Annotated in this window: 105 protein-coding genes and 1 pseudogene (2 of these 106 cut by a window edge); 63 read left to right on the top strand and 43 right to left on the bottom strand. The window is 67.2% G+C overall.

From position 1 onward, the window contains the following. From OG716_RS22690 to clpX, 3 genes are all read left to right on the top strand, one after another. Positions 1–568, top strand: partial view of an ATP-dependent Clp protease proteolytic subunit gene (locus tag OG716_RS22690; protein ID WP_297617686.1) — the 3' portion only. It extends 17 nt beyond the left edge of the window; only the last 568 of its 585 coding nucleotides appear in the window; its start codon lies beyond the left edge, outside the window; the stop codon is at positions 566–568. A gap of 34 nt (positions 569–602) precedes the next feature. Continuing rightward, positions 603–1,274 carry an ATP-dependent Clp protease proteolytic subunit gene (locus tag OG716_RS22685; protein WP_327144449.1) on the top strand — a complete coding sequence of 224 codons (672 nt, stop codon included), beginning with the start codon at positions 603–605 and terminating at the stop codon, positions 1,272–1,274. Between the two features lie 276 nt (positions 1,275–1,550). Next, positions 1,551–2,831, top strand: coding sequence for an ATP-dependent Clp protease ATP-binding subunit ClpX (gene clpX, locus OG716_RS22680; protein WP_355123260.1), 1,281 nt, complete (start codon positions 1,551–1,553; stop codon positions 2,829–2,831). Positions 2,832–2,900: 69 nt separating this feature from the next. On the opposite strand, the gene OG716_RS22675 is transcribed toward clpX, so the two are convergent. From OG716_RS22675 to OG716_RS22640, 8 genes are all read right to left on the bottom strand, one after another. After that, a complete protein-coding gene (locus tag OG716_RS22675; RefSeq protein WP_405132786.1) occupies positions 2,901–3,473 on the bottom strand; it encodes a carboxymuconolactone decarboxylase family protein in 573 nt (190 codons plus the stop codon). 88 nt (positions 3,474–3,561) lie between these two features. Further along, entirely contained in the window at positions 3,562–4,176 is a 615-nt protein-coding gene (locus tag OG716_RS22670) for a dihydrofolate reductase family protein (protein WP_405132785.1), read from the bottom strand. A gap of 281 nt (positions 4,177–4,457) precedes the next feature. Then, positions 4,458–5,012 (bottom strand): hypothetical protein, encoded by a 555-nt coding sequence (locus OG716_RS22665; RefSeq protein ID WP_405132784.1) that lies wholly within the window; start codon positions 5,010–5,012, stop codon positions 4,458–4,460. A gap of 81 nt (positions 5,013–5,093) precedes the next feature. Then, positions 5,094–5,471 (bottom strand): nuclear transport factor 2 family protein, encoded by a 378-nt coding sequence (locus tag OG716_RS22660; RefSeq protein ID WP_355123267.1) that lies wholly within the window; start codon positions 5,469–5,471, stop codon positions 5,094–5,096. 97 nt (positions 5,472–5,568) lie between these two features. Further along, positions 5,569–5,745 carry a hypothetical protein gene (locus OG716_RS22655; protein ID WP_405139841.1) on the bottom strand — a complete coding sequence of 59 codons (177 nt, stop codon included), beginning with the start codon at positions 5,743–5,745 and terminating at the stop codon, positions 5,569–5,571. Positions 5,746–5,961: 216 nt separating this feature from the next. Beyond that, complete coding sequence (gene fdhD / locus OG716_RS22650; RefSeq protein ID WP_405132783.1) at positions 5,962–6,774, bottom strand: formate dehydrogenase accessory sulfurtransferase FdhD; 813 nt, start codon at positions 6,772–6,774, stop codon at positions 5,962–5,964. After that, positions 6,771–9,074, bottom strand: a complete 2,304-nt coding sequence (locus OG716_RS22645) for an FdhF/YdeP family oxidoreductase (RefSeq protein WP_405132782.1) — start codon at positions 9,072–9,074, stop codon at positions 6,771–6,773. The genes fdhD and OG716_RS22645 overlap by 4 nt, the downstream gene beginning before the upstream one ends. Before the next feature lie 141 nt (positions 9,075–9,215). Further along, positions 9,216–10,556, bottom strand: coding sequence for an FHA domain-containing protein (locus OG716_RS22640; RefSeq protein WP_405132781.1), 1,341 nt, complete (start codon positions 10,554–10,556; stop codon positions 9,216–9,218). A gap of 217 nt (positions 10,557–10,773) precedes the next feature. On the opposite strand from OG716_RS22640, the gene OG716_RS22635 reads away from it, so the two are divergent. Next, positions 10,774–11,196, top strand: a complete 423-nt coding sequence (locus OG716_RS22635; RefSeq protein WP_405132779.1) for a hypothetical protein — start codon at positions 10,774–10,776, stop codon at positions 11,194–11,196. Between the two features lie 196 nt (positions 11,197–11,392). Here the strand turns inward: OG716_RS22635 and OG716_RS22630 are convergent, their stop codons facing one another. Then, entirely contained in the window at positions 11,393–12,949 is a 1,557-nt protein-coding gene (locus tag OG716_RS22630; protein ID WP_405132778.1) for a glycerol-3-phosphate dehydrogenase/oxidase, read from the bottom strand. Further along, positions 12,946–13,557: a TetR/AcrR family transcriptional regulator gene (locus OG716_RS22625; RefSeq protein ID WP_405132777.1), complete on the bottom strand. Its 612-nt coding sequence runs from the start codon at positions 13,555–13,557 to the stop codon at positions 12,946–12,948. The genes OG716_RS22630 and OG716_RS22625 overlap by 4 nt, the downstream gene beginning before the upstream one ends. A 128-nt stretch (positions 13,558–13,685) precedes the next feature. On the opposite strand from OG716_RS22625, the gene OG716_RS22620 reads away from it, so the two are divergent. Together OG716_RS22620 and OG716_RS22615 are read left to right on the top strand one after the other, a co-directional pair. Next, a complete protein-coding gene (locus OG716_RS22620) occupies positions 13,686–15,263 on the top strand; it encodes an FAD-binding oxidoreductase (protein WP_405139839.1) in 1,578 nt (525 codons plus the stop codon). Further along, positions 15,260–16,186 carry a YegS/Rv2252/BmrU family lipid kinase gene (locus OG716_RS22615; protein ID WP_405132776.1) on the top strand — a complete coding sequence of 309 codons (927 nt, stop codon included), beginning with the start codon at positions 15,260–15,262 and terminating at the stop codon, positions 16,184–16,186. Before OG716_RS22620 ends, OG716_RS22615 begins: the two co-directional genes overlap by 4 nt. Before the next feature lie 364 nt (positions 16,187–16,550). Here the strand turns inward: OG716_RS22615 and OG716_RS22610 are convergent, their stop codons facing one another. Together OG716_RS22610 and OG716_RS22605 are read right to left on the bottom strand one after the other, a co-directional pair. Further along, a complete protein-coding gene (locus tag OG716_RS22610) occupies positions 16,551–17,840 on the bottom strand; it encodes a DegT/DnrJ/EryC1/StrS family aminotransferase (protein WP_405132775.1) in 1,290 nt (429 codons plus the stop codon). Between the two features lie 118 nt (positions 17,841–17,958). Continuing rightward, positions 17,959–19,119 (bottom strand): 2-deoxy-scyllo-inosose synthase, encoded by a 1,161-nt coding sequence (locus OG716_RS22605; protein ID WP_405132774.1) that lies wholly within the window; start codon positions 19,117–19,119, stop codon positions 17,959–17,961. 285 nt (positions 19,120–19,404) lie between these two features. On the opposite strand from OG716_RS22605, the gene OG716_RS22600 reads away from it, so the two are divergent. After that, positions 19,405–20,199 (top strand): helix-turn-helix domain-containing protein, encoded by a 795-nt coding sequence (locus OG716_RS22600; protein WP_405132773.1) that lies wholly within the window; start codon positions 19,405–19,407, stop codon positions 20,197–20,199. Here OG716_RS22600 and OG716_RS22595 read toward each other — a convergent pair whose 3' ends face one another. Next, positions 20,200–20,991 (bottom strand): alpha/beta fold hydrolase, encoded by a 792-nt coding sequence (locus OG716_RS22595; protein ID WP_405132772.1) that lies wholly within the window; start codon positions 20,989–20,991, stop codon positions 20,200–20,202. 369 nt (positions 20,992–21,360) lie between these two features. Between OG716_RS22595 and OG716_RS22590 the strand changes: the two genes are divergently transcribed. The 9 genes from OG716_RS22590 to proB all read left to right on the top strand — a co-directional run bounded on the left by OG716_RS22590 (position 21,361) and on the right by proB (position 34,102). Further along, positions 21,361–24,078, top strand: a complete 2,718-nt coding sequence (locus tag OG716_RS22590; protein WP_405132771.1) for a valine--tRNA ligase — start codon at positions 21,361–21,363, stop codon at positions 24,076–24,078. Then, positions 24,075–25,517 carry a bifunctional folylpolyglutamate synthase/dihydrofolate synthase gene (locus OG716_RS22585; protein ID WP_405132770.1) on the top strand — a complete coding sequence of 481 codons (1,443 nt, stop codon included), beginning with the start codon at positions 24,075–24,077 and terminating at the stop codon, positions 25,515–25,517. The genes OG716_RS22590 and OG716_RS22585 overlap by 4 nt, the downstream gene beginning before the upstream one ends. A gap of 69 nt (positions 25,518–25,586) precedes the next feature. Next, the gene (locus OG716_RS22580; protein ID WP_405132769.1) at positions 25,587–26,003 is read left to right on the top strand and encodes a DUF4233 domain-containing protein; all 417 of its coding nucleotides are present in this window, start codon (positions 25,587–25,589) and stop codon (positions 26,001–26,003) included. A gap of 162 nt (positions 26,004–26,165) precedes the next feature. Further along, positions 26,166–26,582 (top strand): nucleoside-diphosphate kinase, encoded by a 417-nt coding sequence (gene ndk / locus OG716_RS22575; RefSeq protein ID WP_405132768.1) that lies wholly within the window; start codon positions 26,166–26,168, stop codon positions 26,580–26,582. A gap of 465 nt (positions 26,583–27,047) precedes the next feature. Next, entirely contained in the window at positions 27,048–30,275 is a 3,228-nt protein-coding gene (locus OG716_RS22570) for a translation initiation factor IF-2 N-terminal domain-containing protein (RefSeq protein WP_405132767.1), read from the top strand. A 362-nt stretch (positions 30,276–30,637) separates the two neighbouring features. After that, positions 30,638–30,949: a 50S ribosomal protein L21 gene (gene rplU / locus OG716_RS22565; protein ID WP_067568881.1), complete on the top strand. Its 312-nt coding sequence runs from the start codon at positions 30,638–30,640 to the stop codon at positions 30,947–30,949. Positions 30,950–31,063: 114 nt separating this feature from the next. Next, positions 31,064–31,330: a 50S ribosomal protein L27 gene (rpmA, locus tag OG716_RS22560; RefSeq protein WP_364698107.1), complete on the top strand. Its 267-nt coding sequence runs from the start codon at positions 31,064–31,066 to the stop codon at positions 31,328–31,330. A gap of 162 nt (positions 31,331–31,492) precedes the next feature. Then, entirely contained in the window at positions 31,493–32,947 is a 1,455-nt protein-coding gene (gene obgE, locus OG716_RS22555) for a GTPase ObgE (protein ID WP_327144478.1), read from the top strand. 21 nt (positions 32,948–32,968) lie between these two features. Continuing rightward, positions 32,969–34,102, top strand: a complete 1,134-nt coding sequence (gene proB / locus OG716_RS22550; protein WP_405132765.1) for a glutamate 5-kinase — start codon at positions 32,969–32,971, stop codon at positions 34,100–34,102. On the opposite strand, the gene OG716_RS22545 is transcribed toward proB, so the two are convergent. Beyond that, positions 34,092–36,479 (bottom strand): DUF6585 family protein, encoded by a 2,388-nt coding sequence (locus OG716_RS22545; protein ID WP_405132764.1) that lies wholly within the window; start codon positions 36,477–36,479, stop codon positions 34,092–34,094. The two genes, proB and OG716_RS22545, sit on opposite strands and share 11 nt — an antisense overlap. 365 nt (positions 36,480–36,844) lie before the next feature. On the opposite strand from OG716_RS22545, the gene OG716_RS22540 reads away from it, so the two are divergent. Beyond that, positions 36,845–37,363 (top strand): DUF4254 domain-containing protein, encoded by a 519-nt coding sequence (locus OG716_RS22540; protein ID WP_405132762.1) that lies wholly within the window; start codon positions 36,845–36,847, stop codon positions 37,361–37,363. Between the two features lie 255 nt (positions 37,364–37,618). On the opposite strand, the gene OG716_RS22535 is transcribed toward OG716_RS22540, so the two are convergent. The 4 genes from OG716_RS22535 to OG716_RS22520 form a co-directional block, all read right to left on the bottom strand. Beyond that, positions 37,619–38,710 carry a methyltransferase gene (locus OG716_RS22535; protein WP_405132760.1) on the bottom strand — a complete coding sequence of 364 codons (1,092 nt, stop codon included), beginning with the start codon at positions 38,708–38,710 and terminating at the stop codon, positions 37,619–37,621. Positions 38,711–38,783: 73 nt separating this feature from the next. Beyond that, complete coding sequence (locus OG716_RS22530; RefSeq protein WP_405132759.1) at positions 38,784–39,017, bottom strand: hypothetical protein; 234 nt, start codon at positions 39,015–39,017, stop codon at positions 38,784–38,786. 294 nt (positions 39,018–39,311) lie between these two features. Beyond that, entirely contained in the window at positions 39,312–39,677 is a 366-nt protein-coding gene (locus tag OG716_RS22525) for a hypothetical protein (RefSeq protein ID WP_405132758.1), read from the bottom strand. Between the two features lie 288 nt (positions 39,678–39,965). Beyond that, entirely contained in the window at positions 39,966–42,086 is a 2,121-nt protein-coding gene (locus OG716_RS22520) for a RecQ family ATP-dependent DNA helicase (RefSeq protein ID WP_405132757.1), read from the bottom strand. Positions 42,087–42,155: 69 nt separating this feature from the next. Between OG716_RS22520 and OG716_RS22515 the strand changes: the two genes are divergently transcribed. The 5 genes from OG716_RS22515 (at position 42,156) to OG716_RS22495 (ending at position 44,543) form a co-directional block, all read left to right on the top strand. After that, positions 42,156–42,542, top strand: coding sequence for a hypothetical protein (locus OG716_RS22515; protein ID WP_405132755.1), 387 nt, complete (start codon positions 42,156–42,158; stop codon positions 42,540–42,542). Between the two features lie 138 nt (positions 42,543–42,680). Further along, a complete protein-coding gene (locus OG716_RS22510; RefSeq protein WP_355123325.1) occupies positions 42,681–43,163 on the top strand; it encodes a hypothetical protein in 483 nt (160 codons plus the stop codon). 145 nt (positions 43,164–43,308) lie between these two features. Continuing rightward, entirely contained in the window at positions 43,309–43,614 is a 306-nt protein-coding gene (locus tag OG716_RS22505) for a nuclear transport factor 2 family protein (RefSeq protein WP_405132754.1), read from the top strand. A 96-nt stretch (positions 43,615–43,710) separates the two neighbouring features. Continuing rightward, the gene (locus OG716_RS22500; protein WP_405139837.1) at positions 43,711–44,175 is read left to right on the top strand and encodes a MarR family winged helix-turn-helix transcriptional regulator; all 465 of its coding nucleotides are present in this window, start codon (positions 43,711–43,713) and stop codon (positions 44,173–44,175) included. Further along, positions 44,175–44,543: a DUF5313 family protein gene (locus OG716_RS22495; protein ID WP_355123333.1), complete on the top strand. Its 369-nt coding sequence runs from the start codon at positions 44,175–44,177 to the stop codon at positions 44,541–44,543. The genes OG716_RS22500 and OG716_RS22495 overlap by 1 nt, the downstream gene beginning before the upstream one ends. Positions 44,544–44,549: 6 nt before the next feature. Here OG716_RS22495 and OG716_RS22490 read toward each other — a convergent pair whose 3' ends face one another. The 4 genes from OG716_RS22490 to OG716_RS22475 form a co-directional block, all read right to left on the bottom strand. Next, entirely contained in the window at positions 44,550–44,966 is a 417-nt protein-coding gene (locus OG716_RS22490; protein ID WP_405132752.1) for a DUF4189 domain-containing protein, read from the bottom strand. Between the two features lie 92 nt (positions 44,967–45,058). After that, positions 45,059–46,012, bottom strand: coding sequence for an alpha/beta hydrolase (locus tag OG716_RS22485; RefSeq protein WP_405132751.1), 954 nt, complete (start codon positions 46,010–46,012; stop codon positions 45,059–45,061). Between the two features lie 116 nt (positions 46,013–46,128). Then, the gene (locus tag OG716_RS22480; RefSeq protein ID WP_405132749.1) at positions 46,129–46,881 is read right to left on the bottom strand and encodes a glucose 1-dehydrogenase; all 753 of its coding nucleotides are present in this window, start codon (positions 46,879–46,881) and stop codon (positions 46,129–46,131) included. Positions 46,882–46,921: 40 nt separating this feature from the next. Beyond that, positions 46,922–48,073 (bottom strand): LLM class flavin-dependent oxidoreductase, encoded by a 1,152-nt coding sequence (locus OG716_RS22475; protein ID WP_405132748.1) that lies wholly within the window; start codon positions 48,071–48,073, stop codon positions 46,922–46,924. 169 nt (positions 48,074–48,242) lie between these two features. Between OG716_RS22475 and OG716_RS22470 the strand changes: the two genes are divergently transcribed. From OG716_RS22470 to OG716_RS22455, 4 genes are read left to right on the top strand one after another with little or no spacing between them, the layout of a single operon-like run. Then, on the top strand, positions 48,243–48,998 hold the full coding sequence (locus OG716_RS22470; protein ID WP_405132746.1) for a glucose 1-dehydrogenase: 756 nt from the start codon (positions 48,243–48,245) through the stop codon (positions 48,996–48,998). 13 nt (positions 48,999–49,011) lie between these two features. Next, complete coding sequence (gene kstD, locus OG716_RS22465) at positions 49,012–50,760, top strand: 3-oxosteroid 1-dehydrogenase (RefSeq protein ID WP_405132744.1); 1,749 nt, start codon at positions 49,012–49,014, stop codon at positions 50,758–50,760. A 9-nt stretch (positions 50,761–50,769) separates the two neighbouring features. Further along, positions 50,770–51,501 (top strand): SDR family oxidoreductase, encoded by a 732-nt coding sequence (locus OG716_RS22460; protein WP_405132743.1) that lies wholly within the window; start codon positions 50,770–50,772, stop codon positions 51,499–51,501. A gap of 44 nt (positions 51,502–51,545) precedes the next feature. Beyond that, on the top strand, positions 51,546–52,361 hold the full coding sequence (locus tag OG716_RS22455; protein WP_405132742.1) for an SDR family NAD(P)-dependent oxidoreductase: 816 nt from the start codon (positions 51,546–51,548) through the stop codon (positions 52,359–52,361). A 68-nt stretch (positions 52,362–52,429) separates the two neighbouring features. On the opposite strand, the gene OG716_RS22450 is transcribed toward OG716_RS22455, so the two are convergent. The 3 genes from OG716_RS22450 to OG716_RS22440 all read right to left on the bottom strand — a co-directional run bounded on the left by OG716_RS22450 (position 52,430) and on the right by OG716_RS22440 (position 54,815). Continuing rightward, positions 52,430–52,867: a hypothetical protein gene (locus OG716_RS22450; protein ID WP_405132741.1), complete on the bottom strand. Its 438-nt coding sequence runs from the start codon at positions 52,865–52,867 to the stop codon at positions 52,430–52,432. Continuing rightward, a complete protein-coding gene (locus tag OG716_RS22445; protein WP_405132740.1) occupies positions 52,864–53,124 on the bottom strand; it encodes a hypothetical protein in 261 nt (86 codons plus the stop codon). Before OG716_RS22445 ends, OG716_RS22450 begins: the two co-directional genes overlap by 4 nt. Positions 53,125–53,198: 74 nt before the next feature. Next, a complete protein-coding gene (locus tag OG716_RS22440) occupies positions 53,199–54,815 on the bottom strand; it encodes a FadD3 family acyl-CoA ligase (protein WP_405132739.1) in 1,617 nt (538 codons plus the stop codon). A gap of 388 nt (positions 54,816–55,203) precedes the next feature. Here OG716_RS22440 and OG716_RS22435 point away from each other — a divergent pair, with 388 nt between their 5' ends. Continuing rightward, the gene (locus tag OG716_RS22435) at positions 55,204–57,366 is read left to right on the top strand and encodes a pyruvate, phosphate dikinase (protein WP_405132738.1); all 2,163 of its coding nucleotides are present in this window, start codon (positions 55,204–55,206) and stop codon (positions 57,364–57,366) included. Further along, on the top strand, positions 57,356–58,153 hold the full coding sequence (locus OG716_RS22430; protein WP_405132737.1) for a tyrosine-protein phosphatase: 798 nt from the start codon (positions 57,356–57,358) through the stop codon (positions 58,151–58,153). The genes OG716_RS22435 and OG716_RS22430 overlap by 11 nt, the downstream gene beginning before the upstream one ends. A 9-nt stretch (positions 58,154–58,162) precedes the next feature. Here OG716_RS22430 and trpS read toward each other — a convergent pair whose 3' ends face one another. Further along, positions 58,163–59,203, bottom strand: coding sequence for a tryptophan--tRNA ligase (trpS, locus tag OG716_RS22425; RefSeq protein WP_405132736.1), 1,041 nt, complete (start codon positions 59,201–59,203; stop codon positions 58,163–58,165). Positions 59,204–59,383: 180 nt separating this feature from the next. Next, a complete protein-coding gene (locus OG716_RS22420) occupies positions 59,384–60,475 on the bottom strand; it encodes a winged helix DNA-binding domain-containing protein (RefSeq protein WP_405132735.1) in 1,092 nt (363 codons plus the stop codon). 119 nt (positions 60,476–60,594) lie between these two features. Here OG716_RS22420 and OG716_RS22415 point away from each other — a divergent pair, with 119 nt between their 5' ends. The 4 genes from OG716_RS22415 to OG716_RS22400 all read left to right on the top strand — a co-directional run bounded on the left by OG716_RS22415 (position 60,595) and on the right by OG716_RS22400 (position 64,834). Beyond that, on the top strand, positions 60,595–61,437 hold the full coding sequence (locus tag OG716_RS22415) for a glycosyl hydrolase family 32 (RefSeq protein ID WP_405132734.1): 843 nt from the start codon (positions 60,595–60,597) through the stop codon (positions 61,435–61,437). 92 nt (positions 61,438–61,529) lie between these two features. Then, a complete protein-coding gene (locus OG716_RS22410; RefSeq protein ID WP_355123363.1) occupies positions 61,530–62,948 on the top strand; it encodes an L-fucose/L-arabinose isomerase family protein in 1,419 nt (472 codons plus the stop codon). A gap of 1 nt (position 62,949) precedes the next feature. Beyond that, positions 62,950–64,431 (top strand): FGGY-family carbohydrate kinase, encoded by a 1,482-nt coding sequence (locus OG716_RS22405; RefSeq protein WP_405132733.1) that lies wholly within the window; start codon positions 62,950–62,952, stop codon positions 64,429–64,431. A 232-nt stretch (positions 64,432–64,663) separates the two neighbouring features. Beyond that, positions 64,664–64,834, top strand: a complete 171-nt coding sequence (locus OG716_RS22400; RefSeq protein ID WP_327144512.1) for a hypothetical protein — start codon at positions 64,664–64,666, stop codon at positions 64,832–64,834. On the opposite strand, the gene xylB is transcribed toward OG716_RS22400, so the two are convergent. The 5 genes from xylB to OG716_RS22375 all read right to left on the bottom strand — a co-directional run bounded on the left by xylB (position 64,825) and on the right by OG716_RS22375 (position 72,049). Continuing rightward, on the bottom strand, positions 64,825–66,213 hold the full coding sequence (gene xylB / locus OG716_RS22395) for a xylulokinase (protein ID WP_405132731.1): 1,389 nt from the start codon (positions 66,211–66,213) through the stop codon (positions 64,825–64,827). The genes OG716_RS22400 and xylB overlap by 10 nt on opposite strands. A 14-nt stretch (positions 66,214–66,227) precedes the next feature. After that, complete coding sequence (locus OG716_RS22390) at positions 66,228–67,238, bottom strand: zinc-dependent alcohol dehydrogenase family protein (protein WP_405132730.1); 1,011 nt, start codon at positions 67,236–67,238, stop codon at positions 66,228–66,230. 94 nt (positions 67,239–67,332) lie between these two features. Then, positions 67,333–68,358, bottom strand: coding sequence for a glycoside hydrolase family 172 protein (locus OG716_RS22385; RefSeq protein ID WP_405132729.1), 1,026 nt, complete (start codon positions 68,356–68,358; stop codon positions 67,333–67,335). A gap of 156 nt (positions 68,359–68,514) precedes the next feature. After that, positions 68,515–69,465, bottom strand: a complete 951-nt coding sequence (locus OG716_RS22380) for a tyrosine-protein phosphatase (RefSeq protein ID WP_405132728.1) — start codon at positions 69,463–69,465, stop codon at positions 68,515–68,517. A 190-nt stretch (positions 69,466–69,655) separates the two neighbouring features. After that, positions 69,656–72,049, bottom strand: coding sequence for a PEP-utilizing enzyme (locus OG716_RS22375; protein WP_405132727.1), 2,394 nt, complete (start codon positions 72,047–72,049; stop codon positions 69,656–69,658). A 165-nt stretch (positions 72,050–72,214) separates the two neighbouring features. Between OG716_RS22375 and OG716_RS22370 the strand changes: the two genes are divergently transcribed. The 5 genes from OG716_RS22370 to OG716_RS22350 all read left to right on the top strand — a co-directional run bounded on the left by OG716_RS22370 (position 72,215) and on the right by OG716_RS22350 (position 78,690). Then, on the top strand, positions 72,215–73,723 hold the full coding sequence (locus OG716_RS22370; protein WP_405132726.1) for an FAD-dependent oxidoreductase: 1,509 nt from the start codon (positions 72,215–72,217) through the stop codon (positions 73,721–73,723). A gap of 351 nt (positions 73,724–74,074) precedes the next feature. Further along, positions 74,075–75,832, top strand: coding sequence for an alpha/beta hydrolase (locus OG716_RS22365; protein ID WP_405132725.1), 1,758 nt, complete (start codon positions 74,075–74,077; stop codon positions 75,830–75,832). Between the two features lie 206 nt (positions 75,833–76,038). After that, complete coding sequence (hsaA, locus tag OG716_RS22360; RefSeq protein ID WP_355123381.1) at positions 76,039–77,199, top strand: 3-hydroxy-9,10-secoandrosta-1,3,5(10)-triene-9,17-dione monooxygenase oxygenase subunit; 1,161 nt, start codon at positions 76,039–76,041, stop codon at positions 77,197–77,199. Then, positions 77,200–78,054 (top strand): alpha/beta fold hydrolase, encoded by an 855-nt coding sequence (locus OG716_RS22355; RefSeq protein WP_405132724.1) that lies wholly within the window; start codon positions 77,200–77,202, stop codon positions 78,052–78,054. Positions 78,055–78,165: 111 nt separating this feature from the next. After that, positions 78,166–78,690: a DinB family protein gene (locus OG716_RS22350; RefSeq protein WP_405132723.1), complete on the top strand. Its 525-nt coding sequence runs from the start codon at positions 78,166–78,168 to the stop codon at positions 78,688–78,690. Between the two features lie 54 nt (positions 78,691–78,744). Here the strand turns inward: OG716_RS22350 and OG716_RS22345 are convergent, their stop codons facing one another. Further along, positions 78,745–81,048 (bottom strand): ATP-binding protein, encoded by a 2,304-nt coding sequence (locus OG716_RS22345; RefSeq protein ID WP_405132722.1) that lies wholly within the window; start codon positions 81,046–81,048, stop codon positions 78,745–78,747. 257 nt (positions 81,049–81,305) lie between these two features. On the opposite strand from OG716_RS22345, the gene OG716_RS22340 reads away from it, so the two are divergent. Continuing rightward, positions 81,306–81,665, top strand: coding sequence for a hypothetical protein (locus OG716_RS22340; protein ID WP_405139835.1), 360 nt, complete (start codon positions 81,306–81,308; stop codon positions 81,663–81,665). 15 nt (positions 81,666–81,680) lie between these two features. On the opposite strand, the gene OG716_RS22335 is transcribed toward OG716_RS22340, so the two are convergent. From OG716_RS22335 to OG716_RS22310, 6 genes are all read right to left on the bottom strand, one after another. Further along, positions 81,681–82,649 (bottom strand): alpha/beta hydrolase fold domain-containing protein, encoded by a 969-nt coding sequence (locus OG716_RS22335; RefSeq protein ID WP_405132721.1) that lies wholly within the window; start codon positions 82,647–82,649, stop codon positions 81,681–81,683. A 31-nt stretch (positions 82,650–82,680) separates the two neighbouring features. After that, positions 82,681–83,409 (bottom strand): hypothetical protein, encoded by a 729-nt coding sequence (locus OG716_RS22330; RefSeq protein ID WP_405132720.1) that lies wholly within the window; start codon positions 83,407–83,409, stop codon positions 82,681–82,683. Between the two features lie 32 nt (positions 83,410–83,441). Next, on the bottom strand, positions 83,442–84,662 hold the full coding sequence (locus tag OG716_RS22325; protein ID WP_405132719.1) for a bifunctional 3,4-dihydroxy-2-butanone-4-phosphate synthase/GTP cyclohydrolase II: 1,221 nt from the start codon (positions 84,660–84,662) through the stop codon (positions 83,442–83,444). 142 nt (positions 84,663–84,804) lie between these two features. After that, complete coding sequence (locus OG716_RS22320) at positions 84,805–86,529, bottom strand: MFS transporter (RefSeq protein ID WP_405132718.1); 1,725 nt, start codon at positions 86,527–86,529, stop codon at positions 84,805–84,807. Between the two features lie 73 nt (positions 86,530–86,602). Continuing rightward, complete coding sequence (locus tag OG716_RS22315) at positions 86,603–87,259, bottom strand: PadR family transcriptional regulator (RefSeq protein ID WP_405132716.1); 657 nt, start codon at positions 87,257–87,259, stop codon at positions 86,603–86,605. Positions 87,260–87,317: 58 nt separating this feature from the next. Beyond that, positions 87,318–88,154 (bottom strand): IclR family transcriptional regulator, encoded by an 837-nt coding sequence (locus tag OG716_RS22310; RefSeq protein ID WP_355123403.1) that lies wholly within the window; start codon positions 88,152–88,154, stop codon positions 87,318–87,320. A 246-nt stretch (positions 88,155–88,400) separates the two neighbouring features. On the opposite strand from OG716_RS22310, the gene OG716_RS22305 reads away from it, so the two are divergent. From OG716_RS22305 to OG716_RS22265, 9 genes are all read left to right on the top strand, one after another. Next, on the top strand, positions 88,401–88,913 hold the full coding sequence (locus tag OG716_RS22305) for a flavin reductase family protein (RefSeq protein ID WP_405132715.1): 513 nt from the start codon (positions 88,401–88,403) through the stop codon (positions 88,911–88,913). A gap of 85 nt (positions 88,914–88,998) precedes the next feature. After that, positions 88,999–90,165: a Rieske 2Fe-2S domain-containing protein gene (locus OG716_RS22300; protein WP_405132714.1), complete on the top strand. Its 1,167-nt coding sequence runs from the start codon at positions 88,999–89,001 to the stop codon at positions 90,163–90,165. An 11-nt stretch (positions 90,166–90,176) separates the two neighbouring features. Beyond that, entirely contained in the window at positions 90,177–90,422 is a 246-nt protein-coding gene (locus tag OG716_RS22295; RefSeq protein ID WP_405132713.1) for a hypothetical protein, read from the top strand. 145 nt (positions 90,423–90,567) lie between these two features. After that, complete coding sequence (locus OG716_RS22290; RefSeq protein ID WP_405132712.1) at positions 90,568–91,752, top strand: 2Fe-2S iron-sulfur cluster-binding protein; 1,185 nt, start codon at positions 90,568–90,570, stop codon at positions 91,750–91,752. Between the two features lie 15 nt (positions 91,753–91,767). Next, positions 91,768–92,646, top strand: coding sequence for a VOC family protein (locus tag OG716_RS22285; protein ID WP_405132711.1), 879 nt, complete (start codon positions 91,768–91,770; stop codon positions 92,644–92,646). A gap of 122 nt (positions 92,647–92,768) precedes the next feature. Continuing rightward, a complete protein-coding gene (locus OG716_RS22280; RefSeq protein ID WP_405132710.1) occupies positions 92,769–93,983 on the top strand; it encodes an LLM class flavin-dependent oxidoreductase in 1,215 nt (404 codons plus the stop codon). Between the two features lies 1 nt (position 93,984). Next, entirely contained in the window at positions 93,985–95,016 is a 1,032-nt protein-coding gene (locus OG716_RS22275) for a zinc-binding dehydrogenase (RefSeq protein ID WP_405132709.1), read from the top strand. Between the two features lie 209 nt (positions 95,017–95,225). Further along, positions 95,226–95,474, top strand: a complete 249-nt coding sequence (locus tag OG716_RS22270; RefSeq protein ID WP_405132708.1) for a type II toxin-antitoxin system VapB family antitoxin — start codon at positions 95,226–95,228, stop codon at positions 95,472–95,474. Continuing rightward, positions 95,471–95,878: a PIN domain-containing protein gene (locus tag OG716_RS22265; RefSeq protein ID WP_405132707.1), complete on the top strand. Its 408-nt coding sequence runs from the start codon at positions 95,471–95,473 to the stop codon at positions 95,876–95,878. Before OG716_RS22270 ends, OG716_RS22265 begins: the two co-directional genes overlap by 4 nt. Before the next feature lie 64 nt (positions 95,879–95,942). Here the strand turns inward: OG716_RS22265 and OG716_RS22260 are convergent, their stop codons facing one another. Further along, positions 95,943–96,323, bottom strand: coding sequence for a nitroreductase family deazaflavin-dependent oxidoreductase (locus tag OG716_RS22260; RefSeq protein WP_355123835.1), 381 nt, complete (start codon positions 96,321–96,323; stop codon positions 95,943–95,945). Between the two features lie 351 nt (positions 96,324–96,674). After that, positions 96,675–97,643: pseudogene (locus OG716_RS22255) on the bottom strand (NADH:flavin oxidoreductase/NADH oxidase family protein); the annotation flags it as partial. Between the two features lie 119 nt (positions 97,644–97,762). Between OG716_RS22255 and OG716_RS22250 the strand changes: the two are divergent. After that, on the top strand, positions 97,763–98,335 hold the full coding sequence (locus OG716_RS22250; protein WP_355123420.1) for a TetR/AcrR family transcriptional regulator: 573 nt from the start codon (positions 97,763–97,765) through the stop codon (positions 98,333–98,335). Positions 98,336–98,353: 18 nt separating this feature from the next. On the opposite strand, the gene OG716_RS22245 is transcribed toward OG716_RS22250, so the two are convergent. Together OG716_RS22245 and OG716_RS22240 are read right to left on the bottom strand one after the other, a co-directional pair. Further along, positions 98,354–99,211 (bottom strand): ribokinase, encoded by an 858-nt coding sequence (locus OG716_RS22245; RefSeq protein ID WP_405132706.1) that lies wholly within the window; start codon positions 99,209–99,211, stop codon positions 98,354–98,356. A gap of 77 nt (positions 99,212–99,288) precedes the next feature. Next, a complete protein-coding gene (locus tag OG716_RS22240) occupies positions 99,289–100,824 on the bottom strand; it encodes an MFS transporter (protein ID WP_405132705.1) in 1,536 nt (511 codons plus the stop codon). A gap of 174 nt (positions 100,825–100,998) precedes the next feature. Between OG716_RS22240 and OG716_RS22235 the strand changes: the two genes are divergently transcribed. The 15 genes from OG716_RS22235 to holA form a co-directional block, all read left to right on the top strand. Next, positions 100,999–102,267: a glutamate-5-semialdehyde dehydrogenase gene (locus tag OG716_RS22235; RefSeq protein ID WP_405132704.1), complete on the top strand. Its 1,269-nt coding sequence runs from the start codon at positions 100,999–101,001 to the stop codon at positions 102,265–102,267. 25 nt (positions 102,268–102,292) lie between these two features. After that, positions 102,293–103,177, top strand: coding sequence for a MoxR family ATPase (locus OG716_RS22230; RefSeq protein ID WP_297627443.1), 885 nt, complete (start codon positions 102,293–102,295; stop codon positions 103,175–103,177). Positions 103,178–103,181: 4 nt separating this feature from the next. After that, on the top strand, positions 103,182–104,681 hold the full coding sequence (locus tag OG716_RS22225; protein WP_405132703.1) for a vWA domain-containing protein: 1,500 nt from the start codon (positions 103,182–103,184) through the stop codon (positions 104,679–104,681). Between the two features lie 10 nt (positions 104,682–104,691). After that, positions 104,692–105,045 carry an MmcQ/YjbR family DNA-binding protein gene (locus tag OG716_RS22220; RefSeq protein WP_405132702.1) on the top strand — a complete coding sequence of 118 codons (354 nt, stop codon included), beginning with the start codon at positions 104,692–104,694 and terminating at the stop codon, positions 105,043–105,045. A 106-nt stretch (positions 105,046–105,151) separates the two neighbouring features. Beyond that, positions 105,152–106,435 (top strand): amidase domain-containing protein, encoded by a 1,284-nt coding sequence (locus OG716_RS22215; protein ID WP_405132701.1) that lies wholly within the window; start codon positions 105,152–105,154, stop codon positions 106,433–106,435. Positions 106,436–106,805: 370 nt separating this feature from the next. Beyond that, positions 106,806–107,150, top strand: a complete 345-nt coding sequence (locus tag OG716_RS22210) for a type VII secretion target (RefSeq protein ID WP_405132700.1) — start codon at positions 106,806–106,808, stop codon at positions 107,148–107,150. Positions 107,151–107,324: 174 nt separating this feature from the next. Further along, positions 107,325–107,504, top strand: a complete 180-nt coding sequence (locus OG716_RS22205) for a hypothetical protein (protein WP_405132699.1) — start codon at positions 107,325–107,327, stop codon at positions 107,502–107,504. A gap of 33 nt (positions 107,505–107,537) precedes the next feature. Further along, a complete protein-coding gene (gene nadD / locus OG716_RS22200) occupies positions 107,538–108,179 on the top strand; it encodes a nicotinate-nucleotide adenylyltransferase (protein ID WP_355123434.1) in 642 nt (213 codons plus the stop codon). After that, entirely contained in the window at positions 108,176–108,610 is a 435-nt protein-coding gene (gene rsfS, locus OG716_RS22195) for a ribosome silencing factor (RefSeq protein WP_355123436.1), read from the top strand. The genes nadD and rsfS overlap by 4 nt, the downstream gene beginning before the upstream one ends. Further along, positions 108,610–109,269, top strand: a complete 660-nt coding sequence (locus OG716_RS22190) for a histidine phosphatase family protein (protein ID WP_405132698.1) — start codon at positions 108,610–108,612, stop codon at positions 109,267–109,269. The genes rsfS and OG716_RS22190 overlap by 1 nt, the downstream gene beginning before the upstream one ends. Continuing rightward, positions 109,259–110,131: a diglucosylglycerate octanoyltransferase gene (octT, locus tag OG716_RS22185; protein WP_405132697.1), complete on the top strand. Its 873-nt coding sequence runs from the start codon at positions 109,259–109,261 to the stop codon at positions 110,129–110,131. Before OG716_RS22190 ends, octT begins: the two co-directional genes overlap by 11 nt. Positions 110,132–110,162: 31 nt before the next feature. Next, positions 110,163–111,005, top strand: a complete 843-nt coding sequence (locus tag OG716_RS22180; protein WP_405132696.1) for a DegV family protein — start codon at positions 110,163–110,165, stop codon at positions 111,003–111,005. A 987-nt stretch (positions 111,006–111,992) separates the two neighbouring features. Beyond that, positions 111,993–112,451, top strand: a complete 459-nt coding sequence (locus OG716_RS22175; RefSeq protein ID WP_405132695.1) for a ComEA family DNA-binding protein — start codon at positions 111,993–111,995, stop codon at positions 112,449–112,451. Between the two features lie 565 nt (positions 112,452–113,016). Then, positions 113,017–114,405 carry a ComEC/Rec2 family competence protein gene (locus OG716_RS22170; protein WP_405132694.1) on the top strand — a complete coding sequence of 463 codons (1,389 nt, stop codon included), beginning with the start codon at positions 113,017–113,019 and terminating at the stop codon, positions 114,403–114,405. A gap of 583 nt (positions 114,406–114,988) precedes the next feature. Then, on the top strand, positions 114,989–115,343 hold the 5' portion of the coding sequence (gene holA / locus OG716_RS22165) for a DNA polymerase III subunit delta (protein WP_355123448.1). The gene runs 617 nt beyond the window's last position; only the first 355 of its 972 coding nucleotides appear in the window; the start codon lies at positions 114,989–114,991; its stop codon lies off the right edge, out of view.

Here is a 115,343-nt window from a genome sequence, read left to right as displayed (position 1 = left end):
TGGTCTGAACCTCAGTGATTCGGTCTACGAGCGCCTGCTGCGCGAGCGAATCATCTTCCTGGGCAGCCAGGTCGATGACGACATCGCCAACAAGTTGTGCGCGCAGATCCTGCTGCTGTCGGCCGAGGATCCGGAGCGGGATATTTCGCTCTACATCAACTCGCCCGGTGGTTCGGTCACCGCGGGTATGGCCATCTACGACACCATGCAGTTCGCCGAATGCGATATCCGCACCGTCGGTATGGGTTTGGCCGCGTCCATGGGTCAGTTCCTGCTCGCCGCGGGTGCGAAGGGCAAGCGTTTCGCGCTGCCGCATTCGCGCATCATGATGCATCAGCCGTCCGCCGGTATCGGTGGTTCGGCCTCCGATATCGCCATCCAGGCCGAGCAGTTCTCGTACACCAAGCGGGAGCTCAATCAGCTGCAGGCGCTGCACACCGGCAAGTCCGTGGAGCAGGTCACCGAGGACGCCGACCGCGACCGCTGGTTCACGCCGACGGAAGCCCTCGAATACGGCTTCATCGACCAGGTGGTCACGCACGCGCGCCAGGCCAACGGCGCCAGCTAGATCACCGCCCACCACACAGACTTTGGAGACGCATATGTCATTCGATCCGCGTGATGCGGGCATTACCTTCGCCGCTGCCGGTGCTCAGCTGCCGCAGTCGCGCTACATCCTGCCCCAGTTCACCGAGCAGACCACCTACGGCGTCAAGACGTCCGACCCGTACAACAAGCTGTTCGAGGAGCGCATCATCTTCCTCGGCGCCCAGGTCGACGACACCTCGGCGAACGACATCATGGCGCAGTTGCTGGTGCTGGAGTCGCAGGACCCCGACCGTGACATCACCATGTACATCAACTCGCCCGGTGGTTCGTTCACCGCGCTGATGGCCATCTACGACACCATGCAGTACGTCCGCGCCGACGTCGTCACGGTGTGCCTCGGCCAGGCCGCCTCCGCGGCCGCCGTGCTGCTCGCCGCCGGCGCCCCCGGTAAGCGCGCCGCACTGCCGAACGCCCGGATTCTGATCCACCAGCCGTCCACCTCGGGCGGTATCCAGGGTCAGGTGTCCGACCTGGAGATCCAGGCCGCGGAGATCGAGCGCATGCGCCGGCTCATGGAGGCCACGCTGGCGCTGCACACCGGCAAGGACGCGGAGACCATCCGCAAGGACACTGATCGCGACAAGATCCTCACCGCCGAGCAGGCCAAGGATTACGGCATCGTCGACACGGTCTTCGCGTACCGCAAGCTCAGCGCCCAGAAGTGACGCGCGGGGGTGGCGGGGGCGTGCGACCCCGCCACCCGGGCAAGGGTGAGTCCACGCACATGTCCGGTGAGAAACGTGCTCAAGTTGTCGACCTCGGTCGCGAGAAACAGGTACGGTCACTCTAGGGACCTTGGCTCGTGGTTGTCGGCCCGCTTTTGATTCAGCCGAAACGCCGTATCCCCTCATCTTGGGGAGACGGCTACGCTTTATAGGTGGCACTTCGCCGGCAGCCAGGACAGACGGTTGCACGCGGACAAGGAAGTAGGGACCCAGGAGATGGCGCGCATCGGTGATGGCGGCGATCTGCTCAAGTGCTCTTTCTGCGGGAAGAGTCAGAAGCAGGTCAAAAAGCTCATTGCGGGACCAGGGGTGTACATCTGCGACGAGTGCATCGATCTGTGCAACGAGATCATCGAGGAGGAGCTCGCCGAAAGCAGCGAGGTCAAACTCGACGAGCTGCCGAAGCCCGCGGAAATCCGCGACTTCCTCGAGCAGTACGTGATCGGGCAGGACGCTGCAAAGAGAACCCTGGCTGTCGCGGTGTACAACCACTACAAGCGAATTCAGGCCGGCGACAAGGGCCGCGACTCACGCGGCGAAGCCGTCGAGCTGATGAAGTCCAACATTCTCATGCTCGGCCCGACCGGCTGCGGTAAGACCTATCTGGCGCAGACACTCGCCAAGATGCTGAACGTGCCGTTCGCGATTGCCGACGCCACCGCGCTCACCGAAGCCGGATATGTCGGTGAGGATGTCGAGAACATCCTGCTGAAGCTGATCCAGGCCGCTGATTACGATGTGAAGCGCGCCGAGACCGGCATCATCTACATCGACGAGGTCGACAAGATCGCCCGCAAGTCGGAGAACCCGTCCATCACCCGTGACGTTTCCGGTGAGGGCGTGCAGCAGGCGCTGCTGAAGATTCTGGAAGGCACCCAGGCTTCGGTGCCGCCGCAGGGCGGTCGCAAGCACCCGCATCAGGAATTCATCCAGATCGACACCACCAACGTGCTGTTCATCGTTGCCGGTGCGTTCGCGGGCCTGGAGCGGATCGTCCAGGATCGAGTCGGCAAGCGCGGCATCGGTTTCGGCGCGGAGGTCCGGTCCAAGTCGGAGATCGACACCGCCGATCACTTCGTGGATGTCATGCCCGAGGATCTGATCAAGTTCGGTCTGATCCCCGAGTTCATCGGCCGCCTCCCGATCGTCGCGTCGGTTACCAACCTGGACAAGGAATCCCTCGTCCGCATTCTGGCCGAGCCGAAGAACGCACTGGTCAAGCAGTACGTGCGCCTGTTCGAAATGGACGGCGTGGACCTGGAATTCACCCAGGACGCGCTGGAAGCCATTGCGGACCAGGCGATTCTGCGTGGCACCGGCGCTCGTGGCCTGCGCGCCATCATGGAGGAGGTCCTCCTCCCCGTCATGTACGACATCCCCAGCCGCGACGATGTCGCCAAGGTTGTCGTCAACGAGGCCACCGTGAACGACAATGTGCTGCCGACCATCGTGCCGCGCAAGCGCCAGTCCCCGGAGCGCCGCGAAAAGTCGGCGTAGCGGTTTTCATCGGACCGGCCCCGCGAGAGTTTCTCTCGCGGGGCCGTTTTCGTTTGTCGCGGGGATTGTCTACTGTGCCCAGGGCACGCGGCACGAGTCCCTGCTGAAGCCCTGATCGGTGATGCCGAGGGCGTGGTATGCGCGGGCGCGGGAGTTCTCCAGGGCGATCTGGTAGGTCAGCTCCGTGACGCCTTTGACGCCGAAGCGCCGTTCGAGATCGGCGACCTGTTCGTCGGTGACGGTGAGGGGTGTGGCGGTCATGGCGTCGGCATAGGCGATGGCAGCGCGTTCATCGGCGCTGTAGGCGGGGTTGGACTCGTAGTCGTCGATATAGCGGAGCTTGTCGACATCCAGGTCGGACAATCGCATGAGCATGGTGCCGAAGTCCACGCACCAGGAACAGCCGACGGTTCGGGCAGTTCGGTAGACGGCGATCTCGCGGATATTCGCCGGCAGCACCGTGCACGCCTTCTCGGCGAGACCCTCGTGCACGGCCGAGGCCATGAAGACCCCCGGATGATTCGCGAGAACGGCGAAGGGCTCGGGGACTTCGCCGAGGCGGCGCTTCAGGTACCGGTAGATGACTCGGGTCAGCGGTCCGGCCTGCTGCGGGCTGACGACGGGGAGTCGGGTGGCGCCCATGGTGGTCTCCTTCGATCCGCGTGGGTGCTTGCACCCCTTGGACGAGATACCGCCACCCGACGTGACGCGCCGGCGGGTATGTCGTGTGTCACTCCGTGGTGAGGTCGCCGTATATCGGAGCGCCCGCCTTGCGGTAGGTGCTGATCACGACACCGGCAGGTGTGCTGCGGGTTTCGGTGAGAGTGAGACCGGCCGGCTGTGCGCCGTCGGCGAAGAAGCGCTTGCCGCTGCCGAGGATGACCGGGAAGGTCAGCACGTTCAAGGTGTCCACCAGGCCGAGGGCGAGCAGTGACTGCGCGAGATTGCCGCTGCCGTGCACCTGCAATTCCTGTCCGGGGCGTGCCTTGAGTTCGGCGACCTCTTTCGCGAGATCGCCCCGCAGCAGTTCGGTGCCCGACCAGCCGGCCTGGTCGAGGGTGCTGGTCGCCACGTACTTGGGCAGCGAATTGAGCTTGGACGCAAGGGGATCGGCCGGGTCGTCGTGCAGCGGCCAGTACGAGGCGAAGATGTCGTACGTGCGCCGGCCGAGCAGGAAGGCATCGACCCGATCGAAGACCGAGACCATGAATTCCCCGAAGGCCTCGTCGCCGTAGGGCGCCGACCAGCCGCCGTGGGTGAACCCGCCGCTGGGATCCTCCTGCGGCCCGCCCGGCGCCTGGTACACGCCGTCGAGGGTTACGAACTGGGTGACCGAGAGTTCCATAGTGATCTCCTGCGCTGTCGCCGGCCCGCCTGAGGCGAGCGCTTCACCTGTCCTGACGGAGCAGGCACCGCGAACTCATCGGTCGGGTGTGGACGATCAACCCATCGGTCTGCTGTCCGGTAGAGCTGTTCTCCTGTGTGGATCGGTGACAATCGATTTCTCGATCGCGCCCTGACCGGGAATCGCCATTGATCCCCCTGGTTCGCCGTTGAACCTTTATCCCTTTACTGGAAAATCGGTGCCCGCACTACACCTGTTACGACGGTGCGCGGCAGCGAAATTCATCGCGGCGGCCGCGTGCGGGAAGACCCGCCGCGACGTGGGAATCTCAGGGTGAACGGCGCCAACTCGGGCACGGGGCGGCGTTCACGCGGGGCGACCAGTATGCAGGCCAGGCCGAGCGCGGGCAGGGCGACGGCGGCGGCAATGCTGAGCCCGTAGCTCACTCCGCTCATGCCGTCGGGGTGGTGGAAGGTGTGATAGATCAGGTGCGGCACGCCGAAGACCAGCCAGCCCAGCCCGGCCACCCGGGCCAGCAGACTGTCCATGAAATACAGCGCGGCCGCGGTGAAGGCCCCGACCGCGAGGAAGAACGCACCCACGTCCGAGGCGAGATGATGGTTGTAGGGGCCGTCCATGCTGATCCACTGCATTCCGAAGCCCGGAAAGCTGGTGTACCAGGAGTGCGGTGCGCACACCGCCCAGGCGCCGACGATGAAGGCCTGTGCCGTCAGTATGCCCAGCATGATCTGCAGCGCCAGCCACCGTCGCCGGTTCACCTCCAGGCGCATGCGCACCCGGATGCCATCCCCCGTGCCGTGCAAAGAGATTCGCACCGGCCCTCCCGTCCCGCCGTCGAATCGTCAAGTGCTGTCACCGTAATTCGACGAACGGAACGGGGCAATAGGCGAAAAACGCTACTGCTGCTTGGTCAGTGCCATATCGTCCTGGCCCCAGTAGGCGCGCATGGAGACGATCTTGCCCTCGTCGTCGAATTCCATGATGTCGATCGGCGACAGCGTCATCTGCTGATCGCCGAACTTCGTCACGAGCGTGAACGATACGGCCGCATGCTTTCCGGCGACCTTCAGGGTGTGGATTTCGGTCTGCCGCTCCGACACATGCTCGAGCGCCGCGTACAGCTCCCGAATGGCCTCGTGCCCGCGCCGGGGCTCGCTGCCGATGGGATCCTCCACGACCGCATCCGCCGCATACAGCTTGACGATGTCGTCGGTGGGCCCGGTGGCCACCAACTTCACATACTGTTCGACCACATCACGGGGCTGCGCTGCCATGGAATCTCCCAAAAGAATTGACACGTGTTCTACCGCGCGAGCCTAACAGCAGCGGGCCCGGATCGGACCCGTCCGCTTCACTCTCCGGGACGGATTCTCAGGCGATCAAGGCCCTGTTCACCAGCACCGCCTGGGTGAACAGGGCCCAATCATTGATGATGTGCGCGCCCGAGGAGCCCCAGAGATTCTTGGTGCGGATATAGAGGGTGAGAACCAGCCGGGCGCCGCCGATGACAATGAACGCCTGCGCGAAATTCCAGTCGTAGGTGGGCAGATGGGCCGCGCCGAACCAGACGGCGCTGACGAGCCAGGCCAGGATATGGCGGTGCGGCGGGACAGCTTCACCCTGCCGAAGACGAAGGACGTGCCGGGAGCGCCCGGGTGTGGTGGGTGTTCATGGCGCTCCTACCGTTCGACCTGTACGAGGGTCATGGTCGCAGCCTCTTGTTACAGGCGGTCACAGGTGTGCGGTCGAACGGTTACGGCCAGGTCAGACCTGCAGCCGGTGGATGCCGGTGTAGGCGTTCATGGTTTCGCCGCGCAGGAAACCGACCAGGGTGAGATCGGCTTCGGCGGCCAGATCCACGGCCAGCGAACTGGGGGCGGAGACCGCGCCGAGGAACGGGATTCCGGCCATCACCGCCTTCTGGACGAGTTCGAAGGAGGCGCGGCTGCTGACCATCAGCAGCAGTTCGTGTGCGGGGAGCAGGTTTTCGCGCAGGGCCCAGCCGATGACCTTGTCCACGGCATTGTGGCGGCCCACGTCCTCGCGCACCACCAGGGCCTTACCGTCGAGGGTGAACAGGCCCGCACCGTGCAGGCCGCCGGTGGCGTCGAAAAGCGTTTGCCGGGAACGGAGTTCGCCGGGCAGACCGGCGAGGGTGTCGAGGGAGATCGAGATGCCGTGCGCGGGCAGCGGATAGCGGGTGCGCGTACGGATCTCGTCGAGCGCGGTTTTCCCGCAGAGGCCGCAGGAGCTGCTGGTGAGAAAGCTGCGCGGGGTGACCGGGACGGGGTGCCGCAATTGCACGTCGAGCACGTTGTAGGTGTTCTGGCCGTTCTCGTCGGTGCCGGCGCAGTAGCGGGCGGTGACGACGTCCTCGAGCTCACCGATAATGCCCTCGGCGAAGAGGAAACCGTGGATGAGGTCGATATCGGCGCCCGGTGTGCGCATGGTGACGGTGAGTGATGCACCGCCGGTGCGGATCTCCAGGGGCTCCTCCACCACCAGGGTGTCGGGCCGCTGGATATTTCCGGCAGGGGAGATGCGCAGGGTGGGGCGGCGGGCGGTGACTCGGCTCACGACGTCCTATGGGTGTGGCGTTCCAGGCGGATGGTGACCGCCTTGGAGACGGGCGTATTCGACCGCAGCGCAACATGATCCAGCGGGACGAGCGGATTGGTCTCCGGATAGTAGGCGGCGGCGTTACCGCGTGGCGTGGCGTAGCCGACCAGCCGGAAGCCTTCGACCCGGCGCTCGGTGCCGTCGGTCCACTCGGAGATCACGTCCACGAGTTCGTCCTCTGCGAAACCGAATTCGGCGATGTCCGCCGGATGCACCAGGACCACACGGCGGCCGTTGTGGATACCGCGGTAGCGGTCGTCCAAGCCGTAGATGGTGGTGTTGTACTGGTCGTGGCTGCGCAGCGTCTGCAGGATCAGGCGGCCCCGCGGGACCGGGAGCCAGCGCAGATCGTTGGTGGCGAAATTGGCCTTGCCGGTATCGGTCCGGAATTCGCGGGAGTCCCGCGGCGGATGTGGGAGCTGAAAACCGTTGCGGCCCCGCACCTTCGTGTTGTAGTCGGCGCAGCCCGGCACCACGGCGGCGATGGCATCGCGGATCTTGTCGTAGTCGCGCTGGAATTGCGCCCACGGCACCGAATGCGCCGGCCCGAACAGCGCCTGTGCCAGTTCGCACACAATGGCGACCTCGCTGCGCAGTTCGGTGCTGACCGGCTTCAGGCGACCGGTCGACAGATGCACCATGGACATCGAATCCTCGACCGAAACCTGCTGGCGCGCATCGCCCTGCATATCCTCATCGGTGCGGCCGAGGGTCGGCAGGATCAGTGCCGTCCGGCCGTGCACCACATGACTGCGATTGAGCTTCGTCGAAACCTGCACGGTGAGATCACAATTGCGCAGGGCGGCCTCGGTCACCTCGGTATCCGGGGTGGCGGAGACGAAATTGCCGCCCATGCCGAAGAACACCTTGCCGATGCCGTCTCGCATGGCGCGGATGGAATTGACTGTGTCCCAGCCGTGTTCACGCGGGCTGCTGATGCCGAACTGATCGTCCAGGGCGTCGAGGAAGGAGTCCGGCATCTTCTCCCAGATGCCCATGGTGCGATCGCCCTGCACATTCGAATGCCCGCGCACCGGGCAGACGCCCGCACCCGGCTTGCCGATCATGCCGCGCAGGAGCAGCAGATTGGTGGCCTCCTCGATGGTGGCCACACCGTGCAGTTGCTGCGTCAAACCCATTGCCCAGCAGATGATCACGGCCCCGGACTCGGCCAGCAGGGCGGCGGTGCGATCCAGGTCCGCGCGGGTCAGGCCGGTGGCCTCCTCGACCACGCCGAGATCGACCGCGCGCATCTGCTTCTCGTATTCGGCGAAACCGGCGGTGTGCGCATTCACGAAGTCGTGATCGACCACTGTTCCCGGCTTGCGGTCCTCGGCCTCGAACAGCAGTTTGCCCAGGCCCTGGAACAGCGCCATATCGCCGCCGAGCCGGATCTGCAGGAAGTCGTCGGCAATGCTGATGCCGCCGGTGAAGCCCTTGAGCGTCTGCGGATCCTTGAAGCCGATGAGCCCGGTCTCGGGCAGCGGGTTCACGGCGATCACCTTGGCGCCGTGCGCTTTCGCCTCACCCAGCGCCGACAGCATGCGCGGATGGTTGGTGCCCGGATTCTGCCCGGCCACGATAATGAGATCGGCCTTCTTGAAATCGTCGATCGTCACCGAACCCTTGCCGATGCCGATGGAGGCGGTCAGCGCGGTGCCCGAGGATTCGTGGCACATATTCGAGCAGTCCGGCAGATTGTTGGTGCCGAAGCTGCGCACCAGCAGCTGATAGAGGAACGCCGTCTCGTTGGCGGTGCGGCCGGAGGTGTAGAACACCGACTCGTCGGGGGAGGCCAGGGCGCGCAGGTTGTCGGCGATCAGACGGTAGGCGTCGTCCCAGGCAATGGGGGAGTAGTGGGTGTCGCCGGGGCGCAGCACCATCGGATGGGTGATGCGGCCCTGCTGCCCGAGCCAGTAGCCGGACTTGCCGTCCAGGTCCGCGATCGAATGCGCGGCGAAGAATTCCGGGGTGACGGTGCGCAGCGTCGCCTCCTCGGCCACCGCCTTCGCGCCGTTCTCGCAGAATTCCGCGGGTCGGCGGGCGCCGCTGGGTTCCGGCCAGGCACAGCCCGGGCAGTCGAAGCCGTGCCGCTGATTGACCCGGGTCAGGGTGCGGGCCGTGCGGACGACACCCATCTCCTCGACGGCGCGCTCCAGGGCCACGGTCACCGCTTTGACGCCCGCTGCCGCGGTTTTCGGCGCGGTCACGGTCAGCGCGGCCTCATCGATGTCTTTTTTCGGCGCGGCACGATGCATAGCGACCATCTTCCTCTGCGGCGGGCGGGGTGTCCCGGTAGGTCCTCCGCATCGTAGGCAGAGCGCGGCGACGCCCACGCACGCCCCGCGCTCTCCCACCGGCGGATGTCAGCAGCACTCACCGTGGATGGGGGGTGACCGTCAGCGGCGGCGGTCCTGGTGGTAGGTGAGAATGCGGTCGCCGACGCGGACGCTCCAGCCTGCTTTCAGTTCGGACGGGCGCTGGCCCACGCGTATCCAGTCCTGGCCCGGGGCGGCCACGAAGGTGCCGCCGGGAGTCGCGGCGTCACGCACGAGGACCACGCCGTTCTCGATGAAAACATAGGCGTGGATGCGGGATACGTGGCGGTCGCGCGGGATCACGATCGGGACGGCCGTGCCGCGGCGGACCGAATCGTCGATCATGGGATCGCGTCCGATCACGTAGCGCCTGTCCATCGGATAGATGGCGCCGTCCACGGTGATGAGCGCGCCGTGGGGCGGGCCGAGCTTGTCGGTCTCCGGTTCCGGTGTGGCCGCGAGCGGCATCACCCGTGGCGCGGCCGACTGCGCATCGGGCGAGGCAGGTCTCGGGTCCGCTGCGGTCGAGGCTGCGCTGGGTGACCCAGCCTTCTCGGTGGGTGGGTCGAGAGGGTCGACGGCCGCCGGTGTGCCGCCGGCTTCCGCTGTGGCCGCGGCTTTCGAGTTGAATGCTGCCGTCGGCGGCTGGTCTGCCGGGTCGGGTCGCGGTTCGGCGCCGGCGGACGCGTGCTCCGGCACGCTGTCACGCTGCGGCTTCTTGGTGAGATCGAGCGCGCCTGCCGGTTGCTTCTCCGGCGCAGCGGATTCGCGGCGGAGCGGTTCCGCGCTACCCGGGGTGGAGAACCGCGTATGTGATGGAGTGGGCACCGCAACACGCTTGGTCGCATCGCCGGGCGGCACCGCGGAGGTGGGCGTGGCCGGATGAGTCTCGGGTTGAACAGCTTTCGACGATCCCGTATTCGTGGTCCGCAGCGGCGGGGTGATGCCGGTGCGCGGTGCATGCAGCACGAACCCGCCCGCGGCAGCCACACCCGAGCGCAGATCGGTATGCGGAATCTCGGCGCCGGCCTCGGTCTCGCCGACCACGGTCACCCGCCGCACCGGATCCCGCAGAATCTCATCGACCCAGGTCATAGCGCGCACACCGGACAGCTGCCGGGTGCCTTCCGGGCCGTCGACCACCGCCCGTACCGCGCCGCGCAGCAGCACCAACATGCCGCCGGTCGTCGGCGCGACCACCCCGAACGCCGGTGGCTGCGCATTCCCGCTGCTGAACACCGCGGCAGCCAGCCGCTGCGCAATGGCCACGCCCGGATCGGCCGCGGTCGACGCCGTCTCGGCCGCCCCGAGAATTCTTTCCGTCGACGGACTTTCGGCGGCCAGGAAAATAAGCACACTTCCGAACCGCGCGACCAGCCCTGGCCCGCGTGTCAATCCGACAGTGGTCGGAATCCGCCCCATCCGCGCCTCCTACTCCGGCGCTCATTACATCGTTGCCAAGCATAGGACCGTTCACACGCGCGTGGGATCTGTCCGGAATCGGCGCATTGTGTGGAGCGGCCGGGTGCGGAACACGCCAGATTCCGGCAATAGTCCCCGAAGCGCCGGATCGCGAGCGAGGATCGAGGCAATGTGCCGGTGCATTCGGTTCCGGCAGTGCCGACGAGGACAGCACCCTATGGGCATCAGCAAGAGGAACAGGCGGGCAGCACCGGTTGCCGCCGCACTCGGCATGGCCGCAGCGCTCACCGTGCTGGCCGCACCCGCCGGGGCCACCGCCACCCGGGTGGGTGTCGAGCCCGCCCTCAGCTTCGGCTCGGCGACGAACTACGGCACCGGCTGCACCTACCCGGTCGACGCCTACGTAGACGACCCCTCCACCCCGGTCGGCTTCTACGACAACGGCATCCGCTTCGGCATAGCCACCCCGTCCGGCAGCCTCGCCATAGCGAACTGGACCCCCGCCACCCCCGGAGCCCATCGCCTCCAGATCATCCAGCAGACCCCGGCCCGCGGCGGCGACGTCGTCCCCTACATCGACCTCACCGTCGGCACCGGCTTCAGCACCGGCTCCGGCTGCAACGTCTTCGGCGGCGGGTAGCCCCGCCCCGCCACCGAGGCGCGGTGACCAGAGCGGTTTGGAAGCGGCCGCGCCACGTGTGGCCCTCCAGCATCGAGACGATGCGAGCGCGACCACTGGATCGGGGGCCGCCTCCGATCCGATCGCCGTTCCCGCGCACTGAATCATGTTGGGTTCGTTCGCGGGCTGTGTCATCGCGCGTGGGCGCGCGGCGACGCTACTCGGCTCGGGCGGGGCGGGTGAAGGCGGCTTCGGCGGCGGGGGTGGCGGCTTTGCGGTCGGTGTCGACGAGGCCGATGCGGGTGCGGCGGTCGAGGAGGTCGTCGGGGTCGAGGGCGCCCTCGTGGGTCGTGGCAAAGGCGAATTCTGCTGCTATGACATCGATTCCGGGGGCCACCGGTTCGGCCAGTTCCGGATGTTGCCGGGCGAGTTCGAGAATGGTGGCGGCTTCGCTGCCGTAGCGCTCGACCAGGCGGGTGGGGGCTTCGACGCGGTCGCGGGCCGCGCCGGACACCGCGCCGATCAGGGGGAGATCGCGGGTGTGGCAGGGGGCGGCGGTGAGGTGGGCGTGTGCGATGGCGGCATCCACGGTGTCCTCGGCCATTTTGCGGTAGGTGGTGAGTTTGCCGCCTACGACGGTGATGACGCCGGTGGGGGAGGTGAGGACGGCGTGCTCGCGGGAGATATCGGCGGTGCTGTTGTCACCGGTGCGCAGCAGTGGCCGCAGGCCCGCAAAGGTGCCGCGAATATCATTGCGGGTCAGCGGCTCTCGCAGCACCGTATTGACGGTGTCGAGCAGGAAGTCGATTTCCGATTCGGTGGCATGCGGCACATCCGGCACCGGGCCGGGCGCTTCCTCATCGGTGAGGCCCAGGTAGACGCGATTGTGCGCGGCGGGGAAGGCGAAGACGAATCGACTGGTGCTGCCCGGAATCGGCACCGTCAGCGAGGCGGTCAGCCCGCCGAAGGCCGCGGCATCGAATACCAGGTGGGCGCCGCGCGAGGGCCGCAGCTCGATGCTCGGATCCACCTGATCAGCCCACACCCCGGTCGCATTGATGACGGAACGAGCTGTGACGGACAGGGTTTCGCCGGTCAGCCGATCCAGCAGCGTCGCCGTGGTGCCGCTGACCTCGCTCGCCTCGACCCGGGTGAGGATCGACGCGCCGTGCAGCGCCGCCGTACGCGCGATCGCCACCACGAGCCGGGCATCGTCCACCAGCTGCCCGTCCCAGGCGAGCAGTCCGCCACGCAATCCGGCACGCCGCACCGTCGGCGCGAGCCGCAGCGCCTCCGCGGCCGCCACTCGCCGCGACCGCGGCAGCACCGACGCCGCCGTACCCGCGGTGCGCCGCAAGACGTCTCCGGCCAGGAATCCGGCGCGCACCAGCAGCTTCTGTGCCACACCGATATTCGGCAGCAGCGGCACCACCTGCGGCAGCGCGCGGGTCAGATGCGGTGCCGTCCGGGTCAGCAGAATATCGCGCTCGACCGCACTCTCGTGGGCGATGCCCACCCCGCCGCCGGCCAGATACCGCAGCCCGCCGTGCACCAGCTTGGAACTCCACCGGCTGGTCCCGAAGGCCAGATCATGCTTCTCCACCAGCACGGTGCGCAGTCCGCGCGAGGCGGCATCGAGCGCCACACCCACACCGGTGATCCCACCGCCGATCACCAGCACGTCGATGGTCCCGCCCGCGCCGAGCGCGAGCAGTTCCCGCTGCCGCCGACCGGCATTGAGCGCCGAGCTGGACTGAGCCGAAATGCCGCTCATGAGTAGACCTTTCGCTGAGATTCCGAGGGACCCGGCGCCAGGTATCCGTCGATGGCGCGGGTGAGTTCGATATCGAGATGATCGGAGTCGAGGAAGTCGACGACGGTGCCCGCCGACTGCACCGCCGATTGCGCCAGCAGCAGGAGCATGGCGGCCTGCCGTTCGGCATCGCCGTGCCGAATGGACCCGTCGCGGTGGCCCTCTCGAATGCCGTCGGCGAACATCCCGATGAGCGCCCGCTGATTGCGCCCGAGCCGCTCGAACACATAGGTGAGCATGACATCGGCATCGGTCCGGAAGATCTTGGCGAACAGCGGATTCCGCCGCATCATGGCCCCGCCGCCGACAATCGCGGCCACCAGCCGCGCCCGGGCATTGCCGCCCGCGGGCACGGCATCGGCAATGATCTCGTGCAATTCGCGCACCAGTAGATCCGCCACCAGCGACCCGGTATCGGCCCAGCGCCGGTACACGGTCGGGCGACTGACCCCGGCGCGGCGCGCGACCTCGGTGAGGGTGGTGCGCCGGACGCCGAATTCGGCCACGCAGGCGCGCGCCGCATCGAGAATCGCCCGGTCGACGGCGGAAGACGGTTCGGTCGAAGCCATGGATGCCACCATCGGTAGGGAGGGTTCGTTACTGCTTGACATTCTATGTCAGACTGTAACGCATGGTCGACACACGAGCAGCATCCGCTTCGCCGGGAAACCCGGGCGAGCCGCAGGCCCGCGCGAGTATGGTGTGGGACGCCTGGGGCGACCCGTCCGGACACAAACCGCTGCCCGAAACCATTCGGGGATTGCTCACGCAGGTATTCGGGGTGTCCGCGGACGCGGCGACCCGTCGCGATGAGGGCGACGTGCCGCTACGTGAATCCGCGCTCACCCCGGATCAACATGCCGGGCTAGTCGCGGTGGTCGGTTCCGAGAACGTATCGCTCGACCACCGCGATCGGCTGCGCCACGCAGGTGGCAAGAGCACCCCCGATCTGCTGCGCCGCCGCGCCACCGAGCCGCAGGACGCTCCGGACGCCGTGCTGTTCCCCGGTGATCACGACGAGGTCGCCGCGGTGCTCGAATACTGCAGTGCCGGAGCGATTGCCGTGGTCCCCTTCGGCGGCGGCACCAGCGTCGTCGGCGGACTCGACCCGGCCCGTGGCACTTTCGCCGCGGTCATCACCCTGGATCTGCGCCGCCTGGACACCCTCACCGAGGTCGACACGATCAGCGGCACCGCCACACTGGGCGCGGGCATCACCGGCCCGCGTGCCGAGGAACTGCTTGCCGAGCACGGACTTTCGCTCGGGCACTTCCCGCAGAGCTTCGAATTCGCGACCATCGGCGGTTTCGCCGCCACCCGCTCCTCGGGCCAGGCGTCGGCCGGTTACGGCCGCTTCGACGATATGATCCAGCGCCTCCGAATCGCCACGCCCAGCGGCACTCTCGATCTCGGCCGCGCCCCCGCCTCGGCCGCCGGACCCGATCTGCGCGAGCTGTTCTCCGGCTCGGAGGGCACTCTCGGCATCATTACCGGGGTCACCCTGCGCGTGCACCCGATCCCGGAGACCACCGCCTATCGCGCCTGGTCGTTCCCCGACTTCGCCACCGGCGCGAACGCGCTGCGCACCGTCATCCAGGCGGGCGCGAACCCCACCGTCATGCGACTGTCCGATGAGGCCGAGACCGGACTCAATCTGGCCCGCGCCGGCGATATCGGCGGCGGTACGGTCGGCGGCTGCCTGGCCATCACCACCTTCGAGGGCAGTGCGTCACATGTCGCGGCCCGCAGCACCGAAGCCTCCAACCTGCTCGCTGCCGCCGGTGGCACCGCACTCGGCGAAACCCCCGCCCGCGAATGGGAGCACGGCCGCTTCTCCGCCCCGTACCTGCGGGATGCGCTGCTGGACGCCGGAATTCTCTGCGAGACCCTCGAAACCGCCACCAGCTGGTCCAATCTCGACAATCTCAAGGCGAAAGTCACCGCCGCACTGACGGATTCACTCACCGCGCAGGGCACCCCCGCCCTGGTCATGTGCCATATCTCGCACACCTACCAGACCGGCGCCTCGCTCTACTTCACCATTGTCGCCAAGCAGGCCGACGACGCCATCGCCCAATGGGCGCAGGCGAAACGGGCCGTAGGCGATGCGATCGTCGCAGCCTCGGGAACCATCACCCACCACCACGCCGTCGGCGCGGACCACCGCCCGTGGATGACCGCCGAAATCGGCGACCTCGGCGTCGAGGTGCTGCGCGCGGTCAAACAGGCCGTAGACCCCGCCGGAATCCTGAACCCTGGGAAGCTGATTCCGTGAGAGAGATCCACTCGATAGCGCTCGTGACCAACCCGCTGTCCGGTCACGGCAAGGGCGTACAGGTCGGGATCGACGCGGCGGACCGGTTCGCGGCGCGCGGTGTCAATGTCACCGAGATCCGCGGCAGTTCGGCGGCCGATACCGAACGGCAGGTGCGGGACACCCTCGCCAATCCGGAGACCCGACCGGACGCGGTGGTCGCGGCGGGCGGCGACGGCCTGACCTGCGTGGTGCTGCAGGCACTGGTCGGTACCGGCGTACCGCTGGGACTGGTGCCCGGCGGCACCGGCAATGACCTCGCCCGCGAGGTCGCCATCCCCGACGACACCACCGCGGCCGTCGATGTAGTACTCGGCGGGCGGACCCGGACCATCGACCTCGGCACCGTGCAGGCCGAAGGCGCCACCGTGCCCATGTGGTTCGCCACGGTCACCGGCACCGGTTTCGATGCGCGAGTCACCCTGCGCGCCAATGAATTGCGCTGGCCGAAGGGCCCCATGCGCTACACCGTCGCCGCCCTGCTCGAACTGGTAGGCAAACTCGCCGTCCCGTACCGCGTAGAACTGCACGGCTCCCCGGACCACCCGGACGGCACGATCGTCGAACTTGACGCCATCATGGTCGCGGTCGGCAATACGCGCACCTACGGCGGCGGCATGCTCATCTGCCCCGACGCGGTCATCGACGACGGCCTCCTGGACCTGACAGTCGTCGGCGCCATGTCCCGCCTGGACCTGCTCCGCCTGCTCCCCGCCCTCTCCTCGGGCAAGCGCATCGACCACCCCGCCGCCACTCAGTACCGCGCCGCCAGCTTCACCCTGACCGCCCCGAACGCCCCCGCCACCGCGGACGGCGATCCGGCGGGCCTACTCCCCGCCACCTTCCACGCCCACCCCGGCGCACTCGAAATCCTGGTCCCCTGAAACCGCCCCGCCACCCGTCCCGCGTGCCTCCTGATCGACCCCACGCCGAACAGCGCGCTCCGGGATCGATCAGCATCTCCCCGTACAGGGCAGCCTTCATATGTGCTGCGCGCTCCTGACACGCTGTGCGAACCGAACAGCGTGCCTCCGGACCGCACAGCCTTCGTGCGTGCGGTGTGGTCCCGACATGTGCTGTGTGGTCGAGATCCTGTCCGGATCGAACGGCCCGTGCGGACCGTACAGTGCGTCTCTGTGCCGCACAGCATTCATGCATGCTGGGCGATCCTGATGCGTGCGGTGTCGTTCTGGCACGGGCAGTTTCGGTTGGGCGGACTGTTTGGTGTGGTCGGGCCGGCGTGGCCGACTATGTCGTGGGGATTGGGGTGCCGGCCACGGTGAGGGTGCTCGAGAGGGTGCGGACTTTGTCCAGGGCGGTGAGGATGTCGTGGATGTCGCGGGGGTCGCCGAGTAGGACGCTGTGGTGCATGAGGAGGGTGTGGCCGCAGTAGTGGTCTGCGCCGGGGAAGGGGCGGTCGGTGGCGCGGGCGGTGTTCCAGGTGGCGGCGAAGCGGGGTTTGGTGTGGGGGCGGAGGAGATTGCTGCGGGGCAGGGGGATTCGGGGTCGGTAGACCCTGGTGTGCAGTTCGGCGGTGAGGGCTGCGGCGACCTGTTCGATGGCGGCATTGCCGAAGGTGCCGGGTTCGAAGCGGAGGCCGTACTCGTAGACGGCGCGCCGATTCACCTGTGCCGGAACCGGAATCGGCGTCAGGCCAGGGATCGCGGAGAGTCCGGCCTCCAGCTGCCGTGTCCGGGATTCGCGGTGCGCGTGCTGGGCGTCCAGCCGTGGCAGCTGATCGAGCAGTACCCCGGCGGTCAGCTCCGACATGCAGTAATTGCCGCCCATGATCTCGCCGAGCTCGACCAGCTCGTATTCGCCGGGCAGCGGATCGTGCGCGCTGTATCCGCGCGAATCGGCGCGCAGCATGAGCATGCGCCGGTGCAGCTCCGGACTGTCGGTGATCGCCGCTCCGGCCTCACCTGCCGCGAGGGTTTTGGCCGCACCGAGGCTGAACACCCCGATAGCGCCGAAGGTGCCGACGGCCCGGCCCGCCCACTGCGCCCCGTGCGCCTGCGAGCAGTCCTCGACCAATGCCAGACCCATATCGCGGGCCAATTCGGCGAGCTCGTCGATCGGCGCCACGGTGCAGGCCAGATGCACCGCGATCACGGCCCTGGTGCGCCCGGAAACCGCCGCGTACACGTGATCGGCGGTGAGACAGCCGGTTTCGGGATCGACATCGACCAGCACCGGCAGCGCCCCGACCCGCAGCACCGCGGTGGCGGGCGCGACCCAGGTGACGGCGGGCACGATGACCTCATCCCCGGGGCCGATGCCCAGGGCCTCCAGTGCGATGACCAGCGCACTGGAACCGTGGTCGACACTGACCCCGAACGCCGCACCGTTGTACCGGGCGAACGCCTCCCCGAACAGCCGCTCCCGGGACTTCCCGCCCGCCGGGCTGTACCAGCTCACCGACCAGCGCGAAGAGCGCAGCGCGGCAAGCAGTTCCGCCTCGGTATCGGCGTCGTACTGTGGCCACTGCGGCCACGACACCCCGCCCCGCACCGGCGCCCCGCCATGAACCGCAAGCATGAAATCTCCTACCGAGCTGATCACTGTCGTACGCGCGGTCGTCGCGCAGAGAAGGTGTGCCGCGCAGCAGATTCCGCGCGCGAGATCGTCCGCCGCATCCATGTGGTGCGCGTGCGAATCAGTGGATGCCGACCGCGGGGGCGGCGGGGGAGGGCTGGGCGATGACCTCCAGCGCTTCGCGGATCTCCGGTACCGAAACCTGCACCAACGGCAGAGTTCCGGTCATGGCCGGCCGGCCCAGGCTGCGCAGCAGCACGAACGGCACCGAGCCCGGGCGCGCGTCGAGGTAACCCTTCTTGTTGTCCTGCTCAACCACCCCGAGTACATCGGCGACGCGCACCGTGGACGGCAGCCACGGTTCGACGCCCAGCCCCGCGACGATGTCGTAGTGCACGCTCACCTCGTCATCGGACAGCCACCCGCGCGCATGCGATATATGCGCTGCCACCAGCATTCCCACCGCAATCGCGCCGCCGTGCGTAATACCCGCCGCACCGCGCACCCGGTGATCGCAGATTTCGATGGCATGCCCGGCGGTGTGGCCGTATTCCAGGACCAATCCGGTGCCGCGCTCGAACGTATCATCCTGCGTCACCGAGGATTTGGCATCGATGCTCGCATCCAGCAGCCAGGTCAATGCCTTCGGCGTGGCCAAGGAGCCGGAGGCGATGATGGCGCGCAGTGGTGCCACTGCCGCCGGGCGAATGGCGAGGCAATTCTTCGCCATTTCGCAGAAACCCGAACGCAGTTCGGCCTCCGGCAGCGTCTCGAACAACCGCACATCGGCGTACACGGCCGTCGGCGCGTAATAGGTGCCGATGTGATTCTTGCCGACCGGGCTGTTGATCGCCTGCTTCAGCGACAGCACCGAATCCATGGCGGCGATCGTGGTCGTCGGTACATGCACCAGACGCACCCCGCGGAACAGCAGATTCGCCATGAGCCCGGCCAGATTTCCGGGTACGCCGCCGCCGAACGCCACCACCACCGAGCGCCGGGTCATACCCGACCGCAAAGCCTTCTCCATATGATCGGACAGGCATGCGAGCGTCTTCATGGATTCACCCGCACGATGGGTCAGCGTGAGGGACGGAGTATCACCGGCCAGCCGCTCGATGACCGTACGGTACAGGCTCAGCACCTGATCGTCGGTCACGAAAACCAGTTTGTCGGCGGCCATTCCGGCAATGCCCTCCGCAATTTCGGCGAGACAATCCTCGCCGAAGGAATACGGATAGGACTGCTCGCCGATCCGAATGGTGCGCGAAGTGATGGCCATTCCCTTGCTCCTGATTCTGCGGCGAACTCGCTCCGAACTTCACTGCCAGCGCCGGTGCTGCCTCGCTGTGCAAATATCGAATGGCATGTCTCCCTTTGGCAACCGGTGGGATACCCCAGTCATGGGCTGTGCCCCGGGCCGCAACCACTGGGCGGGGCAGCGCCGCGCGCCGGTGCCACTGTCAGGGGTACCGGCCCTGGTGAACTCGGGTGTGGCGGCGGGCCTTCGCCCGGTACTGTGCTACTCGAGCCGGGTGGCACGAACCGGCAGTCGATCGGAGAACCGTTGTCCGACAATGAAATCGGAGTACCGACCGCAGAACTGCTGCGCGCGCCGACGCTGGCCGAGTTCATTCGCGAGCGCCGCACCCGGGGCACCTCGCGCCATCCGGCCGGCCTGACCCGCAAGCAATTGGCCGAGGCCACCCACGCCAGCCTCGGTTATGTCGCCAAGATCGAACAGGGTGATGCCCTCAATCCCGGTCCGGCGATTCTGGATTCGCTCGCGACCGTGCTGTGCCTGGACTCCGCCGAGCGGGTGCACCTCTACCACCTCGCCCAGCAGCGCCCCATCCCGCCGACCCCGGAGCCGCTGCGCCGCGACAGCGCCGCGGCGGCCACCGTGCGGACCACCCTGGACGCGCTGCTGCCGCATCTGGCCGCCGCGCTCGACGACGGCTGGCATGTGGTCGACTGCAACAGCGCCTTCGACGAGGCGTTCCCGGGTCTGCGCCGCAGCGGGCACGTACTGCGCTGGATCTTCACCGATCCGCGCGCCCGCATGGTCATCGAGGACTGGGAGCGCGAGGCGCGGCTCATGGCCGGTCGCTTCCGCGCCTACGCCGCGCACGCCGCGGACCGCGAGGACATCGACCTGCTGCTGCGCGAACTCGGCGAATACGCCGACTTCCGCCGCCTGTGGGAGGACGCGCACGTATCGATCGGCCGCCCGGACTCCGCCTTCCAATTGCGAAATCCCAAGACGGCCAACGTATTCGACGTGGTGGTGCAGCGGTACCGCAGCACCACGCCCGAATCCGCCCATCAGCTGTTCATCGGATTGGTCGGTCGGGGTGTGTGATCAGTCGGGCAGGCCGTCCATGAATGTCCGAAAGAGCGCGTTGACCTCCTCCGGATGTGTCAGATTCGCGGCAATGGCGGCGCCGGGAATGGTGTGCGTCTCGGCCCTGCCGCCGAGTGCCTCGGCCAGTTCCCGCATGTCCTCCGGACTGGTGGCCTGATCTCCGACGCCGCGCAGAATCATTGCGGGACAGTCGATATCGCCGAGCAGCTCCAGCACCGAATCGCGGTTGATCACGCAGTCGGCCGCCTGCCGAATGCGCCCGCGATCCTCGGCCAGCCATTTCTCGCGCCACGGCCGCCGATGCTCCTCGGTCCCGCCGATGGTCAGCGCCGACACCATCTTCATGACCGGGGCGGGCAGCACGTACCCGGTCCAGAAGTCGAGAACCTCGCGATAACCCGCCCGGCGCTGCGGGGTCATGGCCGTGGCCGCCGAGCCGATCACGATCAACCCGCGCGTGCGCGGCCGGGCCAGCAGTGTCATCCGCAGCGCGGTGCACGCACCGTGCGCAACGCCGCCGGCCACCACCCGCTCGAGGCCGAGGTGATCGGCCACCGCCCAGGCGTCGCGCGCCAGGTCCCAATAACTGAAGGGCGTCCCATCGTCCTCGGTGCGGCCGTGCCCGCGCGAGTCGATGCAGACGAGGCGAATCCGCTCGCCCAATTCGGCCCGCTGCAGCTCGAACATCTCCTGGTCCATCAGCATGCTGTGGCCCAGCACAAGTGCCGGTCCTGTCCCTCCCGAGTCGGTGTAGTGGATCTTCGCTCCCCCACGAGCAACGAACGGCATTCTGGGACTTTACGACGTCATCCGGCGTCCGGGTATGTGAAATGCAATTCAGTCACACATGAAAAGCCCTGTATGCCAGCAGAATCCGGGGCTTGTATGGAAAGGCCCACCGCCTGCGCAGCTGAACTGCGGGTCGTGGAAGCAGTGCGGCCCACGCAACGTGAATGCAACGAAATGTGGCCTACCCTGGCCCATTTGGGCCAGAACCTGAGAATTGCTTATGGATCCGAGAGAGGCGCCGCAATCGGCGGTAGGCTTACCTTCGAAGGCGGGGCCTTCGGTGTCCCTCATCCGCCGAAAGCCCCGCCCTTCGGCTTTCTCCGGCACCACCGCGGTCGGCGCCGATTCCCGGCCATCTAGAATCTCACGGTGACCAGCACAGCCTCTGAGAACTCGCGTAATCGTGCCGATGCCCTCCCCAAGAACTGGAATCCCAGTGAGGTAGAGGGTGACATGTACGAGCGCTGGGTAGCCGCTGGTTACTTCCAGGCCGACGCCACCTCCGCCAAGCCCCCGTACTCGATTGTGCTGCCGCCGCCCAATGTGACCGGCAACCTGCACATGGGCCACGCTTTCGACCACACCCTCATGGACATCCTCACCCGCCGCAAGCGCATGCAGGGTTATGAGGTGCTGTGGCTGCCCGGCATGGATCACGCCGGCATCGCCACCCAGTCCGTGGTGGAGAAGCAGCTCGCCGTCGACGGCAAGACCAAGGAAGACTTCGGCCGCGAACTCTTCATCGACAAGGTCTGGGATTGGAAGCGCGAATCCGGCGGCGCCATCCAGGGCCAGATGCGCCGCCTCGGCGACGGCATCGACTGGAGCCGCGATCGCTTCACCATGGACGAGGGCCTGTCCCGCGCCGTGCAGACCATCTTCAAGAAGCTCTACGACGCCGGGCTCATCTACCGTGCCGAACGCCTGGTGAACTGGTCGCCGGTACTGCAGACCGGCATCTCCGACCTCGAGGTCACCTACAAGGACGTCGACGGCGAACTGGTGTCGCTGCGCTACGGCTCGCTCAACGACGATGAGCCGCATGTGATTGTCGCCACCACCCGGGTGGAGACCATGCTCGGCGATACCGCGGTCGCGGTGCACCCCGAGGACGAGCGCTACCGGCACCTGGTCGGCACCACGCTCTACCACCCGATCACCGGCCGCCAGATCCCGATCGTCGCCGACGACTACGTCGACCCCGAATTCGGTTCCGGCGCAGTGAAGATCACACCCGCGCACGACCCCAACGACTTCGAACTCGGCCTGCGGCACAACCTGCCGATGCCGACCATCATGGACAAGACCGGCAAGATCGCCGACACCGGAACCGAATTCGACGGCATGGACCGCTTCGAAGCCCGGGTGAAGGTGCGCGAACGCCTCGCCGAAGAGGGCCGCGTGGTCGCCGAGAAGCGGCCCTACAGCCACAGCGTCGGCCACTCCGAGCGCTCCGGCGAACCCATCGAACCGCGCCTGTCCATGCAGTGGTGGGTCAAGGTCGAGACCCTGGCCAAGGCCGCCGGTGACGCGGTTCGCAACGGCGAGGTCAAGATTCACCCCGCCAGCCAGGAACCGCGCTGGTTCGACTGGGTCGACAATATGCACGACTGGACCATTTCCCGGCAGCTGTGGTGGGGCCACCGCATCCCGATCTGGTACGGCCCCGAGGGCCAGGTCGCCTGTGTCGGCCCGGACGAGCAGGCCCCCGAGGGCTGGGTGCAGGACCCGGACGTCCTCGACACCTGGTTCTCCTCCGGCCTGTGGCCCTTCTCCACCATGGGCTGGCCGGACTCCACCGCCGAACTCGAAAAGTTCTATCCCACCAGCGTTCTCGTCACCGGCTACGACATCCTGTTCTTCTGGGTCGCCCGGATGATGATGTTCGGCATGTTCGTCTCCGACGACCCGGTGCTCGCTGAGGGCAAGGATCCGCAGCAGAAGCAGGTGCCGTTCCGGGATGTGTTCCTGCACGGCCTGATTCGCGATGAATTCGGCCGCAAGTACTCCAAGTCCAAGGGCATCGGCGTCGACCCGCTGGTGTGGATCGACGAATACGGCGCCGACGCAACACGATTCACGCTCGCCCGCGGTGCGCAGCCCGGCAGTGACCTGTCGGTGGGCACACCGCACGTGTCAGCCGCGCGCAACTTCGTCACCAAGCTGTTCAACGCGAGCAAATTCGCTCTGATGAACGGCGCCGAGCCGGGCACGCTGCCGGACCGCGCCGATCTCACCGACACCGACCGCTGGATCCTCGATCGGTTCGAAGAGGTTCGCGCCGAGGTGGATTCGAATATCGACCGGTACGAATTCGGCAAGGCGTTCGAGGCGCTCTACCACTTCACCTGGGACGAACTGTGCTCCTGGTACCTGGAGCTGGCCAAGGTGCAGTTCGCCCACTCCGAGGAGCGCGCCGCGAACACCCGCGTCGTGCTCGGCAATGTGCTCGACGCCGTCCTGCGACTGCTGCATCCGGCCATGCCGTTCGTCACCGAACAGCTGTGGCAGGCCCTCACCACCGACGCCGCCGGGGTGCGGACGGGCGTCGAATCCATCGTCATCGCGGAGTGGCCCACCAGTTCCGGCATCGCCACCGATGAGGTTGCGGCCCGCCGTATTTCGGACACCCAGCGCCTCATCACCGAGATCCGCCGGTTCCGCAGTGATCAGGGCCTGGCCGACAGCCAGAAGGTGGCCGCCAAACTGATCGCCATCGACACCGCCGATCTGGTCGCACAGCAGGCCGAGATCACCAACCTGGCCCGTCTCACCGCGCCCGGCGACGATTTCGCCGCCACCGCCTCCCTCGAGGTGCGGCTCACCAACGCCACCGTCACCGTCGAAATCGATACCTCCGGGACCATCGACCTCGAGGCCGAGGCGCGCCGCCTGGAGAAGGACCTGGCCGCCGCGCAGAAGGAATTGGCAGGCACCACCGCCAAACTCGGCAACGAGGCCTTCCTGGCGAAGGCTCCCGACGAGGTGGTCGCCAAGATCACCGCGCGCAAGGAGATCGCCGAATCCGAAGTCGAGCGCATCGGCGCCCGGCTCGCCGAGCTCGAGAAACTGGCGGTGCGCAAATGAATGCCGAACCCGAACCGCAGTACAACGACGCCGGTCCGCTGCTGACCTCGCCGGTCGATCTGGCCGAAATGGCGCTGGTCGAGGCCGAACTGGACAAGCGCTGGCCGGAAACCAAGATCGAGCCGTCGCTGACCCGCATCGCGGCGCTCATGGATGTGCTCGGCTCCCCACAGCACGGCTACCCGGCCATCCAGATCGCCGGCACCAATGGCAAGACCTCGGTCACCCGCATGATCGATTCGCTGCTCACCGCGCTGCACCGGCGCACCGGGCGCATCACCAGCCCGCACCTGCAGCTGGCCACCGAGCGCATCGCCATCGACAATGCGCCCATCACGCCCGGCCAGTACGTCGAGCTGTACCGCGAACTGCTGCCGTTCCTCGAGATGATCGACAAGCAGTCCCTCGCGGCCGGCGGCCCGGCGCTGAGTAAGTTCGAAGTGCTCGTCGCCATGGCCTACGCGAAATTCGCCGAGGCGCCCGTCGATGTCGCGGTGGTCGAAACCGGTATGGGCGGCACCTGGGACGCGACCAATGTGATCGACGGACAGGTCGCCGTCATCACCCCGATCGGCCTGGATCACACCGAGTACCTCGGACCGGATCTGACCTCCATCGCGGGGGAGAAGGCCGGAATCATCAAGAAGGCACCGGTCGACGAACTGGTCCCGCGCGACACCGTCACCGTCATCGCCGAGCAGCAGCCCGAGGTGATGGAGGTGCTGCTGCGCCGCGCCGTCGAGATGGATGCGGCTGTGGCACGCGAGGGTTCGGAGTTCCGGGTGCTCTCGCGCCGAGTCGCCATCGGCGGCCAGGTGCTGGAACTGCAGGGCCTCGGCGGCGTCTACGACGACATCTTCCTGCCGCTGCACGGCGAGCACCAGGCGCACAATGCGGTGCTGGCGCTCGCCGCGGTGGAGGCGTTCTTCGGCGCGGGCGCCTCGCGCCAGCTCGATATCGATGCTGTGCGAGCCGGATTCGCCTCCGCCGTCAGCCCCGGCCGCATGGAGCGCATGCGCAGCGCGCCGACTATCTTCCTCGACGCCGCGCACAATCCGCACGGTGCGAAGGCCCTGGCCGCCACGCTCACCAGCGAATTCGAATTCCGCAAACTGGTCGGAGTGGTTGCGGTACTGGGCGATAAGGACGCCGCGGGCATCCTGGATGCGCTCGAACCGATCTTCGACGAAATCGTCGTCACCGAAAACGGTTCTCCCCGCGCCCTGCCCGTCGAGAGCCTGGCCAACCTGGCCGTACAGCGCTTCGGTGATGAGCGGGTGGCCGTCGCCACCGATCTGCCCGATGCCATCGAGACCGCCATCGCCCTCGCCGAAGAAGGCGAGAGTGGCGAACACGTCTCCGGTGCGGGCATCGTGGTCACCGGATCGGTCGTCACCGCAGGGGCGGCCCGCTCGCTGTTCGGAAAGGACCCCGCGTGAGTGGTCAGGCCCGAAGGCGGCAGCTTGCGTAACCACGAAGGGCCCCACGAGGGCGGAAATGGACAGAGCATGAGTGAGGACCAGCCTCTGGTGCCCGAGGGCGTGCCCGCCCCCGCCACCGACCCGTGGAAGGGCTTCCGCGGCGTCATGGCCGGGACGCTCGTCCTGGAAGCCATCACCGTGCTGCTCGCGCTACCGGTGGTCGCGACCGTCGGCGGCGGTCTGAAGTGGTGGTCCGTCCTCTATGTGGTCGGCCTGGGCGTGCTGATGTTCCTCGGCGCCGGCGTGCAGCGCCGCCCGTGGGCCATGGCCTACAACCTCGGCCTCCAGGTCGCCCTGCTGGCAGGCGGGTTCATTCACGTGTCCATCCTGGTCATCGGCGTGGTCTTCGTCGCCGTATGGCTCTTCATCCTCTTCATCCGAGCAGATGTGAAGAAGCGGATGGCCGCAGGCATGCTCCCCGGTCAGCGCATGTCGGAAGCCTGATCTTCTTATCCTCACGCGACAACAGATTTCGTGAGGTCGGGGTAACTCCTGGGGGACGCCCAGAACTCGAGGGGCGCCTAACCGCTGCCACGCGAATGGGACTTGGGCGGCTCTGAGCTGGGCGCTTAAGTTCCGGGGAGCCGGAGGAGCTACGGTATGCGCGTGACTGAGCAGACGTTGGTACTCATCAAGCCGGACGGCGTGGCCCGGGGCCTGATCGGGGAGATCATCACCCGGATCGAGCGCAAGGGTCTGAAGTTCGCGGCGCTCAAGCAGGTGAACGTCTCCGAGGAGATCGCCGCGGAGCACTACGCCGAGCATGCCGAGAAGCCTTTCTTCGGTTCGCTCATCGAGTTCATCACCTCCGGCCCGGTCGTCGCGGCCGTACTGGAAGGCCCCCGGGCCATCGCCGCTTTCCGCCAGATCGCGGGCGGCACCGACCCGGTCGAGAAGGCCGTTCCCGGCAGCATCCGCGGCGATTACGCCCTCGAGACCCAGTACAACCTGGTGCACGGCTCCGACTCGCCGGACTCCGCCAAGCGCGAAATCGCGCTCTGGTTCCCCGAATTCACCCTCTGAGCAAACCTCACGACAGGTCCCGGCGCCCTGTACCGCTCGGTACGGGGCCGGGTCCGGCTGTGCTCCGATCCGCGACGCGTGACGCCCGTAAGGGGTTCGTGGGCGCGGCGCTCCGAGGTCATGTGGGATACTGGCATCGGAAGTGGCCGCTGCCCGCCGTTTGCGGCAGGTGAGGGTCACATCTGATTGACACCACGGCACGACGGACGATCATCGCTGCCGCCGACGGCTTCAAAGACTCGGCTGTCGGGCGGCCCGCTGGATGAACGCTCGTGCTGTGGGGTTGAGCCAAACCACCCAGGCGCCACGTGACCAGTTAGCCCGAACGACGAAAAAATAGGTGATAACGGGCACGCGGCGCGCAGACCACTGATCTCGCGCCCATGGGCGCGAGGCGAAGACAGCGCCCCCGCGTCGGCCGCGTCACTCTCTCGAGGGACGCGCCCGGGGGCCCAAGGAGATTTCGTGGCCGAAAAAGAGCCGCAGGAAGCAACAACACAGGTGAACGCCGCAGGGGAGGCCGCGGACACACCCCCGGCTGCCGAACAGTTGCCGGAACGGATCCGCGTGCACGCACTGGCGAAGCTGCTGGGAGTCACCAGCAAACGAATCCTGGCCCACCTGACCGAGATGGGCGCCCAGGCCCGTAGCCCGCAATCGAGCCTGGATCGCACCGTCGCCGAGACCGTCCGCGACGCCTTCGGGCCCAGAGCCGTCGATCCGGCCCCCGCCACCGTCGACGAGGCCATCGTGAAGGGAGATGAGCTGGCCGCCGACGAACTGGCCGCCGAAGAGGTCGAGGTCGCGGAAGCCGCCGTGGTCTCCACCCCGCGCAAGCGCGCCCCCAAACTTTTCACCAGCCCGTTCCAGCAGCCGGAGCTCCCGGTCGAAGAGCCGGTGCAGTACCAGCCGTCCGGCCTGGTCGCCCAGCCGCTGTTCCAGTCGCCGGACTTCGCCGCCGCCGAGGAGGCCCGCCGCAAACTGCGGGCCGAGCGCAAGACCAAGGTCGAGGACAAGCCGAAGGCCGAGAAGGTCCAGGCCGAGGACAAGCCGCGCACCGAGGACAAGCCCCCGGCCGAGGAGAAGCTCCAGGCCGCCGAGAAGACCCGCGTCGAGCAGAAGACCAAGGTCGAGGCCAAGGTCGCCGAGGACAAGGCTGCTGAAGACACCTCTTCCGACGAGGGCGACGACGAGCAGGACTGGGACGGCGAACAGCGCGGTGACGGCGCTTCGCGGCGCCGCCGTCGTGGCCGTCGCGGTCGTGGTCGTGGCCGTGGCGAACAGCATCCGGATGACGAGTCGGGCGAGATCGATCCGGAGATCGAGGATCAGATCCGGGCCGACGCCGAGGCCGAGGCCGAAGACTCCGAGGACGAGGACGACGATTCGGCTGTGCCGGAGGGCTCGAGCAGCCGCCGTCGCCGTCGTCGTCGCCGTCGCAAGGGTGGCGAGGAGGCCGAGCCCGAGGCCGCCGCCTCCGAGGACGATCCGCCGAACACCGTCGTGCACGAGCGGGAGCCGCGCAGCAAGCGCCGCGCCGCCGCCACCAAGGATGTCGACGAGGTGCAGGGCATCAGCGGGTCCACCCGCCTGGAGGCCAAGCGCCAGCGTCGCCGGGACGGTCGTGAGGCCGGTCGCCGCCGTCCGCCGATCCTGACCGAGTCCGAATTCCTGGCCCGCCGCGAGTCGGTGGATCGGGTGATGGTGGTGCGCGAGAAGCACTTCCAGGACCACCCGACCTCCACCACGCAGGTCGCGGTGCTCGAGGACGGCGTCCTGGTCGAGCACTTCGTGACCAGTACCGGTTCCGCGTCCATGGTGGGCAATGTGTATCTGGGCAAGGTGCAGAACGTGCTGCCGTCCATGGAGGCGGCGTTCGTCGATATCGGCCGCGGCCGCAACGGCGTGCTGTACGCGGGCGAGGTGAACTGGGAGGCAGCCGGTCTCGGCGGCCGTGAGCGCAAGATCGAGCAGGCGCTGCGCCCCGGTGACACCGTGCTGGTGCAGGTATCCAAGGATCCGGTGGGTCACAAGGGCGCTCGCCTGACCACGCAGATCAGCCTGGCCGGTCGCTTCCTGGTGTACGTGCCCGGCGGCACCTCGACCGGTATCAGCCGCAAGCTGCCCGATACCGAGCGCAAGCGGCTCAAGGAGATCCTGCGCGATATCGTGCCGCAGGATGCCGGCGTCATCATTCGCACCGCGTCCGAGGGTGTCGAAGAGAACGAGCTGGCTCGCGATGTCGAACGGCTGCAGCAGACCTGGCGCACCATCGAGGAGCAGGCCAAGGGCGGCTCGGGTACGCCCAAGACGCTGTACGAAGAGCCGGACCTGCTGGTCAAGGTGGTTCGCGACCTCTTCAACGAGGATTTCTCCAAGCTGGTCATCGAGGGCGATCGCGCCTGGACGACCGTGGAGAACTACATCCGTACCGTCGCCCCGGATCTGCTGGTCCGCGTCGAGAAGCACGACAACAACGGCGTGGACGTCTTCGGCAGTCTCCGCATCGACGAGCAGCTGGCCAAGGCGCTCGACCGCAAGGTGTGGCTGCCCTCGGGCGGCACCCTGGTGATCGACCGCACCGAGGCCATGACGGTGGTCGACGTCAATACCGGCAAGTTCACCGGCGCCGGTGGGTCGAACCTGGAAGAGACCGTCACCCGCAACAATCTGGAGGCGGCCGAGGAGATCGTCCGCCAGATGCGGCTGCGGGATATCGGCGGCATGATCGTCGTCGACTTCATCGATATGGTCCTGGAGTCGAACCGGGATCTGGTGCTGCGCAGGCTGACCGAGGCCCTGGGCCGCGATCGCACGCGTCATCAGGTCTCCGAGGTCACCTCGCTGGGCCTGGTCCAGATGACTCGCAAGAAGCTGGGCACCGGTCTGGTCGAGGCGTTCTCCAGCACCTGTGAGCACTGCCACGGCCGCGGCCTCATCGTGCACAACTACCCGGTGGAATCCGCACCGGTGGAGGAGGGCGCCGCCCGTCGCGAGGGTTCGCGCCGTCGTCGCAAGGACCGCGGCAATGCGGCTCCGGAGACTCCGGCCGTGCCCGAGCCCGCCGCGCCTGTTGTCGTCGAGGAGACCGCGGAGAGCAAGGAGAAGGCCGCCGCCCGGCGCGCCCATCCGGTCGCGCTCGCCATGGCCTCGCATCACGATGAGGACGTGGACGACGCCACGTACGCCGAGCAGGCCCTGGCGAATGCCGCGGCCGCGGGTGCGGAAGCCGTCGCCGAGTCCGCCGCGGCGCGCTCTGCCGAATCCGGCGCGGTGCGTCATGGAGAGCCCGCCAAGGCGTCGACCAACGGAACCTCCTCGCACACAAGCGAATCCGAGGCCGCCGCGGATGCCGTGGTCGCCGAGGACGCGGTCGTGGCCGCCGCCGAGGCCACGGTGCAGGTCTCCGAGGCGCAGGCCGCGGCTCCGGTCACCCGGGCGCCCGAACCGGCGCCGGAGGTGACCGAACCCGCGCAGCCCGCTCGCCGGGCCGGCCGCCGCCGGGTGGCTCGTGCGGTGACAGCTCCGGCCTCCGCGAGTGAGGGTGCGGTGTTCGTGCTCTCCAGTGCGGATCAGCCGCAGACCCCGGGCCTGTCCCTCGCGGATCTGGCCCCGGCCGAGGTGGCTCCGCGAACTCGTCCCCGCCGTCGTGCCGCTGGTCGCCCTGCGGGCGCTCCAGAGGGCGAGAACTGATCATCCGAGTCCGATCCCGGACTCTGTCGTGGCCCCGCCCGTACCTACGGCGGGGCCACGGCTGTTCCCCAGGCCAGGCCGGTTTCGCGAGTGTTCATGCGCCCGGAACCCCCGGTTTGGACGCCCCGGCCGTGTCCTGTACTCTTGGACAGTCGCTGCCCCCGGCGACAGCGCTTGCTGTGCGGCATTATTCAGCCAGTAGCGCTGTGAGAACGAGGGCCGGTTCATGTGTGAACCACTGGCCCGAGGCGGCGGTGAATACCAGACCAGTCGTACGGCGGTTTCCGGTGCGAGCCGGAGGATCAGCCGTGTGAACACAGTGTTGATACAGCACTTGTAACAGGAAGAAGGGCAGCCGACCGATGGCAACGTACGCAATCGTCAAGACCGGCGGAAAGCAGTACAAGGTCGCGGTCGGTGACCTGGTGAAGGTCGAGAAGATCGAGGGTCTGCCGGGCACTTCCGTGTCCCTGGCGCCGGTGCTGCTTGTTGATGGCGCCGAGCTGACCACCGATGCTGACAAGCTGGCGAAGGTCTCCGTGTCCGCCGAGGTCGTCGAACAGACCAAGGGCCCGAAGATCCGCATCCACAAGTTCAAGAACAAGACCGGCTACCACAAGCGTCAGGGCCACCGTCAGAAGCTGACGGTCCTGAAGGTCACCGGCATCAAGTAATCCGACTTGGGGTTCGTCGCCCCCGATATGAGCGGTCAGGCCCGGAGGCGGCAGCCTGCTTAACCATGCAGGGCCCCGCTCATATCGCAAAATACACTGCACGAGGAGTTTGAAATGGCACATAAGAAGGGTGCATCCAGCTCGCGCAATGGTCGCGATTCGAATGCGCAGCGACTCGGCGTCAAGCGTTTCGGCGGCCAGGTCGTCAAGTCCGGCGAGATCCTGGTTCGCCAGCGTGGCACGCACTTCCACCCCGGCGTGAACGTCGGCCGTGGCGGCGACGACACGCTGTTCGCCCTCGAGGCGGGTGCGGTCCAGTTCGGCACCAAGCGTGGTCGCAAGACCATCAACATCGTGGTTCCGGAGCCGGTGTCGGCCTGAGCCGCACTGGAGCTAATCCACACGCACTTCGCGACGCGGGTCAGGGTGATCAACCCTGGCCCGTTTCGTTATTTCCACACCGTGCTGTTTTCAGAGTCACACCTCGGCCACCCTGGCCGTGCGATAGCGATCCGACTGTCCTGAAGGAGGATGATCACCGATATGTCCAAATTCATCGACCGTGTCGTATTGCACGTACATGCGGGCAAGGGTGGGCACGGATGTTCCTCGGTACGCCGAGAGAAGTTCATGCCGCTCGGCGGACCCGATGGCGGTAACGGCGGTAATGGCGGGGATGTGATCCTCGAGGTCGACGGCAATATCCACACCCTGCTGGATTTCCACTTCCATCCGCATGCCCGTGGTGGCAACGGTAAGCCGGGCGAGGGCAACGACCGCAGCGGCAAGCGCGGCGAGGGCCTGGTCCTGAAGGTGCCGGATGGCACGGTCGTGATGAGCGCCGACGGTGAGATGCTGGCCGATATGGTCGGCGTCGGCACGCAGTTCGTCGCCGCGCTGGGCGGCCGGGGCGGGCTGGGAAATGCCGCGCTGGTCTCGAAGGCGCGCAAGGCGCCCGGTTTCGCGCTGCTCGGCGAGGACGGGCAAGAGCGGGATCTGGTTCTCGAGCTCAAGTCGGTCGCGGATGTGGGCCTGGTGGGCTTCCCGTCGGCCGGTAAGTCGTCGCTGGTGTCGGTGCTGTCGGCGGCCAAGCCGAAGATCGCCGACTACCCGTTCACCACACTGGTGCCGAATCTCGGTGTGGTGCAGTCGGGTGACACCACCTTCACCGTGGCCGATGTGCCCGGGCTGATTCCGGGCGCGAGCGAGGGCCGCGGTCTGGGACTCGATTTCCTGCGGCATCTGGAGCGCTGCGCGGTACTGGCCCATGTGGTGGATTGCGCCACCATGGATCCGGGCCGTGATCCGATCTCTGACGTGGACGCGCTCGAGGCCGAGCTCGCCGCCTACAAGCCGGCGCTGAAGGCCGATGCCGAGCTCGGTGATCTGGCCGATCGTCCGCGCGTGGTCATTCTGAACAAGTCGGATGTCCCCGATGCGGCGGAGCTCGCCGAAATGGTGACCCCGGAGTTCGAGAAGCGCGGCTGGCCGGTGTTCGTCATCTCGGCGGTGAGCCGGGATGGCCTGCGGCCGTTGACCTTCGCGCTGGCGGACCTGATCAAGGAATACCGCGAGCTGCACCCGAAGGCCGAGGCGAAGCGCGCGGTCATCCGCCCGATCATCAAGGGCGACACCGGTTTCACGGTCATTCGTGATCCCGAGGTCGAGGGCGGCTTCCTCGTCAAGGGTGAGCGCCCCGAGCGCTGGGTCGCGCAGACCCAGTTCGACAACGAGGAGGCCGTGGGCTACCTGGCCGACCGCCTGGCTCGCCTCGGTATCGAGGAGGAGCTGGTCAGGCTGGGCGCCGAGCCGGGTGCGCCCGTGACCATCGGCGATTACTTCTTCGATTGGGAACCGCAGATCTCCGCCGGTGTGGAGGTCATGATGACCCGTCGCGGCGCGGATGCGCGCCTGGATCAGACCGAGCGCATCGGTGCGGCCGAGCGTAAGCACGCTTCGCGTGCGCGCCGCGGCCTGGTGGGCGACGAAGACCAGTAGTTCGAACAGAGGTGTGGTGCAGTGAGTTCGAGTATCACGCGGGTGGATTCGGGGCTCAGTGATGCCCGCCGTGCGATCGCGACGGCGCGCAGTGTGGTCGTCAAGATCGGGTCCTCCGCGCTGACGAGTCTCGAGGGCGGGCTGGAGACCGACCGCCTCGATCGGCTGGCCGATGCGGTGGAAACCCGCATGCGCGCCGGATCCGATGTGGTGGTGGTCTCCTCGGGTGCGATCGGCGCGGGTATGGCGCCGCTCGGATTATCCAAGCGCCCAAAGGATCTCGCGACCAAGCAGGCGGCGGCCAGTGTCGGTCAGCTGGCTCTGGCGCACGCCTGGGGCAACTCCTTCGCCCGCTACGACCGGGTGGTCGGGCAGGTGCTGCTGAGCGCCGGTGACTTCGGCCGGCGCGAGCATCACCGCAATGCGCAGCGCACCCTGGATCGGCTGCGCTCGCTGCACGCCATTGCCGTGGTGAACGAAAACGACACTGTCGCAACAGAAGAGATCCGCTTCGGCGATAACGACCGGCTGGCCGCCCTGGTGGCGCACCTGGTCGGCGCGGACGCGCTGATCCTGCTCTCCGATGTGGACGGCCTCTACGACGGCGATCCCCGCAAGGGTGCGGCCAATTTCATTCCGGAGGTGCGCAGCAGCGCCGATCTGGATGGTGTGATCGCCGGTAGCGGTGGCGCTCTGGGCACCGGCGGCATGGCCTCCAAACTCTCCGCCGCCCGGCTGGCGGCCGATGCCGGTGTGCCGGTACTGCTCGCCGCCGCTTCCGATGCCGCCGCCGCCCTGTCCGGTGCGACCGTCGGCACCGCCTTCGCCGCCCGCCCGGTTCGCCTGTCCGCCCGCAAGTTCTGGGTCCGGCACGCCGCCGACAGCCATGGCGCGGTGCACATCGACGCGGGCGCGGTGCAGGCTGTCGCCGACCGTCGCCGCTCCCTCCTGGCCGCCGGAATCACGAAGGTGGACGGCCGCTTCTACGGTGGCGATGTCATCGATCTCATCGCACCGGACGGCCGTATCGTCGCTCGCGGTGTGGCCGCCTACGACAGCGATGAGCTGGAATCGATGAAAGGCCGTTCCACCGGCGACCTTTCGGACGGTATGCAGCGCCCCGTCGTGCACGCCGACGATCTGGTCAAGCTTTAGCCGAAACTCGGAGCCGCTCCGCGAGTTCCAGGAATACGAAGATGTTCGGGACGGCGTTGGCCGGTGCCTTGACGAGCGAAAATCGTTGTCCCGCAACCCGAAGCGATATGAATCCCCGCTGGGTCCGGATTCCCTCGATATCGCTCCACGGCACCGATCGGCCACGTGCGGTCACGATGTCCCGGTTCACCGTGATCGAACCGAAGGTGAGTGTCTGCCCGGCTTCGACCGCTGCCAGCGCGCCGGGGAGTCGGGCCGCCAGTATCCCTTCCCGGATGACCGGTCCCCACTGCCCGGCTTCGACGAACTCGCCGCTGATCCGGTAGCTGCCGCCGCTCGGATCGGTGAGCAGATAGCGGTCCTTCATCGAGGCGATGGTGTCGGACAAGTACCACATGTACTTGGTCTCGACCAGGTCTTGCAGCACCGTCACGGTGTCCCAGCGGAAGACGGTGGTGGCGCCGCGGCCGAATATCACCACGCCGTGCTCGAAGAGGCTCAGCTGTGCGTCCCGGAATCCGGTGCCCGGCTTCGCGGCACGCGCGTATTTCGCGCGTGCCAGCAAATATCGTGGCGCCTTGGCGAAACTCTTGATTCGCGTGGCCACCAGCCCCAGGACGAGGAGCCCGGCGGCGGCCAGCGTGCCGGGGAGGCCCTTCTCCACCGTGCCGAAAATGAGCACGGCCGCCGCGACGGCGAGGGGAACCCCGTAGAGCAGGAGCGGCGATCCGCCGTACCAGCGGTGCGGGTGAGTGGAGAGATGGTGCCCGAGAAGGTGATTCGCGGCGGCATCGAGCGTGGATTCGGTAGGTCGTCGGCGCGCGGGCACCTCCGGTGACGAGGACTCGGTGTGCTGCTCGCGGCGTGTTCCGGCGTCCTGGTCGGGGTGCAGTTCGACCTCCTCCGACGCCTGGATCGCATGATGGATCGGCGACGGGTCCCTATCGCTGCCGATGATCAGCGTCTGCCCGCTGCCGGTGCTCGGATTCCCGGCCGTCACCCTGATCCGGTTGAACGGGTCGATCTCCGCGGTGATCTCGATGCGATGGGCGCCGCGCGGCGCGGCCGGCAGTCCGTCGAGATGCAGGACGCCGAGTAGCCGGTTGTGCTTCACGGCGTCGGAGATGCCTTGGAAGACTTCGACGGCGACGCGTGATCGATTGTCGGCGATCGTGGTGACGAAGATCGATCTCCTGGCGGGCAGGAGCGAGTTCCGATCGATCAGTGTCGCGAATCGTCTGCCCCAGACGGCGATTCCGAGTGGCATCGGGAGGCAGTCCAGCAGCGTGTGGTCGCGGACGGTGCCGTCGAGGACGCCGGTGATCGCCGCGAGCCCGATGGCGACGGCTTGCTCAGGCGGCAGGCCGCGGTACGGCTCCCGGTCACCGGCGAACTCGGTGATCAGTGCGTCGAAGGCCGGCATGCGACTCGCGGCGCCGATCGGGATCACGCGGTCGATATCGCGAGTCGTCAGGCCCGCGTCGGTGATGGCCGCGGCGATGAGTGCACGACACCGATCCAGCAGATCGGCTGTCATGGAGGCGAATTCGGCGCGGGTCAGCGTTTCGGTGAGGGACAGCTGGTTACCGTCCGCGTCGGTGGCGAGGGCCGGTACTTCGATGACGGTGCTCGGCATGCTGGAGAGTTCGTGCTTCGCAGTGCGTGCGGCGGCGGTGATCCGTACGAGCGCAGGGACATTCCGGCCCAGGTCGATGCCGTTGTGCGCGCGGAACTTCCGCACCAGGTGTGCGAGGATTCGCTGGCCCCACTCGTTGCCGCCCAGGGCATTGTCCCCGCGCACCGCGCGTACCTCGGCGACGCCGTTGTCTATCCGGACCACCGTGACGCTGAAAGTACCTCCGCCGAGGTCTGCGACGAGGACCGTCTCCGTGCACGGGTTGGTGTGCATGGCGTAGGCGAATGCGGCCGCACCGGCGTCGCCGACGAGGCGCAGGGGCCGCAGTCCGGCCAGGGTGCAGGCGTGTGTGGTTGCTCGCAGTTCGGCGGCTCCGAAGTACGACGGCACCGAGATCACCACATCGGTGATCTCCTCGCCCAGTTGAGCTTCCGCGTCGCGCTTGAGTTTCATCAGGACACAGGCGGCGATTTTCGGTGCGCCGAAAATGCGGCCCTCATCGGTGAATTGCCATTCGGTGCCGAGCTGTCGTCGCCAGTTGATGGCCGAGCGTCCGGGGTGTGAATGTGCCCGTTCGAATGCCTGCTGTCCGGCGAGCACCTTGCCGCCATCGATGAAGCTGACCACGGTGGATGTGAATGCGGAGCCTTCGGCGTTCGTGAGTATTCGGGGCTGCCCGTCTTCGAGGACGCACATGACCGAGTTCAGCGATCCCAGATCGATTCCCACCACGCGCGCCATGGCCGCCCCCTGCGAGTGTTCCTGTGCGACAGCGAAGATGTCACAGCTCGACGGTGCCACAGCTCGGCAGCGCCGACAATCCGAGAATCCGGACGAATCATCACGGACCAGTCGGTCTCCTTTATCACCTTCGGCCGCGTGTCGGGGCGGCGCGGCGTGTGAGGGGCACCGGAAGGCCATGGAAAGGGCAGTGGGCGGGCGCGATTTGCGGGGCATTCTGTAACTGCACCCGGCGCCGCATCGAGATGTGCCCTTCGCCGATAGCGGTTGCCTGGATCCGGCGCGGTCCGCCCTTGCCGCGCCGGGCTCGCGGTCCAGTGGCCGCCCGCGGCGCCGGGTGCGCCCGCACCGCCGTGGAGGTACGCATGTACATACCGCAACCGGACGACAGCCAGCTGTCGTGGGCGAATGGCCGTGACAATGTCTTCGTACCTCGCCCCCTACTCCCGGACTGGCATGAACTGCTGGCCGCGTTCTGCGGCCATATCGGGGATCAACCCGACGATCATCAGGTGACCCGCTGGGCCCGGGGCCTCGCCGAATTGCATCTGGAGCGCCGGGAACAGCCCCGGGACGCCGGTGGCATCGACGAGCTCCGCGCGCAGACAGTCACTTTCATCGACGACTGGGTGGCCAAGCGGGCGCGCCGCGGAGTAGTGCGCGGCGAATCGCTCGGCGCCGTCGTCGATGTGATGGCCGCCGCGCATGTGCACGCCGTGTATCTGCTCAAGACGGCGGAGAAGGTGTCCGATCACGAAGTGCACGCGGCCTGGTACCGGCTGGCGAAGATGGCGGACGGCTGGACCGATCAGGCCGTGCGGGTCCTGGGTTCCCAGGAACGCCGAAACTCGTCCGCCTACCCACGACTTCAGCGTCCGGCGTGAGAGCGACCCTGCGCTGCCTCGACTTCAGTGACCGGCGGTGTATTCACTCCTGAGCTGCGCTCGGAAGGCAGCGACGGGAGCTGTGGGGATGAGCGGCCCGGTGACTTTCGGAGTGCCGGGTCGGGTGCGGTGGCGTGGTGCTGGAACCCTTTGGTGCGGCGGTTATCCGAGGATTCCGGTGCTGTGCCGACCGTGCCCACACGAGCGGTGATCGGCGCAAGGGGGTCGATCACCGTTCGGGGGTGGGGATTTCGGTCAGGGTGCCGGGCGCGCCTCGAGGATGACATCCGGTGCGGCGGTGGGGACAACGCGGGTGAGGGTGAATCCGCTGCGGGTCAGCAGATTTCGGAAGTCGGCCTCGGTCCGTTCGCGGCCGGTGGCATTGACCAGCATCTCCAGATCGATGAACTTTCCGGCATGCGGGCGGTGGTGTTCGGGCAGCACGATTTCGATGATCAGCACGCGGGCAGCGGGTTCCATGGCGCTGCGCACGGTGCGCAGAATACGTTCGGCTTCTTCGTCGGACCAATCGTGGATGATGTGCTTGAGGATGTAGGCGTCGCCGCCCTTGGGCACCGACTCGAAGAAGGATCCGGTGTCGACGGTGAGCCGATCCGCCAGTCCCGCAAGCTGTACCGGCAGCGCCGTCACCACCTCGGGCAGGTCGAAGATGACGCCCCGGGTCATCGCACTGCGCTGCAGGATCTCGACGAGCAGGCTGCCCTCGCCCCCGCCGATGTCCACGAGCGTCCCGAAGCGCCCGAAATCGTATGCGGCGAGCAGTGGTTCGGTGGACAGCGTGCTGATGCTGGTCATGGCGCGGTCGAACAGTTCGCCGATATCCCGGTGCGCGGCGGCGTATTCGAAGAATCCCATCCCGTCCAGCGCCGGGCCTACTGCGTGGCCGGTGCGCACCGCATCGGCGAGGTGCGTCCAGTGTTTGCGGTGGTACTCGGATCCGAAGAACAGGAACAGGTCTCGCAGCGTCACCGGGGAATCGCTGCGCAGCGCCTGGGACATCCCGGTCAGCGCATATGACCCGTCCCGCTTCTGGGCGAAGATATCGAAGCTGATCAGCAGTCGCATGAGCCGCCGCAGCCCGTCCTCGTTCACCTCGATCGCACGGGCCAGCTCGACCGGCGACCGCGGCCCCTCGACGAGCGCGTCGGCAATGCCGAGCTGGGCGGCGGCGTGGATCGCCTGCGTCAGGAATCCGGTCATCTGCAGTTCGAGAATGGCGATATGCCCGGGCACCAGCCGTCGATGCAGCGCGGCCAGCCCGTCGCGGAACAGTCCCAGTGCCCGCAGCAGGGGCAGTGGCGGAATCTTGGATAGTGCGGACGCCATGGTGGACTCCAGCGGTCGGCGGCAGCGCGGATAGCTGGAGCCTACGCGGGTGCGCAGGCTCCAAGCGCGTTCACTATGCGCGCGATTCGAGGTTCTGGGTGATGCGTTCGAGGACCGAGACGGCGGTGCGGTATTCGTCATCGGTGATGCCGGTCAGGGAGACCTCGCGGAAGGTGTTCACCTGTGCGGCGACCTTGACGAGGCGATCGCGACCCTCGTCGGTGAGGGCGAGGTGATCGGGCGAGGGGCATTGCGCCCAGCCGTCGGCGAGCACGAAGAGCAGCCCGGAGGTGGCGGCGAAGTACACCAGGCCGAGCAGTAGGCCGGAGGTGAAACCGCGATTGCGCAGCAGGGAGGGTTCGAGCAGCGGATCGGCGGCATGCCGCTGGCGCAGGCAGAACAGCGCGAAGAACAGGAGGCCCGCGATGAGGGCGAGGATCGGCCGGGCGGTCCAGCCATTGGCCGAGCCGTCGATCAGGCCGTAGGGACAACCGCGAGGATGGCCCAGCGGGCGCGGGCGGTGCGGTGTGCTTCGGAGACCAGCGGCGAGGACCTGAGATGCCCTGGGGGAGAAGGGGGCCTCGCCGGAACGGGGCGGTGTTCAGGAAGGTGTGAAAGCGGGGGCGTTTTTCTGCGCCCACTGGTGGAAGGTGCGGGCGGGCTTGCCGAGCAGGATCTCGGTGGTGTCGGCGATGGTCTCCGGACGCGCGGTGGCGGCGACCCAGTTGGTCAGCAGCGATTCGGCGATACCGGCGGGCATGTAGGCCGACATCTGTTGCAGCGCTGTGTCATGCGTGATGGTGGTGAACGGGATATCGCGGCCGATGGCCTCGGCGAGGAGAGCGATCTGGGTGCGGAAGGTCAGTGTCTGCCCGCCGGTGAGGGTGAATGTGCGACCGCGCAGTGCGATGACCTCGATTCCGGCGGGAACAGTGAGGGCGGCCGGGTCGCTGCTGGCGGCGTGCAACGGCAGTCCGGCGGTGTGCGGTGCGGTGAGGACGGCGTGGCCGATCTTGCCGGACGCGGCAGGAGGTCGATCGGCTGCTATCGCTTGCGGGGTGTCAAATCGCGGCCCCCCGCGGCAGGCACTGTGCCGAGTGACAGGCCCGGCTGCGCCTCGGCGGATATTCCGATAGCGGCAGACGACAAGCCGCGTCGTGGGTTACGGGTCGTCGTTAGGCCGACCGCCGGTGGAGGCGGTCAGCTTTCGGCGGCCCAGGGGCAGCCTGGGGTCGGAGGACTCCAGTGGCGCAGGTCAGGAGGGGGTGGCTAGGGCGAAGGGGAGGATGGCGTCGGCGCCGGCGGCGCGGAGGGCGCGGGCGGCCATGGTGAAGGTCCAGCCGGTGTCGGTGAGGGCGTCGACCAGGAGGATGGGGCCCTGGACGTCGGTGAGATCCGGTGTCTCCCAGGCATTGTTGAGCGCTGCCACGCGGTGGGCCGAGTTGACGGCGGAAATCGGGGGCAGGTCGGGGCGCAGGTGCAGGATGCCGAGGTCGCGCAGGCGGCCGATTTCGGCGAGGCGGGCGGCCAGCGAGGTGGTCAGCAGGCGGCGGCCGGGGGAGTCCAGGGCGATGACGGCGGTCGGCCGCTCGTTCCAATCCCATTCGTGCAGCACGGTGGTGCAGGCCTTGAAGACCTCATCGGGCACCGGGGCATCGGGTGCGTCGAGCAGGGCGCGCAGGCGCTGACCCCAGCCGAGGTCGCTGAGGCGGCCGAGTACCCGGCCGACCTCGGGAGCGTCGGAGATCTTGCCGGACAGGGAGATTCCGAGTTTCGCCATACCGGTGGGCCACTGCTTGCGCGGCGCGAGGTCGATGCCGGGGCGGTCCAGCCGGGCTCGGATGGCGGCCAGATCGGTGGCGTCCACGGCGGTGTTCTGGCGGTCGCCGGTGCAATTGTCGCAGCGGCCGCAGCCGGGGGCACCCGGCAGCAGATCCGGATCGTCGAGCTGACCGCGCAGGAAGTTCATCCGGCATTCGGTGGTCGACTGGTAGTCGATCATGGCCTGCTGCTCGGCTTCCCGGGCAATGGTCAGGCGTTCGTAGCGTTCGGTGTCGTACCCCCAGGGCTGGCCGGTATTGAGCCAGCCGCCGCGCACCCGCTGCACCGCGCCGTCCACATCGAGCACCTTGAGCACCATTTCCAGGCGTGAGCGATTGAGCTCCACCAGCGGCTCCAGCGCGGCCGTCGAGAGGGCGCGGTCGATGCCCAGCGCCGCCAGCACCGAGCGCACGATGTGCTCGCGCGGGAAGGCCACCGAGGCGAAGTAACTCCAGATCTGGCGATCCTCCGGCCCCGGCAGCAGCACCACCTCGGCGCGGTCGGTGCCACGGCCGGCACGGCCGACCTGCTGGTAGTACGAGATGGGAGAGGAGGGCGCACCCACGTGCACGACAAAGCCCAGATCCGGTTTGTCGAAGCCCATGCCCAGCGCCGAGGTGGCGATGAGCGCCTTGACCTCATTGGCCAGCAGTGCGGTTTCCAGAGCCTCGCGCTCGGACGGATCGGTCTGCCCGGTGTAGGCGGCGACATGGTGCCCATGCGAATTGAGCACATCGGCGAGATCGTGCGCGGCGGCGACGGTGAGCGCGTAAACGATGCCGGAGCCCGGCAATTCGTGCAGCCGCCTGCTGAGCCAGGCGGTGCGCTCCACCGCATCGGGAATGCGCACCACCGACAGGTGCAGCGATTCGCGATCCAGCCCGCCGCGCAAAACCAGAGTGTCGGTGCCGATTTGGGTCGCCACGTCGGTGACGACGCGATCATTGGCGGTGGCCGTGGTGGCGAGCACCGGCACATCCGAGCCGAGATCGGCGATGAGCGTGCGGATTCGGCGATAGTCGGGCCGGAAGTCATGGCCCCAGTCCGAGACGCAGTGCGCCTCGTCGATCACGACGAGCCCGGCATCGGCGGCCAGCTTGGGCAGCACCGCATCGCGGAAGTCGGGATTGTTCAAACGCTCGGGACTGACCAGCAGCACATCGACCTCGCCCGCGGCGACCTGCGCATGGATATCGTCCCATTCGGTGACGTTGCCCGAATTGATCGTTGCCGCAACAACTCCGGCTCTTTCGGCCGCGACAACCTGGTTGCGCATGAGCGCCAGCAGTGGTGAGACGATCACCGTCGGCCCGCGCCCCGTCGCCCGCAGCAGCTTGGCCGAGATGAAGTACACCGCCGATTTACCCCAGCCGGTACGCTGCACCACCAGTGCCCGCCGCCGCTGCACCACCAGCGCCTCGATGGCAATCCACTGATCCTCCCGCAGCCGCGCCTGCGGCCCGGCCAGCTCGCGCAGCAGCCGCTCGGCGTCCTCCCGCAGGTCGGTGGAGAGGGTGCTGGTCGGGGTCGCGCCGGTCGAGGTCACGCGCTCCATCGTGCCTCACCGCACCGACACCACGAAGCTCCCATCGAACCTCGCACCCCGCCGCGCCGTCGGCCGCCCGTGAGCCGCAGGACACGCGCGGCGCCTCAGCGGCCGCTCACCGCCGGATTCGGCCACGGGAGAGGCCGCCCGGCTGCGCCGTGGCCGTGTGCCACCACGAACGCACCGCCGTTCTGCACCGCGTCGGGCACCGACGGTCTGCGGATTCGGCCGCTGCTCAATCATCAGGTGGTCATGGATGCCGTCGAGGCCGCGGATCTGACGCGGGCGCTGCGCCCGCGCCTGGCTGTGCCCATCCACTACGCGTTCACCAGTGGACCGCTGGGTGACCGGCTGATGACGAAATCGGACCGGAATCGGCCCGATCTCTTCCGTGCTGCCGCAGCGGATCTCGCGCCCGGCACCACTGTGCACATTCTGGACACGGGCCGGTCGCTGGCGGTATAGAACGACCGCTTCGATGGGCGAAATCTGCTGGTTGTCCGCCTTGGATTGCGGTGCGGTCAAGATCGCGCAGAAACCCCGGCCGCAGCGGACAATGAGGTACCGGAAGCCGCTCGGCCTCCGGTGAGCAGGGAGACGGTGATGCCGGAGAAGTTTCCGTCGCCCGCGGGGTGGACTCCGCCGGGGGCGCAGTTTCGAAGTAGTGGGAACGTTTCGCGGACCGTGGTCGGTTCGGTGATCTGCCTGGTGGCAACGCCTATCGGGATTGCGTTCTCCGCCAACGGCGCGGCCGACACCAGACAGTGGGTGATTCTCGGGGACTTCTCGGATCGGCTGGGCTCGACCCTGCAGATCCTCCTGGGTGCGGCCCTGTTCCTGCTGGTGGCTGCGCTGGCCGCCTATTCGCCCGTGGGAACCATTGTGGCGGGCCTGGTTTGGGGTGTGCTGCCCGGACTCATTCACATGATCTTCCCGAACGACACCTTCCGATTGATCGGCGAAATCCCTTTGGTTTCAGACGATATGCACGTGGCACTGTTCCAGTGGTTGCAGACAGGCTTCCCGCTCGTCGTCGGCATCCTCTTGATCGGCGCCGGCGTGGCGGCCACACTGCGTCGGCGCTGACGCTCACACAATATTGGACCGTCGCACCCAAAGCGGGTGCGACGGTCCAATATTCACCCTTTCACGCACAGCACCTGCCGCAGCGTGGCAACTACATCCACCAGATCACGCTGCGGCCTCAATTGCCGTCTTCGAGATCCCGTTTGTGATTCCCGGCTTCCCGAACCGGTTCGAAGGCCGCGAGGAGATTCGCGCGCACCTGGAGCGCTGGTGGTCGCCGCAGCGGCTTTCGGGCGTTGTGGTGCACGGCGTGTACCCGGCCATCTACGAGACGTCCGATCCCGAATTGCTCTGGGTGGAAAACGATGTCGAGCTGACCAGGCCGGGCGCCGAGCGCGCCCGGGTGCGCACGTCGGTCAATGTCGTCGGCGTGCGCGACGGGCAGGTGGTGCTGTTCCGCGACTATATGGATACGAACCGGGTCGCCGAGATGATCCAGCTCATGCAGTGAGTGTGACCTGATCGACTCTTCGATCGCGTGCCAATCGTTAGTGTGTTAACTATTATTGCCCTAACGGTAGTGATTGCGGAGGGCTGAGCTGTGGAGCTGGATATCGAGGATCCGCTGCGGTTGGACCGGCAGGTGTGTTTTGCGCTCGCGGTGGCCAATCGCGCGGTACTGGCCGTCTATCGGCCGCTGCTGGAACCCATGGGGCTGACACATCCGCAGTATCTGGTGATGCTGGCCCTGTGGGGTGCGGCGCCCATGTCGGTCAAGGACATCGGCGAGGCCATCCAGCTCGATTCGCCGACACTGTCACCGCTGCTCAAGCGGCTCGAGGCCGCCGGGCTCATCACACGGCGCCGGGACACCCACGATGAGCGCAATCTTGTTGTCGATCTGACCGCCGCGGGCCGGGAGCTGCGCAATGACGCGGAGCGGATTCCGCCCGCGGTGGTCGAGCGGCTCGGTGTCGGCCTGGCCGATCTGGAAGACCTGCGCGATGTGCTCAACCGCGTGAACACCGCGGCCCGCCGTGCGTCGGCCGATACAGCGAAGGGAGCCCGGTGATGAAGCGTCCCAATCCGATTCAGTGGGTCGGCTACTCCATGGGTGCTCGCCTTCCGGATTCACTGCAGGAGTGGGTCCGCAACGACCTGACCGGAAAGTTCGCCGTACCAAGGCATCTGGTGCGCGGACTGTTCCCGCTCACCCCGATCTTCGCGGCTTTCCTGCTCTTCCCCGGCGAACTGTGGCTCCGCGGTGCGATGGTCCTGCTCGCCGTCCTGCTGGCGGGTTTCTACATCATCGCCTACATGCCCATGAACAGGGTGCATCGACTGGGAAAGCACGGTCTCCCAGCGGATTTGGAGAATCCCGTCCGGGCCGGCCGCCGGGCGGCCGAGCGCGCCGCCTACGAGGCGCGCTACGGACGCTGAGCGCGACTACTGAATGTTCGGGGTGCAGGCCGAGGCGACAATGTGTGCCGCCTGCGGGCTGGCGCTGCCGAGGTCCGGGAACGGCGGGTTGCTCTGGCCGAGTCCGGTGATCGCGGCCTGCTCGGCCTCATCGCGGGAACCGGCTGCGGCCCAGCCGAAAGTGCCGTCCGCGCCCTGGGCGACCGCACCGCAGCCGTCGGTGAAGTGCAGGACGAGAGTGCAGTCGTAGCTGGCGCAGTCGCGAATGGCGTCGGCATCGGCCGACACCTTGCTCCGATCGGTCGAGACGACCGCGGCATTGCGGATCTTGGAGACGGCGATGGTGCCGTAGTATTGCGCGGCGGCCTCGGCATTTCCGGCGGCAGCCAGGGCGCAGGCAGCGGTCACGGCGGCGGTCAGGGCGGTGGTGCGTACAACCGACAAGAGAATTCCCGATGTTTCAAACAAATGACGGACGTCCGCGATGCTAGCCGCGCCTCGGCCGCCCGGCCAGGAATTCGCCGATCGAGATGTGGTCAGCGAGTGGGGATCCGGGCCAGGGCCCGGCGCAGCGCGGCGAAGGCGGCGGCATTGGCACGCTGGGTTTCCGGCAGATGCCAGGCCATCGACATGAAGCCGTGGATGGTGCCGTCCCAGCGCTGGATCTCGGTGTGCACACCGGCTTCGCGCAGCAGTTGGCCGTAGACCTCACCCTCATCGCGCAGCGGATCGAATTCCGCGGTGGCGATGTACGCGGGCGGGAGGCCGGTGAGATCCGCGCCGAGCGGATTGGCGTAGGGATCGCTCGCATCGGTGGCAGATGTCAGGTATTGCTCCCAGTACCAGCGCAATTGAGGTGCGGTGGTGAAGTAGCCGTCGGCGTTCTCGGTATAGGAGACGCTGTCGCAGGCTGGGTCGAGCATGGGATACATGAGCAGTTGGAAGGCGATGTCCGGGCCGCCGTTGTCCCGGGCCTGCAGGGCGGCGACGGTGGCCAGATTTCCGCCCGCGCTGTCACCGGCGACCGCGACGCGGGCCGGATCGCCGCCGAGGGCTTCGGCATTGTCGGCGACCCAGCGCAGCACGGCATAGGCATCATGCGCGGCAGCGGGGAACCGGGCGTCGGGGGCGCGCCGGTAATCCACCGAAATCACCATCACCCCAGCGTCATTCGCCATGGTGCGGCAGAACCGATCATGGCTGTCGAGGTTGCAGAGCACAAATCCACCGCCGTGATAGAAGACCACCACGCCGGGTGTCTGCTCGGCATCGAGCGGCCGGTAGAGCCGCACGGGGATCTCGGGGGCATCGAGGGGTCCGGGAATCAGCCACTCTTCCACTCCCGCAACGGGAATGGGTTCGACCACCGGTGCGGGCCGGGCCGCGAGGAAGGCGCGCGCTTCGGCGGCGTCGGTCACCTCGGTGCCGAGGGCGGGGAAGGCGGCGGCGGCCGCGTCGACGAAGACCTGCCATTCGGGTGACAGTGGCATCGCGGACTCCTCAGGTGGACAGGGGATTTCGATTGGAATGGCGCGCCGCCCGCCTCGCAGGTGCGGGCGGCGCACCGACCCGTGCGGAACGTCCGAAACAGCTCCGCGCGGATGGCTTACATGCCGCGCGGAATGAACTTGCCCGCGGCGAGCCCGCCGTCGATGGCCACCTCGGCGCCGGTGATGTACCCGGCGGCATCGGAGGCGAGGAAGGCGACCAGTTCGGCGACCTCCTCGGGCAGGCCGGAGCGCTCCAGCGGCAGGTTCGGGAAGCTGCCCGGACCGGTGGTCAGGTAGGGGACCATCGGGGTGGCGATGGGGCCGGGGTACACCGAATTGACGCGGATCTGGGACAGGCCCAGCTCCAGCGCGGCGACCTTGCTCAACCCGCGCAGACCCCATTTGGAGGAGCCGTAGGCGGCGTGGTTCATCAGGCCTTCGAGCCCGGACTGCGAGGAGATATTGACGATGGCGCCGCCGCCCGCGTTGATCATGGCCGGGACAGCGGCCTTGATGCCGTTGAACGCGCCGATCAGGTTCACCTTCAGAATGCGTTCCAGCTCATCGGAACCGGTCTCCATGAGCGGCTTCATGGTGTAGATGCCGGCATTGTTGACCAGGACGTCCAGCTTGCCGAAGGCCGACACCGCCGTGCTGACGGCGGCAGCCCAGCTGTCGGTATCGGTGACGTCGTGACGCACGAACAGGGCTGCGCCGCCGAGGGATTCGGCGAGCTCCTTGCCCTCGGTCTCCAGCAGATCGCTGATGATCACCTTCGCGCCGCGCTCGACGAACAGGCGTGCCTCGGCAGCGCCCTGACCGCGGGCGGCACCGGTGATCAGTGCGACTTTGCCGTTCAGATCGACCATTTCGGATTCCTTCTACTCGTTTCGACAGTGCTGGTTCGCATTACGGCTGTTTCGCCTGACGACTGTGCGTATTACGGAAGTGGGGGATGACCTTCTCGCCCCACCGGCGGATGGTCTCCATGCATGCCTCCTGCGGCACCGTGCCCATCTGGATGAGGCACAGGATTTCGTCGGCGCCGGCGGCCTGCAATCGCTCCACATACGCGATGGCGTCCTCGGCATTGCCGTACGCGTGCTCGGCATTGAAGATGGCGGTGGACCCGGACTTCACCGGAATCTTGGCCTCGTGCAGGTAGGCGATGTGCTCCTCGGCAGCTTCACGGATCTTGGCGACCTCGTCGACGGCCGGATCCACGGCCTCGTCGGGTACGGGCCCCGCACCGTAGTAGTGCTTGATGGCCTGCGCGAAGAACCGCTGCCCGCGCGCCCCGATCTGCCGGGCCCGCTCGCGATCGTCGAGCACGATGGTCGGGCACAGTGCGGCGAAATGGTCGTTGACCACGGTCGAGACGAATCGTTCGCCGGTCCGGGCGGTGATCGCGGCGTCGTAGATGCGCCGCAGTTCCGCGATCTCCTCGACCCCGGCGAATCCGAGCACCAGTGCTCCGATGCCGTATTCGGCGGCCAGTTTCAGCGTGTCCTTCCTGGTGCACGCCATGAACAGCGGTGGATGTGGGCGCTGCACCGGACGCGGCAGCAGATGATGCGGATCGATATCCAAAAGCTCACCGTGATAGGAGAATTCGCCCTCGGGATCCTGCCATGCGCTCGCGATCAGGCGCAGCGATTCCTCGACCTCCTGATAGGTGCGGGCGGGATCGACGCCGCACATGGAGGTCTCGACGGCGGTGGCCCCGCGCCCCGCGCCCAGATTCACCCGCCCGCCCGACAGCACATCGAGCATGGCGGCGCGTTCGGCGGCGCGCACCGGATGGTTGAAGTTGAACGGCATGCAGACCACGCCGTGCCCGATGCGAATGCGCTCGGTCCGCGCGGCCACCCAGGTCAGGAAGATCTCCGGTGCGCTCATATGCGCGTACCACTTGAGCCCGTGGTGCTCTACCGCCCATACGGTGTCGAAGCCCATCCGATCCGCGAGCACGGCCTGCTCCACCGAGTCGCGCAGCACCTGGGCCTCGTGCTCGGCGGTGGGATTCGCCATCTGTGCTTCGAAGATCATGGAGAACTTCATCCGGGGCTCCCTACCAGCGGCAGGCTCGTCCGGCCGCTATGCCTAACCGGAATACTTCAGGACCCATAGCCTCAGGTCATTCGGTTGTCTCAGTGGCCGGGACCACACCGTGCCGCCGTGCATCCCCGGTCTTAGCGTCGGTTCAAACGCTGAGGAAGGACGGGAACCGGTGGGACAGCTGGACGGGAAGGTCGCCCTGATCACGGGTGGTGCGCGGGGTATGGGCGCGGAGCATGTGCGCCGGTTCGTCGCGGAGGGCGCCCGCGTGGTGTTCGGCGACGTGCTCGATGACGAGGGCAAGGCCCTGGCGGCCGAGCTCGGCGCCGCCGTCCGCTATGTGCACCACGATGTGACCGGTGAAAGCGACTGGCAGGCAGCGGTTTCCGCGGCCGTGGCCCAGTTCGGCCGACTGGATGTGCTGGTCAACAATGCCGGCATCCTGCGGTTCAAGAAGCTGCTGGAGATGAGCCTGGATGAGTGGAACCTCATGCAGAACATCAATGTGACCGGCTCGTTCCTCGGTATCAAGACCGCCGCGCCCGCCATGATCGACTCCGGTGGCGGCGCCATCGTCAACGTCTCCTCGGTCGAGGGGTTCGTCGGCGCTGCCGGGCTCTCCGCCTACAGCGCGAGCAAATTCGCACTGCGCGGGCTCACCAAATCCGCCGCCCGGGAGCTGGGGCACTCGGGAATCCGGGTCAACTCCATTCACCCCGGCGGTATTGCCACACCCATGACCGCGTCCGTCGCCGGCGCGACCGGGCTGGACGGCAATAGTTTCTTCTCCGATCTGCCCATTCCGCGCTGGGGACAGCCCGTGGAGGTGTCCGAAGTGGCGCTCTTTCTGGCTTCCGACGCCTCGAGCTACTGCACCGGCGGCGAATTCGTCGTCGACGGCGGCATGCTCACCAGCTGCGGCTACTAAGGACTGATACTCAATGGAATTCGAATTCGACGTTGTTGTCGTGGGTTCCGGCGCCGCCGGTATGACCGCCGCGCTGACCGCCGCCTACCGTGGTCTGTCGGTGACCCTGATCGAGAAGAGCCGGCTCTTCGGCGGCTCCACCGCCCGCTCCGGCGGCGGTGTATGGGTGCCCAATAATCCGGTGCTGCAGGCGGCGGGCGTGCCCGACAGTCCCACCATGGCCCGCACCTACCTGAAAGCCGTTGTCGGCGATCGGGTTCCGGAGGCCAAGCAGAACGCCTTCCTGGACAACGGCCCGGCGATGTTCTCCTACATCGGCGCTCGCTCCAAGTACTGGGAGTTCGTCTACGACCGCGGCTATTCCGACTACCACCCGGAGTTCCCGGGCGGTCTGGCGCAGGGCCGCAGCATCGAGCCCGCGGTGATCGACGGACGGCTGCTCGGCGGCGATCTGCACAAGATCAACCAGCCGACCATGTCCGCGCCCAAGGGCATTGCGATCACGGTCAGCGATTTCCACGACCTGAATATGATCGCCCGCACCTGGAACGGCAAGAAGACCGCCATGAAGGTCGGCGCCCGCACCGCATTGGCCCTGGCCAAGGGTGCGCTGCCGCTGAGCCTCGGCAAAGCCCTCGCGGCCCGGTTGTGGCTGTCCCTGCGTGATGCGGGTGTGCCGGTATGGCTGAATACGCCGCTGACCGAACTGATTACGGAGAACGGTGTCGTGGTCGGCGTGCGCGCCGAACACGAGGGCCGTCCGGTGGTCATCAAGGCCAAGCGCGGCGTGGTGCTGGCCGCGGGCGGGTTCGAGCACAACCTGGAAATGCGTAAGAAGTACATTGCCGGCCCGCAGTCCACCGAATGGACCGTCGGCGCTATCGAGAATGTCGGCGAGGGGATTGTGGCAGGCCAGAACATCGGCGCGGCAGTCGATCTCATGGATGACGCCTGGTGGGGTCCGTCGGTGCGCAGCCCCGAGGGCCGTCCGCCGTTCTTCTGCCTGGCCGAGCGTTCGCAGCCCGGCGCGATCATGGTGAACAATAATGGTGAGCGCTTCGTCAACGAGTCCGCGCCGTATGTGAATGTCGTGCACAAGATGTACGAGGACGAGGCGGCGGGCACCGGCAGCATTCCGGCGCATTTCATCTTCGATCAGAACTTCCGCGACCGGTATCTGTTCCTGGGTAATTTCCCCAAACGCCCACTGCCGCAGGCATATTTCGACAGGGGCATTATCAAGCAGGCCGATACGCTCGAAGAGCTGGCCGCCAAGCTCGGCGTTCCGGCCGACAAGCTGACCGCGACCGTGCAGCGCTTCAACGGCTTTGCGGCGAACGGCCGCGATGAGGACTATCTGCGCGGCGACTCGGCCTACGACCGCTACTACGGCGATCCGACGGTGAAGCCGAATCCGACCCTGGCTCCGCTGGAGCGCGGGCCGTTCTACGGCGTCGAGATGGTCCCCGGCGATCTCGGCACCAAGGGCGGCCTGGTCACCGACGAGCACTCACGCGTGCTCGACGAGAGCGGCGCGGTGATCGCGGGTCTGTATGCGGCGGGCAATAATTCGGCCGCCGTCATGGGCAACGACTACGCCGGTGCGGGCGCGACCATCGGACCCGCCATGGTGTTCGGCTATATCGCCGCCAACCATCTGGCCGATCAGGAAGCCGTCGAGTCGGCTCCGGTCGGCGAGGCCGCCCCGGCCGAGCGTAATGCCCGGCGTGCTCCGGCACCGAGCGCTACCGCGCAGAACTAGGAGGCTGTCATGGGACGCGTAGCGACCAAGAACGTCATCGTCACCGGTGGTGCCCGGGGTATGGGCGCGGCCTTCGCGCGCAAGCTCGTGGCCGAGGGCGCGACGGTGGTCATCACCGATGTGCTCACCGCCGAGGGTGCTGCGCTTGCGGCCGAACTCGGCGACTCCGCCCTGTTCCTGCCGCTCGACGTCACCGATGAGACGGCCTGGAATGACGTTGTCGCACAGGCCGAAGTGACGTTCGGACCGGTCTCCGGTCTGGTCAACAATGCCGGCATCGTGCATGTGGATCCGATCGAGAAGCTCTCGGAGGCGGATTACCGAAAGGTGATCGACGTCAACCAGGTCGGCGTATTCCTGGGCATGAAGACTGTCATCGGCTCCATGCGCAAAGCCGGCGTCGGGTCGATCGTGAATATCTCCTCGACCGGTGGGCTGATCGGCTACTCGAACATTCTCGGGTACGTGGCGTCCAAGTGGGCGGTGCGCGGTATGTCCAAGACCGCCGCGCAGGAGTTCGCCGTCGACAATGTGCGTGTCAACTCCGTGCACCCGGGCATCATCGCCACCGAGATGGTAGCGACTTCGGCACGCTCCCAGTCGATTGCGGCCAATCAGCCCATTGCCCGGCCGGGCACGCCCGAGGAGCTGGCCAACCTGGTGCTGTTCCTCCTCTCGGACGAATCCTCCTACAGCACCGGCTCGGAATTCATTGCCGACGGTGGTTTCACCACCCAATAGCAGTGCCACCTCAGTAATACAGCTGCGAGACAAGGAAATTGGCAATGAAGGACTTCCACGGCAAAGTCGCCGTCATTACCGGCGCCGGTGCCGGCATCGGCCGGGCGCTCGCCCTCGAGCTGGCCCGCGGTGGCGCGCAGCTGGCGCTGTCGGGCCGCAATCTCGAGAGTGTGGCCGAGACCGTGGCACTGTGCGAGAAGCACGGCGCCAAGGCCCGCGCCTACAAGCTGGACGTCACCGACCGGGCCGCGGTCTACGCGCACGCCGATGAGGTCGTCGCCGACTTCGGCAAGGTCAATATCGTGGTCAACAATGCCGGAGTCTCGTTGACCGCCAATATCGAAGACGTCTCGTGGGAAGACTTCGAGTGGATTTTCAATATCAACTTCTGGGGCACCGCCAATGGCACCAAGGCGTTCCTGCCGCATGTCATCGCCTCCGGTGACGGGCATATCGCCAATGTCTCCAGCATGTTCGGCCTGGTGGCCTGCCCCAGCCAGAGTGGTTACAGCGCTTCGAAGTACGCCATGCACGCCTTCACCGACGCACTGCGCCAGGAAATGATCATCGCGGGCCACCACGTCGGCGTCTCCAGCGTGCATCCGGGCATGATCAAGACCGAGATCGCCTGGAAGGCAAGGGCTTCCGCCAATCGCGACCGCGACGCCCTGGCCGCCAACTTCGACGGCCTGGCCAAGACCTCGCCCGAACAGTGCGCCCAGATCATCGCCAACGGCATGAAGAAGAACAAGCCCCTCATCCTGATCGGCACCGACGCCAAGGCCATGAACTGGATGCGCCGCCTCCTCGGCGCCGCCTACATGAAGCCCCTCACCGCGCAGATGCGCAAGGAGATCTAGCTCCGACCGCCGCCGCGATCGGCGGCCGGAGCTGCACCGGTAGCCCCGCACACCCCCTAGGTGCGGGGCTACCGGTCATTGCCTGAGTCCGGTTCGTCGGTGAACTGAACAATGCTGATCGCGAACGGCATTCGAGCCTCGGTGTCCGCCCACCGTGCTCTGTCGGTGGTAATGATCTCCCAGTCCAGATACCGGGCCACCGCCACGGTATGGGCAGCCGAAAGGTCGATGGGTTCGCTGGCCGAGGCTTGGACGTCGGCGAGTTCGTTCGCGTCATCGGTGGTGGTCAGGGTGGCGATCTGGATCGTGGCGAGATTGTCGACCGCGCCGTTGACCTGGGCGCGCTGGTCTTCGGACAATCCGGCCAGGCTGCTGGCCAGCGCGAGGAACGGGACAGCGATACGAATGTCACGGGCGTCGAGCACGGCGATCAAGTTGGACACATTGGGGTCACCGTGGGCATAGGCGTGGATGACGGTGTCGTCGAGGACGTACCCAGCGCTCATCCCTGTGCCGCCTGCCGCTGTGTGAGCCGAGCGGCGAGTAGGTCTGCCTGCTTTTCGGCCCACGCCACGGCGGCGGGATCTTTCCGGTCTTTCGCGATGCGGGTCTCCCACGCCAACCGGTTGCGAGTCTGAGTGGACTTGAAATGTGTGATCAGGCGTGAGATCACGGCGTCGAGCGATTCATTCGGCTTGGCCAGAGCTTGCAGCTCGTCCCTGGTCGTGGGGCGTGCGGTGATTGTGGTCTTGTTCTCAGCCATGCCCACGAGCATATAGCTAATGCTTCAGATATGCCTTGCATAGACGTTGTCATGAAGCCGAACATCGTGCGCGGTCAGGCCGGGTTGCGGAGTTGGCCCTTGATCACCTTGCCGCCGGCGTTGCGGGGGAGGTGGTCGGTGAGGACCACCTCGCGGGGGACTTTGTAGCCGGCCAGGCGGGTGCGGGACCATTCGATGACGGCTGCCGGGTCGAGGGTGTGGTCGGTGGCGACGATGACGGCTCGGCCTACTTCGCCGAGACGGGGGTCGGGGATGCCGACTACTGCTACCTCGCGAATGTCCGGGTGCTGCAGGAGGACTCGTTCGATTTCGGCGGGGTAGGCGTTGAAGCCGCCGACGATGAACATGTCTTTCAGGCGGTCGGTGATGCGGAGGTAGCCGTCGTCGCCGAGGGTTCCGATATCGCCGGTGTGCAGGTAGCCGTCGGTGTCGATGACGGCGGCGGTGGCTTCCGGGTCGTCGAGGTAGCCGCGCATGACATTGGGGCCCCGGACGATGATTTCGCCCGGCTCGCCGGGTATCACATCGGTGCGGTCTCGGTCGACGATGCGAATCTCGGTGTCGGGCAGCGGCTTTCCGACCGTTTCCGCGAGTAGTTCGGCGGGGGCGTCGGGTGGGCACACCGTGACCACGCCCACCGATTCGGTGAGACCGTAGGCCGTGAAGACGTAGGGCACGCCGAGGTCGGAGCGAATGCGCTCCACCAGTTCTGCGGGAATGACCGCGCCGCCGGTGCCCGCGAGCCGGAGCGAACCGAGGATGTGGTCGCGGTGGCCGGCGGCCAGCAGATCCGTGAACAGGGTTGGCGGACCGGCCAATACGGTGACGCGTTCACTCTCGATCAGGCGCAGCGCCCGCTCGGCCTCGAAGCGTTCGACCGGAACCATGGTGGCCGTGCGCAACAGGCAGGCGATGATGCCCGCCTTGTATCCGAAGGTGTGCGAGAACGGATTCACCAGCAGATATCGATCGCGCGGCCGCAGCGTCACCGCATCCGACCAGCGGCTGAACACCTCCAGGGTCTGCCGGTGCGTGGCGAGCACACCCTTCGGCTCGCCCGTCGTGCCGGAGGTGAAGAGTATGTCGGACAACGATTCCGGATCGACGCTCGCCGCACACTCCCGCGCGGTCGCCGGGGGCACCACCGTCCCCGGCGCGAGAAAGCCTGCCCAGGAACTGATATCCCAGCCGGGCGCGGCCTCCCCGACCGAATCATCGAGCAGGATCAGGTGTTCCAGATTCGAGAGCGCCAGGCCGGAATCGGCCAGCATCGACGGATAGTCGTGACCGAGGAACTCCTGCACCGTGCAGACCGCCTTGGCCCGGCTGCGCCGCAGAATCTCGGCGGTCTCCGGTCCGCGCAGCCGAGTGCTGATCGGCACCAGGGTGGCCCCCGCGCCGAGCATGCCCAGCGCGGTCACGATCCAGCGATCGCTATTGGGCGCCCACATGCCGACCCGATCGCCGACCTCGATGCCCGAGGCAATGGCGGCGCGCGTCACCGCCCCGACCTGCTCCGCCAGCTCGGCGTAGGTCACCCGCCCGGCCGGACCGGCGATCGCCACCGCATCCGGATAGCGCCGCGCTCGATCGGCCACCAGGGCCGGAACGGTCGAAACCGGGACGGACGCAGCACCGCCGCCGATGGATGCCGCATACCGCCGATCCATGCCGCCCATCCTGCCGCAAGACCCGGTCCAGGACGCCCGATTCACCCGTGCCATCCCGCTGACCGGGCGTGCCGTGTTTGATTTGCCCTCCGCTTCGCTCCGGGCGGGTGCGCGGCCCTGCTAGCTCGGTCTTCCCTCCTCCGCTCCTCCGCTCCTCCGCTTCGCGCCCCCGCTCCGTCAGTCCAGGCCGAGCCGGGCCGCGAACTTGGGGTGGATGCCTATTTGGAATATGTCTAGTGGGCCTTTCGCAGCTCTGTGTGTTGTTCGGTTCCGCTGATTGGGATCTGTGTTGGGGGTGAGGGCCGTCACGCGGCACGCTCGATAGCAGGTTCCCAGAGGGTGCGGGACGAGGCGGGGGCGGATGAATTCAGAACTTCGAAGGAGTGACATGACCGCCGGAGCGGAGCTTGCGCAGCGACCCGATGTGGCGGCCGACGCCGTGACCGTCGTCGAACTCGACGGCGCGTGCGGGCTGTCGCGGCAGCAGATCGGCGGCAAGGCGTGGAGTATCGATCACATGCGGGCCCTCGGGCTGCCGGTGCCGCCCGCGTTTGTCATCACCACCGAAGGCTGGGCCGATTACACCCGGCGCGGCGCGATCGCCCCGGAGATCTGGGAGCAGGTGCGTGCCGGGATCGCCACCATCGAGCGCGGCACCGGGCGTGAGTTCGGATCGCCGGAGCGGCCGCTGCTGGTCTCGGTGCGCTCGGGCGCGGCCATCTCCATGCCCGGCATGATGGATACCGTCCTGAACCTCGGCATGACCGATGCGGTGCAGCGGGCGCTGGCCGATCAGACGCAGAATCCCGGCTACGCCAACGACACTCGGCAGCGCTTCGTGCACCAGTACCGGGAGACCGTGCTCGGTGACGCGAACGGCGCGGTGCCGCTGGACCCGTGGGATCAGCTGCGCGGCGCCATCGAAGCGGTGTTCCGTTCGTGGGATTCCGCCCGCGCCAAGACCTATCGCCGCAATCGCGGTGTGCCGGACACGCTCGGCACCGCGGTCACCGTGCAGGCCATGGTGTTCGGCAATCTCGATGAGCACTCCGGCACCGGCGTGCTGTTCAGCCGCAATCCCAATACCGGCGACGGCCCCGTGTACGGCGAATGGCTGGTCGGCGGGCAGGGCGAGGATGTGGTCTCCGGCCGCCTCACCCCGCGACCGCTCGACGAGCTGGCCACGACCCAGCCGCAGGTGCACGCCCGGCTGATCGCCGCCACCGAACTGCTCGAACGGGACGGCCGTGACCTGCAGGACATCGAGTTCACCGTCGAATCCGGCACGCTGTGGATGCTGCAGTCGCGCTCGGCCAAGCGGTCCGCGCGGGCCGCGGTGCGCACCGCCGTCGCCATGGTAGCGGAGGGTTTGATCAGCGCCGATGAGGCCCTCGATCGCATCACGCCCGATCAGGTGCGCGAGGTGCTGCGCCCGGCGTCCGGTGTCACCACCGGGCAGGAACCGCTCGCCCGTGGCGAATCCGCCTGTCCCGGACTGGCTTCCGGTGTGGTCGTCACCGATCCGGATGAGGCCGAAAGGCGGGCGGAAGCCGGTGAGGACGTCATTCTGGTGCGTCCCACCACCAGTCCCGACGATCTGCACGGCATGATCGCAGCCCGCGCCATTGTCACCGAATTGGGCGGCACCACTTCGCATGCCGCCCTGGTGAGCCGCGAACTCGGCCGCCCCTGCGTGGTCGGCTGCGGACCCGGTGTGGTCGCGGCGCTGGTCGGCCGGACCGTCACCATCGACGGCGGGGCCGGGCTGGTGCTGGCGGGCGAGATCGTCGCCAAGCCGGTCGAGCAGATCATTCTCGACGATGTGGCGCAGCTGGCCCAGTGGGCGGGTGTGGACGCCGCGCAACTGGTGCAGCGACTGGAAGAACGCGCCGCCGCTCCGGAAAGCACCGCGCAGGAGGAGGTTTCAGTGGACAGTCCCATCACCGAACTGGCACTGCTGCGGCTGGTCGGCATCAAGGGCCGGGTGAACGCCGACAATCTGGCGCTGAGTCTCGGCGCGGACGCGGGCGAAATCGCCACTCACTGTGAGGGTCTGGTGACCACAGGGGTGTGCGCCACCACGCCGGCCGGTTTCCGGCTCACCCCCGAGGGGCGTGCTCGCCTCGAGCAGCTGCTCACCGAGGAGCGGGCCGCCGTGGACGCCGCCGCGCTGACGGCCGCCTACGACGAATTCTGTGTCTACAACGCCGATCTCAAGGTCATCATCACCGACTGGCAGATGAAGGACCCGGCCACCGTCAACGACCATGCCGACGCCGATTACGACGGTGCGGTCCTGGGTCGTCTCACCGGCACCCACCAGCGCCTGCGCCCCCTGGTGCAGCGCCTGGGCACCCTGGCTCCCCGCCTGGTCCGCTACACCGACCGCCTCGACCGCGCCGTCGAGCGGATCGCCGAGGGCGACCACACCTATGTGGCCCGCCCCATCATGGACAGCTACCACACCGTCTGGTTCGAACTCCACGAGGATTTGATCGGACTGTGCGGCCTCACCCGCGCCGAAGAGGCAGCAGCCGGCCGTGCCCACTGACCCGGCGGTGTCCCGCAGTCATTCACTTGCCGCGCAGCGCTGGATCGACTTCGCCGAGATCGACAATGTTCGTGATCTCGGCGGACTGCCCGTAACAGGTGGTGGCACAACCCGTTTCGGCATGGTGTTTCGCTCCAGCACACTGCAGCAGGCCACCCGCGCGGACCTGACGCAGCTGCTGGAGCCACTCGGCCTCCGCACGGTCATCGATCTGCGCCTGCCGGACGAGGTGGAACGGGAGGGCTACGGACTGTTCGCCGATGCGGCCGTCCACATTGCCAATCTGCCGATTCGCAAGTCGGCGCAGTCCTCGCTGGCGGCAAGGGATCTGGTGCCCGATAAGACCCGGGTGGATCTGACCGGCCTCTACGGACAGCTGCTGGCCGGCAGCGGTGACCACATTGTGGAAGCGGTCCGGCTGATCATCGATCCGGCGCGGTGTTCGGTCCTGTTCCACTGTGCCGCAGGCAAAGACCGCACCGGCGTGCTCGCCGCGGTCCTGCTGGACGCGGTCGGAGTCACCGCCGAGGCCATTGCCGACGACTACGAGATCACCAACCAGCGCATGCAGCGAGTTCGTGACCGCTTGGACGCGCTGCCCTCGTATACCGGTCTGCCGCAGGCGAATACCGGCATTCTCGCCATCAGCGGCGACGTCATGCGCCGATTCCTGGAGAACCTGCACGCCGAGCACGGCGGCGCGGGCAAATGGCTGCTCTCCCAGGGCCTTTCCGAAGCGGAACTGGGCATGCTGCGCGACGTGCTCGTCGAACAACCCGCCCGGTAGTACCGCCGGTCAGTACACCGTCCCCATCGCGGACCGCACCTCATCGAGGGTGCGGTCCGCGATCTCGTTCGCCCGCCGATTTCCCTCGCGCAGCACCGTGTGCGCGAAATCCGGATCCCGTGCCAGTTCGGCGCGGCGGCGGCGATGGTCGGCGAAAAAGTCGTTCACCGCAGCGGTGGCGAGGTTTTTGAGTGCGCCCGCACCGCTGTCGCCGATTCGATCCGCCAGCACCTTCTCATCGACGCCGGTGCACAGGGCGGCGGTGGTCAGCAGGGCGGAGACGCCGGGCCGGAGTTCCGGATCGAAGCTGATCCGGCGCTCCGAATCCGTTGGCGCACGCCGGATCAGCGCCGCCGTCTCATCCGAGGTCATGGCCAGTGTGATGGCATTGCCGTAGCTCTTGGACATCTTCCGGCCGTCCAGACCCGGCACCTCCGGGGCCGGTGTCAGCAACGCCTCCGGTTCCGGAAAGACCTGCCCGTAGCGCTCGTTGAACCGCCGCGCGATCACCCTGGTCAGCTCGACATGGGGGAGATTGTCCTTGCCCACCGGCACCAGATTGCCCTTGCAGAACAGAATATCGGCGGCCTGATGCACCGGATAGGTCAGCAGCAGCCCGCTCAAAGCCCTACCGGCAGCGGCGTGTTCGGCCTTGACCGTCGGATTGCGATGCAGCTCGGCCTCGGTCACCAGGCTGAGGAACGGCAGCATGAGCTGATTGAGCGCCGGCACCGCCGAATGCGTGAAGATCGTCGCCAGGCTCGGGTCGATGCCCGCCGCCACATAATCCAGCACAGCGTGAAAAACGTTGTCCCGCACCGGCCCCAGGCCGTCCCGATCGGTGATTACCTGATAATCAGCGAGAATGACAAAGGTCTCCACGCCGAGATCGTGCAGTCGCACCCGCTCCGAAATCGTCCCGAAGTAATGCCCCAGATGGAGCTGACCGGTAGGCCGCTCCCCGGTGAGAACCCGGTACCGCCCGGGGTTTTCCGCAATATCGGCGCCGAGCCGATCACTGCGCTCGCGCGTAGCCGAAAAAGAATCCATCGCACAGTTCCTATCTCTGAGGGACTGCACGAACCTCGCTCCGCACCACGGAACCCACAGGCTGCGTACAGCCCATGAACATGATCAATCGGGCTGCGGGCGCAGCCACCACCATGCCTGTCGGAGGTTCATCACCCCGCCACAATATCAACCCGCCCAACCCATCGAGCAAGTGCTGGGTCAGGGGCGGTTGATGAGGATTTTGATGTCCTCGCCAGGGGCCATGAGGGAGAGCAGGCGTTCGGCTTCGGTGTGGACGGCGGCCTCATCGGCGGCGGAGAGGGGGTGCCACGGGGTGATGTGGAGGGCGGTGCCGGTGCGGGACCACTGGCCGTGGACGAACCCGTCGACCAGGTACATCGGGACGCCGCCGGAGGCGACCTTGGCAATGCGGGCCCGGTCTGCGTCGCTGATCACGCGGGTGCGGTCGTGGTGGCCCAGCAGGGCATTGTCGAAGGCGGGCAGTAGGCGGACCGGGGCGGGCAGATCCGGATCGGCCAGGGTCGCGTCAGGGAGGTCGAAGAGTTCTCGGCCGGATTCGTCGCGGTAGACCCGCAGTTGGGGACGCAGGCGTGCGACGACTTGGGCGAGGCGGGTGGTTCCGGCCCATGCCTGGATGTCCGCGACGGTGGCCGGGCCGAATGCTCCCAGGTAGCGCAGGACCATGGTCTCCGGCTGCGGCGACTCCGCGAGGGGTGCGCCCAGCCATTCGTCCGCGAGGGTGACCGAGACGCGGCGATTGCGCCAGCCGCCCCACACCCCCGCCTCGGGATTGTGCACCACCGGCAGCATGACGCCGAGCGCCTGGGCGAGCCTGCCGGGATACGGGCTCGGGAAGCGGTCCGCGAGCATCCGCCCGAGCTCGGTGCGGGTCAGCGTCCGGCCGGTGAGCAGTTCCTTTCCGGCAGTCGCGAATTCGACCGGATCAACTCCGTCGATCGCCTCCCGGAAGTACGCCGCCTGCAGTGCTGCCTCGATCACCGGCCGCACCGTCGGATACAACCAGCGATAGTCGGCGGCATCGGCCAGATGTACGGTCCGGCGAATCATGGTGGACCGCACCACACTTCGATCGTGCAGCAGCGCGGCGAGATCTTCGTGCCGGAAATCGGTCAGCCGAGTCCACAACCCGACGTACGGCCAATTCGCCTCCTGCCCCTGCACCGCGATCAGATGGCGGATGAGGTCGCCCGCGGACATGGAAACCCGTTCGGCCAGCATCTGACGCTCGAGCAGGGTCCGATTCAGCCGGCGCAGCGATATTTCCGTCATAACCCCATTATCGAGTAGAACTAGGACAGATACTGTCCTATCTTGTACCGCATCTCCGGTCCGCTCTGTATGCGGCTCGAATCGCTGTCCGCACGGCGCTGACCGCGCACACTCGGGGGATGAGCGGGTTGGTGCGGGCGGGGGCGTTCCGTCGGGTGTTCGAGCCTCAGGGGGAGGGTGGGCGGTGGTATGTCAACGACCACACGGTGATTCGGGCGGGGGATGGGCGGTGGCATTTGTTCGGGATCACGCATCGGGAGCCGGCGGATCCGTTCGATGAGACGGTGTTCGGGCATGCCACGGCAGCGGAATTGGCTGGGCCCTGGGTGCAGGAGTCGCCGGCGTTGACGGTGGATCGAGAGTATGGGGAGACGCATCTGTGGGCACCGTTCGTGGTGCGGGACGGGGCGCGGTACTTCATGTTCTATGACGGTGGCGGGGCGGATCGGACGGCCACCGGGATGAATCTGGCCACCTCCACCGATCTGTTCGAGTGGACCCGGCATCCCGGCGGTCCCATGTTCCGGGACGGGTACGACGCCCGCGATCCCATGGTGCTGCGCATCGGCGAGTGGTGGGTGATGTACTACTGCGCCACCGGTACCCGTACGGGCGGCAATCATGTGGTCGCCTACCGGACGAGTACCGATCTGCTGCAGTGGGGTCCGCGCCGCATCGCCTATACCGATCCGACCGCCGGAACCGAGGCGGGCAATACCGAATCGCCGTTCGTGGTGCCGCACGGCGGCTACTGGTACCTGTTCATCGGCCCGCGCCCGGAGTACGTCGGCACCGAGATCTTTCGCAGTACGGACCCGTTTCACTTCCAGCCGCAGGACCGTGTCGGCCATATCGCCGCACATGCCGCGGAGGTGGTGGCGGACGGCGATTCGTTCTGGATCACCGCCGCCGGCTGGGGGCAGGGCGGAGTCCGGCTGGCTCCCTTGCACTTCCCGGGCTGAGCCGATCTTCCTCATTCGGGCGTGCCCGGCGCGGCGAACTGGGATTCTGGAGTGTGAGTCGAGAGTCCACCCACGGTCGGGAGGCAAGGCGAATGGCCCGGATCGGCGTTATCAGTATCTCCGATGGCCGTGACTACGTGCACGGGGGAATTGTCGGATTCATTCGTACAGTGGAAGATCGGCTCGTCGCCGAATTGACCGCGGCCGGTCACACCGTGGTGCGCGGGCGCGAACCGGTGGCGAGCAATCAGCAGGCCGTCGCGGTGGCGCGGCGGGTGCAGGCCGCCGGGGTGGATCTCACCGTGCTGCACTATGCGGTGTGGGCCTTCCCGCACTTCACCATGCTGGCGGCGGGACAGCTGACGAGTCCGCTACTGCTGCTGTCGAATATCGATCCGGTGCAGCCCGGAATGGTGGGCATGCTGGCGGCGGGCGGTGCGCTGGATCAGATCGGGCGCGCGCACACCCGGCTCTGGGGTGATCCCGCGGACCGCGAGTTGATCGCGGCGATCGGGGTGCGGGCACGCGCCGCCGCCGCGGTGGCGAGTCTGCGCGGCAGCACCTTCGGGCGGATCGGCGGGCGGCCGATGGGCATGAATACGGCGGTGGCCAATACCGACCAGTGGCAGCACACCTTCGGTATCGATGTGGAGGAGATCGATCAGTGGGAGATCGTTCGGCGCGCCGAGCTGGCCGATGCGGGGGAGGCCAAGGGCGCCCGAGAGTGGTTGGAACGCAATACCGCCGGGGTGCACTACGACGGCAGCAAACTCACCCCGGAATTGCTGGAGCGGCAGATCTGCTCGTATCTGGCCATGCGGGATCTGATCGCGGAATGGCACCTGGACTTCTCCGGCATCAAGGGCCAGCCGGAACTGACCCAGTACTTCGCGACCATGGATATCACCGAGGCCTTTCTCAACGACCCGTACGACTGGAACGGGCCGAAACAGCCGCACGTCTGCGCCACCGAGGCGGATATGGACGGCGCGCTCACCATGCAGCTGCTCAAGCAGATCTCCGGCACCCCGGTGCTTTTCGCCGATGTCCGGCACTATCACGCCGACCGTGATATCTGGGATCTGTGCAATTCCGGGCAGCACGCCACCTGGTTCGCGGCCCGCAGCGACGATCCCGCCGAGAATCTCGCCCGTGTTCACCTCTATCCGGAGGTGTTCTTCTTCCCCGCCGGTGGTGCGTCGGTGCATCATCTGGCCGCGCCCGGGCAGATGACCTTCGCCCGGCTCACCCGTAAGAACGGTGCGTACCGAATGCAGTTGATGCTCGGGGATTTCGAGACCTACGACGAGGCCACCAATGAGGCGCTCATGAATCAGTCCACCCGGGAATGGCCGCACGCCTTCGCCCGCCTGGACGCCGAGGCCCCGGATTTCCTGTCCCGCTTCGGCGCCAACCACATTCACGCCGTCCCCGGTGACCGCAGACCCGAGGTGCGGGCCGCGTGCGAGCTACTCGACGTCACCCTCGACGAATTCAGCAGGGCGAGCTGACATGCTGCTCGGCATCGATATCGGAACCTCCGGATCCAAGGGTGTGCTCGTCGATCACCATGGCATGGTGGATATGAGAGCCGAACGGCCGCACCGGGTCTCGACTCCACGCCCCGGCTGGGTGGAGCACGATGCGGAGACGGTGTGGTGGGCGGATTTCGTCGGCATCGCACGGGAGTTGGTGGCGGCCGCGGACGGCGCGCCCCTCGACGGGCTCGCGGTGAGCGGGATCGGGCCGTGCCTGCTGCCCGCCGATGCCGACGGGCGGCCGCTGCGGCCCGCGATTCTGTACGGCGTCGATACCCGCGCCGGTATCGAAATCGAGGAGCTGACAGCAGAATTGGGTGCGGACACGGTACTGGAGCGCTCGGGTTCCCCGCTCACCAGTCAGGCTGTCGGCCCGAAACTACGCTGGCTGGCCCGGCACGAGCCGCAGGTCTGGAAAGAAACCCGAATGCTGTTGATGGCCAGCTCCTTTCTGGTCCATCGCCTCACCGGACGCTATGTGCTCGACCATCAGTCCGCCAGTCAGTGCGTGCCCATGTACGACCTCTTGGCCCAGACCTGGGCCACCGATTGGGCTGGTTCGGTCGCGCCCGGGCTACCGCTGCCCGAATTGGCCTGGCCCACAGAGATAGTCGGGCGGGTGACGCTCGAAGCCGCTGCGGCGACCGGGCTTCCGGTGGGGCTGCCCGTCACCACCGGCACCATCGACGCCTGGGCCGAGGCCGCCGGTGTCGGCGTCCGGGAACCGGGCGATGTCATGATCATGTACGGCACCACCCTGTTCCTCACCCAGGTGCTCACGCACCCGCATCCGCACCCAGGTCTCTGGACCACCTGCGGAACCTGGCCCGGCACATACACATCCGCAGCCGGCATGGCGACCTCGGGCGCGATCACCGACTGGTTGCGCGCCCTCACCGGCAGCGATTTCGGCGATCTGCTCGACGAGGCCGCAGACGTTCCGCCCGGCAGCCGCGGCCTGCTGGTGCTGCCCTACTTCGCTGGGGAGCGCACGCCGCTCTTCGACGCCGACGCCCGCGGCATGATCGCCGGACTGACCCTCACCCACCAGCGTGCCGATATCTATCGCGCGGTCCTGGAGGGCATCGGCTACGGCGTCCGCCACAATCTCGAAGTCATGGCCGCCGCGGGCGGCGAGGCCCGCCGCCTCATCGCGGTCGGCGGCGGCACCAAGGGCGGCCTCTGGACCCAGATCGTCTCCGATATCACCGGCCTCCCACAGCAACTCCCCGCCGACACCATCGGCGCGGCCCTCGGCGACGCTCTGCTCGCCGCCGAAGCCATCGGCCTGGACACCTCCACCTGGAACCCCCTCATCACCACCATCGACCCCAACCCCTCCCGCACCGTCCACTACACCCCCTACTACCGCCACTACCGCTCCCTCTACGAATCCACCCGCACCACAGCCCACTTCCTCGCCGCCGAACAACACCGCGCCGCTGCCCGCGCCTGAACCCGCGATCTACGAAATCCGCCGCATCGTCACGCGGCGAGGTCGTCCGCCCCGTCGTCCCGGCAGGTTTCGGCCGGGATCCACACCGGCAGCGCCGCAATGCGTCCGGTGGATGCCGGCCGAAAGCGGGCCGGAATGACGGGCGCGGCCAGCCCTACCGGCGGGTATGTGACGGTTGCCCGGCAATCGCGGAACCCAGGACAATCCGGACATCAGGTGGTATTACTTTCGCGTGGCATGGACGTTGCGGCTCAGCGAGCACGAAGAGGCTGCGCTGTGCGCGCAGGCGGTACTGGAGGGGCGGTCGAAGCAGGAGATCACCCGGGATGCGCTGCGCACCTATTTGGAGCGCCATCGTGCCTGGGAGGGCTTCCTGTCCGACGATACGGTCGTCTACGGGTAGTAGGTGTCCCGAATGCGGGCGTAGCGCTCGCGAATCGCCACGCCGACTCCGGGTGCGATCGGGTGGAATTCCGTCGGCGCCAGGGTCGGCCAGCGCGGCGGTCGCGCTCCGCCCCGCAGCGCCCAGGCCGCCTGCCGGGCCGCCCCGAGCGCCACGTACTCGCTCGGATTCGGCACCGAGACAGTCTGTCCGAAGATGGTCGCCGCCGCATGCGCGATGAGCCGCGATCGCGCCGCCCCGCCGATGAGCAGAATTCGCTTCGGCGTGGTCGGCAGGCGGTCGAACGCCTCGGCGATATTGCAGAGCATGCCCTCGATCGCCGCCCGCGCCAGATGATGCGGGCGCATGGTCTCCGGGCGCAGGCCGTGCAGACTTCCGGTGGCGTGCGGCAGATTCGGCGTGCGCTCCCCGGTGAGGTAGGGCAGCAGCGTCAATCCGTCGGCTCCCGGCGGTGATTGCGCGGCCAGCACCTCCAGCCCGGACAGATCGGTGCCGAGCAGGGTCGCGGTGGCATCCAGTACGCGTGAGGCGTTGAGCGTGCACACCAGGGGCAGGAACGCCCCCGTGGCGTCGGCGAAACCATTGACCGCTCCGGAGGCATCGGCACTGGGCTGCCCGGAGCGGGTGAAGACCGTCCCGCTGGTGCCCAGCGACACCACCACATCACCATCCCCGATCCCCAAACCGAGGGCGGCCGCGGCATTGTCACCGGTTCCGGCCGCCACCAGCCGTCCGCCCGGCGTGCGCCCCGCCACCTCCGCCGGATTCAGCACCCGCGGCAGCGCCGGGGTGCGGCCGCGGAAGGCCATCGACAGCAGATCGGTGCGATAGCGCCCCGAGGCGGGCGACCAGTAGCCGGTGCCCGAGGCGTCACCGCGGTCGGTGGTGGTCTCGTCGTGCGGATCCCCGCCGCGCAGCTGCCAGGTGAGGTAGTCGTGCGGCAGCAGCACCCGCACGGTGCGGTCGGCGAGCTGCGGTTCGTGATCGGCGAACCAGCGCAGTTTGGCGACGGTATGCGCCGCGAGCGGCACGCTGCCGACCGCATCGGCCCACGCCTGCGGGCCGCCGAGCTCGGCGACCAACTGGGTCGCCGCCTCCGCCGAGCGAGTGTCGTTCCACATCAGCGCGTCTCGCACCGGTTGACCGGCGGCGTCGAGCGCCACCAGCCCGTGCTGCTGACCCGCGACGGCAATGGCCTCGACATCGCGCATCATCCGATCGCAGGACTGTCTCAGCGCGTCCCACCAGATCGACGGCGCGACCTCCGTGCCGTCCGGATGCGGTATCTGGCGCTGCCGCAATACCGTTCCGGTATCGGCGTCGCACACCACCAGCTTGCAGGATTGAGTCGAAGAATCCACTCCGGCAACGACCGTCATTGGCCTGCCCGTCTCTAGCGTGCCGTGACCCGTCCGGGCCGCAGCTGGATTTTGCGGCCGGTGCCCGCGCGGAAAGTGCGCAGGGCATCGCCGAATTCACCGAGCGCGAAATCGTGGGTGATCATGGTGTCGGCATCGATGACGCCTTCGCCCATCAGATCCACGGCTCGCCCGAAACTGTGCAGGACCGCCATCGAACCGACAATGGTGATCTCGTCGTTGTAGATGCGGAATGGTGAGATGGCCGCGCGCGCCTCCGCCGGCGCGACACCGAATTGCTGATAGGTGCCGCCGCGCCGAACCCGCGACAGCCCGTCCTCGATGGCGGGAATCGTTCCGCTGCAATCGATGACGATCTCCCAGCCCTCCGGCCGATCCATATCGTCGGCGGCGATGGTGGCCGCGTCCGCGCCGAGCATGCGCGCGACCGCCAGTCGATCGAGATTGGTGTCCACCACCGATACCGAGGCCGCGCCCGCCGCACTGGCCAATTGCAGCATGAGCAGCCCCATGGTGCCCGCACCGTAGATCAGATAGTGCGCCCCGAGTTGCCGTGGCAGCACATCGAATCCGTGGACGGCGCACGAGAGCGGTTCCACCAGTGCGCCGTGCACGGCCGAGAGATGCCCGGGTAGCCGATAACAGTTGGCAGCCGGGACTTTCACGAACTCGGCCATCGCTCCGTCGACGGTATCGCCGATGGCGCCCCAGTTCTCGCAGAGATTTCCGCGCCCGATCGCGCAGTAATGACAGCGGCCGCAGAACAGCGAGGGATCGACCGCGACCCGATCGCCCACCCGCACCCCGGCGGTATCGGCGCCGAGAGCCACGATCTCCCCGGCGAATTCGTGCCCCGGGATGATCGGATAGGGCGTGGGCGGGAATTCACCCTCGACAATATGTATATCCGTGCCACAAATTCCGACCGCGTCGACCCGCACCACCGCTTCCCCCGCCCCCGGCGTGGGATCGGGCACCGTATCGACCGAGAACTGTCCAGGCTTCTCGACAACCAGCGCGCGCATACAAATACCATGCACCCGAACGCGGTTCACCAAGTGCGTTTTACCCAATAGAAATCACAACGGTGATGTTTCACGGCCCCGTTCGCGGGCGGCATTAGGGGAGCGGGGCGCTCGACGGGTGTGATTGATACCAAAACGCGGTAGTCGCGACATGCGCGTGTTCCAGGGGAAGATAGTGCCCGTCCTCGTGCCAGCCGAGCGCCTGGATGGTGGCGCTCAGACTGTGCTCGAAACAGATCGGATCCGGAATGTGCCAGCGGTACATGCCGAATCGCTGCTGCGGTTCGTAGATGCGCTCGCGGGGTTCCACCTGCACCAGCCCCAGATAAGGCGTCGAGTAGGGCACTTGCATACCGCCCAGATCGAAATTCCAGGCCCCGCCGAAATAGTCCTCGGTCCCGGTGCCGCAGATGGTCGGGAATTCGGTGTCATCGTCCAGATAGAACTTGAGCTCGCCCTCACCCCACCAGCCGGGCGCGCGCGGTTCGATCGCCAAATAGGTGCCCACATAGCGGCCCGGCCCGCCGGTGACTTCGACGAGTGGATGGACGGCGGGGGAGCCGAGTGGATCACTGCAGCGCCAGCAGGCATGTAGAAGTCCGGATGATTCCGGCACATCCTCTTCCGTATAGGTGATCTGGTAGTAGACAGGTGCGGCGCGCTCGGCGCCATTGTGCAGGGTGATGAGCGCATGCGTACCGAACGGCATGGGCCAGTAACTGTTCAGGCCGCCCGCCGGCGCGACCACCACCATCTGCGAATTGACCAGCGCCAGTTGGTTCCAGCCATTGCAGAAGAAGTCGCCCAGCGGCACCGCGACGGCGGGTTCGGGTGCGCCGTCCCAGTACATCTGCAGTGTGAAGTGTTGCAGCAGACTGCGATCGGTGGTCAGCCAGAAGTGCCGGATCACCCCGGGTCCGGCGATATCGGCGAGGGTGATCGTCTGCCCGGGTTCCAGATCGATCGACGGCGACACCTTCCAGCCGCGGCCGAGTCCCGCGGCCGCGAACGCCCCGGTCCCGGCGATGGCCCGCCCGCCCGCGCCGGGCTCGCCGGTGGGGTTCTCCGGACTGATCGAGCGGGTGCGCCGCCCGTCGAGATGCCAGATCTCCTGCACCATGCGAATTTTCGCACGGTGCCGCCCGGCGTGTCCCCGACATGCCGCAACGGAGTGTTCCCGGAATGCAAACTGGTCGGCTTGCAAAACGCGACATGCCGGCGTCCTCCCACACGGGGCGCCGGCATGTCGAGAGTGAGTTAGGTCAAGCGGTCGGTACTAGCTGCCGAACGATCCGGTGGAGATGCCGCCGGTCTTGATCAGCTTGTCCTGCAGCGCCTTGTAGGTGCCGGCATCGATGCCCAGCTTCTGCGTGATGTAGTTCGACACCGAGCCGGAGGCCGCCGTGGCCGCGGCGAAGGCCGCGTCCAGGTAGTCCTGCTGCACACCCAGCACCGGACCGAACAGCGACGGATCGGTCACCAGGCCCCGGGCCACCAGCGCATCGAGGGTGGCCTTGTTGCTGGCCGCCAGGCGATCGTTGGACGCCAGGTAGTTCGCATTGATCTGGCTCTGCGGAGTGCCCAGGATGGTCATCAGGAACGCGGTCATCATGCCGGTGCGATCCTTGCCCGCGGTGCAGTGGTACAGCACCGCGCCGGAGGAGTTGGCGATCTCCTTCAGTGCCGCGCCGAACTGACCCTGCGAGGTCGGATCGTTGACAGCCCAGGAGTAGTAGTCGCGCATGTACTGCGCGCCCTTGCCGTCGCCCAGCGCCGCCTGCTGCGCGGCCGGGCCGGCCTGCACGAGCTTGCCGAAGAACACGTAGAAATCGTTGCTCGGATCGTAGATCGGCAGCTGCACGGTCTTGATCGAGGCCGGCACCTTGTCCGGGCTGGCCGCCCGCTCGGTGGGGCTGCGGAAATCGATGACCTCGGTGACGCCCGCGGCGGTCAGCGTCTGCTGATCGGCATCGGTCAGATTGTTGAGTGCGTCGGTGCGGTACACCAGACCCGACTTGATGGTCCCGTTCTGCGCCGTGACACCGCCGATATCACGGGCATTCGGCGCACCTGCGAGCTTGAAGTCCGCGCCGATCGGAGCCTGGTGCAGAATCGAGATATTCGGGGCGGCGAGCGCGGGGGTGATCCCCGCCGCCGGGAGTACGGCGATGAGCGCGGCGGTTACACCGGTCAGTAGGGTGCCGCGTACTGCGCGCGAAATCGTCACTACAGGTATTCCTTTCAATCACGAGCCGAACAGTGGGTTACCGGCCCGGGCTTCAGCAGCCGGGCGGCCGACGAGATGTCCTCGGCCACACGACCTTCGGGACACGCCCCAGCGGTCGCCGGGCGCGTCCCGCACGATGACCCGCCGGGCTGCGGCGGGCATCTCGCGCGAAGTGTGTTGTGGTGCAGTGCTACTCGGCGTCCGACAGCAGCGTGATGGTGCCCGCGGCGCCGTCGACCCGGACCCGCTGTCCGTCGGCGAGGCCGGTGCTGGCGGTCTTGGTGTCCACCACGCAGGGGACGCCGAACTCGCGCGCCACAATGGCGGCATGGGAGGCGGCGCCGCCGATATCGGTGACCACCGCGCCCGCATAGCCGAACATGGCGGTGTGGCCGGTATCGGTGACCGCGGCGACCAGAATGTCGCCGGGCTCGATATCGTCGTCGATCGACAGCACCCGCTTGACGGTGCCCTCGACCACGCCGGGGCTGACGCCGAGACCGGTCAGGACGCCGCCGATCGGCAGCGCGCCGGAGATCTCCTCCGGCTCCCATTCGCCATTGATCACATCGGGCATGCGGACGCCCTGGTAGCGGATGCGCTCGGCGCGGCGGCGGGCCACGCGCTCCTGCAGATCGGCGGGCGCCCAGAGGATTTCGTCGAGGGTCAGGAAGGCCGAATCCTCGATCTCGGTGAGCTTGCCGACCTTGACCAGGCGGGCCGCGCGCTCCCGGGTGGCCATTCGCAGGCCGTTGGTGACCCGCACGACGGCATCGCGGGCACGCTCGCGGTAGACGGTCGCGCCGACCGCCATCTTGGCGGTGCGGCTGGTCGGCTCGGCCACCGGTTCCCGGTGCGGCGCAGGCATTTCCGCGGCCCGACCGGCGGCGGTCACCAGCAGTTCGGGGCGATCGCCGAAGGTGGCGTTGATGAGCTCGCACTCGCCGGGGCCGCGGTGGCCGATCCGGTTCAGCTCCTCGGCCAGGGCCTTGGCGAATTCCGGCGACTTCTCCCGGGCGGCGGCCACATCACCGCTCTTGGCGATGGCCTGCAGCCCGGAGTCCCTGCGGCACAGCGCCGCCAGTCGCTCGACGGCCAGCATGGTCTTGGCCGATTCCAGCCGCTCCAGGTTGATCTTCACCTCGCCCTTGTGCGCCGCGGTCGCCGCGCCGGTCATCATGACGCCGATGGAGGCGGCCTGCCACGCCTGGTTCAGGCGGTCGCGCCACAGCAGGGCACGGGCGTGCAGCTGCTCATCGGTGAGCTCGGAGATCTGGTCCCGGGTAAGGGCTTCCGCGTGCGAGGCGGCATTGATCAGCTCGGCGGTCTTGCGGTAGCTCAGGGCGGTGGCGCCCACGCGGCCCAGCGCCTTGAAGGTGCCCAGGCGGGCGGCGAACCCGGTCGACATGGACGGGCGGCCCTTCGGATGCAGCTCCACATCGCCGATCGCGCCGTAGACATCGCGGCGCACGCTCTCCTCGTCCCAGCCGGGCATGTTCTCCGCGGAGAACACGCCGATGGACGCGTTGATGTACATGTGATGACCCATGACGCCGGTGACGCGGGAGACCCAGTGCTCCAGCGCGATTCCCTCGATGGCGATCATATGACCCATGGCCTCGTTGCCGAGCCGGATCGCACCCGCCTGCAGATCGATGGTCAGCGGAGTGAGCGGGCCGGGCAGCGCCTCGGAGGTATTGGTCGCGGTGAACACCGGAATGCGATCGTCGAGCAGATCGTCGAACTCGCCCTGAAGTCCTTCGGGCGCAGATGCTTTCAGTGAGTACCCGTCGGAGGTCGGCGCGTTCTGCGGCACCACGTGCGAGGGCAGCGGGATCGCGCCGCCGCGAGTGCGCAGACCGGAGCCGTCGGCCTTGCGGCCGTGCAGGCCGCGCACCACATCGGCGACGGTTTCGCGGGCGGTCCAGCCGTAGCGGAAGCCCCACTCCTCGCGGGCGGCGGTGGTGTCGACCTGGGTGCCGCTCGGGGCCGAACGATGCAGCCACGCAGCGTATTTGACGCCGGCATCCTTGAGTGCGCGGCGCATGTCGTCACCGGAGACCTCACCGGGAGCGGCCAGGCCCACGACGCCGCTGCGCTGCGAGAGCGCGGCCAGCACCAGGAAGCGCTCGAGGTCGTCGTAGTGCAGCACCTGCAGGGCGGTATTGCCGCGTGCGCCGGCCAGATTCTCCAGCGTGCGCCAGCTGCTGCTGTCGACGCGGCGGCCGGCGACCAGTGCGGTGCGCACGATGAGCGCATCGACGCCACTGCTCGCCACAATGTGTTCGGTCGTCGAATCCGCTCCTGCCGCAACGGGAACCACCAGTCGCGCACCGGCTTCACGAGCCGCAGAGACGATTCCGGCGATCGCGCGCCCGGCCAGATGCACCACGACATCCACGCCCGTGACGGCCCGGGTGCAGACCTGCGTATCGGCCGGATCGCCGACGGTGACCACGACGCGCGGGTCGACCAGACGATTGCGTTGCCGGTCCAGGCCGACGACCTCGTGCCCGGCCGCCAGCAGCATGCGCGCCACGGAACGTCCGCTGGGCTCGGTGACTCCGGTGACCAGAATCCGCATTGACTCTCCTCCTTGAAAGGCGACCCCAACCACAGTGACGCCGTTCACACACCATCCCCAGTGCACTGCCCGGGGACCGGTCACAGTCCCGGTCAACGGGATCGGAGAGTCGGTGAGCAAGATGGGGCGCTATGCCCCGCCGATGCGAGCGGGCACCGTGCAGGCATGACAGCGCGGAATTCGGTGACGCCACGGGCGGCCGGCGAGGTGAACCACTACGACATCGACACCGATGTGGTGATCGTCGGTTACGGGGCGGCCGGGGCGGCGGCCGCCTTCGAGGCCGCGTACACCGGGGCCAAGGTGCTGGTGCTGGAGCGCTCCGGCGGGCCGGGCGGAGCCTCGGCCATGTCCGGCGGCGAGATCTACCTCGGCGGCGGCACCCCGGTCCAGGTGGCCTGCGGGTTCGAGGACACCCCCGAGGAGATGGCGGCCTTCCTGAAGGCGGCCATGGGCGCGGGCGCGGATGCGGCCAAGATCGAGGAGTACAGCGCGGGCAGCGTGGAGCACTTCCATTGGCTGGTCGACCGGGGCGTGCCGTTCAAGCCGACCATGTGGGATGCGCCGACCTGGGTGCCGCCGACCGACGACGGGCTGATGTGGCTCGGCGAGAACAGCTGGCCCTTCACCGAATCGGCCAAGCCCGCGCCGCGCGGGCACCGGCCGACCGCCAATGACTTCGGCGGCAAGCTGCTGATGGAATGTCTGTCCGGTGCGGCCGAATCCGCCGGTGCCACAGCGCTGTTCGATGTGTACGTCACCACGCTGATCGTCTCCGGCGACAATGCGGTGGTGGGAGTTGTTGCGCGGCAATACGGTAAGGAGCTCACCATCCGGGCCCGCCGCGGCGTGGTGCTGACCACCGGCGGATTCGTCGACAATGACGCCATGCTCGCCGCGCACGCCCCCGAGCTGCTCGGCCATACCAAGGTGAGTGCGGGCACCGATGACGGCAGCGGTATCCGCATGGCGCAGGCGCTCGGCGCGGGGGTCCGGCACATGTCCTCCGGTCAGGTGGGCATGTCCCTCATCCCCGGTCTGGCCGCGCGCGGCATGGTCGTGAATGCCCGTGGCCAGCGCTTCATGAACGAGGACACGTATCCCGGCCGCATCGGCCAGGCCGCGCTGTACCGGCAGAACATGGGCGGCAGCTGGGCGGGTGCTGACACCGCCATGTGGGTCATCGTCGACGAGGCGGGTTTCGAAGACGTCCCCGAACCCCAGCGCTGGGGTGTCCAGCCCACCCACGTCGCCGAAACCGCCGCGGAGCTGGAACAACTCACCGGCCTGCCCACCGGCTCACTCGCCGACACCCTCCGCCGCTACAACGAATTCGCTACCGCCGGAGCCGATCTCGACCTCCACAAGTCCGCCCGCTGGCTCCGCCCCCTGACCTCCCCCCTGGCCGCCATCGACGTCAAAGCAGGCATCCGCCCACCCGCCGAAGCCGGCGACCGCCGCGGCACCGGCGCCTCCGTCTTCACCCTCGGCGGCCTGCACACCGACCTCGACGGCCACGTCCTGAACCTCGACAACACCCGCATCCCCGGCCTCTTCGCCGCCGGCCGGGCCACCAACGGCCTGCACGGCATCGGCTACATCTCCGGCACCTCCCTCGGCGACGGCACTTTCTTCGGCCGCCGAGCCGGAACCTCCGCCGCCCGCACCGAATAACCGGGCACGACAAAGCCCGTGTCAGCCGCACAGCCCTGATGGAGCCTGTGCGGCTGAGACAAAGACTGTGCGGTCGATGAGCGGCGCGTCTGCCGGTTCGACGCGCCGTGTTCGCGCGCTGTGCCGCGACTGAGCCTCTCGCGCAGCCGGCCTCTGATCGCCACGGCCCCCTCCAAGGGTGTGCGGCTCAGGTGCGAGCTGTTCTCTCGACAGAAGCAGCGTCAGGTGCCGGGTCGCGCTGCCCGCCGATGCGGAGGAGGCACGGGCTGCGCTCGAATCGCTGCCCGACTGGGTGGGGGCGTGCGCGTGTCGTGGGCGCGGTCGTGGCTAACTGCGGGCGACACTCGGGATATGACGGGTGAGCCACCACGTGGGCGGTCTTTCGGAGCGCGGGTTGCTGATGCGTTGCGGGCTGCTGATCGGGCGGTGCGGCCGAATTATGTCGGCGTTGTGGTCGGTGCGATCTTTTTCGCCTGGTCGGTGTCGCCTTCGCTGGTGCCCAGGGAGTGGATGTTCCAGGGGCTGGTGAGTGGGATCAGTGCGGTCATCGGGTATGGAGTGGGGTGTGTGCTGGAGTGGCTGGTGCGGCGGTGGGTGTGGCCGCTGCTGCCGGAGCCGGCGACCGAGTGGCTGCTGCGGTGGCGGCTGTCGGACCGGGCTCGGGAGCTCACCAAACTGGTGATCATGGTGGGTGCGGCGGTCGGGGCGGCCGCGATTCTGGCGCGGTCGGCGCGGTGGCAGCGCGATCTGGAAGTCCTCATGGGGATGAAGCCGACAACCACCTCCAGCTATCTGCGGGCGGAATTGCTGGCGGCGGCGACGGTGGCGCTGGTGATCGGGGCGTACCGCGCGTTGCGGTGGTTGCTGCGGTGGATCATTCGAGTGCTCAATATCGACTGGCGGATTCCGCGGGCCATTGCCGCGCCGGGAGCGGTAGTAGTGGTGCTGGTGCTCGCCGTCCTGCTGTTCCAGGGTGTACTCGCGAAAGCCTTCTTCTCCGTGGCGAATTCGGCGTTCAGTGTGCGCAACGGACACACCTCGGCTTCGGCCGTGCAGCCGACCCTGGCCGAGCGATCCGGCAGTCCCGAATCTCTGGCTCCGTGGCAGACGCTCGGGTCGGAGGGGCGCTGGTTCGTCTCGTATGCGCCGACCGCCGAGCGGATCACGCAGGTGACGGGAAGGCCTGCGCGCGAACCGATTCGCGCCTATGCCGGGCTGGAGTCCGCGCCGGCGGCGGAGGATGTCGCCAATCTTGTGGTGCGCGAACTCGATCGCACCCACGCCTGGGATCGTCAGGTCGTGGTGGTGGTGACCACGACCGGCACCGGCTGGGTGGACTCGACCACGGCGGCGGCCATCGAGTACATGTACGGCGGCGATTCCGCCATCGCGGCGACCCAGTACTCGTATCTGCCGAGCGTGCTGTCGTTCCTGTCGGACAAGCAGAAGGCCGCCGATGCCGGGCGACTGCTGGTGCACGCGGTGCACGAGCGCTGGGCCACCCTGCCGCCGGACCATCGGCCGAAATTGCTGGTGTACGGCGAAAGCCTCGGCTCGCAGGGGTCGGAGGCGGCCTTCACCGGGCTCGATGACATTCGCACCCTGGTCGACGGGGTGCTGTGGGTCGGGCCGCCGAACTCGAACCGGCTCTGGAGTCAGCTCACCGAGCGCCGTGATCCGGGTACCCCGGAAATCCTGCCCATCTACGCCGACGGTCTCATCGTCCGCTTCGCCGCGGACGCCGAGAATCTGAATCGTCCGGACCGGCAATGGATTTCGCCCCGCGTCGTCTACCTCCAGCATGCCTCCGACCCCATTGTCTGGTGGTCGCCGGACCTGCTCTTCACCCAGCCCGACTGGCTGAAGGAACCGCGCGGCGCCGATGTCTCCCGGTCGATGCGCTGGTGGCCGATCGTCACCTTCTGGCAGGTGAGTGCGGATATGGCGCACGCTCAGAAGGTTCCCTCGGGCCACGGCCACCGCTACGGCACCCTGTGCCTGGACGGCTGGGTCGCCGTCGCCCAGCCCGCCGACTGGAATTCCGACCTCGCCGGCCGCATTCGACAGGCCCTGGATGAGGACATCGACTGGGAATACGCGCACAAGTAGCGGATCGGCGGCCCAACCGGAGCTGTGCGCGCGGCTGCTCCCGCTCGGCCCAGCGCCCTCGTGCTGCCCTCCCGCTGCCTGGCAGTGGGGCGGCCGCTCTCCTCTCACCGGGATGAGATTCCGTTGACCGGGACTTTTCCGGCCGCCGGGTGTTCTGGGCCATAGCGTCGGGTGCAGGAACCACTGCACGAGGAGGAAACACCCGCATGACGAACAAGGTGCTCGATCAGGTTCGGGATCTGCTGCCCGCGATCCGGGAACGGGCGGTGCAGGCCGAACAGCAGCGGCGGGTGCCCGACGCCAGCATTGCCGAGTTGACCGAAGCCGGTGTGTTTCGCATGCTGCAGCCCAAGCGCTTCGGCGGCGCGGAGGCTTCCCCGGTGGACTTCTACCAGGTGGTGCGCGCCATCGCGACCGCCTGCCCCTCCACCGCGTGGGTGACCTCGGTGCTCGGCGCCCACCCGTGGCAGCTGGCGCTGTTCGACGATCGCGCGCAGCAGGATGTGTGGGGCGAGGACCCGGATATCCGGGTGTCGTCCTCCTACGCGCCGACCGGCAAGCTGACCGCCGTCGAGGGCGGGTTCGAGATGTCCGGTCGCTGGAGCTTCTCCTCCGGCTGCGACCACGCGCAGTGGGTTTTCTTGGGCGCGCTGCTGCCCACCGACAAGGGCATGGACTACTTCACGGTGCTGGTTCCGCGCACCGACTACCGCATCGAGGATGTCTGGCACGTCTCCGGACTCTCGGGCACCGGCTCCAATGACATCGTCATCGAGAAGGCCTTCGTCCCGGCCTACCGCATGTACTCCGCCACCGATCAGGCGAACCTGATCGGCCCCGGCCAGGAGGTGAATACCGCTCCGCTGTACAAGATCTCGTTCGGCAGCGTCTTCTCCAACACCATCACCGCGCCGATCATCGGCGCGGCCGAAGGCGCGTACGAGGCGCATATCGAGCGGCAGCGCGAGCGTGTGCGCCTGTCCTACGGCGGCCAGAAGGTCTCCGACGATCCGTTCGCGCATGTGCGAATCGCCCGCGCCGCCAGCGAGATCGACGCCGCCATCCTGCAGATGGAGCGCAATACCTCCGAGCAGCTGCGCTATGCCGAAGCGGGCGAGGAGATTCCGTTCGAGGTCCGCCTGCGCACCCGCCGTGATCAGGTGCGCGGCACCGAACGCGCCTTGGAGGCAATCGATCTGCTGTTCAAGAACTCCGGCGGCCACTCCATCAAGCAGCCGAATCCGATCGAGCGGCACTGGCGTGACGCCCACGCAGGCAGTGTGCACGCCATCAATGACATCGAGCGCGCGCTGGCCATGTTCGGCAAGGGCGCCATGGGCCTCGAGGTCACGGATCGGATGCTGTAAATGACTCTCACCGTGGAGAATACCGAGCGCTGGGTCACCGTCGACGGGCATAAGCTGCGCTATCACGAGGCGGGCTCCGGCGCGCCGCTGGTGCTGCTGCACGGCTCCGGCGCGGGCGTCTCGGGCTGGGCCAACTTCGGCAATAATCTGCCGGTGCTGGCCGAGCACTTCCGCTGCCTCATTCTCGATCAGCCCGGCTTCGGCGCCAGCGAACGCCCGGAGGTGTACGAGCGCAACTACCTTCGCATCGCCGCCGATGCGGTGATCGGGCTGCTGGATGAGCTCGGCATCGAAAAGGCGCACCTGCTCGGCAATTCCATGGGCGGCGGCGTGGCCGCCATGCTCGCGCTGGACCATCCGGGCCGGGTGGACCGCGTGGTGCTCATGGCGCCCGGCGGCGTCGGCGTGAATGTGCTCGGACCCGAACCGTCCGAAGGCATTCGGCGGCTGATGGAATACAACGCGGCCCCCTCCGGCGAACGCGCCATGGGCTTCCTGCGCGCCATGGTGTTCAACGAGGCCACGCTCACCCCGGAACTGGTGGCGACCCGCCTCGAGGCCGCCGCCGATCTCCGCGGCCAGGCCGCCCTGCGCGACGCCTACGCCACCTTCTACAACCCGAAGTTCGCCGAACCGCTCCCGCTGTGGGCGCGGCTCAAGGGCCTGCAGCACGAGGTCCTCATGCTGTGGGGCCGCGATGATCGCGTCACCCCCGTCGAGGGTTCGCTCTTCCCGGCTCGGCAGCTGCCGAACTCGGATCTGCGCATCTTCTCCCGCTGCGGCCACTGGGTGCAGGTGGAGCGCAAGGACGCATTCGAACGCTCGGTGATCGACTTCCTGAACAACGGTCTGTAGGACACCGACTCTCGCGCCCGTCCCGTGCCCTGAATCCGGGCGTGGGGCGGGCGCGAAGTCGTCTGCGCAAAGTCGGTTTCGCGCCACCGCCGCCGCGGGTAGGTTCCGACTATGACGTGGACAGCGCCCGAGATCCAACGTACCTCGCAGCAGCTCGTCGGTGACGAGCGTGCCATGCTCCAATCCCTGCTCGACCGCGGCCGCAATGTACTGCTGTGGAAATGCCAGGGCCTCAATGGAACCCAGCTCGCCACCCGCAGCGTAGAGCCCTCCTCGATGTCCCTGCTCGGCCTGCTGCGCCATATGACCGAGACCGAGCGCGGCTGGTTCCGCAAACGAGCGGCCGCCGAAGACCTCGACTACCTCTACTGCGCCCTCGGAACCAACGAGGACGGCGACTTCGACGACACCGAGGCCGCCGCGGCCGAGGCGGACTACGCCCGCTATCTCGATGAAATCGCCTTGTCCGACAAGGCCGTTGCCACCCTGCCCCTGGACCACACCGTCACCCACCCCCGTACCGGCACCGACCTCTCACTGCGCTGGATCTACCTCCACATGATCGAGGAGTACGGCCGCCACGCCGGCCACGCCGACCTCCTCCGCGAACGGATAGACGGCGCAACAGGGTACTGACCAGCATCGAGCCGACTGCGCGAGATGCTGGGCCGACCCGGTATATCGGGGGACTCAGAGGGCGTGTTCGTGGGCCCAGGCGGCGACCTGGGTGCGGGAGGTGAAGCCCAGCTTGGTGAGGATGTGTTCGACGTGGGTTTCCGCGGTGCGAATGGAGATCACCAGATCGGCGGCTATGCGCTTATTGCTGTGGCCGGCGGCGACCAGGCGGGCCACGTCTTTTTCGCGGCGGGTGAGGACATTCGTTTCCGAGGCCGCCACGGCCGATTTGCGGGCGACCCGCTTGGGTGCGGCGGACTCCGGTTCGGGGGCGGGTGCGACGGTGCGGCCGAGGGCGTAGTCGATGGCCTCGCTGAGGGGCATATTCGCACCGGCGCCGAAGGCAGCGCGGAAAGCGTCCTCGCCCAGCGCATCCCGCATCTTCAGCAGCTCCTTGTCGCCGACGGCGACGGTGATGGCGTGCGCCAGGCGAATGGTGCTGCGCTGCAGGGATTCCGCCGCGCCGAGCAGGGTGGCGGCGCGGAGGTGGTCGCCGTTCGCCGAGACGGTCCAGGCCAATCCCTCGAAGGCCGAGGACAACCAGACGCAGCGGTCGAACAGTGCGAGCTGTTCGATGGCACGGCGGTGGAATTCGGCGGAAGCCTCCAGATCGCCCAGCCGCCAATGGTCGATGCCGACCGTCCACAGCGCCAGCCCGCCGAGCAGATGTGATCCGCTCGCGGTGGTGAGTTCCAGGAAACGGTGCGCCAATTCGGTGCGGCCGGGGGCCTCCAGCACCATGGCCGCCATGAATGAGAAGGCGTGACTGTCCATTTCGATGGCGTGCTGCCCGTTCTCGGCCGCCAGCGCGATAGAGGATCGCCCCAGATCCAGCGATCGCTGGCGGTCGCCGGTGGCGAAGGCGAGCAGCGAGCGGTCCAGTGCGGCCTCCGCCATGATGTCGGAATTCGGCAGTGTCGCAGCCAATTCCAGACATTCGGTGACCAGTCCGGCCGCCGACTCCTGATCGCCGAGCAGGGCCGCCAGCGAGGCCGCCGAGGACAATGCCTTGGCGCGCTCCGCGGTCGGTTCGGGGTTGCGGGCCAGCGCATCGGTGAGCCAGCGATAGCCCTCCGACAGGAAGCGATTGTGCTCCCAGAACGGCCGCAGCACCGTCACCGTCGCAATGGTCTCCAGCGGATCGTCCTCCAGCCCGGAGCGCAGGGCCGCTCGCAGATTCGGGTGCTCGCGGGTCAATTCGCGGAACCACACCACATCACCGGATGTCCAGTACGCGGTCTGCCCACGCATGGCCAGCTCCCGATAGTGCTTGCGATGCCGGCCGCGCACCGCTGCTGCGTCGCCGCGCTCCCGCAGCCGGTCCGCGGCGAACTGCCGAATCGGCTCCAGCATCGAAAACCGTGCGGTATCACCGTCATAGCGCTGCATGACAACGGATTTGTCGACCAGCCCGGTGAGCGCGTCGATGAGCGATCCGGAGCCCAGTTCGCAGACCGCCTCCGCGGCCTCGATATCGAATCCGCCCGAGAACACCGAAAGCTGTTCCCACAGCCGCTGTTCGGCGGGCGTGCACAGGTTGTAGCTCCAGCGAATCGCGCCCTCGATGGTCTGCTGCCGCTCCGGCGCGGTACGCGGTCCGGCACTGAGCAGACCCATGGTGTCGTCGAGCCGGTGCAGGATCTGTTCGGGAGTGAACATGCGCAGCCGCAGCGCCGCCAATTCCAGTGCCAGCGGCATACCTTCGAGGCGACGGCAGATCTCGGTCAGCACCGCGCGATTGCCCGCGGTGAGGGTGAATTCGGGGTTCGCGGCGCTGGCGCGTTCGATGAACAGCTGCAGCGCATCGCTGTCGCCGGGCACCCCGTGATCGGGCACGGCCAGTGGCGGCACCGGCATCACCTGTTCACCCGGAATCCCGAGCACCTCGCGGCTGGTGGCCAGCACCCGCACATCCGGTGTGGTGGCGATGATCCGGCCGACCAGCGTGGCACAGGCCTCGATCAGATGCTCGCAATTGTCGAGAATCAGCAGCAGCCGCTTGTCGGCCAGGAATTCGGTGAGCCGGGGGAGCGGCGCGGTGGTCTCATCGCTCAGATTCAGGGCCTCGGCGACGCTGAGGGTGACCAGACTGGGGTCCTGTAGATCGGCGAGTTCGACCAGCCACACGCCGTCGGGAAACGCGCGCGCCACCAGCTGTCCGATCTGCCGGGACAATCGCGTCTTCCCCATACCGCCGGGACCGAGCAGGGTGAGAACCCGAGTGGTGGGCAGCAGCCGTTTCGCGGTAGCCAGTTCGTCGCGACGGCCCACAAAACTGGTGACCTCCGCCGGGAGGTTTCCATTGACACGCCGCGCCATGAGCACCAACCTATGTGATCCGTGACGCTGATTGCCACCGGCGGTGGCATAAACGCAGTTCGCGTCGTTCTGGTTGTGCTTGCCAAGCACTGTGCCCCCGCTTACAACTCGGATGGCGCCGAGCAGGGGGAGCCCCGCACGAGTGTCCGAATTGTCGGTACAACCCATGTGCGGAGCGAATAAGTAGTTAAGCTCGATTCGTGTCGAGCAGACCGCGCCGCGCCCGCCTCGAGGATGTGCACGAACTGGCCGGGGCCATGCCGCACGTCACCGTCGAACAGGGCCCGGCCGGTAATCCGGTGTACCAGGTGGGCCGCAAATCCTTCATCTTCTTCCGCACGCCCCGCCCCGATGCCTTCGATCCGGATACCGGCGAGCGCTATACCGATGTCATCGTCTTCTGGGTGCCCTCCGAATCCGACAAACTGGCCCTCGTCCAGGATCCGGATTCACCGTTCTTCACCACACCGCACTTCCAGGGTCATCTCTCGGTCCTGCTACGCGCCTCTCGCCTGCGGGAACTGACGGTCCGGGAACTGGCCGAGGTGATTCAGGACGCCTGGCTCTCCCGGGCGTCCCCGGCCCGGGCCCGCCAGTGGCTGGCTGAGCACCCCTGACCGCGCCGTCGCCGGCTAACCGGACTCACCTGCGGCGCACCGCTTCTCGGCCGCCAGCGCGTCACACAGTGCCGCGATGATCACAGCGCGCCCGGCCCGGCCCTCGGTTGTCGGCGTCAAGGGATAGACGTGCACCAGCCCGGTGCCCTCGTAATAGTCGGTCTGCACACCGGCCGCCCGCGCCTTCGCCACCAGCAGCCGCACATCCGGCAGCACAATGTCCCGGGTGCCGCTGAAAATCGTCAGCGGACCCAGGCCGCGCAGGTCGGCGGCCAGGGGACTGACCCGGGGATCGGACAGGGACAGCTGCCCGCGCCAATGCTCGATGAAGACCCGTGTGCCCTCCTTGCCGAGCCACGGATCATTCGGCAGCACCACATCGATCTCCGGATTGCTCAGCGACAGATCGACCGCGGGCGAAATCAGCACTGTCCGAGGCACACTCAGCTGATGCTCATCGCGCAGCACCACGGCGGTCGAGAGCGCGATCTGCCCGCCCGCCGAATCCCCGGCCAGGCAGACCTCGCCGTACCGGGCCCGATTGTCCAGCACCAGCCCGGCGATCTCGTCGACCACCTCCAGCGCGGTGCCGATGGGAACCAGCGGATAGATGGGAACGGTGACCGTGGTGCCCACCCGGGCGGCGATCTCCGCCGCCAAAGCCCAATGCTGCGGCGCGATTTCATTCACCCACGCGCCGCCGTGCACGTACACGACATTGCCGCGCACCGGACCGCTGCGCGGCACGATGGTGTACACCGGCCACCCCAGGCTGTGATCCACCGACACCACCACATCCGAGCGCAGTCGCCGCGGCGGGCCGTAGCTCTTGGGCCGCAGGCTGCGCTCCCGAAGATGCTTGCGTGCCGCTTCCGGTCCGAGGAACGCCCGGTTGGCTCGAATCACGCGCAGGTACGCGGGGATGACCCAGCGGCTGGCGAAGCTCGGCATCATTGCCTCCTGCGAAGAGTCGTACGCCGTCATCTCGCGACCCTACCGTCGCCGGGCGGCACTGCTATCCGAACAGTGTCTTGATGTCGCTGACCAGCCAGCGACCGTTCGATTGTTCCTGCAGCGTCATGAGCATCGGAACGACTGTCGCGCCCGGCGTGGGATTGGTCGCGGTCGACCTGGTCTGCTTGGCGCTGACCAGCACCTCGGCATCGTGTGCGGTCAGCGAGCTGACACCGCAGTGCAGGTCGGTGACGGAGCTGCGCACCTGAGCCTGGACCATCGCCGGCCGCAGCCCGGCCGAGCTCTCGGAGAAGCTCTGATGCCAGGAGCCGGTCGAGCCGTTCAGCACCGCGGTGAAATAGGGGTCGAGATCGGTGTACGAGTAGGTGGACATGGTCGTCGCGTAGTCACACGCCGCGCGCCGTACCACCGCTTGCCGCCCGTCCACATCCGAAACCTGCTGCCGCATTTGCGCTATGGTGCTGCCCCGCTCCTGCGCGGTATGCCGCTGCTGGGTGTACATGACGAAGAAGGTGACGGCGATGGCCACACACAGCACCGCCAGTGCCGCCGAGATCACCGGAATCATCGTCACCGCCCGCGACCGCGGTGGCGGCATCGAATACGACTGGGGTGGCATCGAATACGGCTGCGGCGGCGCGATCGGCTGCTGCTGGATCGGCTGCTGCGGGGAGGCGGGGCCCGGGGGGACGCGCTGCTCGGCCGGCATCACGTGCGGCTGCCGCGGCGATACGGAGTGCGGCTGCGGTACGTCGTCGGGCGTCGACACTGAATCCCCCTCGCGATGACTGTGCGCAGATGCTATCCCGCCGCGTCGACCTCGGTGAGCTGGTGGCTCATCCGATCACGTTTGGTGCGCAGATAGTGCACATTGTGTTCGGTGGGCAGCGTCTGCAGCGGAACACGGCGCCGCACCGCGATGCCGTGTGCCTCCAGTCCGGACTGTTTGGCGGGGTTGTTGCTCAGCAGCAGAACGGAGTTCACGCCGAGGTCGGCGAGAATGCGTGCGGCCGCGCCGTAATCGCGGGCGTCGATGGGGAGGCCGAGCTGTACGTTGGCGTCCACGGTGTCCGCGCCTTGATCCTGTAATTCGTAGGCGCGCAACTTGTTCAGCAGGCCGATGCCCCGGCCCTCCTGGCCGCGCAGATAGACGACGACGCCGCGGCCCTGTGCGGCCACCGCCTCCAGTGCGGCATCGAGCTGTTCGCCGCAGTCGCAGCGCCGGGAGCCGAAGGCATCGCCGGTGAGGCATTCCGAGTGCACCCGGGTGAGGACTTCGTCGCCGGCGGGATCACCGCAGACCAGGGCGAGATGCTCTGTGCCGGAATGCTCATCGGCATAGCCGACCACCCGGAAGTCGCCGAAGCGGGTGGGCAGCCGGGTCTCGACCACGCGCGAGATGCCGTTCTCCAGGCTCTTGCGGTGCGCGATCAGATCGGCGATGGAGATGATCGGGATATCGTGCGCGCGGGCCATGACCAGCAGTTCGGGCAGCCGCGCCATGGAGCCGTCGTCAGCGACGACCTCGGCGATCACTCCGGCGGGCCGCAGCCCGGCCAGCCGCATGAGGTCGACGGCGGCCTCGGTATGGCCCGGACGGCCCAGTACGCCACGGGGATTCGCGCGCAGCGGGAAGACGTGCCCGGGGCGGGAGAGCTCCTCGGGCCCGGTGCGCGGATCGGCGAGCAATCGCATGGTGCGCGCGCGATCAGCGGCCGAAATCCCAGTGCTGACACCGGAAATCGCATCCACGGACACGGTGTACGCGGTTCCCTTGGGATCCTGATTGACGGCCGTCATGGGCGGCAATTGCAGCCGATCCAGGTCCTCGCCCGCCATGGGCACGCAGATCACGCCGCTGGTGTAGCGCACCAGGAAGGCGATGTTCGCGGGCGTCGCCTTCTCGGCGGCGAGGACGAGATCGCCCTCGTTCTCGCGGTCCTCGTCGTCCACCACGAGCACCATGCCGCCGGCCGCGATCGCGGCCACCGCGGTCGTAATGCTGTCGAGTTCACCGGTCATCGTCGACCACCTCCTCTGGGTATTCCTAATAGAAATATGCGCAGCGCGGAACAACGAGGTGGGGTCCCGCTCACCGGAAAGAAAAGCGGAAAGAAAAGTGGCCCGGAGGCATGCTGCCTCCGGGCCACTTCCATTCAGTCGATCAGTACGCTGTACCGCCGGTGGCGGGTGTGCGACCGGCCTTCATGATCACCGCGCCGATGAGCGCGATGATCGCCGCTCCCGCGATGAAGTAGAAGCTGATCTCGTATCCCTTGTCGGCGAACAACATCGGGATGTCCTGGGTGACAGTGTTCGGGCCCTTCGGAGTCAATACCGTGACCTCCGCCTTGACCGGGTTGGCATTGAGGAAGGCCGTGGCCACCGCCAATCCGATGCCCGCGCCCATGGATTGCATGACGCCGAGCATGCCCGCGCTGATGCCCTGCTGTTCCGCAGGCACCGCCTCCACCATGAGATTCGGTGTGGCCGCGTAGTAGAGGCCGAAGGCGATACCGAAGACCGCGCTGATCAGTGCCTGCATACCCCAGCCGTGCGAGGTGGTCGCATAGGCGATGGCCGCGCCGACGAAGATGACGAGTGCGAACACCAGTGGCTGACGCCCGCCTCTGCGGCGAATCCAGAGACCACCGAGGAAGCCGAAGAGCATGGCGATGATCGACTGTGCGACCGCGAGATGCGTGGCGTACTTCAGCAGGCTGAAACCATTGCCGTAGGTATAGCCCGGATCCAGTTTCACATCGACCATATTCGGCGGCAGCTGCGAGTAGACGGCCTCCGGCGGCACCTTGACCGCACCCGGCGGCAGTTCCACGCCGGGCGGCAGCGCTGCCTTCGCCTGTGCTTCGGCCCCGGCCTGTGCCTGCTGCAGCGCACCGGCCTTGACCTGATCCCAGGTGGCGGTCTTGACCTGATCGACGACCTCGGCGGCCGGCGGGGACTGGGTCATGTAACCGGTTGCGTAGGACTGGTATCCGATCATGAGCGAGGCCAGCAGTGCGATGAACAGCAGCACACTCACCCGCGGCGTGAACAGCAGCTTCATATCCATGATCGGGTTCTTGACGCGCATTTCCACGATCGGGAACAGCGCCAGCAGCACCAGGCCGCCGATGAGCCATGCCAGGGTTGACGGCTTGCTCCAGCCCCAGTCCTGGCCGTTGTCCAGGTAGATCAGGGTGAACACCAGGCCGGCGCCGAGCAGAATCGCGCCGACGAGGTCCAGCCGCTGCGGGGTGCGCAGCTTGGATTCCGGGACGATCGCGATCACCAGGGGAATCATCACCACGGTGAAGGCGAACAGGAACCAGAAGATGGAACGCCAGCTGTAGTGATCGACAATGAAGCCGCCGATCAGCGGGCCGGCCAGCGCCGAGACGCCCAGACCGGTGGAGGCGATGCCCAGGCCGATCGGAACCAGCTTGCGCGGCATCAGGTCTCGAATGAGGCCGTAGGAGATGACCGCGGTCGCAATGGCCGTCGCCTGCAGGCCGCGGCCCAGCAGGAAGAGCATCCAGTTGCTGGTGATCGCGCAGATGGCGCAGCCGATCATGAACAGCACGCCGCAGACCAGGAACATCCGCTTCTTGCCGACGATATCGCTGAGCTTGCCGATGACCGGTGAGGTCGCGGCGCCGACGACGCCGAAAATAATGATGGCCCAGTTGATATTCGCGCCGTGGGTCGGGAAGGTGGGCGCGATCTGGCGCAGGGCCGCGGAGACCATGACGTACTGCATGGGTGCAACCTCGGTGAACAGCACGATCACGGCGAGGACGGAGAAGATCCGAAACTTCGAGGCCCCGTCGAGGCGGCCGGTGTTGTCGTCGGCGCTGGGGGGCGCCGTGGTATCGACGGAGGTAGACATGTGGCGTCCTCCAGATTGGGTGGGTAACACGGTGACGTGAACCGTGTCACAACCCGGGGGCGCCGACTATGGACTAGTCCGTTGAGTGGGACTTTTCTGAATTTGGTCGTTTCACATTCTTGCGGCGGCTACGCTGCCTCGCTAGTTTGTCCAGATCAGCCAGGAGATCGGCGGCGAATTCGCGCTCGGCCTCGTAATGCTTGACGCACCAGCGCAATACCGCGCTCGGGTAGGCCCAGTCCGGATTGGCGTCGGCCCCGTCGGCGTCGATCTGCGCCCGGCGCTGCATGCGCTCGGCGTAATCGATGTGCTGGGTGAGGATTTCGCGCATGCGGTCCGGTTCGGCGAGATGGCCCAGCCAAGCCCGCAGCATCACACTGTGTTTCAGGACGGGGGCCTCGACGGGGGAGTTGTTCACCCAGTGCGAGGCGGCCTCCCGTCCGCTCTCGGTAATGGCGTACATGCGTTTACCGCGCATGCCGTCCTCGGAGACCACGGTCCGCGAGGTCGCGTAGCCGTGCTTCTCCAGCCGTTTGAGCTCGGCGTAGATCTGGCTGAACGACGGACTCCAGTAGAAGAACTGCAGACTCCAGTCCGCCCACTTCTTCAGGTCGTAGCCGGAGAGTTCGTCTGCGTGCGAGAGCATTCCGAGCACGGCCCAGGCGGTGGTGGGCAGATCCGGGATCGCCTGTTCCTCGCCGTGGGCGGGGCGCGCAGCGCCTTCGGTCATAGTCGAACTGTATCGCTCTCGCACGCGCGTTCCTTCTGTGTCCGGTTCGAACATTGGGTCAGCGCCAGTGCGCACGACGCGGGAACAGGGTGCGCCCGGCCTCGTGGGCGACCTCGAGCACAACGCGGGCCAGCCGGTCGTAGCTCATGCCGTCGGCGCGACCCGACAGTGACAGTGCGGCCGGTGCGGTACCGCGGCCACGCAGCGGCGCTGCGACACAGGCGATTCCGACGACGGCTTCCTCGCGGTCGATGGCCACGCCCTGGCGCAGGCGGATCTGCGCGAGTTCACGTGAGAGCGCGTCCGGTTCGCAGATGGTGCGCGGGGTCAGGCGCGGCAGCCGGACGCGCAGCGCGGCCTCGGCGATATTGGGCTCCAGACAGGCGAGCATGGCCTTGCCGACACCCGTTGCGTGCGCGGGCATTCGGCCGCCGAGGCGGGTGGGCAGGCTGGAGGCGAAGCGGCCGCCGGCCTTGTCCAGGTAGACCACATCGCGGCCGTCGAGCACCGCGAGGTGGCCGACCATGCCGGTGCGCTGGCTCAATTCGTGCAGCAGCGGGCTGACGGCATCGCGAATCTCGTTGTGATCGGCGGTGAGTCCGCCGAGTTCGAGGGTGCGCATGCCCAGGCGGTAGCCGCCCGAGGTGTGTGCCAGCCAGCGCAGCTTGATCATCTGATCGAGGATGCGGTGCACGGTGGAACGCGGCAGCCCGGTGCGCTCGACCAGGCCGAGCAGGGTGAGTGTGGGGGTGGAGGTGTCGAACGCGTCCAGGATCAGGGTCATCCGCTCGATCATCGAGACGGGGACTTCGGCGCTGGCGTTTCGATTCTGGTTGGCGCGCATGGGGGTATGAGGGTTTCGAGCTTCCGCGGAGGGGAGCAGTGCGACGGACATTTGAGCCTCCGTTGGTTCCGGCATCCAGTCTAGGGATATTCCGATTAGGCATGTGCCGGGTTCGGACCTTGTGCTACCCATCACAGTGCCCTGCACCACACGCTGGGGAATCGGGAGAACTACGTAGCTTTTGTCCCGTTCTACGGATTCATGTCTCGGTGACCGAACCATCATATTGACGCCTCCTCGTCCTGACCTGCTGTTATGACTGACAGCCATATTTCGAACCGAAATAAAGGAGGCGCCGTGGAACCGGTGCTGGAGGTGGATCGCATGCCTACGGAGATCGACCCGACCGCTTTCAAAGCAGTGCTCGGGCGGTTCGCCTCCGGGGTCACTGTGATCACCGCCATTGACGAGGGGGAGCCGGTCGGCTTTGCCTGCCAGTCCTTCGCATCGCTGTCCCTCGAACCGCCGCTGGTGAGCTTCTTCCCCGCCCGGACCTCGAGCACCTGGCCGCGCATTCGGCGCGCCGGGCGGTTCTGCGTGAACATCCTGGCCGATCATCAGACCGAGATCTGCCGCCAGCTCGGGCGCCCCGGCGCCGACAAGTTCGCGGGCGTCGAGTGGACCGGCTCGGAGAACGGGTCGCCACTGCTCACCGGGGCCCTGGCAACGATCGACTGCGAACTGCACGACGAGGTCGACGGCGGTGACCACACGGTGGTGATCGCCCGGGTGACCGGTTTGAACGAGCACTCCGAGGCGACACCGCTGCTCTTCTACCGCGCGAGCTTCGGACGTCTCGCAGACCGATAGCAACCTCCCGGCCAGTGGGACAGCCATTGTCATCGGCGTCACATCGGCCGCAACCATCAATACAAGGCAAGGGAGAGGAACTCACATGACCACCACGGATGGTGCTGTCACGGAAGTGCGAGTCATCGATGCGGGCGCGCCGCCTGCCCGATTCGCGCGCGGCTGGCACTGCCTGGGCCTGGCCGACACCTTCCGGGACGGAAAGCCGCACACCGTCAAGGCGTTCGGCACCGAGATCGTGGTGTTCGCGGCCGAGGACGGCACCCTGAACGTGCTGAACGCGTACTGCCCGCATATGGGCGGAAACCTCGCCGACGGCACCGTCAAGGGTGATTCGCTGGCCTGTCCGTTCCACGATTGGCGCTGGAACGGCAAGGGCAAGTGCACCGGCATTCCGTATGCGCGCCGGGTACCGCCGCTGGCCCGCACCAGGGCGTGGCCGACCATGGTCGAGAACAAGCAGCTGTTCGTCTGGAACGATCCGGAGAACAAGCAGCCGCCGGCCGAGGCCGCGATTCCGCGCGTCGACGCCGCCTTCGACGAGCAGTGGACCGACTGGACCTGGAACTCCATGATCGTCGACGCCAACTGCCGCGAGGTCATCGACAATGTCGTGGATATGGCGCACTTCTTCTATGTGCACTACGGCTTCCCGACCTTCTTCAAGAATGTCTTCGAAGGCCATATCGCCAGCCAGTACATGACCTCGGTCTCGCGCGAGGACATGATGGGCGCGACCGCGAAAGCGTTGGGCGGCAAGAACGTCCTGCAGTCCGAGGCGTCGTACTACGGGCCGTCCTACATGATCGACTACCTCGAGAGCGAGAGTGCGAACGGGCTGGTCGTCGAGGGCTACCTCATCAACTGCCACTACCCGATCAATGAGAACCAGTTCGTGCTCATGTACGGCGCCATCGCCAAGAAGCCCGAGGGCGTCTCGCCCGAGCAGGCCGCGGAGATCGCGGAGAAGTTCGTCGGCGGACTCGGCAAGGGCTTCGAGCAGGACGCGAATATCTGGAAGCGCAAGTCGCGCATCAACAATCCGCTGCTGTGCGAGGAGGACGGGCCGGTCTACCAGCTGCGTCGCTGGTACGAGCAGTTCTACACCGACGCTGCCGAGGTCACCGAGGAGATGACCACCCGGTTCGAGTTCGAGGTGGACACCACCCGCGCTGTCACCGCCTGGGAGGCCGAGGTCGCGGACAACCTGGCCAAGCGCGCCGAAGCCGACGCCGCTGCGGCGCAGGCCTGAGAGGCACTGTCATGGAACAGGTTTCGTGCCGGTCCTGCGGGACCTGCGTGCTGGTGGAGAAGTTCAGCCCCCAGCACACCAGCGTGCAATGGAACAACGCCGCCGTCGCGGCCTGCACGGAGCTCTCGACCACCGGCCTGAAATCGCACACCTGCAATGCCTTGCGCGCCAGCATCGAGGAGGCTGTCGCCTCGGGCGCGCTGAGCTCCAGCACACGCGACGTCGATGTGCGCACCCGCGGCCGGACCCTCACGTAGATGCCCCGTCATCCCTACTGAACCCGTCATCCCGGGACGCTTTCGGCCGGGATCCACGGTGACCCAGTTGAGACCGGTGGATCCCGGCCGAAAGCACGCCGGGATGACGAGGGCGATGCCGGCGATGGCGATGGCAGTGATCGAAATGGACAGCACAGGAATGGAACTGGTGGAGCGGATGGGAACGGTGGCAGAGGTCGAGCCCGGCACGAAACAGCTCGACGCGGAGGCGGCGCGGCTGTCCGCCGATGCGGTTCAGCTCGAGGTCGATGCGGTACTCGAGTCCGCGCAGGCCAGCGGCATCGCGTCGGTGCGGGTGGTGCGCGTGGTGCGGGAGACCGCGGATGCGGTGTCGATCGAGCTGGCGCCGGAAGCGGCGCATGCCGAGCGGTTCTCCTATAAGCCGGGCCAGTTTCTGACGCTGCGCATCCCCAGTGAGCTGACCGGGTCGGTGAGCCGGTGCTATTCGCTCTCCAGCGCGCCACACGAGGACGGGCCGCTGAAGGTCACCGTCAAGCGGACGGTCGAGGGCTACGGCTCGAACTGGTTGTGCGACAACGCCACCGAGGGCATGTCCCTGCAGGTGCTGCCGCCCGCCGGACTGTTCACGCCGGGCTCCCTGAACACGGATCTGCTGCTGTTCGGCGGCGGCAGCGGTATCACCCCGGTGCTGTCGATCCTGAAGTCGGCGCTGGCGCAGGGCTCCGGCCACGTCACGCTGATCTACGCCAACCAGCACGAGAACGCGGTCATCTTCCGTGCGGAACTGGCGGAACTGGCCGCGGCACATCCGGATCGGCTGCTGGTGCTGCACTGGCTGCAGTCGGTGCAGGGCCTGCCGAGCGTCGAACAGCTTGCCGCACTGGCGAAGCCGTGGGCGGCGCGCGAGGTGTTCGTGTGCGGACCCGGACCGTTCATGGACGCGGTCAGCGCCGCCATGACCGCGCTCGGCGCGGACCGTAAGCGCGTTCATATCGAGAAGTTCGTCTCGCTCTCGGGCAATCCGTTCGAGACCGATGCCGCGGTCGATATGGAGGCCGCCGCCGAGGCCGGTGACAATGCCACCGCCCAGGTCGAACTCGATGGCGAAAACCACGAAATCACCTGGCCACGGCAGCAGACACTGTTGGATGTGCTGCTCGCCAAGGGGCTGGAAGCGCCCTACTCGTGCCGCGAAGGCGCGTGCAGCGCCTGCGTGTGCCGGGTGGTCTCCGGCGAAGTCACCATGCGGCGCAATGAAGTTCTCGAAGACGCCGACCTGGAAGACGGCTATGTGCTGGCCTGCCAGGCGGTTCCGGTGACCGACAACGTCTCCGTCACCTATTCCTGAGTAGGAGTGTTCACCATGGCTGCTTTCAGCTCTCTCGGCTACGTCCGGGCCCGCATCGCCGATGTCGAGGCCTGGCGCGAGTTCGCCTTCGACACCATCGGTTTCGCCGAGGGGACCGGGCCCAATCCGGATTCGGTCTACCTGCGCACCGATGAGCACACCTACCGGCTGGAATTGGTGCCCGGCGAGCGCGACGAGGTCATCGCGGTCGGCTGGCAGGTCGCCGATACCCGCTCGCTGAGCCTGGTGCGCGAAACCCTCGAGAAGGCCGGCGTCGCCGTCACCGCACTGTCGGTGGCGGAGGCTGCGAACCGGCATGTCGAAGAGGCCATCAGCTTCGTCGACCCGTCCGGCTTCACCGTCGAGGTCTTCCACGGCCCGCTGCTCGATCACACCCCGGTGCTGACCAAGTACGGTGCGCGGTTCGTCAATGGCGATCTGGGTCTCGGCCATGTGGTGCTGCCGGTTCGCGATATCGAGGATGCCCGCCGGTTCTACACCGAGGTACTGGGTTTCGCCTCGCGCGGCTCGTTCCGCGTCGGCCCGCCCGACCATCCGATCTGGATTCGCTTCATGGGTGTGAACCCGCGCCACCACAGCCTCGCGCTGATTCCGGGTACCCGCGCGGACGGCCCGGGCATCGTGCACATCATGGTCGAGGTCGACTCCCTCGACGATGTGGGCCGCGCGCTCGACCGCGTCACCAAGGCGGGCTACCACCTGTCCTCGACGCTGGGCCGCCACACCAACGACAAGATGATCTCCTTCTATGTCCGCACCCCCGGCAACTGGGATATCGAATTCGGTTGCGAGGGAGCGCTTGTCGGACCCGACTATGTCGCGGAGGAGATGACCGCGGACAGCTACTGGGGCCATGAATGGGCCCGCGGCTGACCCACCCGGACCAGGCCCGCCGTCCTCGGTGACGGCGGGCCGCCGCGTACCTGCCAGAGCCCCGGCAGGCATGCGGCGAAGATCGGAGCACAACTGAATATCTCGCAAAGGAGCGACGAACATTGAACCAGCCCAACGCGACACCTGCCGGACCCACTCGCTTCGGCTTCTTCATCGCGCCGTATCACCCGCTCAACGGCAATCCCACGCTGCAGATCCAGCGGGATCTGGAACTGGTGGAACTGGCCGATCGGCTCGGCTACGCCGAAGCCTGGGTCGGTGAACATCATTCCGCCGGAATGGAAATCATCGCCGCCCCCGAGGTATTCCTGGCTGCCGCCGCGCAGCGCACCCAGCAGATCCGGCTCGGCACCGGCGTGAATTCGCTGCCGTACCACCAGCCCATGATGCTCGCCGACCGGCTCGCGCTGGCCGATCATCTCAGCAAGGGCCGCATGATGATGGGCATCGGGCCCGGCCAGCTGGCCTCCGATGCCGCCATGATGGGGGTGCCGCCGGCTCGGCAGCGCGAGATGATGCACGAATCGCTCGCGGCGCTGGCGCCGCTGCTGCGCGGTGAGGTGGTCAGTGCCAAGACGGACTGGTTCGAGCTGAACGACGCGCGTCTGCAACTGCTGCCGTATCAGCAGGACGGCATCGAACTTGCTGTGGCATCGACGATTTCGCCGTCCGGTGCGGTGCTGGCCGGTAAGCACGGCGCGGGGCTGCTATCACTGGCGGCGTCCGACCCGAGCGGGTACGAGGCGCTCATGCCGAACTGGAAGGTCTACGAGCAGACCATGACAGCCAACGGCCATACCGTGGATCGCGCCAAGTGGCGGCTCGTCGCGCCCATGCATATCGCGGAGACGCGCGAGCAGGCCCGCCGCGAAGCCGAGTGGGGCGTAGGACATCTCGTCGATTACATGAAGCGGCTCAGCGGTATGGACATGCCGTGGGGCGATACCGCCGCCGCGGCCGTCGAGCAGTGGACCGGGCCCGGTTTCCCGTCCTTCGGCCGCGCCACCATCGGCACCCCCGACGATGCCATCGCCGCCATCGAGGCCCTGGCGCAGCAGTCCGGCGGTTTCGGCATCTTCCTGGTGCTCGGCCTCAATGTCGCGGACTGGGATGCCACCCTGCGTTCCGCGCGCCTGTTCGCCGAACACGTCATCCCGCATTTCACCCGCGCCAATCGCAATCGTGAGGCCTCGCTGAACTGGGCCAACGAGAACAGCGAACGCTTCATGACCGGCCTGCGCGCCGGCATCGAAGCCGCGTTCGTCACGCACGGCCAAGCGCTCGCCGATGCGCTGCAGCCCGAGGAAGGAAACTGATATGCGCGCGGTAGTCATGCGCAACCGGAGGCTGGTTGTCGACGAGGTCCCCGATCCCGTTCCCGGGCCCGGTCAGGTGCTGGTGGAAACCATTGCGTGTGGAATCTGCGGATCCGACAAGGCCGCACTGGATTACACCGACGACTTCCTGCAGGCGTCGCGGGACAGCGGTGTTCCCACATTCTTGTTCGACCCGTGCCGCGATATGGTCATGGGCCATGAGCTGTCCGCCCGCGTCATCGGCGCGGGCCCCGACACCCCATTTGTTGAGGGGCAGAACGTGGTTGCCCTGCCGTGGGCACTGGATACCGCCGGTGGAATCCACGGCGTCGGCTACTCCAATGACTTCCCCGGCGGCTTCGGCGAGCGCATGGTGCTGCAAGCCATGGCCCTGGAGCCGATTCCCGAACACGTGCCCCCGCATGTGGCCGCCATGACCGAACCGCTCGCCGTCGGCTTCGGCAATGTGGCGCGCACCGGCATCGGCCCCGAGGGCACCGGCATCGTCATCGGTTGCGGCCCGGTCGGTTTGGGTGCGATCGCGGCCCTGGTCGAACGCGGCGTCGCCCCGATCGTGGCCTCCGACCCGTCCAAACTGCGCCGCGAAGCAGCGCTGCGGCTGGGCGCGCACCGGGTCGTCGATCCGGCCGTCGAAGATCCGGTCGAGGTATGGGCCGAACTGGCCTCCCCCGGCCAGCAGCTGCACGTCTGGGTCTGCGCCGGCGTCCCCGGCTTGCTCAACGACCTCATGTACAAGGTCCCGCGGGAAACCAAGATCCTGCAGATCGGATCGGTCATGACCGACGACGTCATCCGCCCGATCGTCGGCATCTACAAGGACATCTCCCTCCAGATGTGCATGGTCTACCCCCACGAGGAATACGCGAAAACCCTGCACCGCATAGCAGATGGCGTCATCGACGCCGAATCCCTCGTCACCACCCAGGTCGGTTTCGACGGCGTGGCCGACGCCATAGAATCCCTCCGCCACCCCGACGACCACATCCAAATCCTGGTCCGCCCCAACCTCTGACCACCCGAACACCGCAGCCCCGGCGCCAGTCGGGCCGGTCCCGCCACGCGACGACAAGGGATTTCGAACTTCCGCGCAGCCCGTCTCTGCTCACGCGGCGCTCGTGGACGCTGCGCGGTCGAGAGACGGACTGAGCCTTGATTCCAATCGGGCGCGTATGGTGATGGTGTACATAATTCGTGTATGTCATCAACATTCGGAGGTAGGTCATGACCGTAACCCAGATTGACCTCGATGATGACGCACTGAACGAGGCGATGCGTCTCATGGGAACGACCACAAAGAAGGAGACCGTCAACACTGCGCTACGTGAGTACGCCAAGCAGCTCAAGCGGGTCGAGGCGTTCGACAAACTTTTGGAAATGGGTCAGCGCGGTGACTTCGATGAGGCTGCCAGTGCTCATGCGGCCGCAAAAGCGGCGTGGAAACGAGAGCTGAACTCGGAGCCCACCGAGTGATCGGCTACCTGGTCGACACATCCGCGCTGTGGCATATCTTCCGAAACCCCGAGGCTGCTGAAACCTGGCGCGAGCCTGCTCGGGCCGGCTCGCTGTATATGTGCGAACCTACGCGGGCCGAGTTTCTCTACTCCGCTACCGGGCCGGCGCATCGTGACGAGATGGCCGATGCCCTGGATGAGTTGTGTCAACCGGTGTCGGTGCCGAAGTCGGTGTGGCGGTGGGTTGACGCCGCTCAGTACAAACTGACGCAGCGCGGCCTGCATCGTTCTGCTGGCGTGGTGGACCTGGTGTTGTGCGCGACCGCTGTTCACCACGACCTCATCGTGTTGCATACGGACAACGACTTCACCACTGTTTCGAGCGTGATGAAAGAGCTTCGCGAGCGCGATATTCGTCGCTGACTCTGCCCGTTCGACGGCCGGAGTCAGCGATGCAACGGTCGCGGCAATAGTGCCTTTGTCGTGATCAGCGGTCGGTGAAGGTGATTCGTACGGTGACCGGGGTTGTTTCGAGGGCGGCGAAGGCGGTGCGGGCCAGGGGCGCTAGGAGGGGGTGGGGTGCGAAGGTGCGGGAGCGGGCATCCACGTCGTCGTCCGGGAGGAGGACGGCGGTGCCGGTGCGCCACCGATTGCCCTGGCGGACACGGACATTCGGGTCGGCGGAGATATTGAGGCCCCAGCCGGAACGGAGGCCGTGCTGGCAGATGCCCCAGGCGCCGGATTCGTCGAAGAGCAGGGAGATGGGGACGATGCGGGGTTGGCCGGATTTGCGGCCGGTGGTCTCGAGCTCGGCGGCCAGGGCGGTGCGGACGCCGATGCGGCCGAGGGCGCGGACGGCCGGGTTCATGACGTAGCGGCCGAGGGCGCGTTCGCGCTGGAATTTGCGGGCCTCGCGGGCGGTCGTATTGCGCGGGGCGGGGGAGCGCTTGCTGCGGAAGGCGTCGAAACCATTGCGGCGCACCATGGTGACGGCGGTGCGCCAGGGCGAACGATCCGGGTCGGGGTCATTGCCCGCGCCGAGAATGTGCAGCTGATCGGTGTGCCACTGTAGATCGAGTGCGCCGTCGAAGGCCTTCAGGCCGGAATTGGCGGCCAAGCGCGGGGGCAGGCCGAGCGTAATGGCCGGGGGCCGCAGCATTTCGGTGCCATTGGTGAGCAGATCCGCTGCGGCAGTAGGGAAGACGGCCGTCGGTCGGCCTAGGCCGACCATGTCACAGGTGGCGGTGGCCACCGCTTCCGACATGGCTGCGCGCGAACGGAATCCGCCGGTGACGGCGATCGGTACGCTGCCCGCCGCGGCACGCGCCGACTCGGCGTAGTCCAGGAAGTACGCCTCGCGCGCCCGCGTGCTGTCCGGCACCGTGCTCGGACGGTCCAGCATCGCGGGGGATTCGTAACTGCCGCCGCTGATTTCGATCATGTCCACGCGTTCGGCGGACAACTGCTCGATCACGGCGCGCGACTCGTCCTCGGTGAAGCCGCCGCGCTGGAAGTCCGCGGAATTGAGCTTTATGCCGAGACCGAAGCCGGGGCTCACCGCATCGCGGATGCTGCGCACCACCTCGAGTACGAAGCGCATGCGGCGCTTGGGGTCGCCGCCCCAGTCGTCGGTGCGCTGGTTGGAGCGCGGCGACAGGAACTGCGACACCAGGTATCCGTGGGCGCCGTGAATCTGCACGCCGTCGAAACCGGCAGCCTCCGCAATTCGGGCGGAGGTGCCGAAACGCGTGATGATGTCGAGGATTTCGTCCTCGGTCAGCGCGCGCGGGGCGGGTATGCCCGGAATGCTCACGCCGATGGCCGACGGCGCCACCGTGCGGGTCCGGGTGACGAGCGGATTCGCCTGGCGGCCCGGGTGATTCAGCTGCACCCACACCTTGCTGCCACCCGCCTTGGCGACCGTGGCCCAGCGGGTGAGCGCGCCGAGGTGCCGTTCGTCCTCCATGGCCACATTGCCCGGTTCACCGCAATGCCGACTGTCCACCATCACATTGCCGGTGACGATCAACCCGTACCCACCGGCGCTCCAGCGCGCGTAGAGTCGTTCCAGCCGTTCGCCGGGGGCGTTATCGGGAGTGCCGAGCCCCTCGCTCAGGGCTGATTTCATAATCCGGTTCGGCAGTACCTGGCCACTGGCCAGCGGCAGGGGATCGTGCAGGGTCGTCACGGCTGGGCCCCGATCGTCGTCGAGTGGGTTGGGCGGCGGTCTACACTCGGCGGTAGACCAATCGGTATATTGGAACGGTAGTACACCGATCGGTATACAGCAAGGAAGGGAATACCCCCATGGGAGCGCGCGACCGCCTCATCGACAGCGCCATTGCTCTCATGCGCTGTAAAGGCATCGCCGGGACCGGCATATCGCAGCTACTCGAGCACAGCGGTATCTCGCGCCGCTCGGTCTACCTGAATTTCCCGGGCGGCAAATCCGAACTCGTCGCCGAGGCCACCCGCACCGCGGGGCAGGCCTCCAGCGCACTCATGCGCACCCTCACCGCGGGCGCGGATCTGGCCACCGTCATCGCTGCCTTCCCGGCCATGTGGCGGGAGGTCGTGGTCTCCAGTGATTTCTCGGCTGGCTGTCCGATCGTGGCCGCGGCTTTGGGGCGCAGCGAATCGCCGGAGGCGGCGGATGTGGCGGGAACGACATTCCTCGAGTGGGAGGGAATCCTCGCCGATCGCCTCGAAGCCGAGGCCGTCGAACCCGATGCGGCTCGTTCGCTCGCCACCACCATTGTGGCGGCCGTCGAGGGCGCGGTCATCATGTCGCTGGCGACCCGATCGACCGATCCGCTCGAGCGCGCCGGGAAGCAGATGGCGGAGTTGGTCGGCATGTACACCGGCAAGCCCGTCGCCTGAATCAGCGCGACGAGCGAATCAGCGTGACAGCAGCCGTTCGATCTCACTGCGGGTCGGAATCGATGCGCTGGCACCGAGTTTCGTAGTCGCGAGGGCGCCCGCGGTACTCGCCCAGGCCAGTGCGATCTCCGGACCCTCGTGCCAGTGCGCGGCGAGCGCTCCGGTGAAAGTGTCTCCCGCAGCGGTGGTATCGACGACATTCACCCGCACACCGGGCTGGGGCAGCGTAATGCCGTCCGGTCCACGGTAGATCGCGCCGTCCGCGCCGAGCGTGGTGATCACATGCGGCACCGCATCCAAGGCCGATCCGAGCTGTGCCGCCTCACCCTCATTGACCACCGCGATATCAACCTCGCCCCACAATTCGGCCGGAAGCTCCTGCACCGGTGAGGGATTGAGCACCACCGTCGTATCATTGGCGCGCGCGTGCCGGGCCGCGGCCACCACGGTCGGCACCGGAATCTCCAACTGGCACAGCAGCACATCCGCCGCCGCGATGGCTTCGAGGTCCGCGTCGTCCAATTCGGTCATCCGAGAATTGGCCCCACCCACCACGATAATGCTGTTCTCGCCATTGCCGTCCACCACGATCGCCGCGACCCCGCTGGGCCCGGCCACCCGCCGCAATCGCGAAACCCGCACCCCCGCATCGTGCAGCACCCGCCGCAGTTCCTCGGCGAACACGTCGTCGCCCACCGCGCCCACGAACGTCACCTCGGCCCCGGCCCGCCGCGCCGCAATCGCCTGATTCGACCCTTTCCCGCCCGGTACCAGCGCAAACCCCTCACCGGGCATGGTCTCCCCGGGCTCGGGCCGTCGCCGCACGGTTGTCACCAAATCCATATTGATGCTGCCCACCACCACAATCCGCGCCATAACCGCGACCCTAGACGAGCGCCCTCCGATCCCCGCCCGCCGCGAGTGTGTCGCCCGCGAGTTCAGGACCAGCGGGCCTACTCGGGTGTGTTCGGTGCTCTCGCTTCGCCACTTCCCGGCACAACGTGGTCGGGTTCGAGAGGCGGGGCGCCGATGGCGCAGTGCACCTTGCACTGTGGGGCTGCCGACGGCGGGGCGGTGCTCAGGGCGTCGTCGCGAACGGCGAGGAAGGCGAGGACGGCGGCGGCGATCATGAGGGCGGCGCAGGTCAGCAGGGCCATGCGGAAGCCGTGTTCGAACTTCGAGGGGTTGGTGTAGGCGTCGCCGGTGAGGCCGGCCAGGGGCGGGATGGCCGCTACCGCAAGCAGTCCCGCCGCGCGGGCGACCGCGTTGTTGACGCCGCTGGCGACGCCCGCGTGGCGTTCGTCGGCGGTGGCCAGGACCGTTGCGGTCAGCGGGGCCACCGCGAGGGTCAGACCGATGCCGAAAACGATGGCGGCGGGCAGGACAACTCCGATATAGGAGGAGTGCGGGCCGATTCGAGTCATGAGCAGCATGCCCGCGGCGGCCAGCAGTACGCCCAGGGTGATCGGCTTGCGCGGTCCGATCCGCTGGGCCAGCGCGCCGGAGCGGGCCGAGAAGAAGAGCATCAGCACCGTGCCTGGCAGCATGGCGGTGCCCGCCGCGATCGGACTGAAACCGCCGACCACCTGCAGGGTGAGTACCAGCAGGAAGAACACCACGCTCATGGCGCCGTACATGACGAAGGTGACCGCATTGATCGCGGTGAACTGCTTGGAGCCGAAGACATCCACCGGCACCATCGGCTGCGGCCCGTCGTCCCGGGCCGACCGCCGCCGCTCGACCAGGACGAAGACGACGCCCGCCACCACGCCGACTATCGCACTGCCCACCACCAGCGCCCGGCTGGAATCCTGCTCCGACATCATGGTGAGCGCATAGGTGATTCCGGCCAGGCACAGCGCCGCCATGGCCGCGCCCAGCACATCGAACCTGCCGTGCGCGTTGGCATCCCGGGTCTCGGGCACATGCCGCGCCGTGACCGCGACCACCACCGCCGCCAGCGGAATATTGAGCAGGAACACCCAGCGCCACCCGGCGTACTCGACCAGCCACCCGCCCACGAACGGCCCGATGGCTCCGGCCACGCCGCCCAGACCCGACCACGCGCCGACTGCTCGCGCGCGATTCCCGGGCAGGAACGAGGCCTGAATGATCGCCAGCGATCCGGGCGTCAGCAATGCGCCCCCGACCCCTTGCAGGGCCCGGGCCGCGATGAGCATCGAAATATCCTGCGCCGCACCGCACAGCGCCGAGGCGATGGCGAACCACACCACCCCGATCAGGAACATTCGCCGGCGCCCGAACCGGTCCCCGAGCGCCCCGCCCAGCAGAATCAACCCCGCGAGGGTCAGGGCGTACGCATTGATCGTCCACTGCAGCCCGGCCATCGACGATTCGAACTCGTCGGCGATCTTGGGCAGCGCCACATTGACGACGGTCGCATCCAGCATCGCCATTCCCGATCCGAGAACGGTGGCCAGCAGAACCCAACGTCCGGCAGCTGAAGACAGCCTGATGCTCGCGGTCATCTCTGCACCGTATCCCGCCGGTGGGCAGCGGGTACTTCGATCGAATCCGGTGAGCCCTGCGGATTCCGGGGCCCCACCGTCGCGCATTGTTCCTTCCGGGTGATGATGCAATGGCGCGATAGCGTCACCGAACTCGCCGAATGGCCGGTTCGACTCGGAAAGTAGGCTGTACCCATGACAGCTTCGACCACCACTGAACTGGACAACGTCCGCGAGGTGGTGCACGCCGCGGCGCGCCGGGCCCGGGTGGCGTCGCGCACGCTCGCCCAGCTCACGACCGCACAGAAGGACGCCGCGCTGCACGCCGCAGCCGATGCGCTGCTCGCCGCCAAGGATCGGCTGCTGGCCGCCAATGGCGAGGACATCGAGATCGCGCGCGCCGGTGGCACCGCGGAGGCCCAGCTGGACCGGCTGCGGTTGACCGAACCCCGCATCGACGGGATCGCGTCGGGGTTGCGTCAGGTCGCGGGTCTGCCGGATCCGGTGGGCGATGTGGTGCGTGGTTCCACACTGCCGAACGGCCTGGAAATCCGGCAGGTGCGGGTGCCGCTCGGCGTGGTCGGCATGGTGTACGAGGCGCGCCCGAATGTCACCGTCGATGCCTTCGGGCTGACGCTCAAGTCCGGTAATGCGGCGCTGCTGCGCGGTTCGTCCTCGGCGGTCCGATCCAATGTGGCGCTCGTGACGGTCCTGCGGGAAGCGCTTGCGGCGCAGGGGCTTCCGGAGGACGCCGTACAGCTGCTGCCCGCCGAGGATCGTTCCAGCGTCACGCATCTGATCCAGGCGCGCGGGCTGGTGGATGTGGTCATTCCGCGCGGCGGCGCGGGGCTCATCAATGCCGTGGTGCGCGACGCGCTGGTGCCGACCATCGAGACCGGCACCGGCAACTGCCATATCTTCGTGCACCGGGACGCCGATCTCGCGATGGCCGAAGCCATTCTGATCAATGCCAAGACCCGCCGCCCGAGCGTGTGCAATACCGCCGAGACGGTGCTCATCGACGCCGCCGTCGCCGAGACCGCGGTGCCGCGACTGATCAAGGCCCTCGAGGACAAGGGCGTCACCATTCACGGTGACCTGCCCGGCCTGGTGCCCGCCACCGAGACCGACTGGGCCGACGAATATCTGTCCCTCGATATCGCGCTCAAGGTCGTCCCCGATCTGGATGCCGCGATCGAGCACATCAATCAGTGGGGCACCGGCCACACCGAAGCCATTGTCACCGGCGATCTCGAGGCCGCCCGCGAATTCACCAACCGGGTGGACGCCGCCGCCGTTATGGTCAACGCCTCCACCGCCTTCACCGACGGCGAACAATTCGGGTTCGGCGCGGAGATCGGCATCTCCACCCAGAAATTGCACGCCCGCGGCCCCATGGGCCTGCCGGAACTGACCTCCACCAAATGGATTGTGTGGGGCGACGGCCACATCCGGGCTGTCTAGAACATACGAAGAAAGGGCAGCACCCGTGGCTCCTACCGCAGCACCCATCCAGGAGCCGATCTTCTCGTCGGTCGACGATGTGATCGAGCGCCTCGCCGGAACCGGCTATCTGGCCGACAAGGCCACCGCCACTTCGGTTTTCCTCGCCGACCGGCTCGGCAAGCCGCTGCTCATCGAGGGCCCGGCCGGTGTCGGCAAGACCGAACTGTCCAAGGCCGTGGCCGAGGTGGCCGGCGCCGAACTGGTGCGCCTGCAGTGCTACGAGGGTGTGGACGAGGCGCGGGCCCTCTACGAGTGGAATCACGCCAAGCAGATCCTGCGCATTCAGGCCACCTCCGAAAACGATTGGGCGGAAACCAAAGCCGATGTTTTCACCGAGGAGTTCCTGCTCTCGCGGCCGCTGCTGACCGCCATCCGCCGCACCGAGCCGACCGTGCTGCTCATCGACGAAACCGATAAGGCCGATGTCGAGATCGAGGGTCTGCTGCTCGAGGTTTTGAGCGACTTCTCGGTCACCGTGCCGGAATTGGGCACCATCACCGCCACCCGCAAGCCGTTCGTGGTGCTGACCTCCAATGCCACCCGCGAGCTGTCGGAGGCACTGAAGCGCCGCTGCCTCTACCTGCACATCGACTTCCCGGATGAGGATCTCGAGCGCCGCATCCTGGCCAGCCGGGTGCCCGAGCTCAAGCCCGCCATGGCCGCACAGCTGGTGCGGATCGTGCATGTGCTGCGCGGTATGCAGCTCAAGAAGCTACCGTCGGTCGCCGAATCCATCGACTGGGCAAGGACTTTGCTTGCTCTGGGCGTCAAGGATCTCGACGACAAGACCGTGCGCGCCACGCTCGGAGTTGTGCTCAAGCATCAGGCCGACCACGTGCGCGCCCAGTCCGAGTTGAAGCTGGCCTGAGGCCATGGCCGGCGGTGGATCGAACAAATCCCGCGGGCTGGTGTCCGCGGCCAAACGCGCCGTGATCGCGGGCGCACCCGGGAGCAAACCCGCCGCTGTGCCCGGGCCGGCCGCCGAGTACGGGATCTCCGGGCATCTGGTCGGGTTCGTGGAAGCCTTGCGCGCCAGGGGAATTCCGGTGGGGCCGTCTGAAACGGTGGATGCCGCGCAGGTGATGACCGTGCTCGATCTGATGGATCGGGAGGCGCTGCGCGAGGGGCTGGCCTGCGCGGTGCTGCGCCGCACCACCCAGCGCGCCACCTACGACGGGCTTTTCGATCTCTGGTTCCCGGCCGCGCTCGGTGAGCGCCTCGGGGCCGAGGAAGTCGAGATTCCGTACAAGCCGGACGGCGCGGTTGACATTATCGAACTGCGGAAGATGCTGGCGGAGTTGCTCGTTCAGAGTCCCTCGCCGGAGCAGGAACGGCAGCTGCAGGCGCTGGCCGCGCAGATGGTCGAGCAGATGGGTCAGTACCAGGGCGCCAGCGGGGAGTCCTTCTCCGCATACCAGGCGCTCAAGGATCTGCAGCCCGAGATTCTCGTCGCCAAGCTGATCGCCGGGCTTACCGCGGGTATGGACAATTCCGATTTCGATACCGAGGTCGCCCGCCGCACCGCGCGGCAGCGCATCAAATCGTTCCGCGGCACCGTCGAGGCTGAAACCCGGCGCCGGGTTGCCGAACGCATCGGGCGCGAACGTGTCGCCACCTACGGCGTCGCCCGCCAAGCCGAGGACGCCGACTTCCTGCGCATCTCGCAGAACGAACTCGACGATCTGCGCCGCAGCAGTCAGCGCCTGGCCCGAATTCTGGCCTCACGCCTGGCTTCCCGCCGTCGCCGCTCCCGCCGCGGCGAAATCGACCTGCGCAAGACACTGCGCAAATCCATGTCCACCGGCGGCGTACCCATCAATCTGATCACCCGCAAGCCCCGTCCGGGCCGCCCCGATCTGGTGCTCTTCTGCGATATCTCGGGCTCGGTGGCCGGATTCTCCAGCTTCACCATGGTGCTGGTGAACGCGCTGCGCGAACAGTTCTCCCGCGTCCGCATCTTCGCCTTCGTCGATCGCGCCGACGAGGTCACGCACCTGTTCGACCCCACCACGCCGCTCGATCAAATAACGCGGCGCATCTTCACCGAAGCCGACGTCGTCGGCATCGAAGGCCACTCCGACTACGGCTCGGCCCTGGAGGGCTTCGCCGAAAAGTTCCCCGACGCCATCACCAGCCGCACCTCCCTGCTCATCCTCGGCGACGCCCGCAACAACTACCGCGACCCCGCCCTGGCCACCCTCGAACAGCTGGTGAGCGTAGCGAAACACGCCTACTGGCTGAACCCGGAAGCCGAGAAAATGTGGGGCACAGGCGATTCCGCCGCCAAGAAATACGCCGAAATAATCGAAATGCACGAATGCCGCTCCGCCCGCCAGCTCACCGCCGTAGTAGGCCGCCTACTCCCCGTCTGAGGAGCATCCGATGGCAGAGTTCTTCAACGAAGACATCCTGGCCTACTGCCTCGCCAAACCCGGTGCCTGGCAAGACGAACCCTGGGAAGGCGACGTAGTCGCCAAAGTAGGCGACAAGGTCTTCGCCTTCCTCGGCAATGGCGAATCCATCGGCCTCAAACTCGGCCGCACCCGCGAGGAAGCCGACGAACTCGTCGCGGTCTACCCCGAAGACGTCACCCCGTCCTCCCATATCGGCCGCTTCGGCTGGAACAGGGTGAATATCGGCGGCAAAGTCCCCGTCGACGAACTACACGAACTGATCGACGCCTCCTACGAAGCCTTTCGCAACAAGCTCCCCAAGTCCAAGCGCCCGCCGGTCTGACCAGCAGTCGCATCGCTCGTTAGTCGCTGCAACGAGATAGGCTGCCGGAGGCGACCGCACAGGGGGCGGTCCGGATGAGCCTGGGGAGACGCTGTGAGGCAAGGTCGTGGTCACGTTCGCTGAACTCCGCGATGCGAAACCCGCATCGTGGACGACGGCCGCCGACGACATTCTCGCGGCGGCGAAGCAGTGTGAGCGGATCAAGGACGATATTCACGACAACGGTGTGAAGCCGTTGGACCAGAGCTGGACGAGCAAGGGATACGGCCGGGCCCGCGACGTGCTCACGCAGGTTGCGAATCAGGCTGAGGTGACCGCGATCCTGGCACGATCGGCAGTCGATCCGCTGGACACTCTCGACCATGCGGTCCAAATCGCGCAGAACGAACTTCACAACGGCATCTCGATAGCGGAGGCTGCTGGACTGACGGTTGATCCGAACACCGGTGCGGTCGCACTGCCATCCAACGTTCCGAAGGATGAGATGGCCAGTAAAACCAAGGCGCACACCGACTCGCAGAAGCTCATCAACGATGCGATCGAGGCTGCTACCCAGGCCGATGCGCTCTGCGCCCAAGCCCTGGCCGATGCGAATAATGCTGATATCTCGAAGATTACACGCGACGATGCGCAAAAAATTCAGGCGGACAACACCAAAAAGGCGCTCGAGGAATTACGTGACACAATACCGGACGGGTTGTCGCCGGACGAGGTGGCCAAATGGTGGAGTGGTCTTACACGGCAAGAGCAGTATGACTTGTCGCGGGCTTGTCCGACGGAAATTTACGATATTCCGGGGATACCTGACTCGGCCAAGAAGGCGATCGACAGACCCGACCTCGGTTACAGCTCGGTGGGTACGGTGCGCTACGCGCTGGATAATTGGGACAAGTCGTCGATGGACTGGTCCAACTTGGATAATTGCACGAACTTCGCTTCGAACGCCCTCAAGTATGGCGGCGGAATGAGGCAGAAGGAGAGCATGTTCGGATTGATTCCGCGCCACTTCGATAAGGACGGATGGAGCGATGGAACGAATGGCGACGGCGGCGATCCGATGCCCCCGGGATATACCCACACCAAGTCGTGGGGCGGCGCACAAGGCAACCACGACTTCTTCCTCCGCAACGGTGGCACGGTCGTCACTCCGGATCATGCAAGCCCGGGCGATCTCATGTACTACACCGGAGCTCAGACTGCGGACAACCCACATCCCGGCGAAACGCACCACACGGTCATCGTGACCGGAGTACTGCCCGATGGTCAGGTGCTGTACACCCAACACTCGGACGATGCGAAGAACTATCCACTCAACGGCCGTCTTCCTGAATTCCAAGAGGGTTTGGGACAGCAGAAAGTTGAAATTGTGCAGCCTAAGGTGACCTGGTGAGGGCGGGACGTTGGGTCGCGTTGCCGATAACGTTGACCATGGCGATGGTTGTTCTGCTTGCCCTCCGTATCCGCATTGTCCGACAACGCACGGGCGTTTGGTCGGGCGAGGGTTGCGTTATCGGCCCATACAACCCGGCCGAGCGTACTTACCTGTATGTAATAACCGCCATATTTGTGTTGGCGGTCGCGAGCGCGCTGGCAGTCTCGATCAAGACGCGGTCTCCGGCAGCCAGGTGGATTGCTGTGGGGTTGTTGATATTCTTCGCAGCGGTAGCGCTCTATCTACTGACCGTGTGGGGCGGTTTCGAATCCAACAATAAACCGGTACCGGAAGAGCCCTGCCCGAGCCCGTTGGAGAGAAGGCTTCGATGAGTGACGACGATCTTTATGTTGAGCCCGACAATGTCCGTAATACCGGTCAGCAGTTGTCGGACATCGCCGCCGAAGCCCTCACGAAGACGAACCAGTACTTCGACTCTCAAGCCGATGCGGCGAAGGACAACCCCGGCTTCACGACCGGGGCGAAGCTGGTCGAATTCGCGAACAAGCTGCATGGTGAGATGAACGGCTTCATCACCGATCTCGACACCAACGCCCAGCAGGTCGTGCAGGCGGCTCAGGCCTACCAGACGACGGACGACGACAACGCGGGTCTGCTCCGCGAACTCAGTGCGCTGAACGGACAGACGAAGCCCGCCCTGCCCGGACAGTGAGCGCTGCCCGCGCCGACGGGGGCCGGGCGGATTCCGGTGGACGCGAGGCAGATTGGCTGAGCTGTGAATCCGCTGGTCACTGCCAGCGGGCTTTAAGGAAACCGTAGGTTTCGGGCTCGACACTTAGGGGGTCGTCGAGGTTGTTCGGCGCATTGGTGTTTCGGAGCCGACATGATGCGAGAGTTCATTGCTTATCTGTTGATCGCGCTGGCGTTCGTCGCGCTGATGATGGGTGCGGGGACGCTGGTGGCACGGGCTGACACGCCGTCCGCGGGTGTCGGTGTGGCGGCGCACAGCGTTGTCGTGGCAGGGGTTTCGGGCGAGGTAGCGCCGGAGTGGACCGCCGCCGCGTAACACTTGGATTCGCCCCCGGTAAGCTCGTTTTTTGTGCATACGACAGGGCGCCGCAAGCTGGGGGTGATGGGCGGCACCTTCGACCCCATCCACCATGGACACCTGGTCGCGGCCAGTGAGGTTGCCGATCGGTTCGAGTTGGACGAGGTGCTGTTCGTTCCGACGGGTCAGCCGTGGCAGAAGGCCGACCGGTACGTGAGCCCCGCCGAGGACCGCTATCTGATGACGGTCATTGCGACAGCGTCGAATCCGAGCTTCTCCGTGAGCCGCGCCGATATCGAGCGCGGGAAGAAGACCTACACCGTCGATACCCTGCGTGAGCTGCGAGAACTATACGCGGACGCGGATCTGTACTTCATCACCGGTGCCGACGCGCTGGCCAGCATCCTCACCTGGCAGGATTGGGCGGAACTGTTCGAGCTGGCGAAATTCGTGGGAGTGACCCGGCCTGGGTATGAATTGAACATCGACCACCTGGCCGAACACCTCAGCGACTTCCCCGCCGACGCCATCACCATGATCGAGATCCCCGCACTGGCGATCTCGTCCAGTGAATGCCGGCGGCGGGCGAGCGAAGGCCGGCCGGTCTGGTACCTCGTCCCCGACGGGGTCGTGCAATACATATCTAAGCGGCACCTCTACGTGCCGGAAAGCAACGGGAAGGTAGCAGGGTGAGCGCAACCGTCGAAGCCGTGAAGATGGCTACGGTGGCCGCATTGGCGGCCGACGAGAAGCTGGCAACGGACGTAGTGATTCTGGACGTTTCGGAGCAGTTGGTGATCACCGATTGCTTCGTGATCGCCTCCGCGCCGAACGAGCGCCAGGTCAACGCGATCGTTGACAATATCGAGGACCGGCTCCGCGAAGCCGGGCACAAGCCGGTGCGTCGCGAGGGCACGCGTGAGGGCCGCTGGGCGCTGCTCGACTACACCGACATCGTCATCCACATCCAGCACAATGACGAGCGGGACTTCTACGGCCTCGATCGCCTGTGGAAGGACTGCCCGCAGGTGCCCGTCGAAGGACTCGACGATCAGCGCGCCAAGGCTCAGGCGACCGACACCGATGCTCTCGAGGCCGGAGACGACGAGGCCGGGGCCGAGTAGTGAGCAAGCTTGCCGGCGTCCGCCGGTTGATCCTGTTGCGCCACGGGCAAACCGAATGGAATGCCACCGACCGCATGCAGGGCCAGATCGACACCGAACTCAGTGAAGTCGGCCGGCGCCAGGCCAAGGACTGCGCACCTGAGATGGCGACCAGCGATGTCATCGCCATTGTCGCCTCGGATCTGCGGCGGGCTCACGACACCGCGCTCTGCGTCGGCGAACACGCGGGTCTCCCGGTTGTCACCGACACCCGGCTGCGCGAAACCGACCTCGGCCAGTGGGAGGGTCTGACCCACCGCGAGGTCGACGCCATCTCCCCGGGCGCTCGCAAGGAATGGCGGCTCGACGCCACCTTCACCCCGCCGGGCGGCGAATCCAAACTGCAGGTCGGCGCTCGCGCGCTGCCCCTGGTGCAGGAATTGCTCACCGAGCGCACCGACTGGCCCGGCCGTACCATCATCCTGGTTGCGCACGGCGGGCTGATCGCGGCGCTGACCGCGGCGCTGCTCGAACTCCCGCCGGTGAACTGGCCGGCCCTGGGCGGGCTCGCCAACACCAGCTGGGTGCAGCTCACCAGCCACGGTCCGAGCATCGATCGGCCCGGCTGGCGCCTGGATGTGTGGAACGCACTGGCGAAGGTAGCTCCTGATGTCCTCTGACAATCCCGAACGGCAAGTCTCCGACGAACTGCTGCGGCAGGTCTCCGAGGTGACGAAGGTCCGGGCGGTGCCGGACACGCTTTTCGGCGCACCCGCGGCTGCGGAAAGCAGTGAGCCGATCGAGGCCGAACCGGCTCAGCGGCCGGTGCTGCTCGTCATCGCCGACTCACTGTCCTACTTCGGGCCCAAGGGCGGACTGGCCGCGGACCATCCCCGCATCTGGCCGAATCTTGTTGCGGCCGAACTCGGCTGGGATGTGGAGCTGGTCGCGCGCATCGGCTGGACCTGCCGGGACGCCTACTGGGCACTCATCGGCGATCCGCGGGTCTGGGCGACCGTGCCGCGCGCCGGCGCCGTCGTATTCGCGACGGCCGGCATGGATTCGCTGCCCTCGCCGCTACCGACCGCGCTGCGCGAGCTGATCCGTTATGTACGACCGTCTTCCGTGCGGCGGCAGGTGCGCAACGTCTACAACTGGGTGCAGCCCAAGCTTTCTCCGCTGGGCTGGCCGGTGGCTTTGCCGCCGGCGGTCAGCGTCGACTACCTCGAGCAGTCGCGAAATGCGCTGGCGGGGTTGCGACCCGAGCTGCCGATGATCGCGGTGCTGCCCTCCGTCCACCAGTGTGATGCGTACGCGCGTCATCACAGCGGGCGCGATCCCATGGTGCGGGCCGTGCAGGCCTGGGCCGACGAGAAGTCGATCCCGCTGGTGGATCTCGGTGAAGCCGTGTACGACAACGTCTTCAACGGTGAATCCAACCCGGACGGCATCCACTGGGGCTGGGAGGGCCACAGCGCCGTCGCCCGCGCCATGGTCAAGGTGCTCTCCGAGGTTTCCGCCCGCGAGGTCCGGACTGTATGAAAGGCGTTGTGCGCGAGGGGTCTGCCGGCCGATGACCGTGGTGGTTGTCACCGACTCGTCGGCCAGTCTGCCCGCCGATCTCGTCGCCGAACTGGGTGTGCTCGCGGTACCGCTGCACGTACTCGTGGATGACCGGGAAATCCGGGAGGGTATCGACGATTGCGATATCGACTACGGGTCCTCCACGGTCACCACCTCGGGCGCCTCGCCCGGCGATCTGAAGGCCGTGTACGAGCGGGCCTGGGAGCTGAGCGAGGGCGATGGTGTTGTCGCCGTGCATATTTCGCGGCAGCTCTCGGGTACGTGGGAGGCGGGTCGGCAGGCGATTCGCGATATGGACGCGGGGGACCGGGTGCGCCTGGTGGACTCGCTCAGCGCGGGGCTGGGTACCGGGCTGCCGGTGCTGGCCGCCGCACGCCGCGCGCGTGGCGGTGCGGTTCTGGATGTGGTGTACGACGCGGCGGTGGCCGCTGCCGCTCGCGGTCGCGCGTTCATCGTGGTCAATCGGACCGAACAGCTGCGGCGCGGCGGTCGGCTGAGTTCGGCTGCGGCATTTTTCGGTACCGAGCTGGTCACCAAGCCGATTCTGCAGATTGTCGAAGGCCGGCTGGAGTTGCGGGAGAAGGCGCGGACTCGGTCCAAGGCGTTCGCCAAACTTATTGCCGCAGCGGTGGATGCGGCGGGTGAGGACGGCGCCGCGGTCGCGGTTCAGCACCTCGGCGCCGAGGAGTCGGCCAATACCATCGCGGCGCAGCTCCGCGATCTCATTCCGGGTATTCGCGAGCTCATCGTCGCCGAATTCGGTCCGACTCTCGGAGTGCATCTCGGGATGGGCGCTGTCGGTGCGCTGGTTGTTCCCGGCGGCTGCGGCTGATCAGCTGACGGTGCAGGTCAGCGCGATCTGCCGGTGCGGATCGCCCGGGCGGAATCTGGTTTTTCACAACCACTTTCGTTATCCACAGGCTCGGCGAAAGCCCAGGTCGGCGTCGTCGGCCGAACTCGCTCCGGTCATACCGTGGGCCCCATGCCACGAACCGACGAACGTACCGAGGTCCGCCGCCGTCTCGGCGGCCTGTCCGAACCGTCCGGCGCTGTCCCGGAATTCAGCCCGGATGCGGCGCATCCGCCGCGCTGGGACGCGGAATCGCTCGATCCGCCGAGCTCGGCGCCTGCCGCGGCAGGTTGTCGCGCGGACGGGTTCGAGCACGATGCCGCCGACACCGAGCCGGAACCGCCGCGCGAATCGTCCACGCCCGCTTGGTTGTCGGAGCCATGCGGCAGCGTCTCACTGTGGCACGAGCGATTGGTGCCGGAACGCTTCCGGGGTACCAGATGGGATCCGGGCCCGCGCGGAGTGCTGATCCTCGCGGCCGTTGCTGCGCTCGTTGTCGTGCTGACGGCCCTGATGTCGTATCAAGAAAGGCCTGTGACACAGGCGGTTCCGCCGATTGCGGTGGCCGGGGAGAGCGCGGGGGCAGAGCCGGAGTCCGGCTCGGGAGAGGGTGCGGGAAATCCGGCACCGGGGGCTTCGTCGAAAAGCGCTGGACCTGGTAGTGCTGCACCCGGTAGTGCTGGACCGGGTAGTGCTGGACCGGGTAGTGCTGGACCGGGTAGCGCTGGACCGGGTAGCGCTGGACCGGGTAGCGCTGGACCGGGTAGCGCTGGACCGGGTAGCGCTGGACCGGGTAGCGCTGTGTCCAATGGTGCTGCGCCTGCTGGCGTCGCGCCGACCGGCCGACCGAATTTGCCTGGAGGGGCACCCATTCCGGAGGCATCCGGCGGTGACCGGGGACCTGCCGGCGTTGCGCCGACCGATATCAACGGACATCCGGCATCGTCCGGCGAACTTGTTGTCAGCGTCGTGGGCCTGGTCGAACACGGCGGTCTGCGCCGCTTCCCTTCCGGAGCCCGCATCGCCGATGCGATTCGAGCGGCCGCACCGCGCCCCGAAGCCGACCTGTCCGGTCTCAACCTCGCCCAGCACCTCTGCGACGGCGACCAACTCATCATCGGCCGCAACGGCCCCCGCCCGGGCCGGCAGCAGGTCGGCAGCACCGTCGTCAATGCCGCCGGTCCCGCTCCTGCCACCGTGACCGCCTCAGGTTCACCCCGCGCCTCCGGTCCCGCCCCCAAGGTAAACCTCAACACCGCCACCGAAACCCAGCTCGACACCCTCCCCGGCGTAGGCCCCGTCACCGCCCGCGCCATCCTCACCTGGCGCACCACCCACGGCCGCTTCACCTCAGTCGACCAACTCGGCGAAATAGAAGGCATAGGCCCCTCCCGCCTCGCCCGCCTCCGCACCGCGGTGACCATATGACCGCCCATCGCGCCCGCACACGGAGCCCGTACCTGCGATCGCGCTGTCGGCGGCGACAGTTCTCGCTCGGCCGCACTCGGTTGCCGGTTCGGCGATGGACGTCAGTTCGCTGTCGGATCGTCCTCAGCCGGAGAGCCTGGTGCCGTGGTGTCGCTGCTCGCCGGGGGCGCCGCAGGTGGTCAGAGTGCACCGGGGAGTACGACCCGGCACCGAGAACGTCGCAGCGGCAGTGGGATCGGAGCGCGTGGGCCGCATCGTGCTCCTCCCCGGGCTGGGCTGTAGTGGGGGTCCCACGATGACGGCGGTTGGCGGCAGACGGCCGGGGGAGAATCGAGGGCCGGTGGAGCTGCCGGGGGAGGATCGAGGTCCGGTGGAAGTGCCGGAGGAGTTGGATGCGCGGTTGGTGCCCTCAACGGTGTGTTGTTGGGGGGCAACGATTGTCGCGGTGATTGTGGGGTGGCGGGCGGGGGTGGTGTTGACGGTGGGGTGTGGGGTGGCGGCGGTTGGGTTGTGGGGGTTGGTGATTCGGCGGGCCGCGGGTGGGCGGAGTGCGCGGGGAGTGTGGGTGGTATTGGCGGCGGTGGTTGTCGGGGCGGGATTCGCGGCGGCGGGGGCCTGGCAGGAGTACCTGGTGGCGGGGCATCCGCTGCACGAGGTGGCGAGTGGGCGGCGGGTGTGGGTGCGAGCGGTGGCTTCGGATGATCCGAAGGCGCTGGCGGAGAAGAGGTTCGGTGGAAAGAAGGTGATGGTGCGGGCCGAGTTGGTGGAGTTTCGGGAAGGCGGGGAAGTGGTTCGGGCCGGGGGAGCGGTGGTGGTGATGGCGCCGGAGGCGGGGTGGCGGGGGTTGTTGCCGGGGCAGGAGGTGGAATTTCGGGCGAAGGTGAGTCCGCCGTGGCGTTCGGATTTGACGGTGGCGGTATTGCGGGCGGACGGGCCGCCGGTATCGGTGGGGGAGCCGCCGTGGTGGCAGCGGGTGGCGGGGCGGGTGCGCGGTCACTTTGCCGATGCGGCTCAGCGGGCGCTGCCCGATGATGCGGCGGGACTGCTGCCGGGTCTGGTCATCGGTGATACGTCGCGGCTGACCGAACGGGTGCGGGATAACTTCGAGGAAACCGATCTGGCGCATCTGACGGCTGTCAGCGGTGCGAATATCACGATTCTCCTTGGGGCGGTGCTGGTTTCGATGCGGGCGCTGACCGTCGATCCGCGTGTGGGCGCGGTGGTGGCGGGGCTTGCCCTGGTGATGTTCGTGATTCTGGCGCGGCCTTCGCCGAGCGTGCTGCGGGCTGCGGTCATGGGTGCGGTGGCGCTGCTCGCCCTGTGTACGGGCCGCCGCAAACAGGCGCTGCCCGCACTCTGCACGGCGATCATCGGGTTGCTCGCATGGTCGCCCGCGCTGGCGGTGGATGCCGGGTTCGCACTGTCGGTCCTGGCCACCGCCGGGCTGATCGTGCTCGCGCCCGGATGGTCGGATTGGCTTCGGGCACACGGGTGGTGGCGCATTCCGGCGGACGGTCTCGCCGTCGCGGCGGCGGCATTCGTGGTCACCACGCCGGTCGTCATCGCCATGACCGGGCACCTCAGCCTGGTCGCCATAGGGGTGAATGTGCTGGTGGAACCGGTCATTGCGCCGATCACCGTGCTCGGCGCGCTGGGCGCGCTACTGGCCTGCCTCTGGTCACCGCCCGCGGCGTTCGTCCTGCACTGCACCTCGCCACCACTGTGGTGGCTGCTCACCGTCGCAGATCGGGCAGCCGCACTCGGCGCCTCGGTCGCACTACCCACCGGAATCCGCTCCGGCCTCATCACCGCAGTGCTGTGCGCCCTCCTGATCGCGGCACTACGCCCGCGCTCGCACGGCACGACCATCGAGTCCGGTCCCACAGTCGAGTCCGGCCCGGCAATCGAGTCCGACTCGGCGGGCCGGACACGATCGGGTCCAGCTGGGCGGTGACTCGGTCCGGCTGGGGCGCTCTGGTTCTGTCGGGCGGTGACTCGGTCTGGCGGGGGCGCTCTGGTTCTGTCGGGCGGTGATTCGGTCTGGCGGGGGCGCTCTGGTTCTGTCGGGCGGTGATTCGGTCTGGCGGGGGCGCTCTGGTTCTGTCGGGCGGTGATTCGGTCTGGCGGGGGCGCTCTGGTTCTGTCGGGCGGTGACTCGGTCTGGCGGGGGCGCTCTGGTTCTGTCGGGCGGTGATTCGGTCTGGCGGGGGCGCTCTGGTTCTGTCGGGCGGTGATTCGGTCTGGCGGGGGCGCTCTGGTTCTGTCGGGCGGTGATTCGGTCTGGCGGGGGCGCTCTGGTTCTGTCGGGCGGTGATTCGGTCCGGCTGGGGCGCTCTGGTTCCGTCGGGCGGTGACTCGGTCTGGCGGGGCGCCTCGGTCCGATTTGGGGGCGCTGGGTCCAGCTGGGCGGTGGCTTGGCCCAGTTGGGCGGTGATATAGTCCAGTCGGGCGGTGGTTCGGCAGGATTGGGGTGGGACTCGGAGCGCGGTGGTGTGACGGGTGCGGGAGTTGTCGGGGCGGGCTCGTAGGATCGGGGCGTGAGCCAACGACCCGCACCACTGCATCTTGTGCTCGGCGATGAGGAACTGCTGATCGAGCGGGCGGTATCGACGATTGCCGCGCAGGCGCGGGCCGCTTCCGAGAATCCGGATTCCATGCCGGTGGATCGGTTGCGGGCCGGCGATGCCAGCACCCCGGAACTTGCTGAGCTGCTGAGCCCGTCGCTGTTCGCCGAGGAGCGGGTGATCGTGCTGGAGTCGGCGGCCGAGGCCGGTAAGGATGCGGTGGCGGTGGTCCTGGACGCCGCCGCCTCACCCCCGGAGGGTGCGGTGCTGGTGGTGGTGCACACCGGTGGCGGTCGCGCCAAGGCCATGGTTCCCGCACTGCAGAAAC

This window comes from Nocardia sp. NBC_01388 (genome assembly GCF_045040085.1).
Classification (GTDB): Bacteria; Actinomycetota; Actinomycetes; order Mycobacteriales; family Mycobacteriaceae; genus Nocardia.
Note: the sequence above shows the minus strand (reverse complement) of the source record. Positions and strands in the feature narration are given on the sequence as shown.

What these genes read in the sequence shown, in the direction of transcription:
- OG716_RS22685 (WP_327144449.1), top strand. Translation starts at nt 603, where the DNA reads ATGTCATTCGATCCGCGTGATGCGGGCATTACCTTCGCCGCTGCCGGT.
- clpX (WP_355123260.1), top strand. Translation starts at nt 1,551, where the DNA reads ATGGCGCGCATCGGTGATGGCGGCGATCTGCTCAAGTGCTCTTTCTGC.
- OG716_RS22675 (WP_405132786.1), bottom strand. Translation starts at nt 3,473, where the DNA reads ATGGGCGCCACCCGACTCCCCGTCGTCAGCCCGCAGCAGGCCGGACCG.
- OG716_RS22670 (WP_405132785.1), bottom strand. Translation starts at nt 4,176, where the DNA reads ATGGAACTCTCGGTCACCCAGTTCGTAACCCTCGACGGCGTGTACCAG.
- OG716_RS22660 (WP_355123267.1), bottom strand. Translation starts at nt 5,471, where the DNA reads ATGGCAGCGCAGCCCCGTGATGTGGTCGAACAGTATGTGAAGTTGGTG.
- OG716_RS22645 (WP_405132782.1), bottom strand. Translation starts at nt 9,074, where the DNA reads ATGCATCGTGCCGCGCCGAAAAAAGACATCGATGAGGCCGCGCTGACC.
- OG716_RS22640 (WP_405132781.1), bottom strand. Translation starts at nt 10,556, where the DNA reads ATGGGGCGGATTCCGACCACTGTCGGATTGACACGCGGGCCAGGGCTG.
- OG716_RS22635 (WP_405132779.1), top strand. Translation starts at nt 10,774, where the DNA reads ATGGGCATCAGCAAGAGGAACAGGCGGGCAGCACCGGTTGCCGCCGCA.
- OG716_RS22630 (WP_405132778.1), bottom strand. Translation starts at nt 12,949, where the DNA reads ATGAGCGGCATTTCGGCTCAGTCCAGCTCGGCGCTCAATGCCGGTCGG.
- OG716_RS22625 (WP_405132777.1), bottom strand. Translation starts at nt 13,557, where the DNA reads ATGGCTTCGACCGAACCGTCTTCCGCCGTCGACCGGGCGATTCTCGAT.
- OG716_RS22620 (WP_405139839.1), top strand. Translation starts at nt 13,686, where the DNA reads ATGGTGTGGGACGCCTGGGGCGACCCGTCCGGACACAAACCGCTGCCC.
- OG716_RS22610 (WP_405132775.1), bottom strand. Translation starts at nt 17,840, where the DNA reads ATGCTTGCGGTTCATGGCGGGGCGCCGGTGCGGGGCGGGGTGTCGTGG.
- OG716_RS22605 (WP_405132774.1), bottom strand. Translation starts at nt 19,119, where the DNA reads ATGGCCATCACTTCGCGCACCATTCGGATCGGCGAGCAGTCCTATCCG.
- OG716_RS22595 (WP_405132772.1), bottom strand. Translation starts at nt 20,991, where the DNA reads ATGCCGTTCGTTGCTCGTGGGGGAGCGAAGATCCACTACACCGACTCG.
- OG716_RS22585 (WP_405132770.1), top strand. Translation starts at nt 24,075, where the DNA reads ATGAATGCCGAACCCGAACCGCAGTACAACGACGCCGGTCCGCTGCTG.
- OG716_RS22580 (WP_405132769.1), top strand. Translation starts at nt 25,587, where the DNA reads ATGAGTGAGGACCAGCCTCTGGTGCCCGAGGGCGTGCCCGCCCCCGCC.
- rplU (WP_067568881.1), top strand. Translation starts at nt 30,638, where the DNA reads ATGGCAACGTACGCAATCGTCAAGACCGGCGGAAAGCAGTACAAGGTC.
- rpmA (WP_364698107.1), top strand. Translation starts at nt 31,064, where the DNA reads ATGGCACATAAGAAGGGTGCATCCAGCTCGCGCAATGGTCGCGATTCG.
- obgE (WP_327144478.1), top strand. Translation starts at nt 31,493, where the DNA reads ATGTCCAAATTCATCGACCGTGTCGTATTGCACGTACATGCGGGCAAG.
- OG716_RS22545 (WP_405132764.1), bottom strand. Translation starts at nt 36,479, where the DNA reads ATGGCGCGCGTGGTGGGAATCGATCTGGGATCGCTGAACTCGGTCATG.
- OG716_RS22540 (WP_405132762.1), top strand. Translation starts at nt 36,845, where the DNA reads ATGTACATACCGCAACCGGACGACAGCCAGCTGTCGTGGGCGAATGGC.
- OG716_RS22535 (WP_405132760.1), bottom strand. Translation starts at nt 38,710, where the DNA reads ATGGCGTCCGCACTATCCAAGATTCCGCCACTGCCCCTGCTGCGGGCA.
- OG716_RS22520 (WP_405132757.1), bottom strand. Translation starts at nt 42,086, where the DNA reads ATGGAGCGCGTGACCTCGACCGGCGCGACCCCGACCAGCACCCTCTCC.
- OG716_RS22510 (WP_355123325.1), top strand. Translation starts at nt 42,681, where the DNA reads ATGCCGGAGAAGTTTCCGTCGCCCGCGGGGTGGACTCCGCCGGGGGCG.
- OG716_RS22495 (WP_355123333.1), top strand. Translation starts at nt 44,175, where the DNA reads ATGAAGCGTCCCAATCCGATTCAGTGGGTCGGCTACTCCATGGGTGCT.
- OG716_RS22485 (WP_405132751.1), bottom strand. Translation starts at nt 46,012, where the DNA reads ATGCCACTGTCACCCGAATGGCAGGTCTTCGTCGACGCGGCCGCCGCC.
- OG716_RS22480 (WP_405132749.1), bottom strand. Translation starts at nt 46,881, where the DNA reads ATGGTCGATCTGAACGGCAAAGTCGCACTGATCACCGGTGCCGCCCGC.
- OG716_RS22475 (WP_405132748.1), bottom strand. Translation starts at nt 48,073, where the DNA reads ATGAAGTTCTCCATGATCTTCGAAGCACAGATGGCGAATCCCACCGCC.
- kstD (WP_405132744.1), top strand. Translation starts at nt 49,012, where the DNA reads ATGGAATTCGAATTCGACGTTGTTGTCGTGGGTTCCGGCGCCGCCGGT.
- OG716_RS22460 (WP_405132743.1), top strand. Translation starts at nt 50,770, where the DNA reads ATGGGACGCGTAGCGACCAAGAACGTCATCGTCACCGGTGGTGCCCGG.
- OG716_RS22455 (WP_405132742.1), top strand. Translation starts at nt 51,546, where the DNA reads ATGAAGGACTTCCACGGCAAAGTCGCCGTCATTACCGGCGCCGGTGCC.
- OG716_RS22450 (WP_405132741.1), bottom strand. Translation starts at nt 52,867, where the DNA reads ATGAGCGCTGGGTACGTCCTCGACGACACCGTCATCCACGCCTATGCC.
- OG716_RS22445 (WP_405132740.1), bottom strand. Translation starts at nt 53,124, where the DNA reads ATGGCTGAGAACAAGACCACAATCACCGCACGCCCCACGACCAGGGAC.
- OG716_RS22440 (WP_405132739.1), bottom strand. Translation starts at nt 54,815, where the DNA reads ATGGATCGGCGGTATGCGGCATCCATCGGCGGCGGTGCTGCGTCCGTC.
- OG716_RS22435 (WP_405132738.1), top strand. Translation starts at nt 55,204, where the DNA reads ATGACCGCCGGAGCGGAGCTTGCGCAGCGACCCGATGTGGCGGCCGAC.
- trpS (WP_405132736.1), bottom strand. Translation starts at nt 59,203, where the DNA reads ATGGATTCTTTTTCGGCTACGCGCGAGCGCAGTGATCGGCTCGGCGCC.
- OG716_RS22420 (WP_405132735.1), bottom strand. Translation starts at nt 60,475, where the DNA reads ATGACGGAAATATCGCTGCGCCGGCTGAATCGGACCCTGCTCGAGCGT.
- OG716_RS22415 (WP_405132734.1), top strand. Translation starts at nt 60,595, where the DNA reads ATGAGCGGGTTGGTGCGGGCGGGGGCGTTCCGTCGGGTGTTCGAGCCT.
- OG716_RS22410 (WP_355123363.1), top strand. Translation starts at nt 61,530, where the DNA reads ATGGCCCGGATCGGCGTTATCAGTATCTCCGATGGCCGTGACTACGTG.
- OG716_RS22405 (WP_405132733.1), top strand. Translation starts at nt 62,950, where the DNA reads ATGCTGCTCGGCATCGATATCGGAACCTCCGGATCCAAGGGTGTGCTC.
- xylB (WP_405132731.1), bottom strand. Translation starts at nt 66,213, where the DNA reads ATGACGGTCGTTGCCGGAGTGGATTCTTCGACTCAATCCTGCAAGCTG.
- OG716_RS22390 (WP_405132730.1), bottom strand. Translation starts at nt 67,238, where the DNA reads ATGCGCGCGCTGGTTGTCGAGAAGCCTGGACAGTTCTCGGTCGATACG.
- OG716_RS22385 (WP_405132729.1), bottom strand. Translation starts at nt 68,358, where the DNA reads ATGGTGCAGGAGATCTGGCATCTCGACGGGCGGCGCACCCGCTCGATC.
- OG716_RS22375 (WP_405132727.1), bottom strand. Translation starts at nt 72,049, where the DNA reads ATGCGGATTCTGGTCACCGGAGTCACCGAGCCCAGCGGACGTTCCGTG.
- OG716_RS22370 (WP_405132726.1), top strand. Translation starts at nt 72,215, where the DNA reads ATGACAGCGCGGAATTCGGTGACGCCACGGGCGGCCGGCGAGGTGAAC.
- OG716_RS22365 (WP_405132725.1), top strand. Translation starts at nt 74,075, where the DNA reads ATGACGGGTGAGCCACCACGTGGGCGGTCTTTCGGAGCGCGGGTTGCT.
- hsaA (WP_355123381.1), top strand. Translation starts at nt 76,039, where the DNA reads ATGACGAACAAGGTGCTCGATCAGGTTCGGGATCTGCTGCCCGCGATC.
- OG716_RS22355 (WP_405132724.1), top strand. Translation starts at nt 77,200, where the DNA reads ATGACTCTCACCGTGGAGAATACCGAGCGCTGGGTCACCGTCGACGGG.
- OG716_RS22350 (WP_405132723.1), top strand. Translation starts at nt 78,166, where the DNA reads ATGACGTGGACAGCGCCCGAGATCCAACGTACCTCGCAGCAGCTCGTC.
- OG716_RS22345 (WP_405132722.1), bottom strand. Translation starts at nt 81,048, where the DNA reads ATGGCGCGGCGTGTCAATGGAAACCTCCCGGCGGAGGTCACCAGTTTT.
- OG716_RS22340 (WP_405139835.1), top strand. Translation starts at nt 81,306, where the DNA reads ATGCCGCACGTCACCGTCGAACAGGGCCCGGCCGGTAATCCGGTGTAC.
- OG716_RS22335 (WP_405132721.1), bottom strand. Translation starts at nt 82,649, where the DNA reads ATGACGGCGTACGACTCTTCGCAGGAGGCAATGATGCCGAGCTTCGCC.
- OG716_RS22325 (WP_405132719.1), bottom strand. Translation starts at nt 84,662, where the DNA reads ATGACCGGTGAACTCGACAGCATTACGACCGCGGTGGCCGCGATCGCG.
- OG716_RS22320 (WP_405132718.1), bottom strand. Translation starts at nt 86,529, where the DNA reads ATGTCTACCTCCGTCGATACCACGGCGCCCCCCAGCGCCGACGACAAC.
- OG716_RS22315 (WP_405132716.1), bottom strand. Translation starts at nt 87,259, where the DNA reads ATGACCGAAGGCGCTGCGCGCCCCGCCCACGGCGAGGAACAGGCGATC.
- OG716_RS22310 (WP_355123403.1), bottom strand. Translation starts at nt 88,154, where the DNA reads ATGTCCGTCGCACTGCTCCCCTCCGCGGAAGCTCGAAACCCTCATACC.
- OG716_RS22300 (WP_405132714.1), top strand. Translation starts at nt 88,999, where the DNA reads ATGACCACCACGGATGGTGCTGTCACGGAAGTGCGAGTCATCGATGCG.
- OG716_RS22295 (WP_405132713.1), top strand. Translation starts at nt 90,177, where the DNA reads ATGGAACAGGTTTCGTGCCGGTCCTGCGGGACCTGCGTGCTGGTGGAG.
- OG716_RS22290 (WP_405132712.1), top strand. Translation starts at nt 90,568, where the DNA reads ATGGACAGCACAGGAATGGAACTGGTGGAGCGGATGGGAACGGTGGCA.
- OG716_RS22285 (WP_405132711.1), top strand. Translation starts at nt 91,768, where the DNA reads ATGGCTGCTTTCAGCTCTCTCGGCTACGTCCGGGCCCGCATCGCCGAT.
- OG716_RS22275 (WP_405132709.1), top strand. Translation starts at nt 93,985, where the DNA reads ATGCGCGCGGTAGTCATGCGCAACCGGAGGCTGGTTGTCGACGAGGTC.
- OG716_RS22270 (WP_405132708.1), top strand. Translation starts at nt 95,226, where the DNA reads ATGACCGTAACCCAGATTGACCTCGATGATGACGCACTGAACGAGGCG.
- OG716_RS22260 (WP_355123835.1), bottom strand. Translation starts at nt 96,323, where the DNA reads ATGAACCCGGCCGTCCGCGCCCTCGGCCGCATCGGCGTCCGCACCGCC.
- OG716_RS22250 (WP_355123420.1), top strand. Translation starts at nt 97,763, where the DNA reads ATGGGAGCGCGCGACCGCCTCATCGACAGCGCCATTGCTCTCATGCGC.
- OG716_RS22245 (WP_405132706.1), bottom strand. Translation starts at nt 99,211, where the DNA reads ATGGCGCGGATTGTGGTGGTGGGCAGCATCAATATGGATTTGGTGACA.
- OG716_RS22240 (WP_405132705.1), bottom strand. Translation starts at nt 100,824, where the DNA reads ATGACCGCGAGCATCAGGCTGTCTTCAGCTGCCGGACGTTGGGTTCTG.
- OG716_RS22235 (WP_405132704.1), top strand. Translation starts at nt 100,999, where the DNA reads ATGACAGCTTCGACCACCACTGAACTGGACAACGTCCGCGAGGTGGTG.
- OG716_RS22225 (WP_405132703.1), top strand. Translation starts at nt 103,182, where the DNA reads ATGGCCGGCGGTGGATCGAACAAATCCCGCGGGCTGGTGTCCGCGGCC.
- OG716_RS22220 (WP_405132702.1), top strand. Translation starts at nt 104,692, where the DNA reads ATGGCAGAGTTCTTCAACGAAGACATCCTGGCCTACTGCCTCGCCAAA.
- OG716_RS22210 (WP_405132700.1), top strand. Translation starts at nt 106,806, where the DNA reads ATGAGTGACGACGATCTTTATGTTGAGCCCGACAATGTCCGTAATACC.
- OG716_RS22205 (WP_405132699.1), top strand. Translation starts at nt 107,325, where the DNA reads ATGCGAGAGTTCATTGCTTATCTGTTGATCGCGCTGGCGTTCGTCGCG.
- octT (WP_405132697.1), top strand. Translation starts at nt 109,259, where the DNA reads ATGTCCTCTGACAATCCCGAACGGCAAGTCTCCGACGAACTGCTGCGG.
- OG716_RS22180 (WP_405132696.1), top strand. Translation starts at nt 110,163, where the DNA reads ATGACCGTGGTGGTTGTCACCGACTCGTCGGCCAGTCTGCCCGCCGAT.